Here is a 114,073-nt window from a genome sequence, read left to right as displayed (position 1 = left end):
CAGTCGACGAAGGTGCTGGCCTCGCGGACCGGCCGGCCGCCGACCACGGTGTTGGCGTCGAAGAACTCCTCGCGCAGTACGCCGTAGTTGGCGGTGTTGCTGATGAAGCCGTGCACGTCGTCCACGGTGGCCCCGGCGGCGGTCGCCGCCTCGTGGAAGAGCTGGGCGGCCGCGCCGAAGTTGTCGTCCCAGCCCAGCCAGCCGTGGTGGCCGATGTCGATGTAGTTGTAGGTGTTCTCCAGCGACCCGAGCTGGGCCAGCGCGTAGCCGACGCCCTCGACGTAGTTGCCGTTTGCCAGCATCTCGTCGCACTCCGGCGTCGCCGTCTCCCGCGAACCCACGTTGGTGATCAGGTTCGGCAGCGAGTCGATTTCGATGATGTTGACGATCCGCAGGTCGGCGTAGGCGGGATCGCCCATGATCTCGACGATCGGGTCGATGTACTCCGACTTGTAGATCTCGATGTCGTCCGGCCCCAGTTCGCCGTTGGAGGCGAGCGCGGCGCAGTCCCGGCCGGGCAGGTTGTAGATGACGATCTGGATCAGGTCGGCGCCCTGCTCCAGTGCCGTGTCCAGGTGCTCCCGCAGGCCACGGGCGCCTTCGGTGCCGGTGATCGCGGCGCGGCGGTCCATCCAGACCCCGGTGGGCTGGTCGGCGATCGCGGCACCGCCGCTGGCGGTGGCCTTCGCGGCCCAGTCCGGGTTCACGTAGACCGTGGCCCCCTCGTAGGGGTTGTCGATCCGGGGAGCGGCGCTGGCCTGGCTGGCCTGACCGACCAGCAGACCGGAGACGAGGGTGAAGGCCGCGGCGGCGGCCAGCCCGCGACGGGCCGGCGACCACTTACCCCGGGATAAGGGGTTCGTGTGCATCTTGACTACTCCTCGCGACGATGGCATCCACCGTTCGCCCTGGTGGGGCGTGACGGCGGCACGTTCGGATCGGGTGGTGCGGCACGATGCCCGCTCCGCGGTAGCGGGGTTCCGGCGCGCGGTCGCCCATTTCCTGAAATCGGCTGCCCTGGGCGACGTAATGTTCTTGCCCGGCTCGCGACTCAAGTACCAATTGATGGACATCATTACATGGGAACGCTCCCACCGCAACCGGAAGGAAACAGGGCAGAAGCGCCAACGTGATCGAATGCCGCATCTGCCCCGGACGGTCGCCCGGTGGGCGCTCCCGGTCAGGCCGGGGCGGCTACCACGGTGGGCGAGTCGACCAGCCGGGACAGCACGATCATGCTCCGGGTCGAGGTGACGAAGGGCTCGGCGCGGAGCCGTTCGAGGGCCTGTTCCAGGTGGGCGATGTCGGCCGCCCGCAGGTGGACCAGCGCGTCGGCCTCGCCGGAGACGGTGTAGGCGGCGACCACCTCGGGATGCCGCCGGGTCGCCACGGTGATCTGGGTCGGGGTGGTCCGCCCGGTGCAGAAGAGCTCCACGAACGCCTCGGTGCTCCAGCCGACCGCCGCCGGGTCGATGACGGTGGTGAATCCCCGGATCACTCCGGCCGCCCGCAACCGGTCGACCCGGCGCTTCACCGCGGGTGCGGAGAGCGAGACCCGGGAGCCGATCTCCGCGTACGAGGCACGGGCGTCGGCGACGAGTGACGCAATGATTCGCTGGTCCACGCCGTCGATCTGCAACGTTCCGCCTCTCTCAGGCAACGGTTCTGGCTGTTAGTAAACCTGTACCGTACCTACCCTTGGATCCGTGAACCAGCCGAGGATCCCCAGAAAGCGGACATATCTTCTGTGTCCGCCGGAGTACTTCACCGTGGAGTACGCGATCAACCCGTGGATGGACACCGCCACCCCGGTCGACCGGGAGCTGGCGGTCAAGCAGTGGCACGGGTTGCGGGAGACCCTGCTCGACCTCGGTCACACGGTGCACGAACTCGCTCCGGAACCCGGCCTGCCGGACATGGTCTACGCGGCCAACGGCGCCTTCGTGGTCGACGGCACCGTCTACGGCGCCCGGTTCCGGCACCCGCAGCGGACTCCCGAGGCGGCGGCGCACCGCTCCTTCCACGAGGCGCGGGGCGCGCGGTTCGTCGCGCCCGCCGAGATCAACGAGGGTGAGGGCGACTTCACCTACCTGCCGGAGGCGCACGGCGGCCTGATCCTGGCCGGGTACGGCTTCCGGACCGAGCCGGCCGCGCACGCCGAGGCGCAGGAGGTGCTCGGCCGACCGGTCGTCTCGCTGCGCCTGGTGGACCCGCGCTTCTACCACCTGGACACCGCGCTGGCCCCGCTCGACGACGGCAACATCGCGTACTTCCCGGAGGCCTTCTCGGTCGCCGCCCAGCGGGTACTGGCCCAGCTCTTCCCGGACGCGGTTCGGGCCGACGAGGTCGACGCGTTCGCGTTCGGGCTGAACCTGGTCAGCGACGGCCGGCACGTGGTGCTCAACAGCGAGGCCAGTGGGATGGCGGCCAAGGTCGCCGCCGCCGGCTACCTGCCGGTCCCGGTCGAGCTCTCCGAGCTGAAGAAGGGCGGCGGCAGCGTCAAGTGCTGCGTCGCCGAGCTGCGCGACTGAGCCCGCCCCGCCGGGACCCGTCCCGCCGGCTCAGCCGAGCGTCGCCAGTTCGTTGATCAGTACGTTGGACAGCACCTGCCCGTCCAACTGCACCTCGCGCAGATACCACTTCTGCTGCGGCGTACGCGGCTGGTTGAACTGCCACGGGCCGCGCGGGCTGTCGATCTGCCCGATCCGGCCGAGCGCCAGGTTGAGCTGCAACGGGTTGAGGTTCTCCCCGGCGATCCGGATCCCCTTGCCGAGCACCTGCGCGGCATCGTAGGAGGCCATCGCGTAGGTGGTCGGGGTCGAGCCGTGCGCCTTGCGGAAGGCGGAGGCGAACCGGCGGTTGGCCGCGTTGTTGAGGTCGGCGGAGTAGTTGAGCGAGGTGACGATGCCCTCGGCCTCACGCGACCTGAGCTGCCCGAGCACCGGCCCCTCGGTGAGGAAGCCCGGCGCGTAGATCGGCTTGCGGTAGCCGGCCTGGCGCAGCTTCTTGAGGAACTCGACCGCCGAGTCGCCGGAGAAGAAGCAGTAGATCGCGGCGGGATCGCGGTTGACCAGTTGGGTGATGTACGGCGCGAAGGCGTTCCGGGGCGGCTTGCCGGGGAAGTACTCGGTCCAGATCACCGGGTCGGAGATCCGCTCGTCGGATTCCCCGAAGCTCTGCCGGAAGCCCTGCACCGCGTCGAGGCCGGCGTCGTACTCCGGAGAGATGATCGCCACCCGGCCGTTCGCCCCGACCTGCTCCTTGACGTACGGCGCCAGCGCCCGTCCCGGCTCGTCGTTGATGTACGACGTACGCCAGATGTAGACCACGCTCTGCAACGTCGACGGGGACGCGTTGGAGCCGATCAGCGGGATCTTCGCCTGCTCCACGGCGTCCCGCAGGCCGAGCATGACCGCCGAGTTGACCACTCCGGTGAGCGCCAGTACCCCCTGCTTGACGAGCTGGTCCAGGGCGGCCCGACCGGATTCGGGCGTCTCGCCCTCGTCGGCGACGACCAGGTCGACCGGATGTCCGCCGAGCCGCTGGTCGTTCAGGTCGAGATAGAGCTGGAACCCGCGCAGCATCTCGTCGCCGATCGGCTTGTAGACGCCGGACTGGGCGACGATCATGCCGATCCGCACCGGTTCGTCGCTGATTGGCTCCTCGGTTTCGAGGCCGTCCGACCGGCCGCACGCGGCGGCCAGCCCGGTGGCGCCGAGCGCGCCGAGCGAGCCCAGCAGCTTGAGCGCTCGTCTGCGGTCCATCTGCGACACGGATCCCTCCCGGAGCGGCGTTGGGAGCGCAGCTCTCCCGGGGTTCTACCGGGAACGCGGTGCTGCGTCAATGCCGCCTGATCTCCCAGTTAGCCAATGTAACTCGGCCAGTACAACGGTCCACGCGCGGGACAGTGGGTCGATCAGCCCGAAGTGCTCGCACTCGGGCAGTTCGACGAAGCGCAGGTCGGTGCCGTGGGCTCTGGCAGCGTACCGGCGGCTCGGCGCCACCGGTACCTGCTGGTCCAGGGTGCCGTGCACGATCGAGGTCCGGATCGGGGGTGCCGCCGCGCGGGCCGGGTCGGCCGCCGCGTACCGGTCCGGCACCTCCTCGGGGCCGCCGCCGAGCAGTGCGGCCACCGCGCCACCGTCCAGGTCCAGCCGGTACGCCTCGGCGAGGTCCAGCACCGGGGCCAGGGCGAGCACCCCGCGTACCCCGGCCGGGGCACGCAGCGCGGCCCAGAGCGCGAGGTGTCCACCGGCGGAGTGCCCGAGCAGGATCGGCGGGCCCGGCGCCATCCGGCCGGCCGGCAGCACGGCCCCGACCAGCCCGGGCAGCGCGGCGATCCCGGCCGTGACGTCGTCGAAGGTGCCCGGCCAGCCCCCGCCTGGCTGCCCCGTCCGGCGGTACTCCAACTGGGCCACCGGGTAGCCCCGGCCGGCCAGGTCCGCCGCGAGCGGTCCGGTGTGCCGGCGGTCGTACTCGGCCCGCCAGAAGCCGCCGTGCACGACCACCACCAGCGGTCGGGCCGGACCGGCGGGTGCGGCGGGCAGGCGCAGGTCGGCGACCTGCTCGGGGTCGGTGCCGTACCGCAGTCGCAGGTCAGGTGGCGGCGCCGGCCGATCGAGCACCTCCCGCGGATCGGCGGGAGGGGCGGCGGGACGGTCTTCGGCCATGGTGCGACCGTACGGTGCGGGCACCGCCACCAGCCGTTGGGAGGGGGAGCGGCACCGCGCCCGCTCGCCGGCGGTGGGCGGCGCGTGTCGCGGGAGGTCGTTGCGGGAAGATGGGGGCATGACCGACGTGCCACGTTCCCAGGAAGACAACGACGACTCGGCTCCAGCGGGCAAGCGCCCCGGCGGCGGCGCCGTGCTGGTGGTCGGCCCGGACGGGCGCCCGGTCGGCACCGTGCCGACCGACGGCGAGACGCCTGGCGAGGACCCGTCGCGGTTGATCGAGCAGCCGGCGAAGGTGATGCGGATCGGCAGCATGATCAAGCAGTTGCTGGAGGAGGTCAAGGCCGCGCCGCTCGACGACGCCAGCCGGCACCGGCTGCGGGAGATCCACCAGCGGTCGATCGTCGAGCTGGAGGACGGGCTCGCCCCGGAGCTGCGGGAGGAGTTGGAGCGGCTGTCCCTGCCGTTCGGCGAGGACGCCGCGCCGAGCGAGGCGGAGCTGCGGATCGCCCAGGCCCAACTGGTCGGCTGGCTGGAAGGGCTGTTCCACGGCATCCAGGCGGCGCTGGTCGCCCAGCAGATGGCGGCCCGGATGCAGTTGGAGCAGATGCGTTCCGGTGGGCGTCCCGCGCTGCCGATGGGCCCCGCCGGCACACTTCCGGGCATGCCGGGCGGCAATGCCGGGCAACCCGGTGAGGGTCCCGGTCCCGGCCAGTACCTCTAACTCCCCCGACCACCGATCGGCCCGGTCGGGCCCACGAGCCCGGCCGGGCCGGAACCAGAGCGCTGCCGGTCAGGCCGGGTCGGCGATCCGGTCCGCGGCGTGGCTGCCCGGTCCGGCGGCGTCGGCGCCGCCCGCCGGGTCGGAGTCGAGCAGCGCCTCCAGGTACGCCGCCACCCCGTCCTCCTCGTTGCTCGCCGTCACGTCACCGGCGATCTCCAGTACGGCCGGATGCGCGTTCGCCACCGCCACCGCCCGGCCGACCCAGGTCAGCATCGGTACGTCGTTCGGCATGTCCCCGAAGGCGACCACGTCGGCGGCGTCCACCCCGTGCCGGGTGCAGTACCATGCCAGCCCGGCCGCCTTGGTCACCCCGGCCGCCGAGATCTCGATCAGTCCGCTGTACGACGAGTGGGTCGCCTCGGCGAGCCCGGCCAGTGCCCCGGCCACCACCTTCACGAAGACGTCCGGGTCCTGTGTGCCGGCTCGGGCCAGCAGTTTCACCGCCGGTACGGCGTGCAGGTCGGCCGGACTCTCGATCGTCCGGATGTCGGGGTAGCCCCGATCCCAGCTCAGCGGATAGTCCACCTCGTGCCGGATCTCGCGGCCGTCGGTCACCTCCACCGCGAAGGTCACCCCGGGCACCTCGGCGCGGAGCCGCTGGACCACCTCGGCGAGCAGGTCCGGAGCGAGCGGGTCGGCCCGGAGCACCTGGTCGGCGACCGGGTCGTAGACCACCGCCCCGTTGGCGCAGACCGTCGGCAGCGGCAGGCCCAGTTGGTCGTAGACGTGCTGGAGCCAGCGGATCGGGCGGCCGGTCACCAGGACCACGCCGACGCCCTCGGCGGAGATCCGCGAGATCGCTTCGACGGTACGCGGGCTGACCGTCCGGTCCGCCCGCAGCAGCGTGCCGTCGAGATCCGTGGCCACCAGCCGAGGTAGTCGTCCCATCAACGCGAGAGTAGTCGATCGAGGTAGACCGCGACCCCGTCGTCGTCGTTGCGCAGGGTCACCTCGTCGGCGGCCCGCCGCACCGTGGGGTGGGCGTTGGAGACCGCCACCCGGGCCCAGCCGGCCCACTCGAACATCGGCAGGTCGTTGGGCATGTCCCCGAAGACCAGCACCTCGGCGGGGTCGACGCCGAGGGTCTGGGCCACCACGGCCAGCCCGGTCGCCTTGTCCACCCCGGGCGGGCAGATCTCGATGAAGCCGAGCCCGGCCTGGGTGATCGAGGCCCACTCCGCCGGTATCAGCCGGCGGGCCGTCGCGAGCAGGGTGTCGACGTCGTGGTCGGGAGTCCGGGCGAACGCCTTGATCACGTCGCTGCCCAGGCAGTCGACCCGGGCCCGCGCCTCGAACCGGTCCTGGTACGGCCAGGTCGCGTCGAAATCACCCCAGAGTGGGGCACCCGGTGCGTCCAGCGCCTCGACCATCACGGTCATCGGCCCCACCTCGGCCTCCAGCACCCGGAGCAGCTCGGCCAGGGACGCACCGGGCAACCGCTCGTCCCGCAGGATCACCGGCCCGGCCGGGTCGGTCTGGTCGACCACCCGGCCGCCGCCGGCCATCACCAGGAAGTCGGCGGCCCGGATGTCGTTGCGGGTGAGCTCGGCCAACCGGGGCCCGCGACCGGTGGCGCCCACCACCGGAATGCCGGCGGCCCGGACCCGGTCCAGCACCTCGTGGGTGTACGCCGAGACGGTCTCGTCGGTGCGCACCAGCGTCCCGTCGAGGTCGGTGGCGATCAGCTTCGGCAACCCGGGTCGGGGCATGGCTCCTCCTCCAGCCCGCCGCCCGCCAGGCTCGGAGAAGTCGCCGGAACTGCTGCTACCGGGTCAGCTGGCGGTGACGGGGCAGCAACCGTATCTCACCTTCCGGGGTGGCTCCATGACATTTGTGTGAAGTGCTCTTCACCGGGAGGGGTTCACTTCGGTTCGAGTACGTCCCGACCGCCGACGTACGGCTGGAGGGCCTTGGGGACCCGTACCGAGCCGTCCGGTTGCTGGTGGTTCTCCAGGATCGGTACCAGCCAGCGGGTGGTGGCCAGGGTGCCGTTCAGGGTCGCGGCCGTCTGCGGGCGGCCCTGATCGTCCCGGTATCGCACGTTCAGCCGCCGGGCCTGGAAGGTGGTGCAGTTGGAGGTCGAGGTGACCTCCCGGTAACGGCCCTGCGACGGCACCCACGCCTCGCAGTCGTACTTGCGGGCCGCGCTGCTGCCCAGGTCACCCGCTGCCACGTCGATCACCCGGTAGGGCAGCTCGACCTTGGCCAGCATCTCCTCCTCCCAGGCCAGCAGCCGGAGGTGCTCGTCGTGCGCCTCCTCCGGCCGGCAGTAGGAGAACATCTCGACCTTGTCGAACTGGTGTACCCGCATGATGCCCCGGGTGTCCCGGCCGTACGAGCCGGCCTCCCGGCGGTAGCAGGACGACCATCCGGCGTACCGCACCGGCTCGGTCAGGTCCAGGATCTCCCCCGAGTGGTACGCCGCCAGCGGCACCTCGCTGGTGCCGACCAGGAACAGGTCGTCGGCCTCCAGCCGGTAGACCTCGCTGGCGTGCGAGCCGAGGAACCCGGTGCCCTCCATCGCCTCCGGCTTCACCAGCGACGGGGTGATGGTCGGGACGAAGCCGTACTCCACCGCCTGGGCGACGGCGAGTTGCAGCAGGCCGAGCTGGAGCAGCGCGCCCACCCCGGTCAGGTAGTAGAACCGGCTGCCCGAGGTCTTCGCGCCGCGCTCGACGTCGATCGCCCGCAGTGCCTCGCCCAGTTCCAGGTGGTCGCGCGGGTTTTCGATCTCGGGCCGGGTGCCGACCTCGCGGAGCAGCACGAAGTCGTCCTCGCCGCCGGGCGGAGTGCCCTGCTCGACCACGTTCGGGATCGCGTACTGCGCCCGGCGCAGCGCCGCCTCGGCCGCGCCGACCGCGGCCTCGGCCGCCTTCACCTCGGCGGAGAGGTCCTTGGTCCGGGCGAGCAGCCCGGCCTTCTCCGCCGGGTCGGCCTTTGGCATCCGCTTGCCGAGCTGCTTCTGCTCGGCCCGGAGCGCCTCGAAACGCCCGACCGCCGCCCGCCGCTCCTCGTCGGCCCGCAGCAGGTCGTCGACCACGGACTCGGACTCGCCACGGGCACGCTGGCTGGCACGTACGGTATCCGGATCGTCGCGGAGCAGACGCAGGTCAATCACGGGAACCGAGCCTACCGGTGCGCGGCGGGGCAGGTGTATCGAGATACGCCCGGCCGACGCGCGGCCCGGTCGGGGCGGTGGCGGCCCCCGTCCCCGGCATCCGGACCGTGGCCCTGGCCGAATCCGTGCCAGGCCGGCCGGCGGGGACGGCTCAGCGCGCGAACGGCTTGGTCGGGGTCACCGTCAGGTCGATCGGTGGCGGCCGGCCGTCGTCATCGTCGGCCACCTCCGCAGTGCCGGCCGCCCGGGGCCGCCGCCACGGCCAGTCGGACTCCTCCGCCGGCAGGGGTCCGGCCGGTGCGCCCGGCTCGGCGGCCGGCGCCGGTGCGACCGCGCTCCGCCGGACGAAACGCCCGGCGAGCAGCAGGGCCAGCCCGAACCCGCCGGTGCCGACGTACGCCAGCACGAGGCCCTGGCCGTACTCGATGACCATCCCGTCCAGTTGGCCGTACATCTGCCAGCGGTCGGCCAGGGTGTCGAGCGAGCCGGTGGTGGCGACCAGTACCCCGAGCACCGCCCCGGACACGGCCAGCCCGACGACCCGGGCGTTGTGGCGTACCCCGGGCGAGCCGAACAGGACCAGCGCCAGGCAGCCGAGCACGCCGAAGACCCCGACCAGGTACGCCGTGCCGAACGTCGACATGTCCACCACGCCGCTGCCCAGGGCGACCGCGTTCTCGGCACCCTCGACCGTCATGCTGGTGACCGCCCAGTCGCCGATCAGCGAGGCGAAGACGGCTGCCGCCCCGGCGGCACCGACCACCGGCACCAACCGGCTGTCCCGGCCGAGCCGGCGCAGGGCGAGCCCGGCCCGCCCCCCGGTACCCGGGCGGTCGCCCCACGACACGATGCTGGCACCGTCCGGTGTGGGTTCCGCGTCGTCGCCCGGGCGTGCCGGATCCTCCGGGCCGGTGTCCCGACGGCCGTCCGGCCCGTCCTGGCGGGGGATGGAGACGTCGTCGGGCATCGCTGACCCCTTCCACGGCGGACTCCTGCCATCGATGATGGCACAGCGGCCGCGGACCGGCCCCGTACCGCTTGGGCCCGGATGGTCCGCGTCCTGGCCGGGGTCGTCGCGTCGCCGGTCGCTTTGAGCTAGCGTCGGCACCATGCCTATCCGCACCGCATCCGCCCGCTGGCAGGGCAATCTCACCGAAGGTTCCGGCACGATCCGCACCGGCAAGGGCGGGTTGCAGGGGAACTACTCGTTCAAGTCCCGCTTCGAGGAGGGCGAGGGCACCAACCCGGAGGAGCTGATCGGCGCGGCGCACGCCGGCTGCTTCTCGATGGCCTTCTCCAAGGCTCTCGCCGACGCCGGATTCACGCCGACCTCGGTCGAGACCACCGCCCAGGTGCACCTCGACAAGACCGACGCCGGCATGACGGTGACCCGGATCGACCTCGACACCGTCGGCGACGTGCCGGGGATCGACGAGGCCGAGTTCAACAAGCTCGCCGAGGCCGCCAAGGCGGGTTGCCCGATCTCCCGGCTGCTCTCGCCCGGGGCCGAGATCTCGCTCAACGCCCGCCTCGCCGCCTGATCCTGGCGAAACCTCCCCACCCATCCCTCGATCGCGGTGGTCAGGGCACTTCCCGGTACGCCGCCGAGCGCGGCGCCGCCGGCCCTGATCATCGCGATCGTCGACGTTTGTGGCGCGTCCGGTGCGTCCCGGACGGCCGTCGCGCCTCACGACGGGCGCCGGCCCACCCGGTCAGGTGCGGCACAATTGGGCGGTGCCGGTCGAGATGAGCCGCGAGCGTTTCGAGGAACTGGTCGCCGAGGCCCTCGACGAGGTGCCGGAGGGACTGCTCAACCTGATGAGCAACGTCGTCATCCTGGTGGAGGACGACTCGCCGGAGGACGGCCCCGAACTCCTCGGCCTCTACGAGGGCCACGCGCTGACCAGCCGGGGCTGGGACTACGCCGGGGTGCTGCCCGACCGGATCTTCATCTACCGTCGGCCGATCCTGCGGATCTGCGACACCGAGGACGACGTCGTCGACGAGGTCGCGATCACGGTGGTGCACGAGATCGCCCACCACTTCGGCATCGACGACGACCGGCTGCACGACCTGGGCTGGGCCTGAACCAGCGACCTCGGCCGCGCCTGGCCGGTCCCGGACCTGCCTGACCACCGGGAACGGCCGCCCCCGGGAACTGCCTGGTTGCGCCGGTTGCCTACCCTCGGTCCTCCACCCGTCAGGAGGAACGTGATGCGCAGCGCGCTGTTTTCGGCAGAGAACCTGGAGAAGGAGTCACACCAGCCCGGGATGCGGCTGCAGAACTCCAAGATGCTGAAGATCGAACTCAACGGCGAGGCGATGGCCCGGGTCGGCTCCATGGTCGCGTACCAGGGGCAGGTGCAGTTCCAGGCGCTGGGCTCGGGCGGGCTCGGCAAGTTTCTCAAGCAGAAGCTGACCGGCGAGGGTGTCCCGCTGATGAAGATCAGCGGACGGGGTGACGTCTTCCTGGCCGACTACGCGGCGGACGTGCACATCATCGACCTGGAGCCGGGCGACGCGCTGTCGATCAACGGCTCCAGCGTGCTCGCCTTCGACTCCACCCTGCAATACGACATCAAGATGGTCGGCGGGGCCGGCATGATGTCGTCGTCCGGGCTGTTCAACTGCGTCTTCAGCGGCTACGGCCGGATCGCGATCACCACCAAGGGCACCCCGGTGGTGCTCAACGTCGACGCGCCGACGTACGTCGACCCGCAGGCCGCGGTCGCCTGGTCGGCGAGCCTGCAGACCGGCTACCACCGGGCCGAGCAGCTCGGCCTCGGCACGCTGCTCGGCCGGCGTACCGGTGAGGCGTTCACGATGAGCTTCGCCGGGCAGGGCTTCGTGATCGTCCAGCCCTCCGAGGAGCCGCCGATCCAGGGCATGGGCCGCCAGGAGCAGGGCGGTGGCGGCGGACTGCTCAACCAGTTGCTGGACTGACGACTGCCGGAGGCGCCCCGCCCGGGACGCCTCCGGCCCCCTGCCGGCCGGTACAGCTCAGAACCGGCCGTACCGCCCGGCGGTGACGCCGGTCAACACCCGGGTCGCGCCGGTGATGCTGCCACTGGCGTAGTAGCCGCCGATGCCGGTGCCGCTGACGCTGCCGCCGGTGTAGATGTCGTACTGCTGGCCGTTGGCGATCCGGTTGGACGAGAAGACGACCTCCCGGATGGTCTGCGACGACCGGAACGAGGCCACCACCGCGCTGCCGGAGACGACGTGCACGATGGTGTTGGCCGCGAGGTTGGTGGTGAACCGGGGGGCCACCCAGCCCTGGCCGGTGTTCGGCACCGCCCGGAACACGGCCAGCGAGGTCAGGCCGGCGCCCACCACCGTGCCGGCGGTGAAGGTTATCGGCCCGTCGGCGTCGAACGCGCCCTCACCCCCGCCTACGGTGCTGGAGCCGTTGGCCACCACCGTGCCGCCGGCGAAGGTCAGCTCGCCGTTGGAGTCGAAGCCGTCGGTCCCGCCGGTGGCCACCACCGTGCCGCCGGTGACCCGGATGAACGCGATCGTGGAGGGGACCCAGTCCCCGAGACCCTCTTCCACGGCGTTGATCGCGTCGTCGCTCGCCACCGCGTTGACGGTGCCGCCGCTGATCGTCGTCCGCAGCCCCTCGATCGCCTCGTACGACCGGGTCACGTTGATGGTTCCGCCGGAGACGTTCACCGCGTTCTCGCCCTTGATGGCGTCGTCGCCGACGGCGGCGGTGATCGTGCCGTCGGTGATGGTGACGACGCCCTTGCCGTCCTCGGTGTCGTTGGACTTTATTCCGTCGCCGCCGCTCGATGTCACGTTGATGGTGCCGCCGTTGACGGTGAGCGAGTCCTTGCCCCGGATGGCGTCGTCCACCGAGTTCACGGTGATCGTGCCCGACTGGATGACCAGGGCATCCTTGCTGACGATGCCGTCGGCGTAGTTGGCGCGTACGTCCAGCGAGCCGGTGCCGCCGATGGTCAGCCCGGCCGTGCTGAACAGCGCGGCGTCCGGCTCGCCGGTGTTGGTGTAGGTCGACGCGTCGGTGAGTCTGTTGCTGGTCCCGGCGGCCAGCGTGACGGTGACGGCGCTGGCGTTGGTGACGTAGAGCGGAGCGGAACGCGAGTTCGTGATCGAGGCGCCGCTGAGGATGAGTTCCACGTTTCCGGTGGCGGCGGTGTCCACGCTGACGTAGCCGTCGTTCAGCGTGCCGCTGATCTGGTAGGACCCGGGAGCCGTGATGGTGACGGCGCCACCGGAGACGGTGACGTTGCTGCCCGAGACGCTCGCGCTGGACCCGTTGAGGGTGATCGTGGCGGTCGGTGCGGCGACGGCCGGGACGGCGAGCGGGCCGGCCAGCAGGGCGGCAGCGAGCCCTCCGGCGAGGGTGGTCCGGCGTACTGCGGATGTCATGAGCGGTCCTGTCTGTCGGGGACGGAGGCTGGACCGAGGCGTGGCGGGGGTGCCTCTATCACCGGCGGCCCGATCATGAACCGCTGGTGAACCAGGGGTATCCATTGATGAGTCTAAATGAATACGCCGAGTATCAGAGACCTCGCGGGCAGAAAGTTCTGCCGCCGCGAAGGTCCCCCGCTCGTCGAGGAGGGCGTCAGGCGATGCGTTCCGCCTTGCCGCGTGCCGCCGCCGTGACTCAGGAGAGTTCGCCGGCACGCAGCCGGGCGAGCCAGGCCGCCGCGTCGGCGTAGTCGACGTCGGAGAGCCCGGCCGGCGCCGGGACCGGCCGCTCGGCCACCGCCGTGCTCCCGCGATGCCTCGGGTACGACCCCAGGAAGCGCACCTCGGCGCAGATCCGGCGCAGTCCCTGGAGCGCCTCGCCGACCCGGTCGTCGGCGACGTGCCCGGTGCAGTCGAGGAAGAACGCGTAGCGGCCGAGCGCCTCGCCGGTGGGCCGGGACTCGATCCGGGTCAGGTTGACCCCGCGTACCGCCAACTCCATCAGCACGGCGAGCAGCGCGCCGACCCGGTCGTGCGCGATGTAGACGGCGAGCGAGGTCAGGTCGTCACCGGTCCGGGGCGGCGGCGGTCCCGGCCGGCTGAGCAGCACGAACCGGGTCACCGCGTCGTCATGGTCGGCGATCTTGTCGGCGAGCACGGCCAGCCGCTGCCGGGCGGCGCCGATCGGCGCGCAGATCGCGGCGTCCTGCTGGCCTTCGACGGCGGCGAGCGCCGCGGCGGCGTTGGAGAGTACGTCCACCACGACCGTGTCGGGCAGGTGCTCGCGGAGCCAGCGGCGGCACTGGGTGGACGCCTGCGGATGGGCGGCCACGGTGCGCACCTCGCCGAGGGCCCGGCCCGGCGGCGCGGCGAGCACGAACTCGACCGGCAGCACCACCTCGCGGGTGATCACCAGTGGTTCGCCGTCGACCATCTCGTCCAGGGTGACCGCGACCGCGCCGCCGATGGAGTTCTCCAGCGGCACCAGCGCGGCGTCGGCGTCACCGGCCCGGACCGCGTCCAGCGCCTCCGGAACGCTGCGCGCCGGGGTACGGGTGCCGCGCTCCGCGGCCGGGATGGTACGCAGCGCCTGCTCGGCGAAGGTCCCCTCGGGCCCCAGGTAGACGAAGCGGGTCGGCGGTGTTCCGGGCATGCCCTCCAGCCTACAAACCGCCGTACGCGGGCGGGGGTGCGTCACACACCGTCGTCCGGAGCGCGGGCGGCGCCTCGGCCCGGACCGTGATGGTGCAGACGTCGGAGCCGGCGGTGACCAGCCGCAGGTTCCCGGGGCGGCCCCGGGTCACCGCCTGCAACGGCTCCCGGTCGGCCACCATCACGACGCTGTACTGCCAGTCCTGCACGCAGAGCGGCCCGGTCTGGTAGGTGACCCGGCCGGAGCGGGGCAGGTTCGCGGTGCGGCGCAGCAGTGCGGTCACCTGGTCGCGGCTCGGCCCGCCGGCCGGGCAGGCGACCAGCGAGGTGGGGCTCGGCGTCGGCGTCGGCGACAGGTTCGGCGCGGACGTCGGCGTGCCGGTGGGGCCGACCGTCGGAGTGGGGGTCGGCCGGGTGGGAGTGGCCCGGGGCGTCTGGAGCTCGGGCGGAACGCCACAGGCCGCCAGGGCGAGGCAGCCGGCCAGGGCCAGGCAGCCGAGCAGGGCGCCGGCGGCGCGGAGCCGGCCGGTGGTGGGGTCGGGCGACGGGAGACGGAGCACGGCCGGATCCTCGGGCATAGGTGGCTGCCGTGGGTGGTGCGGCGGATGGCCCCGCCAATGGTAGGGCGTCGGCGTGATCGACCACGCTTCAGGTGGTGATCCGGTGCCCGAACTGCCGCAGCGCGGCGAGCGCCTCGACGAGCCGTACCGAGGGGACCAGCAGATAGTCGGTGTCGAACGTCGAGAACGCCACGATGTTGACCCGGGCGTCGGCCAGCGGGACGACCAGGGAGGCGAGGATCCCGGTCAGCGCCAGGTCGAGCGGGCCGGCCACCCGGAGGCAGCGCCACGGTGTCTCGGCGGTGGCGTCGGCCGGGACCTGGTCGGCGCGGCAGATGATCGACAGTTCGGCGCCGCTCCGGGTCACCGACAGCACGCCGGAGTCCGCCGGAGGGCTCAGTAGGCCGGCCGGCACCGGTGAGCCGGCGGGCAGCCGACACACGGCGTACTCCTCCGGCAGCAGAGCGATGTCCAGCATGAGGAGACCTTACGGGGGGTACGGCACCGGCCCAACACCGCCGCCCTGCGGAAGGGCCAGATCGCGACGCGCGTCACCTGCCCAGCAACCCCCGGGTGGCCGGTACGTCTCGCGGAGCTGTCCAACCGGTGACCGGCGTACCCCAGAGAGCCGCCCCTCGCCGGCCGGCGGGCCCCGCCCAGGGGCCGGGCAGGCGGTGCTCACACCCCGGAAAAGGTGCTCAGACCTCGGAGAAGAAGGTGAGCGAGCCGGCGACTTGGCCCTCGGTGAGGACAGGGGTGGCGATCGCGTCCACGGTGGTGGCGTCCGGCCCGTCGGCCTCGGGGCAGCTCACCCGGAGCAGCCCCCGGGCGAGCCGGCCCGAGTGCAGGGCGAGCAGCGGGGGGATCTTCTCGACGTCCTGCTCGGTCAGCTCGCCGCGGGCGGCGGTGAAGTCGAGCAGCCGCAGCCCGCTGCCGAGCAGCGGGAGGCCGAGCGCGTCGAGCGGGGTGCCGAGGCCGAGCAGTTGGCAACAGGACGGCGAGACGGCGGCGATGGTGGTTTCCCGGTCGATCAGCAGGCACGGCTCGGCGGCCGCCGAGACCGTCTCGGACCACCGGCTGAACCCGTCGAGGTGACCTCGCCCGTCGGCGTCGTCGAAGCCGGTGGAGTCGTCGAAGCCGGTGGACCGGTGCCCCAGCGACGGGGTCGCCGGCGTCGGGAACGCCTCCGAGATCGAGAGTTCGACGTGGGCCACCGCGCCTCCTATTTGCCGCACCACGCCCCACGCTAGCCGGTGCCTACCGGGGCCGCGACCCCCGCGGTGCGCCGGCCGGTCGGGCCATCCCGCAGCCCCCGCCGGTACGGCACACACCCCACGGCCCCTGGGGCGGCGACGGGGCGCCGCCCGGCGGGTGGCGTCGGCTCGTGACGCTACCGGCGACCGGCGTGCTTGTCAGCCGCCGTTCGGCCCTCCTCGTACCACCGGTAGTCCGCGGCCGACCGGTACGGGGCGTTCAGCCAGGTGGCGGGGGACTGGGCGACCCGGGACAGCTTCTCCGCAGTGGCGGCGCTGATCCGGTTGCCGCCCGCGACGAGCAGCCGGTCGAGTTCCCGGTGGGTCGCCACCAGGCACTCCTTGGGCAGTCCGTACACGCTGATCACCCCGGAGCCGACGAAGGTCAGCACCGGGGTGACCGGAATGGTCAGGCCGACCGCGTTGGAGAGCGCCTTGGCGGCGCGCTTCGCGTCCCGCCGCGCCTCCGACACGTACGCCGGCCGCTTGCCGTTGATCTGCACGACGTCCCCGGCGATCAGGACCCGGGACCGGCCGTGGTCGGCCACGGTGACCGCGAAGAGTCCGCTGGGACCGATCGCGAGGAAGCCCGCGCGCTCGTCCCGGGACCGGTAGTCCAGGTCGAGCATGCTCGCCTCGGTCATCTCGGTACGCGGCCAGTCGACCACGTGCCACGATGGACCGAGGTGGTCGAGCCGGCTCAGCGCCCGGGCACCGGCGGCCTCGATCCGGCGGGCGTCCCGTTCCGCGCGGCGCCGACGGGCCCAGTCCATCGGTGTCGGCCGGACGGCCTCCAGAGGGGGAAGTTGGTTGACCGGCGCGGGAGGGAGGGCCCGCGCAGCGGGAACCGCTGATCGTGCAGAAAAGACAGTCATCGTGACCTCCGGCAAAAGGTCCCTCGAAGTTATCTCCTCACTACGGTACGTGGCCAGACCTAGGGAGCGGCAAGTCGAAGCACCGGAGTGAGTGTGGATGAATGCCCTATTCACCCGAAGCCCTTTTTCCCGGATGGTGCCAACTGCTGGCCTACGCTGCGAGGATGACCCATTTCGTGGACAGCGAGGTCGGGCGTCTCGGCACCGTACTTCTGCATCGTCCCGGGCCTGAACTCGCCCGACTCACGCCCCGGAACAACGACTCGCTGCTCTTCGACGCGATCCCCTGGGTCGGGCGGGCGCAGGAGGAGCACGACGCGTTCGCCGCCGCGCTGACCGGGCGCGGCGTCGAGGTGCTCTACATCGGAACCCTACTCGCCGAGACGCTGGCCGTGCCGGACGCGCGGTCCGAGATGACCGAGCGGGTACTCGCCGACACCCGATTGGGTGACACGCTGCGGCGCCGGGTGGCGGAGCACCTGTCGTACCTCGATCCGGCCGCGCTGGCCGACGTGTTGATCGCCGGCCTCGCCCACGAGGAGCTGCGGCTCGGCGGCCGGGGCGGCGGCCTGGTCTACCGGCTGATGGACCGGCTGGACTTCGTGATCGACCCGCTGCCGAACCTGCTCTTCACCCGGGACTCCTCCACCTGGATCGGCGACCATGCCGCGGTGACCAGCCTGGCCATGCCGGCCCGGGGCCGGGAGACCAGCCTGACCGACGCGATCTACCGGCACCACCCCCGGTTCGCCGGCACCTCCTTCGTGTACGGCCCCGGCCTGGAGCACCTGGAGGGCGGCGACGTACTGCTGCTCGCCCCCGGGGTGCTGGCGGTCGGGGTCGGCGAGCGCACCACCCCGGCCGGAGCGGAGCGGCTGGCCCGCCGGGTCTTCGATGCACGCCTGGCGCACACCATCCTGGTGGTGCCGATCGCGCAGGAGCGCGCCACCATGCACCTGGACACCGTCTGCACGATGGTCGACGTCGACGCGGTACTGATGTATCCGAACATCGCCGACACGCTCTCGGCGTACACGGTGGTGGCCGGCACCGACGGTGATCTCCAGCTCGACGGGCCGGCACCGTTCCTGCGCGCGGCGGCGGACGCGATGGACCTGGACACGCTCCGGGTGATCGACACCGGCCTGGACCCGGTGATGGCGGAACGCGAGCAGTGGGACGACGGCAACAACACACTGGCGCTCGCGCCCCGGCTCTGCGTCGCGTACGAGCGGAACGTGGAGACGAACGCCCAACTGGAACGGGCCGGTATCGAGGTGATCCGGATCGCCGGTTCCGAACTCGGCTCGGGCCGGGGCGGGCCGCGCTGCATGTCCTGCCCCCTCGTCCGGGAGCCACTACGCGCGGGAGCACCCTCTAGGTGATGAGGCCGACCCGCCCGGTCGCCGGATGCTTTCGCCGCAGTTGAAGCGGACCCGTTCGGTGTCAGCCGGTGATGAGTGCGGTGACCGTGCCACCTGAGGTGACCGTGCGCCCGGTCGTACGCTGGTAACGCCGGACCAGGTCGTGGCCGCGTGTTTGCCGGCCGATCCGGCGTTCGGCGCGCAGCAGTGGGTTGCGTGACGGCGGCGGGAAGGCGTCGGCCAGGTCGGCGAGCAGGGTCGGGGTGTCCACCCTGGCGGCGCGCAGCGCCCAGGCTGCCCCGGGATCGAGCGCGACGAGGGAGAGGGCGAGGTGTTCCGGCCGGTGCTCGCGGTCCCGGCGGGCGAGTGCGAGCCGGAGTGATGCTTCGTAGGCCGCCTGGGCGTCGAGCCCGAGGGGCGGGCTGGTTCGAGCGCACCGCCGTCGTGCCTTGGCGGCCCCGAACGGCAGCAGCGGCTCGCGTGCGGTCGCCCGGTCCAGTACGGCCGGACTCAGGCGTGACATGAGCCCGTCCACGTCGATGCCGAGCGGTGCCAGGGTGTCGCGGTCGGCGGCGGCTCCGGCGCCCAGCGGCGCGGCTTGGCGTACCGCTTCGCGGATGGCCGCCTCGGTGGCGCCGTGCCGGTCCAGGGCCGCGCTGACGGGGTGATCCGTCGCGGTGAGGGCGAGCAGGAGATGCTCGCTGCCGGCCCGGGGATGGCCGAGATCGCGGGCCATTGCCAGGGCCCGACCCACCGTACGGCGGAGCTCGGGGTGATCGCCTCGGAACATCAGACCTCCTGGTTGCGGCGGTATTTCCGGTGCACGGTCTGCTTGGTGACGCCCAGCCGGACGGCGATGTCCTGCCAGGACCAGCCTGCTCGGCGGGCCGCCGCGACCTGGTCGGCCTCCAGTTGTTCCACCAGGCGGCGAAGTCGGGCGACCGCCGGCAGCGTGACGTCGGGGTCACTGCCGTGTACGGCCCGGTCAAGGTCGGCGATCGCGGACATGTCGTCAGCATATGCTGACGATGGCAAATCGTCAACACATGCTGACGAGGGTGGTTGGCCAGTCACTGCGGCGGCTTGCCGAGGCTGCCGCTCGGGGTCCCGATCGGTCGCTCCGTTCCGCTAGACGCAGCCGCCGCAAGCCCGCCTTTGCGATCATCTCCAAGATCCGCCACCCGGATCACCGTCCCGGGCTGCGTCATGTGGCACCGGCATCGCTGGGCGGACGGCCTGGCTGACCAGGATGAGCGGCCCCGACGGCCGACCGGGGAGTAGTCGGTGCGCGGACTGTCGAGCTGGGTGCACAGACGGGGCACGGAGAGCGGGTCGTCGAGACGGCGTGTGGTGATGCGGTTCGGGGCGAGCGGCCGGCGGGACCGGGCTCGGACGGCCCGGGGGTGGGTGGGCGCACAAGCGGGGCAGCTCGACAGTCTCCCCGGCAGGTACCCCAACCCCACACCAACCGGAAGCAACGGGTGACATACACGATCAACCGTCAAAGACGGGGCACTGGATACCGCTCTACAGCAACTGCGGACAGCGCCGCAGGCGATCGCTCGCCTGCGGCGCTGACCGTCGGTTTGACGGGTCGAGGTGAGAGCTAGCGGAGGGTGAGCTGGCGGCCGAGCAGCCCCTGCTTCGCCCGGCGACCGGCAGCGTCCAGCGGGGCCGGGTCGGCCAGGGCGGCGGCGTACCGCTTCGCGAAGTCCGCCAGCGGGGCCTCCCAGGACTCCGGTGCGGCGTCCCGGGGGATGTCCCAGACCGGTACGAGCCGGCCGTGCGCCCGGAACATCCCGGCGAACCGGGTCTGCGGGCCGAGCGGCAGCTCACCGGCGGCGGAGAGCCGGGAGAGGGCGTCCAGCGCGGCGTCCTCGTCATCCGGCAACACCCAGCGGACGTGGCTCTTGTCGGTGACCTGGCACCAGTACGCGGCCGGCGCGGCAGCCAGCCGGACCGTCGGGTAGATCGAGGCGTTGGCCCGCTCCAGCGACGCCTTGACGTTGGGATCGTCGCCCGCCCCCGGGTCGAGCCAGAACTCGAACCCCTCGTGCATGGTGATGTCCAGCGGCCCGTCGACCAGCACGTCCGGCAGCCGGGGACCCTCGCCGGGCAGCGCCGGCACCGAGACCGTGCCGCCGGGCTCGGTACGCAGGGCGCAGAGCAGCGCCTCGGCCAGGTCCCGGGAGACGTCGCCGGACTGCACGTGCCGCTGGAGACCGATCATGATCCGGCCGTCCGGCTTGGTGATCGCGGGCGTGGCCATCGGCAGCACGGTGGCCAGGGTGACCGGGCGGTCCCCGAACTCCTCGACCAGGTGGGGCGCGAGAGTCAGCGGGGCGGAGGCCGCCGGCACCAGCTCACGGAGTGCGATCCACTCCGCCTCGTCGGTCAGCCCCTCGAAGGGGCGGGGCACGAAGATGTCCCGTACCTTCTGCCGCTTCTCGGCCCGGTTCTCCCCGCTCGCGGAGCTGCTGGCGTCCGCCGCGGCGGACCGGGAACTCTTTCGACGCTTGCCCACGGCGAGACAGCCTAGGCGCAACCGGGCGGGCACGGACACCCGGCGGCACTACCGGCGGGTCACCTGCGGCTGACCGTCGGCGGCTCTTCTGCAGCCGCCAACCGGCGCGTCACGGGACGGCGACAGTGTGCCGGACCGGATGCACCAGCCGGGCCCAGACGCTCTGCCCCAGCCCGTCGCGCTCGACCCCCCAGTCGGTGGCGAGCGCGGCCACCAGGAGGAGCCCCCGACCGTCCGTCGCCTCCGGCCCGACCTGGCGCACCCGGGGCGGGCCGGCGGCGCCGCCGTCGGTCACCCGGATCTCCACGGTGTGGGCGGTCGGGCTGGTACGCAGCAGCCAGGTCAGCCGGATCATCCCGCCGGGCAGCGGCGGCGCGTGCCGTACGGCGTTGCCGAGCAGCTCGGCCGCCACCATCTCGGCGTCGGCGAGCAGCGCCGTCGGGACCGCACCGTCGAGTTCGGCGCCGAGCCGGTGCCGGGCGGTCCGCGCACCCTGGGCGTGCTGTGGCACCAGCAGGCACCACGATCGTTCGGTCGAGACGCTCGACACTCCAAGTGCCTCCTCGACGGACCACCGGGGCACGGCGGCTCCGGGCGACCTCGGTTCAGCCTCGGGGCAGCCGTACCTCTGCGACCGTACCGCCCCCGTCGCGCGGGCGAAGGGAAACCCACCCATTCTGTCGCTCGACGATTCGGCGTACGAGGTAGAGCCCCAGGCCAGCGCCGGGATAGCGGCGTCGGTCGCCGGACTCCCCCTGCCAGAACCGTTCAAATGCGCGCTCGACATGCTCCGGACGTACCCCGATCCCCCGGTCGCTCACCCGGAACGCCACCGTCCGCCGGTCGGCCTCGGCGGTCAGCAGCACGGGCGAGCCGTCCGGCGAGTACTTGCCGGCGTTGGTGGTGAGTTCGGTCAGTACCGTCGCCAGGCTGGCCCGGTCGCCGAGCGCCTTCGGCAGGTTCTCCGGAAGTCGGATGACCAGCCGGTGGCGCAGCTCGGCCGGGAGGTCGGCGGCGGCCGCCCGGAGCGTGTCGAGCAGGTCGAAGGGGATCGGCGGGGAGCCGCCGACCGGGCCGGCCTCGTTGGTGGTGGCGAGCAGCCGGTCCACCAGTCGGGCCAGCTCGCCGGCTCGCTGGCCGATCACCCCGGCCGCCTGCCGGCGGTCCGAGTCCGAGAGCGACTCCCAGTGCGTGCCGAGCGTGTCGGCGTACCCCTTGATGACCGTGACCGGAGTACGGAGTTCGTGGCTGGTCACCGCGACGAAGAGGTCCCGGTCGTGGTCGCGGATGTGCTGGTCGCTGCTGTCCCGGAAGGTCACCACCCGGGATGCCGCCGTGCCCGGCAGCTCGCCAGAGGTGATCTTGAGCCAGCGTCCGTCCGGCAGCCGGTGGTCGAGCACCTGCCCGGGCGGCGGCACCGGAAAGGGCAGCGGCCGGTCGAGCAGTTCGGCGGCGCGCAGCCCGGTGACCTTCTCGGCGGCCGGGTTCCAGAGCTGCACGGTGGCGTCCCGGGTGACGATCGCCAGCCCGTCGGCCAGCGCCGCGACCACCGTGCCGTCGCCGTGCACCGGCAGGCCGGCCTGGTCGCCGTACATGTGCGCGGCGGTGGCGGCCAGGAAGCCGAGCGTCGAGCGGTGTTCGGGGTCGTCGGGGGGCTCGGCGTCCCGATAGAGCGCGTAGAGGTTGCCGATGGTCAGTCCGCCGATCTCGACCTGGGCGGCGAGCATGTGCCGCAGTCCGCGCCCGTCCAGCTCCTCGGCGAGGTCGGGCGGGAGGACGTCGACGCTCATCGCGCGTACTCCCGGGGCGCAGAGCAGCTCGTCGGTCGGCTGCTCGACGATCGGGATCGGTCGGCCGACCGCCCAGTCCAACTCCCCGTTGCCGGAGACCACCCGGCCGCCGTTCGGGCCGAACTCGACGAACGCGACGCCGGGTGCGTGGAGCGCCCGGGCGGCGACCCATAACAGCCGGTTGAGCACTGGAAGACCCACTTCGCCCGTGTTCAGCATCTCCATCACCTCGGCGTGGCCGGCGATGAGGCAGGGGTAATCGGGGCGTTCCGGCATGCTCCGAGTCTGCCCGTTCGGCGGGTCTTTCGGCAGTACCGTCATCCGGCTGGCGTGCTCCGGCCGAGGCCCGGCCGGGCGACCGCCCGGTCCGGCGGTCGCCCGGTCCGGCCCAACGGTCGGACCCCGGCTCGGTTCAGCGATCGGACCCGGCTCGGCCCAGCCGGTCGAGGACCATGGCGGGCCGGTCGGTGATGATCCCGTCCACCCCGTAGGCCAGCGCCAGGTCCAGCTCGGGGGTGTCGTTGACGGTCCAGACGTAGACCCGGTTGCCCGCCCGGTGCAGGGCCGGGACGAGCTGCGGGCGGGTGCGGAGCAGCTTGAGGCTCGGGCCGGCGATCCGGGCACCGAACGGCAGCCTCCCCCGGCGCAGCCCGGGAGGCGCGAGCTCCAGCAGCAGTACCGTCGACAGTCGGGGCGCCAGCCGGTGGATCTGGCGTACGGCCAGCGGGGAGAAGGACATCACGGTCGCCCGTACCGGATCGTCCGGCCGGGGGTCGGCCAGCCCGTGCCGCTCCAGCAGCGCGATCAGGCGGCGCTCGACGCCGGAGCCGCACCGGGCCGGGTGTTTCGTCTCGATCAGCAGCTCGACCTCGCGGTCGGCGGCCCGGACCGCCCGGAGCAGCGCGTCGAGGGTGAGCAGCCGGGTCCGCTCCGGATCCGGCGGCAGATCGCCGTCGGGCGCGGCCCCGCTGTGCCACGAGCCGTAGTCGAGCCGTTCCAGCTCGGCCAGGGTGTACGCCCCGACCGGTCCCCGGCCGTTGCTGGTCCGCTCCAACCGCCGGTCGTGTACGCAGACCAGGTGCCCGTCCCGGCTCAGCCGTACGTCGCACTCCAGCCCGTCCGCGCCCTCGGCCAACGCCCGGAGGTACGCCGCCAGGGTGTGCTCCGGCATCGCCGCCGAGGAGCCGCGGTGCGCGAAGACCAGCGGACGCGTCCGGGGTTCCGGTACTCCGCCCGACTCCCGTGGCCGCGGGACCCCCAACCCCGGCTCCCGCTGCGGGGCGCGCGACCCCGGCTCACTCCTCGCGCTCACGGTGCCCACCGGTCGGGTTAGATGACCCGGGCCGGCTGTCCGTCCTCGCTGGCCAGCGGGCGGCCGGCGGCGGCCCACTGCCGCATCCCGCCGTCGAGGTTGCGGACGTTGTCCCAGCCGTTCTGCATCAGGTAGCCGACCACCTGCCCGGAGCGGCCGCCGGAGCGGCAGACCACCACCACGTCGGCGTCGGTCGGGATCTCGGACATCCGTGCGGGCACCTCCATCATCGGCAGGTGGTGGGCGTCGGGCGCGTGCCCGGCCGTCCACTCGTCCGGCTCCCGTACGTCGAGCAGGTAGGCGTCGGCGGGTACCTCGGCGGCGGTCACGGCGGGAATGTTGGCTGCGAACACGGTTACCAAGGGTAGAGCCTGCCCGGGAGATCGCCGGAGGGCTAGAGCCGGTTGACCCACTTCGGGTGCTGCTGTGCCCAGTTGTCCAGGTCCTCGGCGTGCATCGAGTCGAACAGGGTGTTCGCCGGCTCGTCCAGCAGGACGTACGAGACCTGGTCGATCATCTCGGAGTGGGACGGGAGCTGGATGCCGCGCAGCGCGTCGGAGCGGATCCGGCGCAGGCCGAAGACCAGGTCCTCCAGCGGTACGCCGTTGGTGTCGACCGTGAACGAGGAGCCGATGGCCCGGATCACCTGGTCCAGCCGGAGCGGGTTGCGGAGCATGTCCGTGGTGGTGGCCTTGTCCATCATCGCCCGTAGCAGTTGTTGCTGGTGCCGCTGCCGGTCGAAGTCGCCGTTCGGCAGGTCGTACCGCTGGCGGGCGTAGTCCAGTGCCTGTGCCCCGCTCATCTGGTGGCAGCCGGCCTCGAAGACGTGTCGGGTGTGTATCGACCGGACGGGGGTGTCGACGCACATCCGTACCCCGCCCAGCAGGTCGATGGCGCGCTGGAAGCCGGCGAAGTTCACCAGGGCGGCACCGTCGAAGCGGATTCCGGTGAGCCGGCTCAGAGTCGCGGAGAGCAGTCGGGTGCCGCCCTGGCCACCGCCGCCGTACTGGAACGCCGAGTTGATTTTGTCGGAGCCGCCGGGCCAGCCGACGGCCGGTGCGGGCGGGATCTCGACGAGCAGGTCCCGGGGTACCGAGATCAGGTAGGCCCGGTCCAGCCCGGCGGGCAGGTGGGCGATCATGATCGTGTCCGACCGCTGGTCGTCGCCGGGGCTGGCGGCGGGGCGCTCGTCGGAGCCGACCAGCAGGTAGTTGAGCGGGCCGGCGACGTCGCCCCGTTCCCCCCGGGCGGCCGGGTCGAGGAGCAGTTGCTTGACCACGCTGTTGTCGTAGCGGTTGGCCAGCATGTGCAGGCCGGCGCCGCCAGCTGCGGAGACCAGCAGCAGGACCAGGCCGAGCCCCAGCGCCACCTTCGCCCAGGCGGGCGCCTTGCGTGGGTGCCGTCGCGCACGTTCCGGTCCACCGGTACGCCCGGTGCCGAAGACGCGTCCTGGCTGCCCGGGTTGACCCGGAACTGCCCGCTTGGGTGTGAACGTGACCCCTCCCCGGACCCGGCTGAGTGAAGCTTCCTCACTTCAGGCTAGGGGCCCGGTTTGAGCGTCTAGTGGCTTTTGAGATTTTCGCTGGCGATGTCCGCCGTGGCCTACTTGCTCGGCGCTAGCACGTTCGGATTGTTGATGATGAACTCGTCCAACCTGTCGTTCTTGACCGCCGTGAACATCTGCTGGCTGATCGGCTTGAGAGTCTCCCGACCGTTGCCGTTGCCGGCGAAGTTGCCGTCGTTGGTACGCAGCAGCACCAGGTCGTTGGCGGCCACGCCGCGCATCGTGAAGATGAAGTCGGCGATCGGGGTGCCGCTGGTGTCCAGGATCAGCGCCTCGCCGGCCGCCTTCATCAACTGGTTGAGCTTGCCGATGTCGGTCATCACGCCGTCGCTCATGGCCTTCTTGGCCATCGCCTTGATCAGCTGTTGCTGGTTCTGCTGGCGGTCGTAGTCGCCGTGGGTGAGCCCGTAGCGCTGGCGCGAGTAGTCCAGCGCCTCCCAACCCTCCATCTGCCGGCAGCCCTTCTTGTGCACCACCGGCTTCTTGACGCCGCTGGCCTTGTCGGCCTCGTGGTTCCACATCGGCTTGCCGTCGACCAGTTTCATGTGGTGCGACTTGACCTCCTGGCGCACACACATCGGGATGGTGCCGAGGGCGTCGATGATCTTCTTGAATCCGCTGAAGTTGATGATCGCCGCGCCGTCGAAGCTGATCCCGGTCAGCTTGTTGATGGTCAGCGCCATCAACTGCGCGCCGCCGGAGAGCCCGCCGCCGTTCTGCGCGCCGTGGTAGAACGCCTCGGTCGCCTTGGCGGTGCCGCCGCCGTACCTGCTCTTCTTGAACGCCGGCACCTGCACCTCGGTGTCGCGTGGGATGGAGAGCAGGTACGCCTGGTCGTGGCTGGCCGGGATGTGCAGCACGATGATGGTGTCGGCCCGGACGTTGTCGGCGTCCAGCCGGGCCCGCGCGTCGATGCCGAGCAGCAGCAGGTCGATCGGGCCCTCAAGGTCCTTGCCGCCGTCCGCGTCGGACTTGCTCGCGGCGCCGAGCAGGTTTTCCTGCTGGATGGTGCTGGTCGCCTGGTCGATCACGACCTGCATGCCGACGATGGCCACCCCGCTGGAGAGCATCAGCACGGCGCCGAAGACCAGCGTGAGGCGGGCCCAGAGCGGGGTCTTGCGGCGCCGGGCGCTCTTGCCACCCTTGCCCTTGCTCCCGTTGGCCTTTCCGCCGGTGCCGTTCGGCGCCTCCGCCCAGTGGTCGCGAGCCGCACCGGACCCGACCGACGCGGCCGCGCGGGAGGGCGGGACGGTCGCGGCGGGCCGTGGGGGACGTCGGCGGGATTGCACCGGCATGCCTGCTCCAGGGTCAGGGGGTGAGAAGCCGGGACGCCGTGACATGGTGCGGACACCCGCCAGTCGCCCCGAGTTCAACTACGTTACCTGCTCCTGTTCATCTACGGGTGAGCGCGCGGATCGGTTCAACCGCCGTTGGCCGGCGTGGGCGTCGGGGCGACGTTCGCCGCGACCCAGTCGTCCATTGTGTCCGCCGCCATCGCGCGGTACATGGCCAGCGCCTTCTCCCGGTTCGACACCACCACCGACTCGCCGTTGATGGTCTCGCTGCCGTTGTGCGGGCTGGTGATGAACTGGAGGTTCTCGCCGCGCAGGTTGCGGAACTGGATCGCCATGTCGATCAGGGAGAAGCCCTCGTCGACGGTGACCGCGCCGGTGACCGACTTGAGAAAGGCGTTCAGCTTGCCCGGGTTGGTCAGCGTGCCGGTGCTGGCCGCCTTGTCCATCAGCGCCCGCAGGAACTCCTGCTGGTGGCGCATCCGGGCGAAGTCGCCGTCCGGGAACTGCTTGCGCTGGCGGATCCAGTCCAGCGCCTCGGCGCCGTCCATGTGGTTGACGCCCTTCTTGAACTTCCGGTACGGCTTGTGGATCGAGGTGGTGTCGCGTTCCACCTTCAGGTCGACCCCGCCCAGCGCGTCGGTGACCTCCTTGAAGCCGGCGAAGTCGATCGCCATCACATGGTCGATCCGGACGTCGGTGAAGCATTCCACGGTGCGTACCGCCAGGGGCAGGCCGCCGAACGCGAAGGCCGCGTTGATCTTGGCGCGTTCGCCGCTGCCGCACTCCGCCTTGGCGTTCTCCGGAATCGGCACGTAGAGGTCCCGGGGCACCGAGACCAGGTAGGCCTTGTCGTGGCTGGCCGGGATGTGCATCACGATGATGGTGTCGGCCCGCCACTTGCTGGCCTGGTCGATCGGGGCGTCCGGATCGCGGGAGTCACTGCCGACCAGCAGGATGTTCAACGCGCCGCTGACCGACTTGGGCCGGCCGTCGGCCAGCTCGGCGAACGGGTCGGTCCGGGCCAGGTCGTTGTCGAGCCCTCTGACGTAGAGCCAGAGGCCACCGCTGGTGAGTAGGCCCAGCACCAGCACGGCGACGCCGACGACCAGGGCGATCCGACCCCACCGGGGCCGTGGGCCGCTTCGGCCGGGGCCGCCGGGCAGGCCGGGACCGCCGGGACCGCCGCCGCCGGGACCGGGCGGCGAGTCGTAGGGACGAGCCTGGCCCGGTACGCCGGAGACGTGCGCCCGGCCGGAGATCCGGCTCGAACCGGCCGCCTGGCCCGGGCCGGGCACCGAGGCCCGACCGGCGGATCCGCCGGCCGTCATCCGGTACGAACTGCTGGCCGCGTTCGGTGCGGGACTCTCGAACATGCCCTCAGGGTACGTAGCGGAACCAAGAAGCCGCTGTGTGCCACGGCCGGACTGGCACGAAGCCGGTATCCTCCGCTACCCCGCCAACCGCTGGCTGAAGTGCTCGATCGTCCGGCGCAGCCCCTCGGCCGGAGTCACCTCGGGTTCGTAACCGAGCCGCTCGCGGGCCAGGGTGAGATCCGGCCGGCGCATCTCCGGGTCGTCGGCGGTCCGGGTGATATAGGTCACCTGGGACCGGCTCCCGGTCAGCTCGGCGATCGTCTCGGCCAGCTCGCGCATCGACACCTCGTGCTCGGTGCCGCAGTTGATCGGGCCGGTCTCGGTGGAGTCGAGCAGCAGCAGGATGCCGCGGACCAGGTCGCTGACATAGCAGATGGACCGGGTCTGCGCGCCGGTGCCGTGCACGGTCAGCGGCTCGCCGCGCAGCGCCTGGGTGATGAAGGTGGGGATCGCCCGCCCGTCGTCCGGCCGCATCCGGGGACCGTACGTGTTGAAGATCCGTACGATGCCGACGTCGAGCCCGTGGTAGCGGTGGTACGCCATCGTGCTCGCCTCGGCGAACCGCTTGGCCTCGTCGTAGACGCTGCGTACGCCGACCGGGTTGACGTTGCCCCAGTACGTCTCGACCTGCGGGTGCACCTGTGGGTCGCCGTACGCCTCGGAGGTGGAGGCCAGGATGAACCGGGCCCGGTCGGCGACCGCCCGGTCGAGCAGGTGCAGGGTGGCCAGCGAGCCGACCCGGAGGATCTCGATCGGCAGCGTGGCGAAGTCGGTGGGGCTGGCCGGCGAGGCCAGGTGCATGATCGCGTCGAACCGCTCGGCCATCGCCGGGTGGTGCCCGGGGAGTCCCTCCGAGACGTCGGCCTCGACCAGGGTGAACCGGGGATGGTCGGCCAGCTGGGCGACGTTCTCCTTGGACCCGGTGACGAAGTTGTCCACCGCGACCACCGTGCAGCCCCGCGCGATGAGCGCGTCGACCAGGTGGGATGGGACGAATCCGGCACCGCCGGTGACGAGGACGCGGTGTTCCGATCCGAAACGCTGGGCTACCACCATATGGTCAGCGTACCCAGAAAGCTGATCACCGGCTGGCCGAGGGACCTATCCGGGACGGTCGGATCGGGACAACGGGACGGGTGGTGCCGGGTCACCTCCGTGCCCGACACCACCCGTTGTGCCGATCTGACTATCGGTGATCGTCGAAATGCGCTGACGGTACGCCGGTCAGTGCGCTCCGGCGCCGGTGAGGGCCCGCACCTCCAGCTCGGCGTACTTCTCCGCGTCCGTCTCCTTGGAGATGATCGTGCCGATCCAGCCGCAGAGGAAGCCGACCGGGATAGAGATGATGCCCGGGTTCGACAGCGGGAACCACTGCCAGTCCTGATCCGGGAACATCGCGCTGGGCGCCCCGGAGACCACCGGGGAGAAGAACACCAGCCCGACCGCGCTGATCAGGCCGCCGTAGATCGCCCAGACCGCGCCGGAGGTGTTGAACCTCTTCCAGAACAGGCTGTAGAGGATCGCCGGCAGGTTGCCGGAGGCCGCCACCGCGAAGGCCAGGGCCACCAGGAACGCCACGTTCAGGTTCTGCGCGAAGATCGACAGCACGATCGAGATCGCGCCGATGATCAGTGCCGAGACCCGGGCGACGTTGACCTCCTGCCGCTCCGACGCCTGGCCGCCCTTGACCACGTTGGCGTAGAAGTCGTGCGCCAGGCTGGACGAGGAGGCCAGGGTGAGCCCGGCGACCACCGCGAGGATGGTGGCGAAGGCCACCGCCGCGATGATGGCGAGCATCGCCGCCCCGCCGACGTCGCCGCCGAGGAAGTCGACTCCGAGCGCCTCGGCGAGCTGCGGTGCCGCCGTGTTGCCGGCCGCGTCCTGCGCGGTGATCGCCTCCCGCCCCACCAGGGCCGCCGCGCCGAAGCCGAGGGCCAGGGTGAACAGGTAGAACGTGCCGATGATGCCGATCGCCCAGAGCACGCTCTTCCGGGCCGCCTTGGCGGTCGGCACGGTGTAGAAGCGGATCAGGATGTGCGGCAGACCGGCGGTACCGAGCACCAGGGCGATGCCGAGGGAGAGCAGGTCGACCTTGTTGTAGAAGGTCTTCGTCGCGTCTCCGGCGACCTCGACGCCGTAGCGCAGTCCTGGTTCGAGGAACGCCTGCCCCTTGCCGGACGCGTTCGCCGCGTCGCCGAGCAGGGTGGAGAGGTTGAACTTGTAGTGCGCCAGCACCAGGATCGTCATCACCAGGGCGCCGCTCATCAACAGGAACGCCTTGACGATCTGCACGTAGGTGGTGCCCTTCATACCGCCTACCGTGACGTAGATGATCATCAGGGCGCCCACCATGATGATGGTGGCGATCTTCGCCGCGTCCGCGTCCATGCCGAGGAACGTGGTACCCGGCCGGATGCCCAGCAGCAGCGCGACCAGCGCGCCCGCGCCGACCATCTGGGCCAGCAGGTAGAAGATCGAGACGGTGATCGTGGAGACCGCCGCCGCGGTCCGGACCGGCTTCTGCCGCATCCGGAACGCCAGCACGTCGGCCATCGTGTAGCGGCCCGAGTTCCGCAGCAGCTCCGCCACCAGCAGCAGGGCGACCAGCCAGGCGACCAGGAAGCCGATCGAGTAGAGGAAGCCGTCGTAGCCGTACAGTGCGATGATGCCGGCGATGCCGAGGAACGACGCGGCGGACATGTAGTCGCCGCCGATCGCCATGCCGTTCTGGAAGCCGGAGAACGAGCGACCACCGGCGTAGTAGTCGGTGGCCGTCTTGGTCTGCCGGCTGGCCCAGATCGTGATGCCCAGGGTCACCGCGACGAAGACCAGGAAGAGCGTGATGGTCAGGGTACGGGCGGTGTTGCTGCTCCCCGCCTCCGCGGCCAGGGTGAACCCGGCGAGGACGTCGCGACTCATGACGTCGCCTCCTCCTTCTGCTCGTCCGTCGCGCCGTTGAGCTCCGCACGGATCTTGTCGGCGATCGGGTCCAGCTTCCGCTCCGCGTGCCGGGAGTAGAGCCAGGCGATCAGGAAGGTGGAGACGAACTGCAACAGGCCGAAGACGAGGGCCACGTTGATGTTGCCGACGAGCTTGGTGCCCATGAAACCGCGCGCGTACGCGGAGAGGATCACGTAGAGCGCGTACCAGAGGAAGAACGCCACGGTCATCGGGAAGACGAAGCCGCGTAGCGCCTTGCGCAACCCGGCGAACTCGTCCGATTGCTGTACGGCGACGTACCGGTCCGGCGGTGCGCTGGCCGGTGCGGGAGTGTCCGTAGACATGCTGGTCTCACCACCTTCGCAGGGGCAGGGGAGTTTCCGCGCACCGTATGGAGCGGTCCGGATATCGGAAAGCAGTGATCCGGAGCCTGGTCGCCGGCTGCGCCGAACGGGCCGGTGGCTGCGCCCAGTGACCCCGGTCACGCCGCTTGGCGACAGGCCGGGGCTGCGGGCGCGACGCTAGTCGGCCAGCTCGCGGTAGCGGCCACGGTGGTGCAGCAGCGGTGCCGCCGTACCTGCCAGCTCGACCGTCTCGACCGTGGCCTCGACCAGCAGCGCCCAGCCGTACTCCCGGGCGCCGTCCAGCCGGCAACCGGCCCAACCGCCGATCTCGGCCCCGCCCGGCACCGGCCCGTACGGCGTGCGCGTCCACTCCCCGGTGGCGAAGAGCCCGCCCGGGGCCGGAAACAACCCGGCGAACCGGTCGGCGAGCTGCCGGTGCGCCGGACCGAGCAGCGTGACCGCGAACCGCCCGCCGGTGGACGCCGCCGCCCACAGCTCCGACTCCTCGTCGACCAGTCCGAGCAGTCGCCCCGGCTCACCGTCCGCGACCAGGGTGGACGAGACGGTCAGCCCGGCCGGACCGGTCGGCTCGCCGGTCGCGGTCGTCCCCGCGTACGCGGTCCAGAGCGTCACCGGCGCCGGCAGCCGGCCGCGCAGCCGGCGCACCGGGGAGCGGTCCCGCTCCGGGGTGGCGAACGGGTCGGTGTGGTGGATCTGTCCGCCCGGCTGCTCGGCTCGGTTCACCGCACCATTGTGCCGGCCCGCCCGGATCGGGCTGGCGGTCGACACCGGGACCTTCCGGCAACCGGGCACACCGGGTCAGAGCCGGAGCGTCTCCGGGGCGTGCAGCCGCAGCATCGTCGCGGCGACGTCGGTTGGGGCCCGGCGCCGGGTGGCCCAGGAGACGGTGACCATCACGGTGAAGGCCAGCGGCACGGTCCAGGCGGCCGGCTGGGCGATCAGGACGGCCGGCCAGCCGGCCAACTCCGGCCCGACCACGGTGAAGAGCACCGCGCCGACCGCCGCGCCCCCGCCGGCCAGGATTCCGGCCGCCGCCCCGGCGTCGGTCAGCCCGCGCCACCAGATGCCGAGCACCAGCAGCGGGCAGAAGCTCGACGCGGCGACCGCGAAGGCCAGCCCGACGACCTGGGAGACGTCCAGCCCGGAGACGTTCAGCGCCAGCACCATCGGCACCAGCCCGCCGACGACCGTGGCCAGCCGGAAGTCGCGTACCGAGCCGCGGCCGAGCACGTCGGTGGAGAGCACCCCGGCCACGCTGGTGAGCAGGCCGGAGGAGGTGGAGAGGAAGGCGGCGAACGCTCCGGCGGCGACCAGCGCGGCCAGCAACTGCCCGGTCAGGCCGTCGCCGAGCGCCGCACCCGGCAGCAGTACCACCGCCGCGTCGGTCCGCCCGGTCAGCAGCAGTTGCGGGGTGTAGATCCGGCCGAGCACGCCGTACAGGGTGGGGAACAGGTAGAAGGCGCCGACCAGGGCCAGCACCACCAGGGTGGTACGCCGGGCCGCCGCGCCGTCCGGATTCGTGTAGAACCGCACGAGTACGTGTGGCAGCCCCATCGTGCCGAGGAAGGTCGCCAGGATCAGCGAGTAGGTGGCGAAGAGTCCCCGGTCGTCGTTGCCGGCCATGCTCGGCAGCAGCCAGTCCGCCCCCCTGGCGGCGTTCACGCTGGAGACGTCCGGCACCGGGTCACCGGCCGCGAACGACAGCTCCTCGCCGGGGCGTACCTCCCGGGAGGAGCCGTCCGGCAGGGTGAGCTTCGCCGGCTCCTCGACCACGACGGTGGTCGCGGCCGCGAAGACCGGACCACCGACCGGGGTGACCGGCGGTCGGGCGTCCGCCTGCCACTGCAACACCAGGAAGATCGCGGGTACGGCCAGCGCGGTCAGCTTGAGCCAGTACTGGAACGCCTGCACGAAGGTGACCGCCCGCATCCCGCCCAGCGCGACGTTGGCGGTGACCACCGCGCCGACCAGCAGCGCACCCAGCTCGTAGGGCCCACCGGCGACCGTGGTCAGGGTCAGCCCGGCCCCCTGCAACTGCGGCACCAGATAGAGCCACCCGATGAAGACGACGAATGCGGTGGCCAGTTTGCGCAACCGGCGCGAGCCGAGCCGCAACTCGCAGAAGTCGGGCAGGGTGAACGCGCCGGAGCGGCGCAGCGGCGCGGCCACGAAGAGCAGCAGCGCCAGATAGCCGGCGGCGAAACCGACCGGATACCAGAGCACGTCCACGCCGTACTTGAGGATCAGGCCGGCGATGCCGAGGAAGGAGGCGGCGGAGAGGTACTCCCCACCGATCGCCGCCGCGTTCCAGGTCGGGCTGACCATCCGGGACGCCACCAGGAAGTCCGAGGTGGTCCGGGCCAGGGTCAGCCCGTAGAAGCCGATCGCGACCGTGACCAGGGTGACCACGATGATCGCCGGCACCGTGTAGGCGTTGTCCACCTCAGCGCTCCGGCCGCTGGACCACGTCGGTGAAGTCCTGCTCGTTGCGCTCGGCCAGGTGCACGTACGCCCAGCCGACCGCGACCAGGAACGGGAAGGCGGCCACCCCGAGCAGCAGCCAGGGCAGGTTGACCCCGAACAGCTTCGCCGCGCCGACCTCCGGGGCGATCGCGAAGAGCAGCGGCAGACCGCCGAGCCCGATCCCGACCACGAGCGACAGCCGCAGCGCGAGGGCGAGCTGGGCGCGGATCAGTCCCCGGAGCAGGGCCTCGCCGACCTGGGTCTGCTGGGTCAGCTCGGCCCTGGTCCGCTCGGCACCGGTGCCGCTGCGGGCCACCTCGGCCAGTACCACCCGGGTCCGGCGGGGCGGTCCGGGCGGCCCCGGCTCCGGTTGCCGATCGATGGGGATGGCCACCCCGGCAGTCTCACCGGCTGGCCAGGAATGTCAAGTCATCATCGGGGCCGCGTCGGGCAGACCGTCTGGTTGGCCGGCGGTCGGTCGGCCTGGATCCGCCGGTACACCTTCAGCTCGTCGAAGCAAGGGCCCGGCACGACGCCGAAAGCCCTGTGGGGTGCTGCGGTCAGTGCTGCCTGGCGAGGCTGACGAACGCCTGCCAAGCGGCTGGCTCGAAGGTCAGCGTGCCGCCGTCCCGGTCCTTGGTGTCCCGGACCAGCACCCGGCCGGGAAGATTGTCGGCCACTTCGACGCAAGCACCCTGGTTGGACCCACTGCGGGTGCTCTTGCGCCACCGGGGCGTGAGGTCAGTCATGGTCATTGATCGCTTTCGCTATAAGGTCTCTCGACGGCTGCACCGGCAGGGCAAGGCCGGCGACGATCTCCCACGATACTTCCAACTGGTCCAAGTCTCCCCCATCCGTCACCACCCGCCCCCGAAGCTGGTCGTCCACGTAGCCGGCGCGGCCCCTTGCCGGGAGCGAGGCCAGCACGAACGCACCTTGCAAGCCACCATGTAGACCGGCGGACCGGGGCACGACCAGCACCTGCACTCTCGGTCGGTGGCTGATTTCGAGCAAGTGCTTTAGCTGCTCACGGCCTATTTCGGGCGGTGCACACATCAGGGCAAACTCGCCGATGATGGCCGTCAGGGCCGGAGGTACGGGCCTGTTAACGGTTGCGGCCTGCCTGTCGTGGCGAACCTGAATGGTCCGGTCAACCGCGTCGTCTACCACCCAGCCACCGCGTAGGACGGCCCGCGCGTACTCTTCGATCTGGAGCAAGCCCGGCATTAGCAGCGGCTCCCACCACCTGAGCAGGGTCGCACGCTGCTCGTGATCCGTCCAGGGGCGCAGCCACGGCGGCCGGGAGTCTTCTCGGGCCTCGTTGACGGCCCGCCGGACTTTCTCGCCGGTCTTGAACAGCTCGTCCAGGAGCCTCGCCGTGTCCGGCTGGGGAATCATCCGGCCCTGCTCGAATGACGCGATTGAGGCGCCGCTGAGACCGACGGCCGCGCCGACCTGGTCACGGGTCAGACCAGCCTGTGCCCGCTGTTCTCTGAGGATTTTCCGTAGATCGCTCATGTAGTCCACCCGACTCCAGATCGGCTAGCAAAGCTCCATTAGGACTCTCGTTCATTCATCTTCCGCTCCACCCGGGTCCTAGTCCACGGTGGATTTCAAGCACCCCGTCCGGGCGTCCCACAGGATTCACACTTGACCGGGTGGGGTGCCAAACGGGGGCGTTGCCTGTGTGTCGGAGCCTGGCAGCGCCCCCATCCCATTCCGCCGACGGGAGGCACCATCGTGAAACTGTTTCGCAGACCGCGTCCGGCACATCGCCGGGACTGGCGTCGTCTCTGGCGCTATTGCCGGTGCGGCTGGCGCTGGACATGCCCCGACGCGGTCGAGCTGGTGCCGATGCCCTACCAGCCGGCGCCCGTACCGTCGCTGTCCCGCGCCGAGTTCCGCCGGACCGTCCGCGCCGCAGTCACCGACACGGTGATTGCCCAGCCCAACTCTGCCCGCAACCACACACCCGCCCGGCCGACCAACCGGCGTCCGATGTGGAACGCGCCCACTCGTGTGTACCTCTCCAACGGCCGCGCGGGAGGCCTGACGCCCGCACAGGAACACCGCGCCCGGCACAGCGAGCGGGTCTGACCAGTGATCGGGCCGTGGGCGCGTTGGGATCGGCACATCGCCCGGCGGCGCCGGCTTGAGCGCCAGATCGGCCAGCATCTTCCCGGAGCCACGTATGCCTGTGTGGAGTGCGAGCGCGACTGGCCCTGCCCACACGCCCGCCTGTCACTGCTGATCGGCTTCGACGGTAACCGGGTGGGGCTGATGATGTACCTCGCCGCGCACCTTCCCCGCGCCCTGGAGGCGTTACCCGACCGGCATCCCGCGCTGATCGTCGGCCAGATCCTCTACTGGGTACCGCGCCAGCGATGACGAACGTGCCTCATCACCCAACACCTGCCCCGGGCCGCCAGTTCTACCCCCCATAACGGTGGCGGCCCGGGGTGGGCATCCTGCGCGGGAAAGTCAAGTCGTTGTCAGGGCTGGGTCGGGTCACCATCCGGATCGGGTTGGGCAGAACCTTCGGCTGGTCGCCGGGCGTTCGGCCAGAATCCGCCGGGCCTCGATCCGGGCGAGATTGGTCTCCCGCCAGTCGTCTGGTCGGGAACCGGCCGCCAGGCTCCACAGTGCGCAGTCGCGCAGCGAATCCGGCAGCCGGTCGAGCGCCGGTACCGCGTCGGCGGAGAGCCCGGACAGGTAGGCGACGTCGATCTGGCCGTTCTGCCAGTACCGGTCGACGTTGTGCTCGGCGATCAGCCGGTCCGGGTTCGCCACCGCCAGGGCGAGCAGCGCGAGTACCGCCGTACCGAGCGCCACCCCGGGGAGCCAGCGGGCGGCCAGCCGTACCCCGGCCACCGCGACCAGCACGAAGACCAGCCCCAACCACGCCTCGCAGACCGCGACCAGCAGCCGGAGCCGGGTCGCGCCGTACGCGTCGGCGTAGACGTCCATCCGGAACAGCGCCGAGGCCACCACCACCAGGCTGAGCAGGGTGAGCCCGCCGAGCAGGATCCGGATCAGGGCCCGGTCGGCCCGGCTCTCCCGGGGCGCCCAGCGGGCGGCGGCACCGATCACCAGCAGGGTGAGCAGGGAGACGGCGAGTAGCTGCCAGAAGCCGCGCCGGGCGTACTCGGCATAGCTGAGGCCGGCGGTCCGCAGTACGTGGTCCGAACCGCCGAAGAGGGTGGTGACCTGCACTGCCACGAACCCGGCGAAGAGCGCGTCGAGCAGTGCGACCGGCAGTATCCAGTCGGCCCGGCGCAGTCGTCGCCGGCTCGGGCCGGACGCCAAACCGGTCAGGTCCGGCGGGGCCGCCAGCACGTACGCCCCACCGAGCAGCGCCGCGCCGACCACTCCGAACACGAACACCCAGCGGAACACGGTGGCACCCGACAGCTCCGGAAGGAGCGCGTCCACCAGCCCGGCGAAGGCCGCGTCGGCGGAGGAGAAGAGCAGGCCGAAGACCACCAACAGGCCGACCGAGACCAGGACGCTGACCAGGGTACGGCCGACCGCCGGTCCCCGGCCCGACCGGGCGTTCCCGGCCCGCCTCTTGGCCAGCCACGTCAGCGACCGGATCACGGCCGCCGGTGGGACCAGGGCGGAGAGCAGCATCGCGCGTACCGACCGGCCGTCCGCGAGGGTCAGTGTCGCGGTGACCGCTGCGGTGAGCAGGCAGAGTACGAACAGCCAGCCCGCCGCCCGGATCGTGCCGACGCCGAGCAGCGCGACGGTCGTGGCGGCCCAGAACGGCCGCAGCCAGCCGATCCGTCGCCATCCACCGAGCGGCCGACTCACCCTCCCGACCGGTGCGGCCGGCCCCTTGACCGCTACGGCCGTCGCCTGGGGCGGTGCGGTTGCCGCCCGGGGTGGCGTCGCCGGGCTCTGGGGTGGTGTGGCTGCTGCTTGCGGCGGTGTGGCCGGGGCTTGGGAGGGTGCGGTTGTTGCCTGGGGCGGTGCGGATGGCGGGGTAGCGGGGTCGGGCACGCTCTTCGGCCGGGTGGAGCCGGGGTCGCTGGCCGGGTGGACGGCGTCGGCGGTGGTCGCGGGACGTGCGGTGGGCCAGGCGGCGGTGACCAGGGCCGCCGTTCCGGCGACTCCGGCGACCAGCCAGCCGACACCGGGCCGGGTCAGCGGGAGGCTCACCGCGGCGACGGCTGCCGCTGCGGCCACTCCGACCAGCACCGGCTGGGTCGGGCCGCCGGCCGGTCCGGGCCAGCGGGTCGCGATCCAGGACGGCGGAGGCGGCGGGAGCGGCCGGGATGTCGGGGACGGCGCGGGCGGGCCTCCGAGCGCCGCCCAGGTACCGGGCACGGGCGGCCCCTGCCTCGGAGGCGGTGCGGCCGTCGCGGCTGCTGGGGTCGGTGCCGGGCGCGGGGTGGGCGGCGTGCCGGTGCGGGGTGCCGGATCCGGCTGCCCCTGCGGGGTCGGCCCGTTCGCGGGTCCGGTCGGCTGGTCGTTCATCGTCGTTTCCACCTCGTTCATCGCTGCTCTACGAGTACGGCGGAGTGGTCTCCGGCGGGCGGTGCCACGATCGGCAGGCTGACCCGGATCTGGCAGCCGACCGGCCGGTCCGCGCGGTTGGTCGTGTCGGGCTCGACCAGGGGACGGTCGGCGACGGCGATGCTGCCGCCGTGCAGCTCCACCACCCAGTGCGCGATCGCCAGGCCCAGCCCGGTGCCGCCGTCGCTGGTCCGCTCGCCCCGGGTGAAGCGTTCGAACACCTCCGGCCGGAGCCGGGCCGGAATTCCCTCGCCCTCGTCGGTCACCTCGAACCGCAGTTCGTCGCCGACCCGCTGCGCGGCGACCAGTACGGTGCCGCCGGGCGGACTGTGCCGGGCGGCGTTGTCCAGCAGGTTGGCGAAGACCTGGTGCAGCCGCCGGGGATCCGCCTGCACGGTCAGCTTCGCGGAGTGCTGGCGTACCTCGAACCGGACGTTGCGCCCAGCGCCGGCCGCGGTGACCGTGGCCTGTTGGATCACCTCGTCCAGGAACTCCGCCACGTCGACGTCCTTCCGGCGCAGCGGCAGCACCCCGGCGTCCAGCCGGGACAGGTCGAGCAGGTCGGCGACCAGGTGACCGAGCCGCTCGGTCTGGGCCAGCGCGACCCGCAGCGTCGGCAGGTCCGGCTCCGCCACCCCATCGACGATGTTCTCCAGTACGCCCTGGAGGGCGGTGATCGGGGTACGCAGCTCGTGCGACACGTTCGCGATCAGCTCGCGGCGGCGCCGGTCGGCCTCGGCCAGGTCTCCGGCCATCTGGTTGAACGCGGCGGCCAGCGTGCCGACCTCGTCCCGGGAACTGGCCCGGACCTGCCGGGTGTAGTCGCCCCTGGCCATCGCCCGGGCCGCCGCCGTCATCTCGCGCAGCGGCGAGGTCATGCCGTGGGCCAGCACCTGGGAGGTGAGCAGCGCCAGCCCGATGGCCGTCCCGGTGGTCCACGGCGGCAGCCAGCCGATGCCGATGATGAAGACGGTCATCCCGGCGGCACCCGAACCGACGATCAGGATGCCCAGCTTCAGCTTGATCGACCAGATCGGGTCCAGCGGTCGGGGCAGTACGTCCATCGTCCGGTTGACGGTGGTCCAGAAGCTCGTCACGGCCGTACCTCCAACGCGTAGCCGACACCGTGCACGGTGCGGATCAGATCGGCGCCGAGTTTGCGGCGCAGGGCCTTGACGTGGCTGTCGACGGTGCGGGTACCCGAACTGTCGGCCCAGCCCCAGACGTCGGCGAGCAGCCGCTCCCGGGGCAGTACCATCCGGGGCCGGTTGGCGAAGTGTGTCAGCAGGTCGAACTCGGTCGGGGTCAGGTGCGCCTCGACCCCGTCGCGACGGACCCGCCGCTCGGCCTGGTTGATTTCCAGGTTCCCGATCCGGAGGATCTCCACGCCGTTGCTCGCCGCGGCCGCGGCCCGGTCGACCCGGCGCAGCAGCGCGTGCACCCGGGCGGCGAGTTCGCGCAGCGAGAACGGCTTGGTGAGGTAGTCGTCGGCACCGACGGCGAGCCCGACCAGCAGGTCCGTCTCGTCGTCCCGGGCCGTCAGCATCAGCACCGGGACGGGCCGGTCGGCCTGGATCCGCCGGCACACCTCCAGGCCGTCGAAGCCGGGCAGCATCACGTCGAGGACGACCAACTCCGGCCGGCCGCTGCGGAACGCCTCGACGGCGCCCGGCCCGTCCCGCGCGATCTCCACCACGAAGCCCTCGGCACGCAGTCGGGCGGCCACCGACTCGGCGATGGTGCGCTCGTCCTCCACGACCAGGATCCGGCGTTCCGTCATGCCCTGACTGTAGAAAGCCTGCGTGCGGGAACGTGGATCACGTTGTGAACAACCTGTGGAGAACAGCGCCGCATTGTGGATAACCGTCCGACCAGGGGAGAACGGTGGCCGGAAGGTTCGTCCCCGGGATGGCGCGGCTGCGATAGGTTGGGCGGCCTTGGGAGGCCGGGACGAGAGGTGGGCATGCCGGACCGGGAACTGAAGCTCAACTCGGTGTCGAGGTACGCCAAGGAGTCCCCGCTGTTCATCCTGGAGGAGCACGGGCACTGCGAGGTGCCGGCCGGCTGCGGTGGCGTGGTGCTCCGCTGGCGTGACCCGCTCGCCGGGGTGCCGCTGCGGATCCGGCTCTACGCCGCCGGGGAATACCAGCTACTGCTCGACGGCGCGGAACCGCCCTCGGCCCGCCCCGTCGTCCCGTACGGCGAGCACGTCCTGGCCTGCACCGTCGCCGAGGTCGACCCCGCGTACATCGCGCTGATGTTCGCCGCCGCGTACCGCCCGGCCAGCGACTCCGACGTCGAATCCGTTCCCGAGCAGACCGGCGAGACCTCCATTCTGTCCAGTGCGGACGGCACCTGGCGGTGGTCGCCGACCGAGCCGGTGGACGACGGCTGGACCCGGCCGGGCTTCGACGACACCGGCTGGGCGCCGATGGAACTCCGCGCCGAGCATCGCCCGCCGGACGACACCGGCTGGGACCGGGCCGGCTATCAGGTCCGGCAGCTCGGCGAGCTGGGCGCGGTGGGGCTGGGCGTACCCGACGGCACCGGACCGATCTGGGTACGCAAGACCTTCCGGCTCTCCCCGGACGGCATGACTGACACCTCCGTCGACGATGCGGCGGACGGTTCCGTCGACGGCGGGGTGGCACGGTGACGGACGGAGGAGGTCGGGTGCCCCCGCTGGTGCTGATTCCCGAGTACTTCGGCAGCCTGGTCTTCGACCGCCGCACCTCGCGGTACCTGCCGTTCGACGCCGAGGCGACCGCCCTGCTGCGCCGGCTGGTCGACCGGCCGATCGGGGAGGTGCTGTCGGAGGTCACCGACGACGGGCGGCGGATGCGGATGCTCCGCTTTTACGAGCACTTCTACGAGTTGGGTTTCTTCACCGTGCGGCACCGGTTCGCCGGGGTCGTACTCGACGGTCCGGAGCCGCCGGCCGACCATCTGGCCGGGCCGCTCGCCGTACATCTGGAGGTCGTATCGGCCTGCAACCTGAGCTGTACGCACTGCTTCGCCGGTGACCTGCCGCGCCGGGAGCAGCGGTTGAGCCTGGCCGAGATCGACCGGCTCTTCGCCGAGATGGCCAGCCTCGGCAGCTTCCGGCTCGGGCTGACCGGTGGCGAGCCGCTGCTCCGCAAGGACCTCTTCCAGATCATCGACCTCGCCACCGCGCACGGGCTCGCGCCCTGCGTGACCACCAACGGACTGCTGGTCACCGAGGAGATCGCCCGGGAGTTCGGCCGGCGGGAACTGGTCTGGCTCAACGTCAGCCTGGAGGGCGCCACGGCCGAGACCAACGACCGGGTACGCGGTGCCGGCACCTTCGCGAAGGTGCTCGACCGGCTGGCGGTGCTCCGCCGGTACACCCGGTTCACGCTGGCCTTCACCATCATGCGGTCGAACGTCGAGGAGGTCGAGGCGTGCGCCCGGCTCGCCCGCGAGGTGGGCGCGGACACGGCGGTGTTCCGGCCGCTCTACCCGGTCGGGGTGGCGCAGCGGCACCTGGAGCTGATGCCGAGCTTCGCGGAGTACAACACCGCGCTGAACACCCTGGCCCGGATGGACGACGGCCGGATGGAGCTGCGCCAGATCGACCCGTTCGGCCCGCAGACCCGGCGGGAGGCGCAGTCGGTGATCCAGCAGAACTACGGCTGCGGGGCCGGCAACCTGGTCTGCTCGGTCTCCGTATCCGGGGACGTCAACCCGTGCAGCTTCCTCGGCCCACGGTTCGTCGCGGCGAACGTTCGGGACCGGTCGTTGGCCGACATCTGGCGGCACAGCACCGGTTTCCGGGCGATCCGGGCGCTGCCGCACACCGAGCCGGCCAGCACGCGGGGCGGGACCGCCACCTTCGGCGGCGGCTGCCGGGCCCGGGCACTGGTGCTGAACGGCTCGGTGAACGCGCCGGATCCGTGGATCGAGGGCCAGGTGGCGTTGGAGCAGCGGTCGCCGGATCCGGTACGCAACCCGCTGGCCGTACTGGACGTGTCGGCGGGGACCGGTCGGATCCGACCGGGCTGCGGGAGCTGACCGGGGTGGGTGCGACCGAGGAGTGGCTGCGCGCCGAGCGGGCGGCGACCGGCGGTCCGGTCCGGCTGTGCCGGCTGGCCCGCAAGCTGGTCCGAGTCGGCGAGTTGCGGGCGGCGGCGGCGGTCTACGACCGGGCGTACGCGCTCGACCCGGGTGACGCCGACCTGGCCGGGGCGCGCCGCGAGCTGCTGGACCGGTTGGCCGTCGAGGAGTACGGCCTGACCTTCCGGTACGTCCCGGCCGGCACCTTCCTGATGGGCTCGGACACGGCCGACCCGGACGAGTGGCCGGTGCACCGGGTGCGGCTGGACGGCTACTGGCTCTCCGAGACTCCGGTGAGCTGGTCGGCGTACTGCCGGTTGATGGGTTGGCTGCCGCCGCCGGACGGACGCCCGCCGGAGGACGGTGCCGAGGCTGCCACGATCGACCGGGGCGGGTGGTTCGTGCTGGACGGGGCGAACCGGATCCGCCTGCAATATTGCGAGGACGAGACCACCCGGGCGGTCGACTGGCACGCCCACCATCCCCGGATGGCGCTGACCCGGGGCGGCGAGCCGGTCGACCCGGCGTCCGTGTTCGGCGTACCGCCCCGGGCGGACCCGAGCCGGCCGTGGGGGTACGACCACAAGCCGATGGTCTGCGTCGCCGCGCAGGAGGCCGAGGAGTTCGGCGAGCGGATCTCCACGGCGACGGTCCGTTACCGGCTGCCCACCGAGGCCGAGTGGGAGCGGGCGGCCCGGGGTGGCCTGGTCGGCCGCCGCTATCCGTGGGGGGACGAGCCGCCGACTTCGCAGCGGTGCGACTTCGACCGGTTCGACGAGTTGTCGATCCTGCCGATGCGCAGGCTCCCGCCCAACGGCTACGGCCTGTATGGGATGGCCGGCTCGGTCTGGGAGTGGACCGCCGACTGGTACGACGCCGAGTACTACCTGGAGAGCCCGGTGGACAATCCGACCGGACCGGTCGACGGGGAGCAGCGGGTGCTGCGCGGCGGTTCCTGGGCGGACTGTGCCGGTGCGGTCAGCGTCTCGTTCCGGATGTCTCGCGCCTCGACGAGCTGGCGGGACGGCGACTGGGGCGACCACCTCGCCCCGAACATCGGCTTCCGGCTCTGCCGCACCGAACGCCCGGCCCCGGCCCCTGACGCCTGACGCGCCTGACGCCTTTGCCGGTGGACGGGTGCGCCGAAAGGGCTGAGGCGGGGCGGTCAGGAGTCCAGGTCGGCCGGGGTCAGCAGGCTGTCGAGCCGGAGTTCCGCCACCACCTCCGGTGCGGCCTCGGCGACCAGGCACGTCGTGCCGAGGACGGTGGCTCCGCGCCGGGCGGCGATCTCGTGCAGGGCGCGTACCTGGGCGCCGCTGGCCACCCAGTCGTCCACCACCAGTACCCGGTCACCGGGCCCCAGGTGCCGGTCCCGTACCCCGAGAGCCAGCCGGCGGCCCCGGTAGTCGGACCCGGTCCACACCCAGGTGGTCGGCTCCGCGATCCGCCGCTCGCCGGTGTTCTTGTACGCCGGGACGAAGCCGGCGCCCAGCGCGGTCGCCACCAGCGGCCCGAGCAGCAGACCGGTGACCTCGGGCGCGACCACGACGGTGGGCGGGTCCGCCCGGAACGGCTCGGCCAGCGCCGGACCCAGCCCGGCGAGGATCGCCGGGTCCCGCCACCAGCCGGACACGTCGCTGACCAGGTGCGTGCTCTCCGGCCCCGGGTCGGTCCACCGGAACGCCCCGACCAGCCGCCTGCTCAGCTCAGCCCGCACGGAGACCATCTTGCGGCATCGCCGGCCCGCCCCGGGTACGGGCACGTCCGACCCACCCAGGGTCGGATGATCGGCTACACGTTTCGCCCCATATCCGGGCGAAAGCAGATGATCACGTTGACTTCCGAAGTACCACCCTCGTTACGGTCCGACCCGATCTCTGTTGTTCCTGGGAGAGGACGGTGCGGTGGCTGGGAAGCATGCCCGAGTTCGGATCCTGCGCTGGCCAACCGGCATGGTGGCGGCCGGAGCGGTCGCCGTCGCGCTGGTCGGCGCGGGCGCCGCCGGTGTGGTGACGCTCGGCACGGAGCCGGCCGCCAACTCCGCCTCGGTGCCGGCCCTGGTCGACGTGGCCACCCCGGCCACCCCGAGCGGGCCGGTGACGGCATCGCCCACCCCGGATGCGGCCACACCCACGCCGAACCGGTCGCCCGAGCGCGCCTCGCGGGCCAGTTCCCGCCCCTCGCCGAGCCAGACCCGGACCACCACCGCGAAGAAGCCCGCCACCAAGCGCCCGGCGACCAGCCCACCGGCCCGGGTGGTGCAGAGCGGCTCCTGCGGCGCCTCCTACTACGACCAGGGGCAGGTGACCGCGAACGGCGAGGCCTTCGACCCGAACGCGCTGACCGCCGCGCACAAGACCTTGCCCTTCAACACCCGGGTCCGGGTGACGAACCCGGACAACGGCCGGTCGGTGGTGGTCCGGATCAACGACCGGGGGCCGTTCATCGAGGGTCGCTGCATCGACCTGTCCCGGGCCTCCTTCGAGGCGATCGCCTCGCTGGGCCTCGGCGCCATCGACGTCCGGTACGAAGTCCTCGGCTGAGGTGACCGGGCGAGTGCGCGACGTGAGGTAAGTGATCCAGGAATGTTCATTCGACCTGCAACGGTTGGCTGACTCGTCGACAAGATCCGGCGGGTCCGGACCGGTGGGATGCGCCAGGTGGCCAGAACCCGATCGGACGAGGAGTCAACTTCGTACAATCGCGGTCGTCGATCAGGCATGCTGTTCCGCGTACCCATGCGACTGATGCCACCGGGCCGTCGCCCGCTGAGCCAAGGTTCCCGCGCCGGTCTCGGCGCGGCCCTCGTGCTGCTCGCGCTCGTCTCGGTGGTGGAGTTCGCGGACGAATCCAAGGTCAACTATGTCGGCCTGGTCGCGGCGGCCCCGTTCCTGGCTGCCGCGTTCGCCTCCTGGCGGGTGGTACTCGCGGTCGGCGTGATCGCCACCGTGCTGGCCGGCTCGCTGGCCTGGGGCGGCCGCGTGGTGCCGCTGGCCACCACGGTCAACCTGATCGGCGTGGTGCTGGCCACGGCGATCGCGGCGCTCTTCGCGGTGATCCGGCAGCGGCAGGCGGAGCGGATCGTCGAGCTGTCCAAGCTCGCCTCCGTGGCCCAGCAGGCGGTGCTGCGGCCGGTCGGACCGCAGGTCGGCAGCCTGGCGGTGGCCGGGCACTACATCTCGTCGACCGCCGCCGCCGACATCGGCGGCGATCTGTACGAGGCGATCGACACCCCGTACGGAGTGCGGATCATCATCGGCGACGTCCGGGGCAAGGGGCTGGACGCGGTCCGGCTGGCCAGCATCGTGCTCGGCTCGTACCGGCACGTGGCGTACGAGCGGGCCGACCTGCGGGCCATCGTGGCCGACCTGGACCGGGCGGTGGCCCGCAACGTCGGCGACGAGGACTTCGTCACCGCAGCCCTGGTCGAGGAGCGCGGCGGCACGCTCACGATCGTCAACTGCGGTCATCCGGCACCCCTGCTGCTCCGTCGCGGCCAGGTGATTCCGATGGAACCGCCGGCTCCCGCGCCGCCACTCGGGTTCATGCCGGTGGTCCGGCCCCGGGTCGAGCGGCTCGAACCGGGCGACCGGCTGCTGCTCTTCACCGACGGGCTCGGCGAGGCGCGCCGGGACGGGGAGTTCTTCCCGACCGTGGACCGGGCCTGGCGGCTGCTCGGGCACGGTACGGTCGCCGACGGCCTGGCCTCGCTGGAGACGGCCCTGGTCGAGTGGGTGCGCGGCCGGCTCGACGACGACATCGCACTGGTCCTGATGGAGTACCCGGGACCGCACTCGGCAACCGCGTCGTCGGTGCCGAGCTGGGAGGTCGGCGCCGCCGATAGCTGACCGGCCCGGCCCGGTGAGCGCGATCGGCCGCACGTCCGGTCCGGCACCGGTCGTCAGGTTGCCGTCACTGTGGTGCGGGTCACTGAAGCCGGTGCTTCGCGGTGACTTACCCGCGAGTAATATAACCCCTGTTACTGCCGGGTAACCTGTGTTCGCGAGTCCGGGGGGCAGAGGCGTATGAGCCACTACAGGAGCAATCGGCGAGACCTCGAGTTCAACCTCTTCGAGGTCTTCGGCGCGGACCAGGCGTTCGGCGTCGGCCCGTACGCCGAACTGGACGCCGACACCGCGCGGAGCGTGCTCGCCGAGGTCGAGCGGCTGGCCCGGGAGGACCTGGCGGCCAGCTACACCACCAGCGACCGCAACCCGCCGGTCTTCGACCCGGCCACGCACAGCGCGCCGCTGCCCGAGCCGTTCAAGAAGTCCTACCACGCGCTGATGGGCTCCGAGTTCTGGCGGATGGACCTGCCGGCCGAGCTGGACGGCACGATGGCGCCCCGGGCGCTCTGGTGGTCGGCCGCCGAGCTGATCCTCGGCGCCAACGCGCCACTGTGGATGTACGCCGGCGGCCCCTCCTTCGCGCACACCCTCTACCGGGAGGGCACCGAGCGGCAGAAGAAGTGGGCCAAGCTCTTCGTCGAGAAGCAGTGGGCCGCGACCATGGTGCTCACCGAGCCGGACGCCGGTTCGGACGTGGGCGCCGGTCGTGCCCGGGCGATCCCGCAGCCGGACGGTTCCTGGCACATCGAGGGCGTCAAGCGGTTCATCACCAGTGGTGAGCACGACCTGACGGACAACATCATCCACTATGTCCTGGCCCGGCCGGTCGGGGTGGAGGGTGCCGGCGGCCCGGGCACCAAGGGGCTGTCGCTGTTCGTGGTCCCCAAGTTCCACTTCGACGAGCAGACCGGCGAGCTGGGCGAGCGCAACGGCGTCTACGCGACCAACCTCGAGCACAAGATGGGGCTGAAGGTCTCGAACACCTGCGAGATGACCTTCGGCGAGCACGGCGTACCGGCCAAGGGCTGGCTGCTGGGCGACGTGCACGACGGCATCCGGCAGATGTTCCTGATCATCGAGTACGCCCGGATGATGGTCGGTACCAAGGCGATCGCCACCCTCTCCACCGGCTACCTCAACGCACTGGAATACGCGAAGAGCCGGGTGCAGGGCGCCGACCTGCTCCGCTCGACGGACAAGAACGCGCCCCGAGTGACGATCACGCACCACCCGGACGTGCGCCGTTCGCTGATGCTCCAGAAGGCGTACGCCGAGGGCCTGCGGGCGCTGGTCTGCTACACCGCGACCTGGCAGGACCGGATCAACATCGCCGAGGCGAACGGCGACGAGTCGGCCGCCAAGCTGGCGAAGGGCGTCAACGACCTGTTGCTGCCGCTGGTCAAGGGTGTCGGCTCGGAACGCGCCTACGAGCTGCTCGGCCACGAGTCGTTGCAGACGTTCGGCGGCTCCGGTTTCCTCCAGGACTACCCGCTGGAGCAGTACGTCCGGGACGCGAAGATCGACACCCTCTACGAGGGTACGACCGCGATCCAGAGCCTCGACCTGTTCTTCCGGAAGATCGTCCGGGATCGCGGCACCAGCCTGATGGCGGTGGCCGGCGAGATCGCGGCGTTCGTGGAGTCCGGCGGCGGGGAGCCGGCCGGCGCGGACTCGACCGAGCCGGGCGACGGGCAGCTCAAGGAGGAGCGGGCCGCGCTGGGTCGGGCGCTCGGCGAGGTGCAGGCGATGCTCGGCACCATGACCGGGTGGGTCGGCGACGCGCAGGGCGGTGAGGCCGGGGCGCTCTACAAGGTCGGGCTGAGCAGCCGGCGCTTCCTGCTCGCCGTCGGCGACCTGGTGGTCGGCTGGCTGCTGCAACGGCAGGCAGAGGTGGCGCTGCGGGCGCTCGGCGGCGAGGTGAGCGCGGCCGACAAGGCGTTCTACACCGGGAAGCTGGCCGCCGCCCGGTTCTTTGCCCGGGAGGTACTGCCCCGGATCGGTGCCGACCGGCGGATCGTGCAGGGCGCCGACCTGGAGTTGATGGACCTGCCCGAGGACGCCTTCTAGTCGGGCGCGTCGAGCGCTGATCTCCGGCGGCCGGTGGAGCTGTTGCTCCCCGGCCGCCGCGCTATTGTTGAGGCGGTGCTAGGAGCAGTTTGACCTGATTTGTCATGAAAGCCCACGACCCATCGCACGGGGGAGTGCAGCGGACATGGGCATCGGTACGGGAATTTTCCTCATCACCCTGGGAGCCATCCTGACGTTCGCGGTCAGAGCGAACGTCTGGTGGCTCGATCTTCGGGCGGTCGGCTGGGTCTTCATCCTGGCCGGGGTCGCGGTGCTGGCCACCACGATGTGGTACTGGCAGGACCGCAAGAAGCGGGCGCGGACCCTGATCGTCGAGGAGAACCGGCTGTCGCATCCGACGGCGATGATGCCACCGCCGCCGGATCCGCCGCCGCCGAGCGCACCACCCACCTGACGTACCCGGTGCCCGGCCTGGTGGCGATGTCACCGGCCGGGCACCGACCCGTCCCGGTACGCGATTCGATGGTCGATCAGCCCCGGGCGGTGTGCCACTTCACGATCGGTCCCGCCTGGGCGCGTACGTCCGTCCACTCGCCGGCGATCCGGTGGATCACGATTCCGCTGGTACGCAGCCCTTCCGGGTCGGCATGCACCGGATCGAGCAGAGTGGACAGTTCTGAGATGGTCGGGTTGTGCCCGATCAGCAGCAGGGTGCTCGCCTCCGGATCCGTGGCACGGACGAGTTCGAGCAGGTCCGCCGCGTGCCCGTGGTAGATCCGCTGGTCGTACCGGACCGACGGCACATCACTGTCGCCGGACGGGCCGGCGGGGGCGGTCTGTCCGGCCGGGACGCCGAGCGGGCGGATCGGCGGTGCGGCCATGCCCAGCGCCACGTCGTGCCAGGTCTGCCGGGTGCGCTTGGCGGGCGAGCAGACGACCACCGTCGGCAGGTAGCCGCCGTGACCGAGCCAGGCACCCGCGGCGGCGGCATCCGCGTGCCCACGGGCGGTGAGCGGGCGGTCGGCGTCCGGCGCGGTCGTGGGCCGCTCGGCCTTGGCGTGCCGGAGCAGCACCAGGCTCCGCCCGGGTACGTCCGGCCGCGCCGCGCCGCCCGGGTCGCTGTGTCCGCCGGTCCGGCCGGCCGCGCTGGTATCCGTCACGTTGGTCTCCCTGGGTCGCGTGGCGTGTGCGTCCCGTCGGTCCGGCCCCGGCTGGCGCGGCCCGTCCGGTCCGGCCGTCCGGTCCGGCCGCCGTCCTGCCGGTTCGGCACCGACAGCGACGCTCTTCCCAGCTTGCCGGATTCGGATTTGAAACGCCTGGGTATGTCGATGGATGCCGCGACCGTAGCCGGGACCGGCACGACCACCAGTCGACAGCCTAGGAGGGCGGCACAGTGGGCATCGGTGGAAGCATCTTTCTCATCGCTCTCGGCGCGATCCTCGCCTTCGCGGTGAACGTCGAGACGGGCTGGCTCGACCTGAACGTCGTCGGCTGGGTACTGATGCTCGCCGGCCTGGTCGGGCTGATCATGACCAGCTACCTCTGGCGCAACCGCCGCCGTACCGTCGTCACCCCGGTGGTCGACCCGCGCGTGCCAGGGCGGGAGGAGCAGATCGTCGAGGAATACCACGACGTGCGGCGCCCCGGCCCCCCGCTCTGACCCGGCCGGACCGGACCGCCGAGCGCCCGGCGCGTCGGCGCCGCCCCGATCGCACTGCGCCGGCTGGCGGCCGGTCCGGGCCGTTCCGCCGACGGGTCGGCCGGACCCGGGGACGGTCAGGCGAACAGGGCGAAGTAGATCGCGACGTGGTGGCAGATCGCCGCGACCAGCGTGCAGGCGTGGAACAGTTCGTGGTGCCCGAAGACGGTCGGCCACGGGTTGGGGCGGCGTAGCGCGTAGCAGACGGCGCCGACGCTGTAGGCCGCGCCTCCGGCGACCAGCAGCGCGAGCACGGTGACCCCGCCCCGGTCCAGGATGTCCGGCAGGACCGCGACGGCCACCCAGCCCAGTGCGAGATACAGCGGCGCGGAGACCCAGCGGGGCGCGTGCGGCCAGACCAACTTCATCGCCACCCCGGCCACCGCGCCGGACCAGACGATCAGCAGCAGTACGGCCGCGCTCGTCGCCGAGAGCACCAGCAGGCAGAACGGGGTGTACGTGCCGGCGATGAACACGAAGATCATCGAGTGGTCGAGTCGGCGCATCACCCGGTAACCGCGTTCGGACCAGACCCGCCGGTGGTAGAGCGCGCTGGTGCCGAAGAGGCCGCAGACCGTCACGCTGTAGACGACGCAACTGACCAGGGGCGTCCAGCCCGGCCGGGTGGCGGCGATCGCGCAGAGTACGACGCCGGCCACCACCGCGACGAAGAAGGCGTACGCGTGCAGCCAGCCTCGCATCCGCGGTTTGCCCAGGTCGACGGGGCGCAGCCGGATCGGGGCGGAGGTACTCACCCGACCAGGTTACGGCACCGTAGGTTACTCGGGGGTAGTGATTCGGGCAGTGGTTCCGGTCACGTACCCGGTCGAGGGTCAGCTGTCCAGGCCGCGCAGGATGAGCGGCAGCCGGCGTACCCCGTCCGGGGTGACGCGGACCGGCACGCCCCAGTCCTGGCGGCTCAGGTGGCAGGCGGCGTGCTCGGCCTCGGCGTCGCAGGTGGCGGCCTGCGCGACCACCTGGAGCACCCCGGAGCCGACCTGGTCGTTCAGCACCAGCCGGCGGGACAGCTCGGTGCCCACCCCGGCACCGTCGAGCAGCAGTTCCGGCGGGGAGGCGGAGACCTCCAGCCGGGTGGAGGGGCCGAACGAGGAGTCCAGCTTCTGCCCGGGCGGCGGCTCGAAGATGACGTCCAGGCTCAGTTCACCCGCGGCGAGATCGGTCGGCGGGCGCTCCGTACGGTGTCGACTCCCGGCGATCGTGCTGGCCCCGGCCGCGGAGAGCGCGCCCGGCGCCAGCCGGCTCAGCCGGTGCCCGGCGGACTCGACCACCAGCACCTCGCCGTCCGGGGTCAGCACCACGTCACTCGGCTCGGCCAACCCGGAGGCGACCGTCGAGACGGCCCCGGTCTCCGGGTCGAACCGCCGGACCGCGCCGTTGTAGGTGTCGGCCACCAGCACCGAACCGTCCGGCAGCGCGCCGACCCCGAGCGGATGCTGGAACAGCGCCTGCTCGGCCGGGCCGTCGACGTGGCCGAAGTCGAAGAGCCCCTGCCCGACGGCGGTGCTCAGCACCCCGTCCGAGACGAACCGCAGCGCGCTGGTCTCACTGTCGGCGACCCACAGCCGGCGACCGTCGGCGGAGGTCGAGAGTCCGGACGGCTGGGCCATCCAGACGTCCGGCAGCGGCCCGTCCCGGAGCGCCTCCACGGTGGTGCCGGCGTAGACGCCGACGGTCCGCTTGATCGGGTCGAACCACCAGAGCTGGTGGATGCCGGCCATCGCCACGATGACCCGGTCGTCGTACCAGGCCAGGTCCCACGGGGAGGAGAGGTCGGCGGCGAGCGCGTCGTGCGCGTGGTCGTCCACCGTGGAGCGCCACTGCCGGCCGGTACCGGCCACGGTGATCACCTCGCCGGTCGCCAGCCGTACGCCCCGGAGCAGGTGGTTGACGGTGTCCGCGACCACGATGTCGTAGCCGGCGACCTCGGCGGCATGTTCGGGCAACCGGCACAGGCCCTGCGGCTCGGCGAACCGGGCCGCCTCGGCCGGGCCGTCCGACCGGCCCCGCTCGCCGGAGCCGATCCGGCGCAGCACCGTCTCGCCGTCCGGGGCCAGCTCGACCACGGAGTGCCGGGCCGAGTCCGAGACCAGCAGGTTTCCGCCGTCCAGCACGATCGCCTTGCCGGGGAATCGCAGCGCGGTCTCCGGCTCGGCCGGCGGCACGTACGGGCCGTCGCCCCGGTGCAGCGTGCCCTTCGCCTCGTGCGTGGCGATCAACTCGTCGAGCAGCCGGGAGAGCCCCTCGGCGTGCCCCTCGCCGGCCATCGAGGCGACCACGTAGCCCTCCGGGTCGATCACGTTCAGCGTCGGCCACGCCTTCGCGGCGTACTGCTGCCAGACGGCCATCTCCGCGTCGTCGAGTACGGGGTGGGCGACGCCGTACCGCTCGACGGCGGCGGCCAGGGCGTCCGGGTCGCGTTCGTGCTCGAACTTCGGCGAGTGCACCCCGATCACCACCAGGGCGTCGCCGTACTTCTCCTCCAGCGGGCGCAGCTCGTCCAGCACGTGCAGGCAGTTGATGCAACAGAAGGTCCAGAAGTCCAGAATGACTATCTTGCCGCGAAGGTCCGATAGTGTCAGATCTGCTCCGCCGGCGTTGAGCCACCGGCGGCCCCTCAGTTCGGGTGCACGGACGCGGGGCGAAGTAGCCATACGGCCACCCTGCCATGTCGTTGCCGAGAACGGTCCCGGGCCCCGCGCATTGTGGTGCGCCGAACCGGCCGCGCCCCGCCCCCACCCAGCGGGGCAGGGCCGCAGCGCCCGACCAGCGGGACCGGGCCGGCGGCTACGGCAACGAGTTGACCCGTGGCCGTGCCCCGGTGGCCGGGGCGGCGGTGCCGGTACGGCGGAGCATGTCGGTCAGCGCCTCCGCCAGGGCACCGCCCTGCTCGACGGTGATGTGGAAGACCTGCCGGTCCTCGAAGTCGGTCCGGGCGAACCGGATGAAGGGTCGGGGCTGGGGGTCGTCGATGTACTGCACGAGCTGAGCCCTGACCTCGACCGCCTGCCGGTCATCCTGCGGATTGCAGTCGTACCACCGGCTGGCGTGGGTCGGGGGTGAGGCATCGGGGTGGACGCCGCGAAAGCTCGCGGTGCATTCGCCCGGGTCGCACCAGCCCGGATGCGGATCGGTGGCCATCGGCGGCTCCTTGCGAAACTGTCAGGGTGGGACGCGGAAGTGCGTGGCTGTCGTGGTGAGGTCCCCAGCGCGACGGACACCACGACGTCACGTCGTGCCGGTCCGCTGCCGTAGCGGGCGTTACGCTGCGTGACTCGATGGCGTCGGTCGGCAGCGCCGGATAGACCCTATCCAATGTGTGCTGCCACCACTCGGTCAGGTGTCGGGCAGGTTGCCGGTATTCGATGCGATTGTCTGCTCGCCGATCCGGCCTACGATTCCGGTCACCCGAGCCGTGTTCAACGCGGGCGCCGCCCGATGGTGGAGAGCGCGAGATTGCTCTTGACCCTCAGTTCGGGGACGAGGAGCAGTTGCCGGAAGGCGTCGAGGTCCGTCGGCGACATACCGGCGTCGATCAGCTTCTGGCGGATGGCACCAGCGGTCCCCCACGGGAGCAGGCATCCGTGGCTGCCACCGGCCCAGGTCCCGGTGTGCCCGACGGTGTCGCACTCCGTCAGGCCGAGGTCGAGCATCGCGCCGTGTACCCGGCGGCTCCACTTCGAGCGGTTTCCGGCGTCCTGCAACGCGGTCTGGAACGCGTCGTGATAGGCGCCGAACAGCCGGTCGGCCTCGTCGGGGTCCGGCGCGGCCAGCACACTCGTACGCCAGGTCGGCTCGAATTCCTCGACGGCCAGGATGCCGTGCGGGTTGAGGGCGTCGACGAGTTTCCTGAGGACGTCGAGCCGCTGCGGCAGGTGTCCGAGTAGGAGCCGGACGTGGATGAGGTCGAACATCCCGGGCAGGGGCTCGGTCACGACATTGTGCTCGCGCACATCGACCCGGGGATCCCGCTGACAGGGGCGCAGGTCGACATCGGTGGCGATCACCTCGCCGCGCGGTGCCAGCCCGGCGATCGTAGTGGCGATGCTGCTCGCGCCCACCGCGACCACCAGACAGCGGGCGTCCTCGGCAATTCCCGCATCGCGAAGCCGGCGTTCGCTGAACGGGTCGTACATGCCCGCCAGCGCCCGGAGCATCACGTCGTTGTCAGTCTCGGCGTCCTGGAAGATGTATGTGCTTGTCACGGTGTCTCCTCGTGGCTGTCAGGCGGTGGTGTGCCGGATCCAGGGGGCGAGCGCCCGCAGGGTGGCGGTGAGGGCGTAGAAGAGGTTGATGCTCATCGCGGCGAGCACGACGATCGCCGCCCAGGCCAGGGCCGCGTTGGTGCCGGCGTTCTGGATGACGACGCCGAGCCCCTCGGTCGCGCCGAACAACTCGGCGACGGTCGCGCCGATGAGCGCGAGCGGTAGGGCGATCCGGAGACCACCGAAGATGTGCGGCAGCGCGGCGGGCACCCGGAATTTCAGAAAGGTGGTCCACCGCGAGGCGTTGAGGGACTTGGCCAGCTCCACGAACTCTGCGGAGGTGGCGGTGAGCCCGGTACTCGTGGCCAGGGCGATGGGGAAGAAACACATCAGCCAGACCAGCACCACCTTCGGTCCCGCTCCGAACCCGCCGATGGTGATGAGCAGCGGAGCGAAGACCGGTTTCGGTGTGCTGCTGAGGGTCAACAGCATCGGGTACAGGGCCCGTTCGAGCCGGCGTGATGCCGCGAGGACGGTTCCGAGCAGCACGGCGGAGGCGATCGCGAGAGCGAATCCCGCCATCGCCTCGCCGAGGGTGACGGCTGCGTTCCGCAGCAGATAGCCCGGCTCGTCCCAGATCGCCGCGGCCACCGCCGGTGGCCCCGGCACGATGTACGGCGCGACGTCCAGGGCGACAACCGCCGCCCACCAGGCGGCGACGAACCCGGCAACGCCCACCAGCGGTGTTCCGACGGCGGACAGCACGGTCCGCCAGCGGGGGAGGCGCGCGGAGCCTGCGCGGCTTGGCATGCCGATCCGGCCTACCCGACCAGGTCGGACGCGATGATGTCGCTCGGGGTGAGGCCCACCGGAATCGTGCCGGCAGCCTGGAGGATCGCGATGTTCTTGGCCATCCGTGTCTCGCTGAACTGGCCGAGCGGGCCGTCCGAGATGCCCTCGACGTACGCCCGCAGGGCCTTGACCTCGGCGACCGCCGCCGCGGGCGGCTGTCCCTGAGTCTCCTTCTCCGACGCGTAGATCTGGCCCGCCTCTTCGGGATGGTTGATCGCGTACTCCAGTCCCCGAAGCAGCGCCCGGTTGAAGCGGCGGACCAGATCCGGCTTCTTCTGTGCGGTATCCGTGGTGACGCCGATGGCGGAACCGTGCAGGTCGCCGATGTAGTCCGTGAAGGGCAGGGTCACGAGATCCTGCTTCGTCACTGTCCGGACCGACTCCACCGCCGGGACGAACTGGCTGATCGCGTCGACCTTCTTCTGGGCCAGCATCGCCGCGTGCTGGGTCGCGATCGGGTTGCTCACCCACTTGACCTTGGAAGGGTCGAAGCCGGCCAGTCGGGCATAGGTGCTGAAGAGGAGGTAGTTGATCCCGCCGGGAAGGTAGGAGAGCGTTCTACCGGCGAGGTCGCGCGGCGTGGCGATACCGCTCGACTTGAGCGCGACGAAGCAGGCCAGGTTCCGCTGATGCAGTACGGAGGTCAGCCTGAAGTTCTTGATGCCGCCGCTACGCGTGAATTCGATCATCGCGCCGTTCACGTCCACCGTCGCGAAGGTGGCCTGGCCGCCGGCCAGGGTCTGTAGGTTGCTCGTGGTGCCCTTGCCCGGAAGCACCTGCACCTCCAGCCCGACCTCGGTGAACCAGCCCTTGGCCCGGGACACGAAGATCGGTGCCTCGCGGCCCTGGAAGCCCGCCCCGCTCAGGATCGAAACCTTCTCCACCGGCAGTTCACTACCGCCGCTGCCGTCGCCGTCGCCGTCGTTGCAGGCCGCTATCGCCGCGGTGGCGGTAACCGCCGCACCGGCCAGCAGGCGGCGGCGGGTCAGTACGAGCGTCATCTGATCTCCTCACACTTGTAAAGCTTGGTAAGCCAAGTCGGTGGTCGGGATCCTCCGGCCAAGGGGACGCCCCGCCGTGGCTGGGCGCGGATGGCATGCGATGCGGGTCATGGTCGGGCCGTTGTGGTGGCACGACGGAGGAGCGGGTGCGGACGGACTCGGAGGAGCCGCCTGCCGTGGAGATCACCCGGACCTGCCCAGCCAACTTAGATTGCCAGGTAAGCCAAGTCAACGTCGATGTCTAGGCTTGCTTGTGTCGCCAGGTCAGTCGTGGTCCGATCTTGGTTGACTACACAAGGGGACCTCATATGCCTGCACCTGCCTCGCCGGCCGAGCCGGTGTACCGCCGCGTCATGCGAGACGTAGAGGCCAAGATCGCGAGTGGCGAGCTTCGGCCGGGCGACCAACTACCCTCGATCAGCCAGCTCCGGGAGCAGTACAAGTGCTCGGCGCCGACCATCAAGCAGGCGTTGGCACGGCTACAGGAGCGGGGTGTGCTCCAGGGGCATCAAGGCAGGGGCGTGTACGTGACCCCCGCTCCCGACTGACCCTGGCGACCGGGGGCGCCGGAACGGCACAGCGACGACCAGCGCCCCGCCTGGAAGCCAGGCGGGGCGCTGAACCGGGTCAGCCGTTCGGGCTGCTATCCGCCGGCGGGAGCCGCCGCCGGTTGCAGGCAGAGCACTTCCTTGCGGTCCGGTACGACGATCGTCTGCGGGGTGTCCGCCGGGCACTCGTTCTTGTCGGTCACCTTCGAGGCGACCTTGAAGACGCCCTGCTCGGCACAGTCCGCGATCACCGGCGTGCCGCCGGAATCCTTGACACAGGCGCCGACCGCCGGGTTGAACGGGGGTGCCGCGTCCTCGCCGCCGATCTTGCCGAGCAACCAGAGCGTGCCCAGCGGGATCGCCAGCAGCAGTATCGCCGCGACCAGCACCAGGAACAGCACCTTGCCGTTGCGTACCTGCGGCGTCGGCGGCTCGGTCTTGGTCTCCGACTCCGCCGCCTCCGGCTTGAACGAGTCGAATCGGCCCTGCTCGCCGTCGTTCGAGCCGCCCCAGCCCGGGCCGGCGGACGCGGGTGACCCGTACGGAGGCGCGCCGCCAGGCGGTGCCCCGTACGTCCCCGGTCCCGCCCCGGGCGCTCCGTACGGCGTCGGTGCCGTACCCGCGGCACCGGGCCGGCCGAACCCGGGACCGTCCCCGTCCGGCGGTGGCCCGAAGCCCGGCTGTCCGGGGGGTGGCCCGAAGCCCGGTTGCCCGGGGGGTGGCCCGAAGCCCGGTTGCCCGGGGGGTGGCCCGAAGTCGGGCTGCCCGGGCGGCCCGCCGAACCGGTCGGTGCCGGGCGGGGCGGACGCGCCGAACTGGCCGGGGCCGGCCGGGCCAGGTCCACCGAAGCGGTCCCCGTCGAAGGGGGCAGGGCCACCACCGGCGGGACCGGGGCCGAACTGGCCGCCACCGGCCGGTCCGGGGCCGCCGAACCGGTCCGGCTCGCCCTGTCCGGGCCCGCCGCCGAACCGATCCCCGTCGAACGGGGCGGGTCCGCCGAACCGGTCCTGCCCGGCCTGGCCGGGTCCGCCGAACCGGTCCTGTCCAGCCTGGTCAGGGCCACCGAATCGGTCTGGCTCGCCCTGGCCAGGGCCACCGAATCGGTCCGGCTCGCCCTGGCCGGGACCGCCGAAGCGGTCTCCGTCGAACGGGGCCGGCGCATTCGGACCAGGTCCGTCCACCCCGACCCCGCCCTGGCCGGGCATGCCGCCGGGGCCGATCAGATCGGCGAAGGGCGACCCGCTCGACGGGTGGTTCGGGGCGTCGGGTTGTGGTGTCCGGGCGCCAGGAACCGCTACCCGAGTCGCTGGTGGGTCGTCGGAGAAGCCGTCGCCGCGCTCGCCCGGCCCTGGTTGGGCCGGTGGCGCACCGTAGACCGTCGGGCCGGCCCGACGCGCGTCGGCGCCACCCGGCCGGTCGCCGTCCCAGCCACCACCGGGTACCCCACCCGGCCGGTCGCCGTCCCAGCCGGCAGGACCGGCCGGCGACCCTGGCTGGCCGGCGTCCCAGCCGCCCGGTCCGCCGGTCGGCGCCGGCTGCTGGTCAGGCTCGTCCGCGGCGGCCGGGCGGCCGTACACCCGAGGCTTGGGTGCCGGTACCGAGGCCGCAGCGGCGAGGTCGGCGGGGGGCAGTACCCGGCTCGCCGCCGGTACGGACGCACTCCCGGCCACGGCGCGGCCGGTGGGCCGGTCGGGTGAACCCGCCGACTCCGGCTGCCCCGGTACGCCGGGTACGGAGACCCGGCCGGCCACCGCCGAATCGGTCGGAACCCGCGGCTGCGGTACGACCGGTGCGGCGCCGGGCGTGGGCGCGGGCGACTGCGGTGCCGCCTCGGGCACCCCGGGCGCCCAGCCACCCTGTTCCCGGGCCGGCGAGCCGTACTCGCCCGGCGTCTGGCGACCGGCGGACGGGGGAAAGTCGGCCGGCGGTGACGCCGCCAGGCTGGCCCCGGGGATCCGGGTCTCCTGCGGCGGCAGCGGTACGGCGTTCCCGGGCGAGATCCCCGGCGCCGGACGTGGCTGGTACGCCGGCCCGTCCGGCTCGCGCCGGTCGACGTCGGGCTCGCGCCGGTCGAACGCCGGCTCACGCCGCTCGAAGTCGGGCTCACGCCGCTCGAACTCGGGTTCCTGGCGGTCGAACTCGGGTCGGAACGGCTCGAACGGGCCGGGCCTGTCGTCGCCAGGTCCCGTCGACCAGGTCGGCGCCTGGGGTGCCCAGGCGGAGGATTGCGCCGCACCGCCGTGCGCCGCGTCGGGCTCGGCGGGGTGGGGACGGTCGGCGGGGTGCTGTGGATAGTCGCTCGGCGCTGCGCCGGAGTCCGGGCGGGACCCGGAATCCGCCCGGGACGATGCGGCGCCCCATACCTCGGATGCCGGCCACGGCTCACCCTCGGGAATGGCGGGGCGGTTGACCGGCGGATAGCTCGGCGGCTCGGCCGGCTGGGCGGGGCTGCCCGGTGCCGCCGACGGGTACGCCGGGGCACCGTACTGCTGGCCGGGGTAGCTCGGGGCACCGCCGGCCGACGGGTCCGGATAGCCGGGCGCTCCGGCGGGCGAGCCGGGCTGGTCGGGATAACCCTGCGGACCGGGCGCGGGCGGATATCCGGGCGGGCCACCCGACGGCTCGGCGGGTTGGCCGGCGCCGGTCCAGCGCGGTGGACCGGACTGGTTCGGCGGGCTTCCCCACTCCGGCGGGAAGCCCGAGCCCTCCGAGGGCGTCGGCGGTGTGCCGGCGGACTCCGGGGGCGGGCCCCACGGGCCGTCCGGGCGGGGGCCGGGCGTACCCGGGTCGTCGCCCGGCGTCGCCCAGCCGGCCGGGCCGGGGTGGCCGGGGGCTCCGCCCGGTGATTCGTTCCAGGCCACCGGCGTACTGGCCCGCCCGGCGGGCGGCGGCGGAGCCCAGCCGAAATCGGCCGGTGGCGTACCAACGGAACCCTGGGGCGGGAACCGGTCGTCGTGGTGTGGTGCGGGGTTGCCGTACGGGGCTGGGCCTGCGGCGCCCGGCGCAGCCTCGTCCGGCCACCGGCCGGGTTGCTGCGGATCCTCGGACGTCATGCGCGCGCCTCCTCCATCACATGTAGGCCGCGCCGGTCTCACGCGCCGATCGCCAGCCAGGTTGCCGGCGACTCCGGCGTGACACCGGGCTGGGCAAGCTCCCCGCACGGTAGCCGGTCCAGGCCGGCACCGCCCGGGCAGCGCGGGTCGCCGGGCCCGGTCGTCCAGGGCGAGCCGAACTGACATCTGCTCGGCGCACGTCCTACCGGCCGGTCGGGGCGGCGACCGAGCCCCACCGTACCGGGCGGTGTCGTGGGGGCGGTACTCCGGTGGCGTGCGGGTGGGAAACACCGACGGCCCGTCCGGAGCGCTCCGGACGGGCCGTCGGTGTGGTGCGGAGGAGGTGAGGAGTCTGTCGAGGTCAGCCGTAGTAACGCTGCGCGGCGATCAGGATCTCGTCCCGGACGGCCGGCGAGCTCGTCGCCCGCAGCGCCCGCTCGATCGCCCGCGCGCGACGCGCGCTGTCCCGGCGGTTACGAAGTCGATTGAGCATGCTCATGGTGTTGCGCCCCCTGGCTATTCGGTTGTGACCGCGTCTGATGTGTCCATTGAACCTCGCCAGAGCGGCGTCTGCCACCGATTAGTAGGTGAGCTGAGACACCAGCCGAAGAATCAAAGGTTTGATGGCCACCAGGGCGACGGTTCTTCGTAACCTTACGGGAACGGCCGGTGTGCCCGGGAGTAACCCGGGGCACACCGGCCGTTGCCGTGATCAGGTGTCGCCGTGTGGTGGAGGTCAGGTCCAGCCGAGCAGCGCCGCCTCCGGATCGGCCAGGAAGTCACCCACGTCGCGCAGGAACTTCGACCCCAACTCTCCGTCGATGATCCGGTGGTCGAAGGAGAGCCCGAGCGTGGTCACCTGGCGGACCTTGACCTTGCCCTTGTGCACCCAGGGCATCTCCCGGATCGCGCCGAACGCCAGGATCGCCGACTCGCCCGGGGGCAGGATCGGGGTACCGGTGTCGACACCGAAGACGCCGACGTTGGTGATGGTGAGCGTGCCGCCGGACATGTCCGCCGGAGCCGTCTTCCCCGCCTTGGCGGTCTGCACCAGTGCCGTCATCGCGTCGGCCAGCTCGCGCAGACTGAGCCGGCCGGCGTCCTTGATGTTCGGCACGATCAGGCCGCGCTCGGTCGCCGCCGCGATGCCCAGGTTGACGTACTCCTTGACGACGATCTCCTCGCCGGCCCAGGTCGAGTTGACCATCGGGTGCCGGCCGACCGCCAGCAGCACGGCCTTGGCGACCAGCAGCAGCGGGGAGACCCGGACGTCCTGCCACTCCCGGCGCTTGCGCAGCCGGTCGAGCGCCTTCATCGAGCGGGTCACGTCGACCGTCAGGAACTCGGTGACGTGCGGCGCGGTGAACGCCGACGCGGCCATGTTCTGCGCGGTGAGCTTGCGTACGCCCTTGACCGGGATCCGCTGCTCCCGGTCCGGCCCGAAGGCCGGCGCCGTCGCGGTCCCGGTCGCCGGCGCCGGCTCGGCCGCCGTCGCCGCGCCCGCCGCCGCCAGGTGTACGTCGTCCCGGGTGATCGAGCCGAGCGGCCCCGATCCGGTCAGGGTACGCAGGTCGACCCCGAGATCCTTGGCGAGTTTGCGCACCGGCGGCTTCGCCAGCACCAGTCCACCCGGTGTGGCGGCACTCCCGCCGGTCCGGGGTGCCGGGGCGGCAGCCGCCGGACGCACCGGCTCGGCTGCGGCCGGGCGTACCGGCTCGGGCGCCGGAGCCGGCGCCGGAGCTGCCACCGGCACACCGTTCGAGGCGGGTACCCCGGCGCCCTTGCGAGGGCGGCGCTTCGCGGCACCGGTGCGCGGGCCGTACCCGACCAGCACCGCCGTCCGGCCACCCGGAGCGGGCCCGCCGATCAGGCCGGGTTCGACGGCGCCCTCGGCGGGCGCGATCTCGACGGCGGCCAGCGACGCCGCCGACGGCTCCGGCAGGTCACCGGCGCCCGGGTCGGTGTCCACGGCGAAGATCGGTGTGCCGACGTCGACCACCGTGCCCTCGTCGTGGAAGATCGCGGTGATCTTGCCGGCCCACTTGGCTGGGATCTCGACGGCCGCCTTCGCCGTCTCGACCTCGACGACCGGCTGGTTCAGCTCGACGGTGTCGCCGACCGCGACCAGCCACTTGAGGATCTCGCCCTCGGTCAGCCCCTCGCCGAGGTCCGGCAGGGGGAACTCCCTGACGCGCGACATCCCGCTCACCACCCGAAGGTGCGGTCGACGCCGTCGAGCACCCGGTCGAGGTTGGGCAGGTAGTCCTCCTCCAGCCGGGCGGCCGGATAGGGCGTGTCGAAGCCGGTCACCCGGAGTACCGGGGCCTCCAGGGAGTAGAAGCACTCCTCGGTGATCCGGGCCGCGATCTCGGCGCCCAGGCCGAGGTTGCCGGGGGCCTCGTGCACCACCACGCACCGCCCGGTGCGCTTCACCGACTCGTAGACCGGGCCGAGGTCCAGCGGGGAGAGGGTACGCAGGTCGATCACCTCAAGGTCCCGACCGTCCTCCTCGGCGGCGGTGGCCGCCTCCAGCGCGGTACGCACCATCGGCCCGTACGCCAGCAGCGTGGCGTCCCGGCCCGGCCGGACCACCCGGGCGGCGTGCAGCGGGTACGCGTCGCCGAGCGGGGCGTCCAGGTCCACCTGCCCCTTCTCGTGGTAGCGCCGCTTCGGCTCGAAGAAGACGATCGGGTCGTCGGAGGCGACCGCCTGCTGGATCATCGTGTACGCGTCCTGCGGCGACGAGCAGGCGACCACCTTCAGCCCGGCGGTGTGCGCGAAGTACGCCTCCGGGGACTCCGAGTGGTGCTCGACCGCGCCGATGCCGCCCCCGAACGGGATGCGGATGACCATCGGCACCCTGACCTTGCCCTGCGAGCGGTAGTGCATCTTCGCCACCTGCGACACGATCTGGTCGTACGCCGGGTAGACGAAACCGTCGAACTGGATCTCGCAGATCGGCCGGTACCCCCGGATGGAGAGCCCGACCGCGGTGCCGATGATGCCGGACTCGGCGAGCGGGGTGTCGATCACCCGGTTCTCGCCGAAGTCCTTCTGGAGCCCGTCGGTGATCCGGAAGACGCCGCCGAGCTTGCCGACGTCCTCGCCCATGATCACGACCTTGGGGTCGTGCTCCAGTGCGCGGCGCAGGCCGCGGTTGATCGCCTTGCCCAGGGTGAGGGTCTCGGTGGCCATCAGTGCACGCTCCCCTCGAACGAGTCCAGGTAACGGGCGGTGAACTCGCGCTGCGCGTCCACCTCGGGCGAGCCGTTCGGGAACACGTGCTCGAAGAGGGTCAGTGGCTCGGGGTCAGGCATCTCCAGCACCCGTTCCCGCAGCCGCAGCGCCTCCTGCTTGGCCTGCTCCTCCACCTCGGCCAGGAAGGCGTCGTCCGCGATGCCCTGCTTGCTGAGGAATGCCCGTACCCGTGCGATCGGGTCCTTGGCCTGCCACGCCTCGACCTCGCTGGCGATCCGGTAGCGCGTCGGGTCGTCCGTGGTGGTGTGCGCGCCCATCCGGTAGGTGTACGCCTCGATCAGGGTGGGGCCCTGACCGTGACGCGCGTTGTCCAGCGCCGCCCGGGTCACCGCGTACGTGGCCAGCACGTCGTTGCCGTCCACCCGTACGCCGGGGAAGCCGAAGCCGGCGGCCCGCTGGTAGAGCGGGATCCGGGTCTGCCGTTCGAGGGGCTCGGAGATGGCGTACTGGTTGTTCTGGCAGAAGAAGACGATCGGGGCGTTGAAGACGGCCGACCAGATGAAGGCCTCGTTCACGTCGCCCTGCGCGGAGGCGCCGTCGCCGAAGTAGGCGATCACCGCCTCGCCGTCGTCGGTGCCGGTCTTGCCGTCCATGTTCACGCCCATGGCGTAGCCGGTGGCGTGCAGGGTCTGCGCCCCGATGACGATCGTGTACATGTTGAACTTGAACTCGTTCGGGTCCCAGCCGCCCAGGTCGACGCCGCGGAACAGGCCCAGCGGCATGATCGGGTCGATGCCCCGGCAGTAGAGCACGCCGTGTTCCCGGTAGGTCGGGAAGGCCATGTCCTGCGGCCGCAGCGCCCGGCCCGAGCCGACCTGCGCCGCCTCCTGGCCGAGCAGGCTGGCCCAGATGCCCAGCTCGCCCTGCCGCTGCAACGCGGTCGCCTCGGCGTCCAGCCGGCGGACCAGCACCAGGTCCCGGTAGAGGCCGCGGTACTCCTCGTCGGTGAAGTCGACGCGGTACTCCGTGCCGTCGGACCAGGTGACCTTGTCGATCCGGTCGCCCTCAGGCGTGAGTAGTTGCACCAGGTCACCGGTGCCGGGGGATTTCCCGCCAGACCGTGCGGACCGGGGTGTGGCTCGCCTGCCGCGGGCCGTACCCGCGGGATCGCCCTTCGCCATCCCTATCTCCCTGTCGTTCGTGCGTCGGCACCGGGGGTGTCCCGACCGCGCAGCTGGTGCGCCCGTCCGGCTGCTGCCGGACCGGGGGTGGCTGCCGCGCCTGTCCCCGGTAGGGGTAGCCACGCGGCATGGACCAGATTCTGCCGAGCCTGGTCCATCGAGCGCCGGCACCACGTCCTGCCTGCCGCGGGGGTGCGCGAAGGTCGCGGCCGCGTTGCCGTCGGCTCCATATTCGCAGAGCAGGTCGGTACCGCTACAGCTCGGCCTCGGTCGGATCCGGGCCGCCGCCGGCTTCGCACCACATCAACCGATTTGATCGGGTACGAACACTGAGCCGACCGAAACTCGATCGCTGACACGCTGTGTAACGCTGGCCAACGCAGGGTTACTCGGCCACTGTAGGTAGCAGCGGCGTCACCCTCGCCGTGATCCGTGTACCACCCGGCCGCCGCCTGGCCCGCGCCGGTGACGACGAGGAGTTTTCCGTGCCCAACCACGGTTACGAGCCCCCGGCTCCCGTGCTGCTGGCCCGGCACCGCCGGTCCGGCGGCGCGCACGTCGGATATCGGAGGGTGACCGGGGTGCACCGGGCGGAAGGGCTCGGAGGCCCGGCCCGCCGGTACCTGTTCACGGTCGCACTGCTGGCCGGTACCTCCTCGTTGCCGATCCTGGCCGCCATCGGCAGCGGCTCGGCGACCGTCTCCGACGGGATGCGCCCGGCCGACGCCACCCCGTTCGTCCCGCCCTCGCCGGGGGTACTGCCGAGCTACCCGACCGTCCCGCCGCTGGTGGAACCGGGACCGGCCGGTACGGGGGCCAGATCCGAGCAGACCGGCTGGCTGCCGTTCCCCGTCCCGACCGGCGCCGTGCCCGACCCGCCTTCCCTGTCCGCCAGCGAACCCGGCCGGGTGCCGCCGGAGATCGACCTGCCCGGTGCGAACGGGCCGGGTACACCGCTGCCGCCGACCGTCCGACCGCCGGCCCAGTCGCCCGCTCCGACCCCGCCACCGGTGACGTCGCCGTCTCCGGTGCCGTCGCCGTCGTCCGGCTCCCCGACCGGGGCGCCGTCCGCCGCGCCGACCAGGTCACCCGCGCCGACGGGCGTGCCGTCCGTCCCCGCCGCACCGGTGCCGTCCCCCTCGCCGCCGACCAGCCCGGTGCCGACGCCGGGCGCTACGGCCTCGGCGGGACCGACCGCCACCCCGGGACCGACCGGCCATCCGGCCACCCCCGCACCGACTCCCGCGCCGGTACCCAGCACCCCGCCCGGTGGCACCGCGTCCTGAGCCGCCCCCGGGAGGACGCCGTCTCACCGCCCCTCGCGGTAGCCGTCTGGCGGCCCGGACCCAGCCGGGCGCGAGCGCTGTCGAGCTGCCCCGTCCGTGCGCCCACCTGGGCGGTCCGGTGACGGATGCGGTGAGGGCGGGCCGGAGTTCAGCTCCGGGTGACCGACGGGCGGAGCATCGGTGGGTGCAACAGCTCGGCCGGACCGCGTCGGAAGAGCTGGGCGGGCCGTCCCCGGTCGCCCTCGGTGACCCGGCCGGCCGGCTCCACGAATCCGGGGGTACTGGTGACCTTGCGATGGAAGTTGCGCGGGTCCAAGCGGCTGCCCCAGACGGTCTCGTAGACCGTGCGCAGCCGGGCGATGGTGAACTCCGGCGGACAGAATGCGGTGGCCAGCGGGGTGTACTCCAGCTTCGCCCGGGCCCGTTCGAGTCCGTCGGCCAGGATGACGTCGTGGTCGAAGGCGAGTTGGGCGTCGGCGACCCGGGACACCGGCAGCCAGTCCGCCGCCGCCGCGTCCGTACCGGCCACCGGCGGGGGTAGGTCCGGCAGCAGTGCCAGGTACGCCACGGTGACCACCCGACCCCGCGGGTCCCGCTTCGGCGACCCGTACGTGCCCAACTGTTCGAGATGGCCGATCGGCTCGGGAACTCCGGTCTCCTCGGTCAGTTCCCGGGCGGCGGCGTCCGGCAGGTCCTCGTCGAAACCGACGAACCCGCCAGGCAGCGCCCAGCGATCGTGGTACGGCGGCACGCCCCGGCGTACCAGCAGGATGCAGAGCTCGTCCGCCCGCACGGTGAGGACCACCAGGTCGACGGTCACGGCAAACGGCGGAAATTCGGCCATCTGAATTATCACCACCTTGACGAGAAGCTATCACAGTGGTTATCGTCAGTAGGACGAGAAAGGATTCGGTCCCGCACTCACCGGCCGGACCGAACTACCGGGACAAGGTCGTCGACCGGCAACGACGGCCTTCGGCGGCGCTGGCCCTCGGGCCAGCGCCGCCGCCTCGATCGGCTGGCGGGGGGCCAGGCCGCTCACCGGTGGTGTCGGCGGGCCCGACCTGCTCCCCCAGGTCGTGGCCCGCCGGCCGTCGATGGCCGATCGTCGGCGGAAGTCCCGCACTACCGGGCGGTAAGCACACTCGTGTGGACTATTCACCGGCCAGTGACGCATAGCTATGCTGACCTCCCTCGATAAGACCGGTAACCCCGGTGACCCGACAGGGAGGCAGCGTGGGTCGCACCCGCAATCGGTGGAGCCGTGGCCTACTGGCCACCACCCTCGTGACAGCGCTCGCGGTGGTGGCGGCGCCCGCGCCGGCACAGGCCAGCTCCGGCATCGGGAGCCTCGGCTCCTGGGTGCTGCGCAAGGCCGTCACGGCCAAGGGCGTACACAAGCATCTCAAAGAGCTGCAGAAAATCGCGGACCGCAACAACGGCAACCGCGCCTCGGGCGCGCCCGGATATGACAAGTCGGTCGACTACGCGGAAAAGGTGTTCCGGAACGCCGGATACCGGGTTACCCGGCAGGCGTTCGACTTCCAGACCTTCCTGATCAACACTCCGTCCGAACTGGAACGGGTCTCGGCGCCCGCCGGCGACCTGCCACATCGGATCATGAGCTACTCGGGCAGCGCCGACGTGACCGCCCCGGCCAGCGTGCCGGCCGGCGACTCGCAGGGTTGCAACCCGGGCGACTTCGGCCCGGCGAACGTCGGCACGATCGTCGTGATCAGCCGGGGCACCTGCCCGTTCGGGCAGAAGGCCAGCACGGCGGCGGCGGCCGGCGCGGCGGCGGTGGTCATCTACAACAACATCCCGGGTGACCTCTCCGGGACCCTCGGCAACGCGTACACCCTGGACTTCGCCGCCCTCGGCGTCTCGCAGGCGCTCGGCCAGGAGTTGGTCGGCCAGGTCGCCAGCGGTCTGACCCTGCGGGTCTTCACCGACACCTTCCGGGGCCAGGCCACCACCGAGAACATCTTCGCCGAGTCGCGCTGGGGCGACCCGGGCAACGTGGTGATGGCGGGTGCGCACCTCGATTCCGTGCCGGAGGGTCCGGGCATCAACGACAACGGCAGCGGCAGCGGGGCCCTGCTGGAGATCGCCGAGCAGATGCGCTGGTTCCCCACCAGGAACAAGGTCCGGTTCGCGCTCTGGGGCGCCGAGGAGGCCAACCTGGTCGGCTCGACGTACTACATCGCCAACCTGCCGCAGGCGGAGCGGGACAAGATCGCCCTCTACCTGAACTTCGACATGGTCGGCTCGCCGAACTACGTCCGGTTCGTCTACGACGGCGACAACTCGGCCTTCCCGCCCGGCACCGGGTCCGCGGCCGGCCCGCCCGGCTCGGGAGCGATCGAGAAGCTCTTCCACGACTACTTCCGGTCGCAGCGGCTGGCCTCGGCCGAGACGCCGTTCTCCGGGCGTAGTGACTACGGGCCGTTCATCGCGGCCGGGGTGGACATCCCGTCCGGCGGCCTCTTCACCGGGGCCGAGCTGGTCAAGACGGCCGAGGAGGCCCGGGTCTACGGCGGCACCGCCGGCCAGCCCTACGACCCCTGCTACCACCAGCGGTGCGACGACATCGACAACATCAGCCTGAAGGCGATCGACGAGATGTCCGACGCGGTCGCGCACGCGCTCATCACGTACGCCTACGACACCCGCAGCCTCAACACCCCGCTGACCGGCCCGACCCGGGGCACCACCGCGCCGGCCGGTGGCGGTGGCGGCCTGCACGACGACCACGAGGTCGCGATCTGATCCATCGGGTACAAGACGACGGGGCGGCGCACTCGCGCCGCCCCGTCGCCGTTACGTGAAACTGTCGGTGCTCTGAGTTAGCGTGGCGCCCGTGAACGTCCCACCCGTAGCCTTGACCTCGTGGCTTCCCCGACCGATCCCGGAGGTTCTCCGATGAGTGCCGCCCCGATCGCCCTCGACCGGCCCGGCCCGCACGGCTACACCACGGCAGACCTGCACGCCCTGCCCGATGACGGCCGGCGCTACGAGCTGATTGACGGGAGCATCATCGTGTCCCCCTCGGCCACGATCGACCACAACACCATCGCCCGGTGGATCGCCAACATCCTGGAGGATTCGTGTCCGTCTGATGAGTTCGCGGTCGGCACCGACCAGTCGACCACGGTTGACGCGCACAACGAGCCCCGGCCGGACGTGGTGGTGACCCGGGCGGAGCACCTGCGGCGTACCCCGTTCCCGATCGTCGACGCGCTGTTGGTGGTCGAGGTGGTGTCGCCGACCTCGGCGCTGCGGGACACCGAGACCAAGCGGGCGCTCTACGCCCGGGCCGGGGTCCCGGCGTACTGGATCGTGGTGCCGGAGGAGGAGAAGCCGACGATCTCCCTCGCCGAGCTGGTGCTCGACCAGGGCAGCCGGAGATACCGGTACGTCACCCACTACACCACCGAGCCGTTCGCTACCGCGCAGCCGTGGCCGGTCCGGGTGGACCTGCCCTCGCTGACCGCCCGCCGGGCCAAGCTGCTGGGCCAGCCGGTCGAGCAGGGCTGACGGCCGCTACGCCGGCTCGTCGTCCATGCGCTGCCGGTTCGCCTCGATCCAGGCGTCCAGCGCCGCCGGGTCGTTCGGGTCGACGCCGTCGGCGATGAGCTGGGCCACCGCCGCCGTCGCCGGGCTGCGCCGCTCCCCGGTGGTGTAGAGCCGGACGAACTCCGGCACCATCTCCTCGATCGAGGTGTCGGTCTGGGACGCCGCCTCGGCCGGCAGCCCCCGCAGCCGGGCGGCGTACGCGGCCCAGCTCCGGACCACCCGGGGCAGCATCGCCGCGTCGTCCATGTCGAGTACCGCCCGCCGGTGCACCCAGTCCAGCAGGAACAGGCCGGCCACCGCCGGGCTCCAGCGCAACGGGTCCGGGTCGGAGAAGGTCGCCGAGTGGTCCAACACCAGGCTGAGGCAGAAGTGCAGCGAGGCGAGGTCGGCTTCGGGCACCTCGGGCAGCCCGAACCGGGCGGCCTCGGGCGAGGCGAGGAAGGACCGGACCAGCCGGTCCCGCTCGGCCGTGGAGAGCGGCTCCGGCTCGTCGGCGACGGTGGTGGCCGGCGCGGGCGGGGGCAGCAGTGCCAGCCGGGCGCCGACCAGGGTCCGGTCGGTGGCCAGCGAGCCCTCGTCGGGCAGGTCCCCCAGCTCGTCGGTGATGACCAGATGCCGGGCCACCTCGCCGCGCAGCCGGGCCGGATCCTCCTCGCGGAACCAGGTCAGCGCGTCGCCGGCACACATCTCCCGGACCTGACCGAGGATCCGCTCGGCGGGACCGCCGACGAAGACGTCCTTGGTGATGCCGATGTTGTGGTCCACCAGGGCCACCACGGCGTGCTCCGGGCCACCCGACGCGCTGTCGTCGTAGGCGAAGGTGGCGAGGTAGGAGGTCTGGTCGCCGTACACGTCGCCGTAGGCGTAGCTGCCGGTCAGGCGTACCTTGCCGAGCTGGCCCGACCAGGACGGCGCCTGCGCGCCCGGTTTGACCGAGGCGGCGCCGTCGGCGTCCGGCACCAGGGCCGCGAAGACAGTCCGGATCGTGGTCGCGGCGGCGGTACGCCGACGGGACGTCGCGGAGAGGAAGTCGCCCACGAAGTCCCGGACGGCGCTGTTGCGATCTTCCTCCGCGATCGCGTAGACGCTGCCCAGCAGTGCGGTGCCGAGCATCTCGGCGTCGAGCGCGCAGTCGAGCTTGGTCACGTCGCGGGCGGCATGCAGCACGGCTTCAAAGGGGGTCCGAGGCGAGGCCATGGAACGACCCTACGCCCGAGGGCGCCGATCCAGCACGAGCAGCGCGCCGGGGCCGAGCACGCCGAGCAGCAGCGTTCCCCGGCTGGCGAGCAGATCGGCACTGCTCAGCGTGCCGATGTGCGCCAGGTGGAAGATCAGGTGCACGGTACTGAAGATCAGCAGCCCGCTCAGCACCACGGCGGTGACCCGCCGGTCGTCGAACCAGGCGGCGGCCAGCAGCATCGCGCCCAGGGTCAGGAACGCCGCCCCGACGTCGGTCATCAGGTGCGAGTTGTACGGCGGGTAGCCGGCCGTCCAGGAGAGCCCGAAGCCGGGGAAGTTGTCGAAGAACCAGCGCGGTGCCAGCACGGCGGGCACCCCCCAGGAGACGTGCAGTACGCCGAGCAGCACCAGCCCGCCCCGCACCAGTACCGGCCGCCACCTGCCCGTGGCCGTCCCGGTGTGCCGCTCGCCGAGGGCGCGGCGGCTCATCGGCGCCCGGCGGCGACGCCCAGCGCGGAACGTGCCTCGGCGTACGCCCGCAGCACCTCGCGGACCGGGGCCACCACGTACCCCCGGGCGGCCTCGGCCACCGCGTCGTGCATCCGGCCCTCGGCCCGCCACCGGGCCCGCCGGGCGGCCCACCTGATCACGGGCTTGACCAGCAGCGAGAGCAGTGCACCGCAGAGCAGGCCGCCGAGCAGCCCGACGGTGGGCAGTGGCGCCACCCCGACCATCGGATAGTCCAGTTCCGGCAGCCCGAGGGCGCGTACCGCGTAGCCGAGGAGCAGCCAGCCCAGGCCGATGACCGCGGTGACGGTGACCAGCCACTGCACCGCGTTGACCAGCCGCCACCAGACCGGCTGGCGGTCCACCCCGAGGTCGGTGGTGGCGACGGCCCGGTCGAGCGCGTCGGGCAGGTCGGCCAGCCGGGACCGGGCCGCCGCGGTCACCGCCGCCGGCCAGGGACTCGGCAGCGTCGCCCCGGCCCGGTCGGCGACCGCCCGGACGGCCAGCCCGACGGCGGAGCGCTGTGCCGCGCTCGGCTCGGGTACCGAGGTCGCCGCGACCGGCGGGCGCTCGATGCCCAGCAGCCCACCGGGCTCCGGCGGACGTTCCGGCTCAGCGGGTGCCCCGGTCAGGTGCAGCCGGCGGAGCGGGTCGGGGCGGAGCCGTCGTAGGCCCCGGGCCAGCGGCCAGCCGGTCGCGGCCACCGCCCGGTGCCGGTACGCCTGCTCGGTCGCCTCGGCCACCGCCGGTACGCCGGCCGCGGCGGCCAGCGCGTCGATCAGCCGGCGGATCGTCGGCCGGTCCACGTCGTCGTCGGCCCGTCCGGGGTCGACGAGCCCGGCCAGCCCCTCGACGACCGTGTCCACGTCTCCGGAGAGCCGCCGCAGCGCCGCCTGCCGCTGCGCGACCGCCTGCTCCAGGGCGGCTCGCAGCGGTGCCGTACCGGCGTCGCCGAGCGCCGAGGTGGCGAGCACCGGTACCCCGGTGAGCTGGTCGGCGTCGACCAGCCGGCGCAGGTCGGCGAGCACCCGGGGCAGCTCGTCCGGGGACAGCCGGTCGGCCTGGTTCAGCACCACCACGGTGACGTCCCGGTGCCGGTGGAGCTCGCGCAGGTAGCTGCGGTGCAGCACCTTGTCGGCGTACTTCTGCGGGTCGACCACCCAGACGACCAGGTCGACCAGGCCGAGCAGCCGGTCCACCTCGGAGCGGTGCGACCACTCCACCGAGTCGAAGTCGGGCAGGTCGAGCAGGACCAGGCCGTGCAGCGCCGCCTCGTCCGTACCGTCCAGCGCGCTCTCCCGGACGAACCGGTGCCGGGGCAGTACGCCGACCCAGTCGAGCAGCCGGATCGCGCCGTCCAGCGGCCCCCAGACGCAGGCATGGGTGACCCCGGTGGTCGGCCGGCGTACCCCGACCGGTGACATCTCGAACCGGGCCAGCGAGTTGAAGAGGCTGGACTTGCCGCTGCCGGTGGCACCGGCCAGTGCCACCACGGTGTGGTTCAGCGAGAGTGCCAGCCGGGTGCCGGCCCGCTCGATCAGGGTGTGCGCCGGGACCAGCCGCTCGTCGGGCAGGTGGCCGTCGACGGCGCCGAGGAACCGGTTGACCGCGTGCAGGCGCTCGACCAGCCGGTCCGGGTCGGCCCGCTGGTCGGGACGGAACGCGTCCCGGACCCTGCCCAGGATGTCGGTCATCGGGCCTCCGCTCCAGCGGTCTCGGCGGCGCCGGCCCGCGCGGCGTCGACCAGCCGGGCCGCCTCGCGGAGTTGGTCGCCGTGGCCGGCATCGACACCGGCCGTCGCGGTGCGGGCCAGGTAGCGGGCCGCCTCCTCGTCGAACAGCCGGTCGACCATACCGAGCAGCTCGGCCCGGGCCCGGGTGGCCAGGTTGCGGGTCGCCTGGTCGCCGAAGATCGCTTCCAGTACCTTCTGCGCGGCGACCGTGGTGCCGCCGGCCGCCGCCACCTCCAGCCCGGTCGGGATGAACGCGGTGGAGGCGAAGACCGCGATCATCACCGCCAGTCCGGTGGCGTTCACCGCGTACGCCGCGCTGCGGGCCACGAAACGCTTGTCGCCGCCCTGGGCGCGGACCAGCTCCAACACGCCGCGCTGCCAGTCCCGGACCAGCCGCTCGGCCCGCTCCGGCAGGTCCTCTCCGGGTCGGGACAGCTCGCTGGTGAGCAGCGCGGCGCCGGCCGGATGGGTCTGCCAGGCCGCGGCGGTCTGCTCGGCGGCCGTGGCGGCGGACTCCCGCAGCAGCGTGACGAGCTGCGACTCGATCGCGCTCCGGAGCTGGGCGTTGGGGGCGGGGCGACCGGTCACCGCGGCGACGAGCCGGTCACGGAGCTGGCCGACCCGGGCCTCCAGGGTGCGGAAGAGTTCACCGGTGCCGACGAACTCCTGCCAGCGGGCCAGCACCTCGCCGCGGAGCAGCCGGCCGTCCCGGAGGGCCTCCTCGACCGAGCGGCGGGCGCCCCGGTAGCCGCTCCGGACCCGTTCGTCCAGCGCCTGTGCGGCGTTCGCCTGCTGGTCGGCGGCGGTGGCCAGGCTGTCGACGGCCGGGCCGAGCGCGGCGACGGCACCGTCCAGGGTCTGCCGGATCACCGCCGCCCGGGCCTCCGAGTCGGCGGCGAGCCGACCGAACCAGGAGCGCAGCGGCTCGGTCAGCCGCCCCGGCAGCAGCCCCTGGCCGTCGACCACCGTCTCCGGGAGTACGAACAGCGGCGCGGCGCCGAGCTGGTGTTCGGCCAGCATCTCGACCAGGTGCGCGGTCACCTCGTCGGTGGCGGCCGGCGGCACCCGGTCGAGGACCAGCGCGATCGCCGTACCGCGGAGTCGGGCGGTGTGCAGCAGTTCCCAGGGCACCGCGTCGGCGTACCGGGCGGCGGTGGTGACGAAGAGCCACAGGTCGGCGGCGGCGAGCAGTTGGGCGGCGAGCGCCCGGTTGGCGTCCACCACCGAGTCGATGTCCGGGGCGTCCAGGAAGGCCAGCCCGGCGGGCAGGGCGGGTGCGGTGACCAGGTGCAGGGTGTCCGGCTGGTCGCCGGGGGCGGTGGTCCGGGTCAGCCCGGGCAGCAGCTCGCCCTGCCGGAACCAGGCCGCGTCGAGCGGGCTGCAGACCAGCACCGGCGAGCGGGTGGTCGGCCGGAGCACGCCGACACTGCTGACCCGGGCCTGGACCAGGCTGTTGACCAGGGTGGACTTGCCGGCGCCGGTCGAACCGCCGACGACCACCAGCAGCGGCGCGTCGAGCCGGGCGAGTCGGGGTAGCAGGTAGTCGGCGAGCTGGGCCCGCAGCGCCGAGCCGAGCTGGCGGGCCTCGTCCGCTCCCGGCAGGGCCAGTGGATAGGCGGTGACGTCGATCGCGGCCCGCAGCCGGGTGAGCGCCCAGCGCAGGTCAGCGGCGGCGTCGCCGGCCGGGGGCCGACCCTCCGCGGCGGGGACGGTCTCGGGCGGCGTGGGGACGGTCGGGGGCACCCGGTCCGCCGGGCCGGCCGGGTCGCCGGCCGGTGGGTCCAGGAGGGTGGTATCGGCCTGCTCGCGATCCGCGTCGGCGATGGGGTTTTCCGGGCCGACCAGGGGCGTGCCGAGGCCGGTGGCCGGTTCGCCGTGGGTCGTCACGGGGTAAAGACTGCCCGATCCCTGCAACACAGACAACAGGCACCGTTGCTCGCGGATCAGCGCACAGCCCGCCGCCGGTTTCCTGGCCGGCTGTCCGGATCCCCACGACCACTGAACCTTTTTCAACCTGGACCGCGCGGCGCTCACGCACGGCGTCCGACCTTGCGGTCCGTCGGACCGCAAGGGGAGGTTGAAAAAGGTTCACTGTCGATGCCCTGCCGTGTCGAGGCATTCGCGGTGGTGGAAGCCCTGACACGGGTTGCGTCGATGTGACTCAAGTCCGACTTTGCGCGTACGGCAGATCGTGGCACTATTGAGTCCGGTCCACTCAACTTGCGGTGGGTGCGCTGCGGGCGGTGCCCGTCACCTGCCTTGTAACGAAGCGAGGAAGCGAAGATGGCACGTGCGGTCGGAATCGACCTCGGCACGACGAATTCCTGCGTCAGCGTTCTCGAAGGCGGTGAGCCCACCGTCATCGCGAACGCCGAGGGCTCGCGGACGACTCCTTCGATCGTCGCGTTCGCCCGCAACGGCGAGGTGCTCGTCGGTGAGGTCGCCAAGCGTCAGGCGGTGACCAACCCGGACCGGACCATCCGGTCGGTCAAGCGGGAGATGGGCACCAACTGGTCCGTCGACATCGACGGTAAGAAGTACACCTCACAGGAGATCTCCGCCCGGACGCTGATGAAGCTCAAGCGGGACGCCGAGGCGTACCTGGGCGAGCGGATCACCGACGCCGTGATCACCGTTCCGGCGTACTTCAGCGACGCTCAGCGGACCGCCACCAAGGAGGCCGGGGAGATCGCCGGCTTCAACGTGCTGCGGATCGTGAACGAGCCGACCGCGGCGGCGCTGGCGTACGGGCTGGACAAGGGCTCCAAGGAGCAGACCGTCCTGGTCTTCGACCTCGGCGGCGGCACCTTCGACGTGTCGCTGCTGGAGCTGGCCGAAGGGGTCATCGAGGTCAAGTCGACCAGCGGTGACAACCACCTCGGTGGCGACGACTGGGACGAGCGGATCATCGACCACCTGGTGAAGACCTTCCGGGGCCAGCACGGGGTCGACCTGTCCCAGGACAAGATGGCGATGCAGCGGCTGCGCGAGGCGGCCGAGAAGGCCAAGATCGAGCTTTCCGCCGCCACCACCACCAGCATCAACCTGCCGTACATCACCGCCGGTCCGTCGGGTGGCGACGGTGCCCCGTCGGCGCCGCTGCACCTCGACGTGACGCTGACCCGGGCGGAGTTCCAGCGGATGACGCAGGACCTGCTCGACCGCTGCAAGGGCCCGTTCGACCAGGCCATCAAGGACGCCGGGGTCAAGGTCTCCGACGTCGACCACGTGATCCTGGTCGGCGGCTCGACCCGGATGCCGGCCGTCTCCGAGCTCGTCAAGCAGCTCACCGGCCGGGAGCCCAACAAGGGCGTCAACCCGGACGAGGTCGTCGCGGTCGGTGCCGCGCTCCAGGCCGGCGTGCTCAAGGGCGAGGTGAAGGACGTCCTGCTGCTCGACGTGACCCCGCTGTCGCTGGGCATCGAGACCAAGGGCGGCATCTTCACCAAGCTGATCGAGCGCAACACGACCATCCCGACCAAGCGCTCCGAGGTCTTCACCACGGCCGACGACAACCAGCCGTCGGTGCTGATCCAGGTCTTCCAGGGCGAGCGGGACATCGCGGCGTACAACAAGAAGCTCGGCACCTTCGAGCTGACCGGCCTGCCGCCGGCGCCGCGCGGTGTGCCGCAGATCGAGGTCACCTTCGACATCGACGCGAACGGCATCGTGCACGTCAACGCGAAGGACCTCGGCACCGGCAAGGAGCAGTCGATGACGATCACCGGCGGCTCGGCGCTGCCGAAGGACGACATCGAGCGGATGATGCGGGACGCCCAGGACCACGCCGACGAGGACAAGCGGCGCCGGGACGAGGCGGAGACCCGCAACCAGGCCGAGCAGCTCCAGTGGCAGACCGAGAAGTTCCTCGCCGAGAGCGGGGACAAGCTGCCGGCCGAGCCGCGTGACAAGATCAACGAGGCCCTCGGCGACCTGCGCTCCGCGCTCGGCGGGACCGACCTGGAGAACGTCAAGTCGGCCCACGAGAAGCTGCTCAAGATCTCCCAGGAGGCCGGCTCGCTGCTCTACGCGCAGCAGCAGGCCGAGCCGGGGCAGCCGGGTGCCGCCGGCGCGGGCCCGGAGGCCGGGCCGACCGGTGCCAAGGGCGGCGCCGACGACGTGGTGGACGCGGAGATCGTCGACGAGGACGACAAGAAGTGAACCTTCTTGAAAAAGGTTCAGTGACGACGCGCTCCCCGCGTACCCGGGCTGGCCGTAAGCACAACGGATCGAGGTAGCTGAATGACGGACAAGCCACGAGCCGCCGAGCCGGAGTCCACCGGATCGGCGCCGGGTGGCTCCGCGCCCGCCGGCCCCGCCTCGGGCACGGACGGCGAGGGCGTCGTCATCCGGAACAACCGGAAGATCAACCTGACCGGCGACCAGCCGGGCTCGGGCGGTACGACCGACGGGACCACCCTGGCGGCGAAGGATCCGAACCCGGATCCGGAGCCGCCGGGTGACGCCGAGCCGGTGGTGGCCGCCGGAGAGGTGGACGACACCGCGTCGACCGGTGCCGCGGCCTCGGTCGACGACGCGAAGTCGGCCGAGGGCGGGCCGGAGGTGGCGGACGACGCGACCACCGACCCGGGGGACGTGACCGTCGACGACTCCGGTGTGGCGACCACCGACCCGGCCACCCCGGTGGTCGACGACACCGAACTCGCCGAGGTGCTGGCGGCGGAGCGGCCATCCGGCACGGACGGGCCGGTGGTGGACGCCCCGGCCACGCCGGTCACCGAGGCCACCGCCGACGTCGACGGGCCGGGCCCGCTCGGCGCCGAACTCGCCGCGCTGCGGGCCGAGTTGGACGAGCGGACCAGGGACCTCCAGCGGGTGACCGCGGAGTTCGCCAACTACCGCAAGCGGATGGACCGGGAGCGGGCCAGGGACGCGGACCGGGCTACCCGGGTCGTACTGGCCGCGCTGCTGCCCGTACTCGACGACCTGGACCGGGCCCGCGAGCACGGCGACCTGGTCGGGCCGTTCGGCACGGTGGCGGAGCAGTTGAACACCGCCCTGGCCAAGTTCGGGCTGACCCCGTTCGGCGAGAAGGGCGACCCGTTCGACCCGAACCAGCACGAGGCGGTCGCGCACCAGACCTCGACCGAGGTCACCGAGCCGACCTGTGTCGAGGTGCTGCGCCGCGGCTACCAGGTCAACGACTCGCTGCTGCGGCCCGCGCTGGTCGCGGTGGCCGATCCGGAGCCGGAGTGAGCGTTCCTGCGCCGGAGAAAACCGGGTCGGAGCGAGGTTGAGCCGGTGCGTCGCGGTCGAGGTGCCACCCGTACGCCGTCCGTCGGATGGGGTGCGGGCGGCACCTCGACCGCGCCACAGGGGAAGGAGGTGGACGACCGATGAGTTCCAAAGACTGGCTGGAGAAGGACTTCTACGCCGTACTGGGGGTGGCAAGGTCCGCCTCTCCTGACGAGATCAAGAAGGCCTACCGCAAGCTGGCCAGGGAATCGCACCCGGACCACAACCCGGGTGACGCCCAGGCCGAGGAGCGGTTCAAAGCCGTCTCCGAGGCGTACGACGTGCTCGCCGACGCGCGCAAGCGCAAGGAGTACGACGAGATGCGCTCGCTCTTCGGCTCGGGCGCGTTCCGCCGCAACGCCCGGTCGGGCGGGCCCGGCGGATATCCGTTCGACGTCTCGGACCTCTTCGGCGGGGTCGGCCAGCCGGGCGGTGCGGCCGGCGGGGATCGCCGGTTCGGCGGGGCGGGGTTCTCCGACCTGTTCAGCTCGATCTTCTCCGGCGGCGGTCCCACCCGGACCCGTGGCCCGGCCCGTGGTCGCGACGTGGAGGCCGAGGTCATGCTCGACTTCGGCGATGCCGTACGCGGGGTGACGGTGCCGTTGACGCTGCGCGCTCCCGGCGTCTGCGACACCTGCCACGGTGACGGCGCCAAGCCGGGGACGCTGCCCCGGACCTGCCCGCAGTGCCGGGGCGCCGGAGTCGTCACCCGCAACCAGGGCTCGTTCAGCTTCTCCGAGCCGTGCCGGGAGTGCCAGGGCGTCGGCACGATCGTGGACGAGAAGTGCCCGGAGTGCCGGGGCACCGGCGGGGTGACCAAGTCCCGCACGCTCAACGTGCGGTTTCCGGCCGGGGTCGCGGACGGCCAGCGGATCCGGCTCGCCGGCCGGGGTGAGCCCGGTGACCGGGGTGGCCCGCCCGGCGACCTGTATGTCCTGGTCAACGTCCGCGAGGACGATCTCTTCGGGCGCAGCGGCGACGACCTGACCCTGACCGTGCCGATCACCATCGCGGAGGCGGTGCTCGGGACGGACCTGCGGGTGCCCACGCTGGACTCGTCGGTGACCCTGCGGGTGCCGCCGGGCACCCCGAGCGGCCGTACGCTGCGGGCCCGGGGCAGGGGTGTGGTGAGGCGGGACGGCCAGGCCGGTGACCTGCTGGTGACCGTGGAGATCGCCGTTCCCGAGCAGCTCTCCCCGGAGGCCAGGAAGGCGCTGGAGGAGTTCGCCGCGCAGACTCCGGCGGCGGCACGGGAACATCTCGACGCCCGGGTGCGTCGTTTCAACTGAGCTGTTGGCAATGCGGAGGTGATCAAGGTGGCCGAGGAGTACGTCGTCGTCTCGATCGAGCAGGCGTCCGACGCCAAGGTTTTGATGATCTCGGTCGCGGCCCGGATGGCCGGCATGCACCCGCAGACCCTGCGCCAGTACGACCGGATGGGGCTGGTGCAGCCCGGTCGGGCCCCGGGCGGCGGCCGCCGGTACAGCGCCCGGGACGTCGCGCTCCTGCGCGAGGTGCAGCGGCTCAGCCAGGACGACGGTGTCAACCTGGCCGGCATCAAGCGGATCATCGTGCTGGAGCAGATGGTCGACGAACTTCAGCAGCGGGTCGCCGGCCTACAGGCCGAGTTGGAGGCCGCCTACCGCCGGGTGGCCGAGTTGGAGGCGCTCGGCGGGCTGCCCCGCCGGGACCTGGTGCCGACCAGCCGGCCCTCGACCGCGCTGGTGGTCTGGCGCCCCCGCCGCACCACCGACCCGTCGGCCTGACCTCTCCGGGTGATCCGAAACCACTACCCCGGGTGTTTCGGGAACATTACGCCCGATTCTCGGAATCCGTTTGCCAGAAGGCTCGGAAACCATTACCCCGGGGAGCTCGGGAGGCTTCACCGTACATAGCGGTGGCGTCGGAGCCCGTTGTACCGCCGGTCTCCGGCATCTTTCTCCGTGCGCCTCCGGTGAAGGTCATGAAGCGTCTTGTCCATCCGACCTGGTCTGGGTAAGGGGTGGCGGGCCGCCGAGTCGTGTCTTGGTGCCGCGCTATGACGCGGCTCTGCGGATGCTTGTGATCCGAGAAGGAAATTGATCAACAGTTTCCGGAATGTGCACGGTTACAAGATTGTTTAATTGACGGCTATCAATGTTCTGACTATGGTGGGCTGCGGGCGCGACCGCATCGCGACGACCGGAAGGGAACTACCATGTCCAACGTGATGGCTGTCGGCGGCGTACTCGCGGCATTGTTTGCCTCGACGGTAGCTACCGAGCCTTTGGTGACTCCTGCCGAGAGGGTCACCATCAGCGTGGAGACCGTCAATGGATCGGGCTGCCCGGCGGGGACGGCCGAGGTGAGCACCGCAGCCGACAACACGGCCTTCACGGTGAGCTACAGCGACTACTTCGTGCTGGCCGGTGCCGGGGCGAAGCCGACCGAGTTCAGGAAGAACTGTCAGCTCAATCTGCGGGTCAACATCCCACAGGGGCTCACCTTCGCGGTGGCCCAGGTGGACCTGCAGGGCTTCGCGTACCTCCAGCGGGGAGCCAGCGGCTCGCAGCACTCGCACTACTACTGGATGGGCAGTTCGTCGACCGCGCAGACCAGCCACGAGTTCACCGGGCCGTACAGCGGCGGCTGGCGCACCTCCGACCGGGCGGCTGCCCTGGTCTACGCACCCTGCGGTGAGACGCGCAACCTCAACGTCAACACCGAACTGCGGGTCGACGGCGGCGACGCCGACAACGGCACGAGCTTCATGACGATGGACTCAAGCCGGGGCAGTGTGCGCAGTGTCTACCACCTCAGCTGGAAAGAGTGCTGATCGCGCCGCCGTAAACGCATCCCCTGACGGCGGTCTGTGGGATTAGCGCGAATTGGGGCCCCTGGGTCTGTCGATGGAATGTGAATGTCCATCGCGCCTGACCCGGGGGCCCCTGCGTTTTCGGTAGCGGATCGTTGTAGCACTTTTCGCGCCCCCGCGCATTCAACTTTAAGACATTGACGAACATCAATAAATAGAGTTAAGGTGTGCCTGCGCGCGCGACATTATCGCCACGATCGGGAGGGAACCCATGATCAGTGTGCTGGCCATTGGCAGTCTCGTTGCCTCGATGCTCGGCGGGATTGTCATCCCGACGGATCCGCCCGTGGAGCCTCCGGACGAGCAGATTGTCATCGAGGTCATTACCATCAATGGTTCGGGTTGCCCGGCCGGGACCGCGGCCGTCGCGGTCGCCCCCGACAACACCGCCTTCACGGTGACCTATAGCGACTATCTCGCCCAGGTCGGCGTGGGGGCGCGGCCGACCGACGCCCGGAAGAACTGCCAGTTGGCCCTGCAGGTGCACGTCCCGGAGGGCTTCACCTACGCCATTCTCCAGGCCGACTACCGCGGCTACGCCTACCTGGCGAACGGTGCGACCGCGGTGTCGCGGGCGAACTACTACTTCCAGGGCTCCTCGCCGACGACGTACAAGAACCACAACTTCAGCGGCCCGCTGGACGACAGTTGGCAGACGACCGACACCTCCGAGCTCACTTCGGTGAGCTACGCGCCCTGCGGCGAGATGCGCTTCCTCAACATCAACACCGAACTGCGGGTGAACGTCGGGACGTCCAACCCGGCGACCACCACCAGCTTCATGGCGATGGACTCGACTGATGGTGGCATCAACACCATCTACCACTTCGCATGGAAGAAGTGCGAAGAGTCCTGACGTGAGACCTCCGGGTTGGGATGCGGGAATCTGCTCCGGCATCCCGGCCCTGGAGGCGGGGGCCCGCCCGGTCGGCGTTGTCCGGGCCGTGCGGGCACCGGCGAAGAGGGCCATCCGATCGATGGATGACGTTTGATACATCGCGCGGGCAACGGCTCGCGCGACGGTGACCGAAGGGAGCCCCGGAAATGTTGCACACATTAGTCATCGGCAGCCTGGCGGCGTCGTTAATGGGTCTGCCGGTACTCGCCGATCCCGTACCGACCACGAATCCGCCGGCCGAGCGCATCACGATCGAGATCGTGACGGTCAACGGGTCGGGTTGCCGGCTCGGCACGGCGGCGGTCGCCACGGCGCCGGACAACACGGCCTTCACCGTGACCTACAGCGACTACCTCGCCCAGGCCGGCGCGGGTACCGCGCCGACCGACTTCCGGAAGAACTGCCAACTGGTCCTCAAGGTGAACGTTCCGGGTGGCTTCACGTACGCGATCGGGCAGGCCGACTACCGTGGCTTCGCCCACCTCGAACGCGGTGCCACCGGCATGCAGCGGGCGAGCTACTACATCCAGGGCACGTCGCCGACGGCGGCCGAGTCGCACTCCTTCGCCGGCCCGGTCAGTGACAGTTGGCAGACGACCGACGTCACGGACGTGGCCTCGCTGGTCTACGCCCCCTGTGGCGAGGTGCGGCTGTTCAACATCAACACGGAGCTGCGGGTGAATCGGGGTACCTCGGACCCGAAGACGACCAGCTTCATGATGATGGATTCCACCGACGGCGGCGTCAGCACGACGTACCACTTCAACTGGATGCGGTGCGAGTAGACCCCGCCGGGACCGGGTCCCGGCGTGCCCGAGCCAGGGCGACATCCACGCACACCGGTACGGCATCCGCCGTCCGGCGTCGCGACGGTTCAAGCGAAGAACTCGGCTGGCGCTCGTCGAGAGGTGCTTCGAGCGCCAGCTCTTCCTGCCGGACCCCGGGGCAGTGCCCCCGAAGGGTCCCGCTCCCGACCCGCTGCCCGGTTTCCGGCACGCGGGACCGGTGAGATCAGTAACCTGACTGGTGGTGCGGCTCCCGCAGATCGCGGTCCTCCGGTACGCAGGTCAGGTCCCGTGCTCCGGTGGTCCGGGGTCCACGGGGGGTCCCGGCCCACCGCTCGTCCGGCCGCCGGCCGACCCGGGTCAGCCCAGCCGGCGGGACTGCCGGACCAGGCCGCCCTCGCACCAGTCGCGGTAGTCGAACAGCTCCGGCCTCGCCTGGAGCATCCGGGTGTTGTGCGCCCAGATGACCATCGGCTCGTCGCCGAGCCGCTCGGCCTGCTCGACCAGCTTCCGCAACCGCCGCTTCGGATGGGCCTGGAACTTGGTCCGGATGCCGTCTGCGGCATAGATGTAGAGGCAGTGCAGCGCGAACCGGCGGGCCGGACACGACGGGTCCATCGCCAGCTCGAACAGCGTGCCGATCAGCCGGTCGCCGGAGACCAGCAGGTCCCAGTCCTTCGGCATCGTATGCAGCGGAACCGAGTCCGGCTCGTAGGCCCAGGCTCGAAGCTCGGCGGGGGATGGATCCACCGGGTTGGCAAAGCCCCGGAACGCAGAGTCCTGCACGCTCAACGGGCCGCCTTTCCGCTCGCGCGGCTGCCGGGCTCCCCCGGCCCCCGCAAGACCTGTGGCTACTGCGGCGACACGGTAACGCGCTGTTGCCAACCTGCGAAAGGGCCGCCAAGTGCTATTTCATCAACCCGTTACGCGTTGGTGGAACCGGCCGAACGGTGATCCCGGTATGTGGAGCGCGGCACCCGCCGCGCCCCGGCTCACTCCGTCGCGGGAGCCGGTGTCGGGCCACCGGCGGCGGACCGGCGCAGCCACCGCTTGAACCAGCCGGAGTCGGGCAGCCGGGCCAACATCGGGCCGGTCACCACGGTGATCAGCACGTACGCGGTGGCCAGCGGGCCGAGTTGCGGGTTGACCACGCTGGTGGTGACGGCCAGCCCGGCGATGACGATGGAGAACTCCCCGCGCGGCGACAGGGCGAGCCCGGCCCGCCACCGACCCGGCAGCCCGATCCCGACCCGTTTCGCCGCCAGGTAACCGGTCAGCACCTTGGTGGCCATGGTGACCACGGCCAGCGCCAGCGCCGGCAGCAGCACCGGCGGGATCGCCCGGGGGTCGGTGTTCAGGCCGAAGAAGACGAAGAAGACGGCGGCGAAGAGGTCCCGCAGCGGCGAGAGCAGCTCCGTCGCGTTGTGTGCCACCGGTCCCGAGAGGGCGATGCCGACCAGGAACGCACCGACCGCCGCCGACACCTGGAGCCCGGCAGCGAGGCCGGCGACCAGCAGGGTCAGCCCGAATACGCCGAGCAGCAGTGCCTCCGGATCCCGGGCGGAGAGCATCCGGGAGATGAAGTTGCCGTACCGGATCGCCACCACCAGCACCAGGACCACGGTGAAGACCGCGATGGCCAGCGCGATGCCGCCGCCGAGCAGGCTCTGACCGCTGAGGATCGCGGTGACCAGCGGCAGGTAGAGCGCCATCGCGAGGTCCTCGATGACCAGCACCGACAGGATTACCGGGGTCTCCCGGTTACCGAGCCGGCCGAGGTCGGCCAGCACCTTGGCGATGACGCCGGACGAGGAGACCCAGGTGACCCCGGCGAGTACGATCGCGCCGACCCAGCCCCAGCCGAGCAGCAGCCCGAAGGCCGCCCCCGGCAGCGCGTTGAGCAGGCCGTCGAGCAGCCCGGCCGGGGCCGCGGCGCGCAGGTTGCCGACCAGTTCGCTGGCGGAGTATTCCAGGCCCAGCATGACCAGCAGCAGGATCACACCGATCTCGGCACCGACCTCGAAGAACTCCTCGCTGGCCGAGAGCGGCACCAGCCCGCCGTGCCCGAAGGCGAGCCCGGCGAGCAGATAGAGCGTGATCGGCGAGAGCCCGATCCGCCGGCTGAGCCGGCTGAGCAGTCCGAGGACGAAGAGCAGCGCACCGACCTCGATGAGCAGGACAGTGGTGTGATGCATCTCCCGTCAGCCGTCCGGGTCGGTCTCGGCGAGGATCGCGGTGACACCGTCGAGTCCCTGGCGGGTGCCGACCACGACCACGACATCGCCGGCCTCGAACCGGAAGGTCGGATCGGGTGAGGCGATCACCTCGCGTTCCCGGAGGACCGCGACGATGGATGCGCCGGTACGGGTACGGGTCTGCGTGTCGCCCAGCCGCCGGCCGACGTACCGCGAGCCGGCCGGGATGGCGATCTGCTCGGTGAGCAGCCCGGCGGCCTGCTGGCGAAGCCCGGAGAGCTGGCCCAGCATCAGCGAGGCGCCGAGGATGTCGGCCAGCGCCTCCGCCTCGTCGTCGGTGAGCGGGACGTCGGCGGTGCAGGAGTCCGGATCGTCGGGGTCGTACAGCACCAGATCCCGTCGGCCGTTGCGGTGCGTGACCACACCGAGCCGGCGTCCGGAGGCGGTGACCACGTCGTGGCGTACGCCGATCCCGGGCAACGCCGTCTGCTCCACACGTACTCGCACGTAACCAACCGTACCCGTTTGTCGATCGAGGGCTGAAAGGGCCAGACCCGCCCCGGTGGCCGATCGGTCCGGAACCGTACCGTCGGTCGGGGGATCGGTGCTTCGTGGAGGTGACCGATGCGCGTTTCCGAAGGGCGTACCGGATCGGTGTCGGCGGTGGCCCTCGCCGTCGCACTCGTCGCCGGCTGCACCGCCGGCCCGATCGGGGAGATCCGGCGCACCGCTCCGGCGCCGAGCCGGCCGGTGGACCCGGGCCCGCCGGTGGAGCCGCGCCACCTGCGGCTCGCCGTCCCGCCCGGCGCGGTGCTGCACCAGCTCGAGTTCGTGGACGCCGCGCGCGGCTACGCGCTCTTCGTCGACGACGGCACCGGCACGGGCACGCCGACTCCCGGACCGCCCGGGCCGAACTCGACCAACCTGCTCTTCGGCACCGCCGACGGCGGGCGTTCCTGGCAGCGGCTCCGGCATCCGCACCCGGCCGGCCTCCACCAGCTCTACACCGGCAATGGCCGGCTGGTGCTCTGGGTCGAGCCGGTGGACTGGTACGTCTCCGTCGACGCCGGCCGGACGTTCCGGCACTACCGGGGTGAGCAGCCGCCGGCCGCGTACCAGCCGACGCAGGGGAGCTACCAGGTCTGCTGCGACGGTGACGATCCGCCGAGGGTGGTGCGGTGGATCGGGGAGGAGCGCCGGGACGTGCCGACCCAGCCGCGTCTGCCCGGGATCTCCGGAGTGGCGGACAGCGGTGACCGGCTGCTCGCCAGCGGGCTGGCGGACGGTCGCCCGTACGCGTCGGTCTCGCCGGACGGCGGGCGGAGCTGGCGGACGACGGCGTTGCCCGAGGTCGACGGCGACCTCGGGGCCGTGCTGCCGGTGTTGGCGGCCGACGGTGACGCCTGGCTGGTCGGCTACCACGCCGAGGACCGGACCCGGTTCCCCCGACTGTGGCGGCGGGTCGGTGCCGAGGTCCCGTCCCGCTGGGTACCGGTGGATCCGTCGGGCAGGCCCGACCGGTTCACCTCGGTGGTGCCGCTCGGCGACGGCCGGCTGGTGGTCTCGTCGCCCCAGGGCACCGGGCTGGTCGCGGACGGCCGCTACGTGGACCTGGCCTGGCCGGTCGGGGAGCACTACCTGCGGATGCTGGACGACGGCACGCTGTTCGCCGCGCATCCGCCCGGCGGCGGGGCGTGGCTGGGGCTCGGCTCCGGTACCGAGCGGCGGTGGGTCGAGGTGCGGTTGGCCGGAATGTGACCGACGTCACGACGTTGGAGTTGAGTGGAATAGACTCAACTCTGGTTGTGTCGTTCGTACTGGAGGTGGTGTCGCCGGGCGGCGGCGTCACCGCCCGCCACGCTGCCGATGCCGGCCCGTGCCCACGGCCGGCGGACCGTATTGGGAGCCCATGAACGCCGAACGTCTCACCACGAAGAGCCGCGAAGTCATCACCGGCGCCGTCGCGACGGCGAACCAGCGCGGCCACGCCACCGTCGAACCGTGGCACCTGCTGCTGTCCCTGCTGGACACCGGCGGGTCCACCGCCGCCGGGCTGCTGCGGGCGGTCGGGGCGAATCCGGCCGACATCCGGCGGGCCGCCGCCCGGGCCGTGGAGAACCAGCCGGCCGCCCGGGGATCCAGTGTCGCCGAGCCGAGCCTGTCCCGCGAGTTCGTCAACGCGATCGGCGCGGCCGAGCAGATCGCCCGGCCGCTGGGCGACGAGTACACCTCGACCGAGCACCTGCTGGCCGGGCTGGCCCGGGTCGGCGGCGCGGTCGCGAACACCCTCAAGCAGGCCGGCGCCACCGAGGAGAACCTGGTCGCCGCCTTCCCGGCGGTACGCGGCGGCGACCGCCGGGTCACCACCGCCGACCCCGAGCAGACCTACCAGGCGCTGGAGAAGTACGGCGTCGACCTGACCGCGAGCGCCCGGGACGGCAAGATCGACCCGGTGATCGGCCGGGACGCCGAGATCCGCCGGGTGGTCCAGGTGCTCTCCCGGCGTACCAAGAACAACCCGGTGCTGATCGGCGAGCCCGGCGTCGGCAAGACCGCGATCGTCGAGGGGCTGGCCCAGCGGATCGTCGCCGGTGACGTCCCCGAGTCGCTCCGGGACAAGAAGCTGGTCTCGCTCGACCTCGGCGCGATGGTCGCCGGTGCACAGTACCGGGGGCAGTTCGAGGAGCGGCTCAAGTCGGTGCTGGAGGAGATCAAGAACTCCGACGGCCAGGTCATCACGTTCCTCGACGAGCTGCACACCGTGGTCGGCGCCGGCCGGGGCGAGGGCTCGATGGACGCCGGCAACATGCTCAAGCCGATGCTGGCCCGGGGCGAGCTGCGGATGGTCGGCGCGACCACCCTCGACGAGTACCGCGAGCACATCGAGAAGGATCCGGCGCTGGAGCGGCGCTTCCAGCCGGTGCTGGTCGGCGAGCCGACCATCGAGGACACCATCGGCATCCTGCGCGGGCTCAAGGAGCGCTACGAGGTACACCACGGCGTACGCATCACCGACGCCGCGCTGGTCGCCGCCGCCAGCCTCTCCGACCGGTACATCACCGAACGGTTCCTGCCGGACAAGGCGATCGACCTGGTCGACGAGTCCGCCTCCCGGCTCCGGATGGAGATCGACTCCCGGCCCACCGAGGTGGACGAGATCGAGCGGGCGGTACGCCGGCTGGAGATCGAGGAGATGGCGCTGGCCAAGGAGCCCGACCCGGCCTCGGCCGAGCGGCTGATGCGGCTCCGCAAGGAGCTGGCCGACAAGCGCGAGCAGCTCACCGCGCTCAGCGAGCGGTGGCGGCTGGAGAAGGAGCACATCACCCGGATCTCCACCGCCAAGGAGGAGCTGGAGCGGCTCGGCGGCGAGGCCGAGCGGGCCGAGCGGGACGGCGAGCTGGAACGCGCCGCCGAGCTGCGCTACGGCCGGATCCCGGAGCTGAAGGCCGCGCTGACCCGGGCCGAGGGCGAACTCGCCGGGTTGCAGGCCGACGGGGCGATGCTCAAGGAGGAGGTCGGCGCCGACGACATCGCCGCGGTGGTCGCCTCCTGGACCGGCATCCCGGCCGGCCGGCTGATGGAGGGCGAGACCGCCAAGCTGCTCCGGATGGAGTCGTCGCTCGGCGCCCGGGTGGTCGGCCAGGCCGAGGCGGTCGCCGCGGTCTCCGACGCGGTACGCCGGGCCCGCGCCGGGGTCGCCGACCCGGACCGGCCCACCGGCAGCTTCCTCTTCCTCGGCCCCACCGGTGTCGGCAAGACCGAGCTGGGCAAGGCGCTCGCCGAGTTCCTCTTCGACGACGAGCGGGCCATGGTCCGGATCGACATGAGCGAGTACGCCGAGAAGCACTCGGTGGCCCGGCTCGTCGGCGCCCCGCCCGGCTACGTCGGGTACGAGGAGGGCGGGCAGCTCACCGAGGCGGTGCGCCGCCGGCCGTACTCGGTGATCCTGCTCGACGAGGTGGAGAAGGCGCATCCGGACGTCTTCGACGTACTGCTCCAGGTGCTCGACGACGGCCGGCTCACCGACGGCCAGGGGCGTACGGTCGACTTCCGCAACGCCATCCTGATCCTCACCTCCAACCTCGGCACGGCGGTCGTCTCCGACCTGACCCTCGGCGAGGAGGAACGCCGGGAGGCGGTGCTGGCGGTGGTCCGCTCGCACTTCAAGCCGGAGTTCCTCAACCGGCTCGACGACATCGTGGTCTTCGCCTCGCTCACCGGGCAGGAGCTGCGCGGGATCGTGGACATCCAGCTCGACCGGCTGCGGCGGCGGCTCGCCGACCGGCGGCTGGGCCTGGACGTCACCGACGCGGCCCGGAGTTGGCTGGCCGAGCACGGGTACGACCCGATCTACGGTGCCCGGCCGCTGCGCCGGCTGGTGCAGTCGGCGATCGGGGACCGGCTGGCCAGGGCGCTGCTGGCCGGCGAGGTGCGGGACGGCGACACCGTCCGGGTCGACCTGGCGGACACCAAGGAGTCGCTGACCGTCGTCCGGGTCTGAGGACATCTCCGGCGGGGCCGGCCCGATCCCATGGCGGATCGGACCGGCCCCGCCGTCCGTCGGCGAGCCCGAGCGTCCCGGCGCCCTGCCGGCGAGCGCTCCGAGCCGGGCCGGGTCACCATTGGTGGCATGACCGAGTTTCCGGGACAGGTCGACGACCTGACGACGGCGGTACGCGAACTGGCCGGCGCCGACGTCGTCGCGTTCGGCGGGGTGGGCCTCGCCGGTCAGGTGCTGGTGCCGACCGAGGCGTACCGGACCGTCGAGGCGGCACTGCCCGGCCGGGCCGAGGAGATCCGTCCCCGGCTGACGTGGTTGCTGGCGAACGGCTCGGCCGCCGGCAAGGCGTACGCGGCGACGCTGCTCGACCGGCTGGACCCGGCGGCCGCCCGGACAGCCTGGCGGGGACTGCTCGGTGACCCGGCCGAGCTGACCACCTTCAGCGGCTGCCTGATGGACCAGACCACCCTGGGCGAGTACGCCGCCGCCCGGCTCGACCAGGACTGACGGCGGTCCGGCCGGCTCCACACCGCACCGGCGGCGGTTCACGCCCGGCCGACGGGACCGATACCGATACGGTGGTCCGGAATCTGGGATTTTCGATCCGGGAACACTCGACCCGCACACACCGATCCCGGGACCCCGAGCCGGGGACCCGAGCCAGGAAAGGAGAGCCGTGTCGGAACCAGCCAATCCCGCGCCGACCGCGAGGCCGCGCCCGGGCACCGTCACCAACGCCAGCTATCTGCTCTATCTGGCGGCCGCCCTGATCGCCGTCTCGGCGGCGGTCAGCCTCGCCACGCTCGGCACCGTCTCGACCGTCTTCCGTGAGGAGTACGCCGGCACCTCCGCCGAGGGCACCGAGGGCTTCGCCGTCGGCGCCACCGTGTTCAGCGCCGTGCTGCAACTGCTGATCGCCGTCGGCCTGGTGGTGCTGGCTCTGCTGAACAACCAGGGCCGCAATGGCGCCCGGATCGCCACCTGGGTGGTCGCCGGGATCGGAGTCTGCTGCACCGGGTTCGGTGCCGCTGGCACGGCGCTCTCCGGGATGGGCACCGGCGGCGGCTCCACAGGGGACCTTCCGGACGCGGCCGAGATCCAGCGCCGGCTCGAGGCGGAGTTGCCCTCGTGGAGCGGGCCGCTCACGCTGGTCTGCTCGATCGTCGCACTGCTGGCGCTGATCGCCGCGATCATCCTGCTCGCGCTGCCCGCGTCGAACGAGTTCTTCCGCAAGCAGCCGGCCGGCTGGGAGCCGCCGGTGCCGGGCGCGGCGTACCCGGGCCAACCGCCCTACCCGGGCCAGGGGCCGACCTCCGGCACCGATCCCGGGTACCCGCAGTATCCGCCGGCCGGCCCGCCGTCGAATCCGCCGGGCAACCCGCCGACGAACCCGCCTCCCAACCCGCCGGCGAGCTGAACTCCCGCACCACGGATCCCCCGGTCGGCACCGGCCGCCGGGGGATCCGGCACGTCCGGCGGCCGGCGGTGACCGGGTGTGCGGCGGGTGCGGCAAGCGGCGTCCGGGCGCGCCGCCGGAGCCTGTCCCCGCCCCGTGACGGTCTTTTCCGATTCGGGCCGCTCCGCTACGTTGTGGGAGCGGTACCGCTGCTGCGGTAGGCCCCGCAGGTGCGGCCACACGGTGCGCCCCGCGTCGCGGTCCGCCTCGACCAGTGCCCGGTTCCGCCGTACGCCAGCGAAGTCGTCGAGGTGAGGAAGCCAGTGGCAGAAGCCGTTCCCCCGTCGGGCGCCGGCTCCGACGCCGGTCAGCGCCCCGGGGTGGGCCGGAGCGGAAGCCGCCGCGCCCTGATCACCGGCGCCACGGCCGGGATCGGCGCGGCGTTCGCCCGACGGCTCGCCGCTGACGGGTACGACCTGCTGCTGGTGGCCCGGGACGGCGAACGGCTCGCGGAGTCCGCCGCCGAGCTGACCGGCCGGCACGGCAACACGGTCGACGTCCTCTCCGCCGACCTGGCCACCGACCAGGGGTGCGGCTCGGTCGAGGAGCGGCTCTCCGACGCGTCGGCGCCGGTCGACATGCTCGTCAACAGCGCCGGGATCAGTCTCAATCGGTCCTTCCTGCACTCGACCGTCTCCGACGAGTCCCGGCTGCTCCGGCTGAACGTGCACGCCGTACTCCGGCTGACCCTCGCCGCCCTGCCCGGGATGGCCGAGCGGCGCCACGGGGCAGTGATAAATGTCTCTTCCGTCGCGGGCTTCGGGCCGGTCATGCCCGGGTCGACGTACCCGGCCAGCAAGGCGTGGGTGACCAACTTCAGCGAGTCGGTGGCCCAGTCGGTCCGGCCGATGGGCGTACGGGTGATGGCGCTCTGCCCCGGCTACACCCGTACCGAGTTCCACGACCGGGCCGGCATCAACATGTCGAAGACCCCGGACTGGATGTGGCTGCGCGCCGACGACGTGGTGCGGGACGCCCTTCGTGACCTGGATCGGGACCGCATGGTGAGCGTCCCGGACTGGCGGTACAAGGTGGCGGTCTTCGGCCTGCGGCACGCGCCGGGCCGGATCTGGCGGGCGGTGGCCAAGGATGCCCGGGGCCGGACCGGTCGCGGAGAGTTGTGATCCGGCTGCACGACGCGGTACCGGCGCTCCTACGCCCGCGATGACGGCGGCGTACGTAGGCAAGATTCAGTGCGGAGAGTAGCCGATTTTCCGGCCCATCGGCCACCGTCAGACCGACGCGAACGGCCGTCCTGCCGGGTCGGCCATTCGGCTCTCACCTTGGCGCAGTACCCTTACCGGCCATGGGGGACCACGACGACCTGCGTAAATTCATCACTGACCTTGCCGTCGTGCACGGTCGGGTGGTGCTGTCCTCTGGTCGTGAGGCGGACTGGTACGTCGATCTGCGGCGCGTGACCCTGCATCACGCGGCGGCACCGTTGGTCGGCCGGATCATGCTCAGCCTCACGGCGGACTGGGATTACGACGCGGTTGGCGGCCTGACGTTGGGTGCGGACCCGATCGCCGTCTCGATGCTGCACGCCGCCTCGGCGACGTCGCGTCGACTCGACGCTTTCGTGGTGCGCAAGGCCGGCAAGACGCACGGGTTGCAGCGCCGGATCGAGGGTCCGGAGGTGAGTGGTCGCCGGGTGTTGGCGGTGGAGGACACCTCCACCACGGGAAGCAGCGTGCTGACCGCAGTGGAGGCGTTACGGGAGGCCGGAGCCGAGGTCGTGGGCGTGGCGGTTATTGTTGATCGTGGTGCGGGCGACGCCGTACGAGCCGCCGGATTGCCATACCGGGCAGCCTATACGTTGGCTGACCTCGGCCTAGTGGCCTAAAAGTTTGCCGATTCGGATCTGCTGATATGCAGGCGGGTCGATGCTGCTGGTGGAAGGATGGAATACGTGGGAACTGCGTTGGCCGAAATGACTATGCCTCAGATCTCGCCGCTTGCCGGCGAGCCGATCGAGCGCGCCGACGCTGAGCGGCTGGCGGGGGTCCTCAAGGCCCTTGCCGACCCCGCTCGGCTTCGACTGCTCAGCCTGATCCAGTCGGCACCGGAGGGCGAAGCGTGCGTGTGTGACCTCACCGCGCCGCTTGGTCTCTCCCAGCCGACGGTCAGCCACCACCTCCGTATCCTCACCGAAGCCGGCTTGCTGGAGCGGGAGAAGCGGGGCGTGTGGGCTTACTACCGCCTGGTGCCGACGGCGATCGCCACGATCGCCGATCTGCTGACCCCGCCGCGTAAGCGGGCCACGAAGAAGGCCCGCTGAATCAGTGGCCGGCCCGTCTGGCGTCCGCCCTGTGCAGGACGGCGCCAGACGGTCCAACCGCTGCTGACGCGGTGGGGTGGGGCGGGCTTCCGGCGTGAACTATCTCCAGGGAGACCTGCGGGATCAGCTCGCGTACGTCGGGCAGGACGTCGTCCGGACCGGTCTCGTGGTCGGTTCCGGCGGCAACCTGTCCGCCCGGTTGCCCGACGGCGATTCCTGCTGGGTGACCGCTGGTGGCACCTGGCTGGACCGGCTTGACCGTCCATCCTTCGTCCGAGTGCGCATCTCGGATGGTTCCGTCCTTACGGACTATCCGGCTCACTCAGACGTTTCGCTCCGCTCTGGAGATCTGGCCGCCGACGGTGGCCCGGCACAGCCGAGCCGGCCCGCCGGACAGGTATTCCAGGACGGTGCCGCCCTCCCGGACGGTACGACGCTGCCCGTGCCCCGGAGCCCGGACACCACAGCCTCGGTCGCCGGTGCTGCCTCCGCGTCCTCCGGTGTGCCCGCTTCCGGCGCCGGTGCTATCCGGACGCGGCATTCCGCGCTCCCGCACGCCCAGGGCGCGGGCGGCCCGTCGAGCGCGGAGACCGCGGACGGCCCGACGAGACCGGCGGCCGCGCCGACCAGCGAGGTCGAGCTGCACCTCGCCACCTATCGGGCCCGGCCGGACGTCAACGCGATCGTGCACCTGCACCCGCAGACCGTGCTGCTGCTCGACGCCCTCGGCGAAGAGGTCCGGCTGGTCACCACCGACCACGGCTTCTATCTGCGCCGGGTCACCCGGGTGCCGTTCCGGCTGCCCGGCACCACCGAACTGGCCGAGTTGGCCGCCGACGCGACCCGGGACGGCACCAACTGTCTGGTGTTGAGCCGGCACGGCTGCTCGGTGCTGGCCGACAGCGTGGAGCTGGCGCACAAGCGGGCCGCCAACCTTGAGGAGGCGGCCCGGCTGACGTACCGGGCGCTCGCCGCCGGGCGGCTGGCCGAGCTGCCGGAGCTGCCCGCCGAGTTCCTGGCCCGGATCGAGGGCGGCGCCACCACCGTCTGAGCTGAGTCCGGGCTCTGGATCGGGGTGACGCGCGCGGTGTGTCGCCAGCCGCGCCGCTGCCGGCAGTCGTCGGCGGACTGCTGCCGGCTCCGCCGCTCCCGCTGACTAGTAGCCCTGGCGGTGCCGCTGCGCCTCCTGGGCCGCGTGCTCCAGCTCGGCCCGCTCGGCCGCAGTGGTGCCGCGCCGGGCAGCCATCCGGGCCCGGAGCAGCTCGATGATGATCGGGATCACCGAGACGAAGACGATGGCGATCAGGATCAGCTCGATGTTCGTCTTGACGAACGGGATCTGGCCGAGAAAGAAGCCGAGCACCGTGACCCCGGTGCCCCAGAGGATGCCGCCGATCACGTTGTAGACCACGAACGTGCGGTAGCGCATCCCGCTGACCCCGGCGACGATCGGGGTGAAGGTACGGACGATCGGCACGAACCGGGCAAGTACCACCGATCGGGCGCCGTACTTCTCGAAGAACTCATGCGCCTTGATCAGGTTCTCCTGCTTGAACAGCCGCGAGTTGGGGCGGCGGAACAGCGCGGGACCGACCTTCTTGCCGAACGCGTACCCGACCTGGTCGCCGGCGATCGCCGCGATCGTGATCAGCAGGCAGACCAGCCACAGCGGGTAGGTGATGTATTCACCGTCGGCGGTCAGCAGGCCGGCGGTGAACAGCAGCGAGTCGCCGGGCAGGAAGAAGCCGATCAGCAGTCCGGACTCGGCGAAGACGATGGTCAGGATGCCGAGCAGCCCGAAGGTGGAGATCAACCACTCCGGATCCAGCCAATCCGGACCCAGGGCCAGCGTGGTGGTGGGCGTCGGCACGAGGAGACCTCCGGAACTCTCGGCATGGCGCGGTGAGGGGCCGCCAGCATGGTGGCGGGTACCACAGCAGTCTAGGCGGACCTTCCCGGCAGCCGCCGCGCGATGCCGCCCGCCGGCCGTACCCGGACCGGACGTCGACGGCGGTTTCTGGACGAGCGCCCTGGTCGGCGCCGGAATGACCCGGGCCGCCGACCAGGGCGGGGACCGCCCTAGAGTCGGGGATCGACCGGTTCCGACTCGCAGGCGAGGATCGCGAAGACCAATTCGTGCCGCCGCCACAGCGGGGCGCCGTCGGCCAGCCGGTCCAGCGCGGCCAGGCCCAACCCGTGCTCGCGCAGGGCCAGCCCGCGCTTGCGGCCCAGCGACCGCTGCCGGAGCACGGCCAACTGGTCCGGTTCGGCGTACTCCGGGCCGTAGATGATCCGCAGGTACTCCCGGCCGCGGCACTTCAGGCCCGGCTGGAGCAGCCGGCCCTCGGTGTCCCGGGCACCGAGCCCGGCGTACGGCTTCACTACCATCCCCTCGCCGCCGGTCCCGGTCAGCTCCAGCCACCAGTCCGTCGCCGCCTTCTCCGCAGCGGAGTCCCCGAGGTCCACCACCCGGCGCCGGGTCGGGGTGAACAGCTCCGGATCGGCGCTGTGCAGCCGGTCGGCCAGGGCCAGGTGCCAGCCGTGGTCCTGGCCGGCGTGCGAGACGCCCTCGCTGGCGAGTACCGCGAACGGCGCCAGGGTCACCCCGGCGAGGCCGTCGGTCGGCCGCACGTAGCTCCGGTACGCCTCGGTGTAGCGGTCGAGGTCGGTCGCGCGGCGGGCCATCCGGTCCCGCAGGCCGGCGACCGGCAGGTCCCGGCCGGCCGCCCGGTCCAGCGCGTCCAGCACGGCCGGCAGCGCGGCCCGGCCCGCCGCGCCGACCGGGGCGTACTGCTCCCGGATCAGCGCGCCGGCCTTGGCCGACCAGGGCAGCAGTTCACAGTCGAGCAACAGCCAGTCGGTGTCGAGTTCGGCCCACAGCCCGGCACCGCCGACGGCGGCGCGTACCCGGGCCAGCAGCGCCCGGTCGAGCGTGCCGCCGAAGAACGGCCGCCCGGTGCGGGTGTAGACCACCCCGTCGCCCGAGCCGAACCGGGCCGGGCCGGACCGGCCTGTGCCCGCTGGTGCCGCCGGGTCGACCTCGTCCCGGCAGACCAGCACCACCGCCCGGGACCCCATGTGCTTCTCCTCGCAGACCACCCGGTCGACCCCGGCCCGCCGGTAGTCCTCGAACGCCTGCGCGGGATGCTCCAGGAAGCCCTGCACGGTCGAGGTGGAGCAGGGCGCCATGGTCGGCGGCAGCCAGGGCAGCCAGCGCGGGTCGACGGCGAACCGGCTCATCACCTCCAGCGCCGCGGCGGCGTTCTCGGCCGGTACGGTCACCGTGCCGTAGCCGTAGTCGAGGTGCCGGCGCCCGGTGACGTCCCGCAGGTCCAGCCCGAGGTCGTCCCGCTCGCCGGCGCCGGTGCTGCCGGACGAGGCGGCCGCGGCCCCCGACGGCAGCGCAGCCGGTGTCGGGGTCAGCGGCCGGACCGGCGGGTAGTACTCCTTCGCCGCCGGTACCGAGACGAGTTCCCGGCTCGGGTAGCGCAGCGCGGTCAACGTGCCGCCGAAGACGCAGCCGGTGTCGATGCAGATGGTGTTGTTGACCCACTCGGGAGCCGGGGTGGGGGTGTGGCCGTAGACGACCATGGCCGAGCCGCGGTAGTCCCGGGCCCACGGGTAGCGCACCGGCAGGCCGTACTCGTCGGTCTCGCCGGTGGTCTCGCCGAAGAGCGCGAACGCCCGGACCCGGCCGGACGCCCGACCGTGGTATTCGGCCTTGAGTCCGGCGTGCGCGACCACCAGCCGGCCGCCGTCCAGCACGTAGTGGCTGACCAGGCCGTCGACGAACGCGGCGATCTCGGCGACGAACCCGGGTTCCTCGCCGTCGAGCTGGGCCAGCGTCTCGGCCAGGCCGTGCGACACCGTGACGTTGCGGCCACGCAGCTTGCGCAGCAGCTTCTGCTCGTGGTTGCCGGGCACGCAGAGCGCGGTGCCGGCACCGACCATCCCCATCACCAGCCGGAGTACGCCGGGCGAGTCCGGCCCGCGGTCGACGAGGTCACCCACGAAGATCGCGGTACGACCCTCCGGGTGCGTCGCGTTCACCGGCCGCCCGGTCCCGTCGCGGTGCAGCGTCCAGCCGAGCCGGAGCAGCAGCGCCTCCAGCTCGGCCCGGCAGCCGTGCACGTCGCCGATGATGTCGAACGGTCCGGTCAGCTCCCGGCGGTCGTTGAACAGCTTCTCGTAGCGGATCTCGGCGGCCTCGATCTCCTCGACGCCGCGCAGCACGTGCACCTTGCGGAAGCCCTCCCGCTCCAGCCGCCCGACACTGCGCCTTAGGTCCCGCTGCATCCGGCCGAGCACCTGCCGGCCGAACGTCCGGTCCGGGCGGGCCTGCGTACGCTCCCAGCAGAGCGGCTCGGGCACGTCCAGCACGATCGCCACCGGCAGTACGTCGTGTTCCCGGGCGACGGTGACCAGCCCGGCCCGGGCGTGCTGCTGGAGGTTGGTGGCGTCCACCACGGTCAGCCGGCCGGCGCGCAGCCGCTTTCCGGCGACGTGGTGCAGGACCTCGAACGCGTCGCCGGAGGCGGACTGGTCGTTCTCGTCGTCGGCCACCATCGCCCGGAAGGTGTCCGAGGAGAGCACCTGGGTCGGCGCGAAGTGCCGGCGGGCGAAGGTCGACTTGCCCGAACCGGAGACGCCGACCAGAGCCACCAGGGCCAGTTCGGGAATGTCCAGCGTGCTCATCGGTCTTCTCCTCCGTCACCGCCGGTGCTGTCACCGGTCGTACTCCTGGTGGTCGTGCGGCCGGTGCCGGCCGGTGGCGGTGCCGTGCCGGGCGGGCAGGTCGGTGTCCCTCCCGACGGCGCGGTGCGGGCGAAGACCGCGAGCTGGGTCGGGCTGCCCACCTCGGGGTCGTCGGCGCCGACGCCGCTGATCGTGACCGCGTAGCCGTATCCGGCGCCGACCGCACCGGCCCAGTCCGCGAACTCGGCCCGGGTCCACTCGAACCGGTGGTCGGTGTGCCGGAACCCACCGGCGGCCAGCCCCGGATACCGCACGTTGTACTCGACGTTCGGGGTCGTCACGACCACCGTCTCCGGCCGGGCGTGCCCGAAGACGGCCGCCTCCAGCGCCGGCAGGCGCGGCGGGTCGAGGTGCTCGACCACCTCCATCAGCACGGCGGCGTCGTACCCGCGCAGCCGGTCGTCCCGGTAGGTCAGCGCGGACTGCCACAGCTTGATCCGGTCGCGCTGCCGGGGCGGCAGCCGGTCCAGCCGCAGCCGCCGCTCCGCCATCGCCAGCGTCCGGGACGAGACGTCGGTGCCGACGATCTCGGTGTACCGGCGATTCTTGACCAGCTCGGTCAGGAGCGCGCCGCCACCGCAGCCGAGGTCGAGCACCCGGGTGGCGCCGGAGCGGTCCAGCGCGTCGAGTACGGCGGCCCGGCGCAGCGCCGCGAGCGGCTGCCGGTCGACGGTGGCCGGCAGCCCGGCCTCCTCGTCCGCACCGCCGTCGGGCGCCTCCACGATGGTGTCCGGGTCGCCCGGCTCGTCCGCGAGCCGCTGCTCCGCCAGCCGGGCCAGCGCGGCGCCGGCCAGGGCCCGCCGGTGGGCCAGGTAGCGGCGGGTGATCAGCCCTCGGTCCGGATGCTCCGCCAGCCAGCCGGCGCCGGCCCGGAGCAGCTTGTCGATCTCGTCCGGCGCGACCCAGTAGTGCTTGGCGTCGTCCAGCACCGGCAGCAGCACGTACAGGTGGTTGAGCGCGTCGGCGAGCCGGAGCGTGCCGGTCAGGGTGAGGTCGACGTACCGGCTGTCACCCCAGTCGGGGTGGGTCGGGTCCAGCGGGATCGGGACGGCGTTCACCGTCCAGCCCAGCGGGGCGAAGAGGCTGCCGGCCAGCTCGGCCCCGCCCCGGCAGCGCAGCGCCGGCACCCGCAGCTCCAGCGGGATCGGGGTGGCGGCCAGCTCGGGCCGGTCCTTCGAGGTCCCGCGCAGCGCCGACCGGAACACGGTGGACAGTGCCGAGGAGAGCAGGCTGGAGGCGGCGTACCCGCGGTCGTTGACGTACTGGCCGAGGGTGAAGCCGTCCGGCGTCGGGTTGCCACCCCGGCCGGCCTTGCCCCGCCGCGCCCGGCCGCCGTGCAGCGCCAGCGGGTCGATGTCGAGCAGCAGGGCGGCGGTGCAGCGTGCGGTGCCGGCCTCCGGGTACACCACGTACGCCGTACCTGTGGGCATCTCGAAGGTGTGCACCCGGTCGGGGTGCTTCACGAGCAGGTAGCCCAGGTCGGTGGCTGGCTGGTGGGTGGTGGTCACGGTGATCAACACGTCGACCATGCTGACAGTTCACCGACCGCCCGTCGCGTCGATTACCACGGCGGCACGGCCACCGGATCTCGCCCTACGCGCCGCCGGGTGTCCCGAGTGGTGGATCCGGCCGAACGGCTGAGTTCCAAGTCAGGCAATCTTCCCGTCTCACGCTTCCGTCTATAGAGGAGGAGAGGCCCGGAGGTGTCCGTGACGTACGAGGAGTTCGCCGACTCCAGACTCACCGCGCTGCTGCGCTACGCGGTGATGCTGACCGGCGATCCCCATCTCGCCCAGGATCTCGTGCAGGAGACGATGGTGCGGGTCCAGCTCAATTGGCGTCGGGTGGCCCGGGCCGACGCGCCCGAACGGTACGTACGCCGGATGCTGACCAACCAGTACCTCGACTGGCAGCGCGGCTCCTGGGTACGGCGGGTGCTGCTGCGCGCGGAGCCCGACGAGGCGGTGGCCGTACGCCCCGACCACGCCGAGAGCACGGTGGACCGGGACCAGGTGTGGAGCTGGCTGTCCCGGCTGCCGCGCCGGCAGCGGGCCGCACTGGTGCTCCGCTACTACGAGGACCTGCCGGACGCCGAGATCGCCGAGGTGCTCGGCTGCGCGGTCGGGACCGTCCGGTCGGCCATCTCGCGCGCCCTCGCCACCCTACGTGCCGAATTCGTGGAGGCCTGAGAATGAGCGACGACGACATCCGGGTGTTCGACGGCTCGCCGGGGTCGGACGAGTCGGGTGCCGGCCCGGACCCACGGCGGGTCGAGCAGGAGTTGCGGGCGGCGTTCGCCCGGTACGAGTCGCTGACCCCGGAGCCCGGGCCGCTGCGGGCGGCGATCGACCGTCGGGTGGTACGCCGACGCCGCCGGCGGCGCGCCGCCCAGATGGCCGGGGTCGCCCTCGCCATGCTCGGCGTGCTCGCGGTGCCGCCGTTCGGCCGTACCGTGGGGGTGTCGCCGGTGCCGGAGGTCGCCCCGCCGCCGCTCGCGGCCCGGCCGACCGGCCCGGCCGAGCCGCTGAACTTCCTCGTCCTCGGCGTCGACGGCGGTGACGGCCGGAGCAACGGCCACCGCGCGGACACCGTGCTGCTGGTGCACGTGCCGGCGGACCGGAACCGGCTCTATCTCGTCTCGATGCCCCGGGACCTCGGCGTCGAGGTGCCCGGGCACGGATTCGGAAAGCTCAGTGCCGCGTTCTACCTCGGCAGTCACCGGCCGGGGAGCCGGCCCGACCTGGCGGCCGGCGCCGCGCTGACCGAGCGGACGGTCAGCGCGCTGACCGGGATCCGGTTCGACGCGACCGCGACGCTGACCTACGCCGGGCTGCGCCAGCTCACCGACGCGGTCGGCGGGGTCCGGGTGTGCCTGCCGCAGCAGGTGCGGTCCCACCACACCGCCCGGGTCTTCCCGGCCGGCTGCCAGCAGCTCGACGGCGCCGCCGCGCAGGACCTGCTCCGCCAGCGGTACCGGCTGGACCAGGGGGCGCACGACCGGGACCGGAACGGGCAGCGGTTCGCCGAGGCGCTGCTGCACGAGGTCACCGATCCGGCTGACGGGCTCAACCCGGTCCGGGTCGCGGAGATCGTCCGGGCGCTCGGCCGGGACCTCACCCTCGACCTCGACGGGATGACCCCGCAGGAACTGTTCGGCACGCTGCGGACGGTGGCCGCGGCGGACGCGGTGGGGATCGGCTGGACGTACCACCCGGACCGCGGGCCGGTGGGCGAGGTCGAGAGCCTGGACCCGGCCCAGAGCCGCAGCCTGTTCGACGCGTTCCGTCGGGACGCCCTGGCCGAATGGATCGGCAAGCACCCGGAACGGGTCACCCCCTGAACCTTGCACCGATCCGATCCGACCTGACCCGACCTGTCCGGTTCCTGTCGCGCGCTGTTCACCTCCGCGTCATGTCGTTCCCGCCCTGGTCGTCGGGGTTGGCCCGTACACTCGCCGGGTCCGTGGGGCGGTGCGTGGGACGGAGCCGAGATGACGCCTGACGATGCCGGGGCAGGCCGCCACTCGCCGGGCCGGATCGTCATGCTGGTCGACAACGGCGTCAACGGGGACTCCCGGGTGCAGAAGCAGGCCCGGTCGGCGGCGGACGCCGGCTGGGAGGTGATCCTGCTCGGCCGTTCGCCGACCGGGGTGCCGCAGCGCTGGCAGCTCGGCCGGGCGCAGGTCCGGCTGCTGCCGATGCCGGAGCCGCTGTTCCGCAAGCGTCACCAGTACCGGCGCGCCTGGCTGCGCTGGCCGCTCGGCTACCCGCCGAACGGGATCGCCGAATACCGGGCCCAGCAGGTGGCCGCCTGGCGGGCGGACCTGCGGTTCCGGGACGCCCAGCTCGAACTGGCCGCCCGGGCGGGGCGGCGGGACCGCGCGGCGGAACTCTGGCTCCGGCTCCGGCTGGTGCTGGCCGCCCTGGCCGGCCGCTGGGTCTGGGTCCGGACGAAGATGCACAACCGGGGCCTCTACGGCCGTCGCTACCGCAACCCGTGGGATCGTGCGTACACGCTGTTCTGGCAGTTGACCATGGGCGACGGGGCCTGGCGCCGGCTCGAACCGGGGCTCTGGGACTACGAGCTGGCGTACGGGCCGGTGGTCGACGAGCTGGCGCCGGACCTGATCCACGCCAACGACTTCCGGATGCTCGGGGTGGGTGCCCGGGCCAAGACCAGGGCGCAGGCCGCCGGCCGGCCGGTCAAGCTGGTCTGGGACGCCCACGAGTTCCTGCCGGGCATCCGGCCGTGGCAGCCGCACATCCGCTGGCTACCCGCCATGCGGGCGCACGAGCGCGAGTACGCCCCGTACGCCGACGCCGTGGTCACCGTCTCCGACGCGCTCGCCGACCTGCTCCGCGCCGAGCACCACCTCGACGAGCAGCCGGCGGTGGTGCTGAACGCGCCCGCCGCCGAACACGCCCCGGACGGGGCGGACGGTGCCGTTCCGGACCTGCGGCAGCGCTGCGGGATCGGGCCCGACGTTCCGCTGGTGGTCTACAGCGGCAGCGCCGCCGAGCAGCGTGGCCTGCGCACCATGGTCGACGCCCTTCCCGAGCTGCCCGGGGTGCACACCGCGCTGGTGGTGAACCCCGACCTCCAGTACGTGCGCAAGCTCGTCGCGCGCGCCCACCGGATCGGTGTCGCCGACCGGGTGCACGTGCTGCCGTACGTCGAGCACTGGCAGGTGGTGCCGTTCCTGTCCGGCGCGGACGTCGGGGCGATCCCGATTCACCACTGGCCCAACCACGAGATCGCGCTGATCACCAAGTTCTTCGAGTACGCGCACGCCCGGCTGCCGCTGGTGGTCAGCGACGTGAAGACGATGGCGGAGACGGTCCGGTCGACCGGGCAGGGCGAGGTCTTCCGGGCCCGGGACGTCGCCGACTACGCCCGGGCGGTCCGGGCGGTACTGGCGGACCGGGAGCGGTACCTGGCCGGGTACGACCGGCCGGGGCTGCTGGAAGGCTGGACCTGGGCGGCCCAGGCCGAGATCCTGACCGGGATCTACCGGCGGCTGCTCGCCGGGGCGGGCGGGGGGACGGAAATCCCCAGCCCACCCTCGGGGGTCCCGGACAGTCCGGCAGAGTTACCGGTGCCGGCGGCTCAGCGGTAGTCGTCGTCCGGGGTGCCGACGACCCGGGCCTGCTCCAGGGCGTCCCACTCGTCGACCTCCAGCCCGCGCTGGACGTCCGGCTGGTCCTCGGTGTTCGGGTCCGCGACGGTCGCCTGCTCCACGGCGTCCGCGGCCGGCGCCTCCGGGTCGCGCTCATCCGGGGTCAGGTGGTCGCCGGGAGCGAAGTCCTCGTCGGGCTGGCCCATGTCTACTCCTGCCGATTGGTGCCGCTGGTTCCACCGTACGGGCTGATCGGGTGGTCCGTACCCGGAGCACCGTGCCCGGTCCCGGAGCGGACTAAACCGCCCGTCCGGCTCCGGAACGCGTGCCACGATGAGGCGGTGGGCTTCCTGATCAGGCTGGTGATCGGTGCGTTGGCGCTGTGGATCACCAGCCTGGTGGTGCCCGGTATCGAGCTGACCGGGCGGTCTGCCGGAGAGAACGCGCTGACCGTACTCGTCGTGGCGTTCATCTTCGGGGTGGTCAACGCGGTGCTCAAGCCGATCATCCACGTCGTCGGCTGCGTTTTCTACGTGCTGACCCTGGGACTCTTCGCGCTTGTCGTCAACGCGCTGCTCTTTCTGCTCACGGACTGGATCGCGCACGTGTTCGACCTGCCGTTCGACATCGACGGCTTCTGGCCGGCCTTCTACGGGGCGATCGTGATGGCGGTGGTGAGCTGGCTGATCGGTGTCGCGTGGCCGGGCCGGTCCGAACGCTGAGCCGGGGCCGGGTGGGTTGAATTGGCGCGAGCGGACTACGGGATACTTCGGGGCGGAGGACAGCGCGGTCCGGGCGCACCCATCGAGTCTTTTCCCACCTGAACCGCGCGGCGCCCGCGCATCGACCCTCACCCGCGACCACCGGCCGCGAGGGGAGGTGGGAAGAGGTCATCCAGACAGCGGCCGAGCAGGCCGAGAGCGGTTAGTAAGGAGCGTTTCACATGCCCATCGCTTCCCCCGAGGTCTACGCCGAGATGCTGGACCGCGCCAAGGCGGGCCGGTATGCGTACCCGGCGATCAACGTGACGTCCTCGCAGACCCTGAACGCGGCGCTGCGCGGCTTCGCCGACGCGGAGAGCGACGGCATCATCCAGGTCTCCACCGGCGGCGCGGAATACCTCTCCGGCCCGACGGTGAAGAACATGGTGACCGGCGCGGTGGCCTTCGCCGCGTACGCCCGCGAGGTGGCCAAGAACTACCCGGTCAACATCGCACTGCACACCGACCACTGCCCGAAGGACAAGCTCGACAAGTTCGTCCGCCCGCTGATGGCGATCTCCAAGGAGCGGGTGGCCCGGGGCGAGGAGCCGCTGTTCCAGTCGCACATGTGGGACGGCTCCGCCGTACCGGTCGGGGAGAACCTGGAGATCGCGGCGCAGTTGCTCGACGAGGCGGCGGCCGGGCACATCGTGCTGGAGATCGAGGTCGGCGTGGTCGGCGGCGAGGAGGACGGCGTCGAGAACGCGATCAACGAGAAGCTCTACACCACCGTCGAGGACGGCATCGCCATGGTCGACGCGCTCGGCCTCGGCGAGAAGGGCCGCTACATGGCGGCGCTGACCTTCGGCAACGTGCACGGCGTCTACAAGCCCGGCAACGTCAAGCTCCGCCCGGAGATTCTCAACGAGATCCAGCAGGCGGTCGGCGCCAAGTACAACAAGGGCGACAAGCCGCTCAGCCTGGTCTTCCACGGCGGCTCCGGCTCGCTGCTGGAGGAGATCCGCGAGGCGCTCGACTACGGCGTGGTGAAGATGAACATCGACACCGACACGCAGTACACCTTCACCCGGCCGGTGGCGGACCACATGTTCCGCAACTACGACGGCGTACTCAAGGTCGACGGCGAGGTCGGCAACAAGAAGATGTACGACCCGCGGGTCTGGGGCAAGGCGGCCGAGGCGGGCATGGCGCAGCGGGTCGTCGAGGCGTGCGAGCACCTGCGCTCGACCGGTACGACGCTGGCCAAGTAGTTCCGGCAGTCCACCCCGGCGGCGGGTGGGCCCACGGTCGCCGATCCCGGCACCGGGCAGGCCCACCCGCCCCGGGCGGGTCGCCCCCGTTACGGTGTGGCGGTGAGCAGCCGGACCGCCTCGTGCACGTCGTCGGTGATGTGCACCGAGCGGGCCAGGTCACCGGCGGGCGCGAGGGCCAGCAGCGGGCGCAGCAGCGCCTCGATCGGCAGGGTCCGGGTCCAGAACGCGCTGTCCAGGAAGACGTACGGCCCGCTGTCGCCGTCGGTGCCGTAGAACGTCTTGGTGGCCGCCTGGAACACCTCCTGCACGGTGCCGGCCCGACCGGCGGCGAAGACGATCCCGCCCCGGGCCAGCCGGAGGATGGTGTCCTCCCGGATCGCGTTGGAGAAATACTTGGCGATCCGGCCGGCGAAGAGGTTCGCCGGCTCGTGCCCGTACAGCCAGGTGGGGATGGCGAGCCCACCGCGCCGGGCCCAGCCGTCCGGATCGGCGCCCCGGTTGCCGTTGCCGTTGCGGGGTTGCGGTACCGCCGGCGCGAACCGGGCCCGCACCTGGAGTGCGGCGGCCGTGTAGGGGTCGTGGTCGGTGAAGTCCGGCGCGGTGGCCAGCAGGTCGATCGCCGAGCTGAGGTCGGCCGCCGGGCGTTCGGAGAGGTAGGCGCCCAGGTTCGCCGCCTCCATCACCCCCGGGCCGCCGCCGGTCACCACCAGCCGGCCGGCCCGGGCGAGTTCCCAGCCGAGCGTCGCGGCCAGCCGGTACGCCGAGGTGCCGCGCGGCACCGCGTGCCCGCCCATCACCCCGACCACGGAACCCGGGCCGTGCCGGGCCAGCCAGGCGCGGGTGGCGTCGGCCAGCGCGTTGTCGACGGCGTGGTCGTGCAGCCGCTGGGCCAGTGCCTCCCGCAGCTCCGGCAGCGCACCGCCATGGCCGCGGAAGTGCTCGTAGACCACGGTGTCGTACATCCCGGCGAAGCCGCCGGTGTCGAACCCGGCGGCCAGCTCGTCCGGGGTGTAGAGCCGGGACGGGTGCGTCGGGTACGGCAGCGCCGCGAAGTCGGGTACCACGGTCGCGCCGCGCCGGACCAGCTCCGCCTCCACCTCCCGGGAGACGAACCGGCACCCCGCGAAGAGGGTGCCGGTCAGGTCGACCGCGGTCAGATCCGGCACCGGATCGAGATCCAGCCGGAGACCCTGCACGGTCAGCCCGGCGAGGCTGCCGGTCCGGAGGTGGAGATCCAGTTCCGCGCGTGACTCGATCTCGTCGGCGGTGTCGTCGTGCGGTTCGAGCACGTCGGCGGGGGGTGGGGTGGGCACCCTGCCATCTTGCCCCGACCCGGCAACCGGCCCACGCCGGACCCAAGGTGGGCTTATGGCGGGCTCATGGCGGCCGAAACGGTAAGCCGGGCACAGGGCGGCCGGAAACCGGCGAGAGCCCGGCGACACCAGGTCGCCGGGCTCTCTGTTACCGGGTCCTGGGGAGGCTCCGGATCTCTATTTGTAGTCCAGTGCCGCCCGAACCGCACCGGCCGCACGCGTGACGGATCCCTCAGCCGTTCAGTCATCCCACGTGACACACCCCGCTCGCCGAAGCCGGTGACGGCCGGGTTGAATGGTCCGATGCAGAACCTCTTGCCCGAACCGCCGGCCACCCTGCTTCCCGCAGACGACGCCGCCGAGGCGGCACTCGACGCCGCGCGGGCGGCGGACACCGACGAGGCGTACGCCTCGGCCGCCGCGCAGCACCCGACGTTCAGCGCCGCCTGGGCGGCCCTGGCCGCGCGGGCGCTCGGCACCGGCCAGGTCGTCGCCGCCTACGCGTACGCGCGCACCGGCTACCACCGGGGCCTGGACCAGCTCCGCCGCAACGGCTGGAAGGGTCACGGTCCGGTGCCGTGGAGCCACGTGCCGAACCAGGGCTTCCTGCGCTGCCTGCACGTGCTGTCCCGGGCGGCCGGCGAGATCGGCGAGTCCGACGAGGCGGCCCGCTGCGCGCAGTTCCTCCGCGACTGCGACCCGGCGGCCGGCGACGCCCTCTCCGGCACCTGACGCCGAGCCTGGTTCGGCGACCCGCCAACCGGATCATTGCCCCGCCCGGCGCTGGTCACATGCGCCCTTGCCGTCCCACCGCTGAGGGGCTTCCGACCGGCTAGCCCGGACGGTGGGCGCTCCGGAGCGGCTACGACCAGCCGTCGAGCCGGAAGGCGTCACCGGCCCGATGGGCGGCCACCGCCGTGCGGCTGTGGCTGTAGGTGTTGCTCGGCAGCAGCTCTGCCGGCGTCCATTGGATCTTGGCGCACTTGTGCGGTTCGGCGTTGACCGGCTCGTCGTGCCGTTCGGGGTCGTACGCGGCGGCGAAGACAAGACCGATCCGGCCCTGTCCGCCGGGGCTGCGGTGATGCACGGTCACCGCCAGGCGTACCTCCGCCGGATCGAGGTGCACCCCGATCTCCTCCCGCGCCTCCCGGATGATGGCACTGCGGGCGTCCTCGCCGGCCTCCAACTTGCCGCTGGGCAGGTTCCACTGCCCGTCCGCGTACCCGGTCCCGTCGCGGAGCGCGAGCAGCACATGATCGCCGTGGGTGAGGATGAGCAGTACGTCGACCGGATGAGTCGGTGTCGCCATCCGTCGACGGTAGGCGTGCGGGCCCGGCCGAACCGAGCGGCTCGCCGTGTCATAACTCTGGTGGCTGCGGAGGCGGCTGGCAGATGGTACGACTCGACTGGCGGCGCTGCGCGACGTCCGCACACTTGCGGAGTCTGCGAAAATCCAGTGACGTGCCGATCACGATCCGGATTGGCGGTGCCACCGATGACCACGCCGGAACAGGTGGCCGAGGCGCAGCGGGACCTCGGCCGGCAACTCGCCGCCTGGCGTAAGGCCGCCGGGCTGACCCAGGCCGGCTTCGGCCCGCGGATCGGCTACTCGCGGAGCGCCGTCGCGAACATAGAGACGGGCCGGGAACAGGCACCACAGAGCTTCTGGGAAGCTGCCGACCGGGGCCTGTCGGCCGGCGGGGCGCTGCTGGCGGGCTATCGGCAGGTGGCGGAGTTGGAGCGGCGATACAAGACGGGTCTCGCCCGGGCCCGCGAACGGCAACGTACGGCCAGGATGGCCGGTTTGTTGCCGCCGACCGACGAGCAGCCAGGCAACGCTGCGAGCATTCCGGCATCGGGATCGGGAAGGATGTCGCTACCGATGCCCGACGCCTTCGTCTGTGAGCCGTCCGAGGCAGGCATGATCGACGGTGAAACCGTTACTCTGACGGTCGTGTCGGACGGACCTGCACGGGCATTCAGGGTCAGCCGTCGCGCCCTGTTGGAGCTGACAGCCGGTGCCGTCACGACCTCGGCGTCGGCCGTCCTCGGCGTCGCCGTGCCACGAACGGTCGACCCGGCCGTGGTCAGCCACTTCGCGGCGCTGCGCGCACTTCTCGTACGGGCTGACAACCGACTCGGCGGACTGAGCATCTTGTCGACGGTGCAGCAACAGATCGCAATCATTGCGGAGTTGCGCAGGAAAGCCCGGGGAGGACTGCGTGATCAACTGCTGAGTACGGAGGCGAGCTGGTACGAGTTCGGTGGCTGGCTCAACGACGACCTCGGGAATCGGGAGGCGGGAGCCCGCCTGCTGGATCGTGCGGTGAGCATGGCGCAGGAGGCTGACGACCGGGAACTCTGCGCGTACGTGCTGGCCCGGAAGGCGCAACGCGCGATCGGCACCGACGACGAGGACCGTGTGATCGGGCTGGGTCGGGCTGCGGCGCGTACCAGTGGCGCACCGGCGCAGGTGCGAGCGTTCGCCGCCGTCGTGTACGCCCGGGGCAACGCCATCGACGGTGACCGTCACGGCTTCCAGGCCGCTCTCCATCAGGCCCGTTGCCTTGTCGAGCAAGGCAGCACCGACGGCGATGCGTTCGGCTCCTTCTGCACCTCCGCGTACCTCTCGGCGAACGAGGGCGAAGGCTGGTTGCGGTTGAACGATCCGCGCCGCGCCATCGCCAGCCTCACCGCGGCGATCCGTGAGTGGCCCGCCGGTTACCAACGGGAGCGTGGCCGCTACCTGGCCCGGACAGCGCACGCTTATTTGGCGGCTGCGGAACCCGACCAGGCTGCCACGGTCGGAGCTGCTGCCCTGGCACTGGCCGACAGGACCGGATCGGCCCGTATCCGCCAGGAGATCTCCGCGCTCGGAAGCCACCTGGGAGCGTTCCGCGCACGACCGGCGGTCAAGGACCTGCTCGACCAGTTGGCCGCCCGGCCGTGACCGGCCGCCGGCCTGACGACTCGCGGTCGGCGGCTGTGGACGTGCTCGTCGTGGGGCGTGCCAACGTCGACCTCACGGTACGGATACCCCACCGCCCGACGCCCGGTCGTACGGCATTCGGCTCGCCGGTGCTGACCACCGCTGGCGGCAAGGGGCTCAACCAGGCGGTTGCCGCCGCTCGCGCGGGCGCCCGGGTCGCCCTGCTCGCGAACGCCGGCGCGGACGACTGGGGCCGTCTCCTGATCAGAACGCTCCGGCAAGCCCCCGTGGAGCTGTCCTGCTTTCAACTCCTTCCCTCAGCCCGGACCGGCGTGGCGATCGTCGAGGTCACGCCCGACGGCGAGAGCTACGTGGTGCTGGCCCTCTCTCCGGAGACCGAACTGACCGGGCAGCACGTGCGGACCGGCTTCCAGCGGGTGAGCCCGTCCGTCGTGGTGACACAACTCGACCTGCGGCCGGAGGCCGTCGACGCAGTTCTGCGGGAGCAGCGTGCCCGACTGCTCATCGGCAATCTCGTACCGCACCCCGACATCGGGCCGGCGGTCTTCGCCGGGCTCGACGTCTTCGTCGCCAACGAACATGAGGCGGCGGCGATTCTCGGTCGGCGCGACGACGATCCGGTCGTGCTGGCGCGCGAGCTACGCGCCCTGGGCCCCCGTGCGTCGGTGGTGACCGCCGGGGCACGCGGTGCCGCCTACGCCTCCGACGACGGCACGGGGTTGATCGACGCCCGACGGGTGTCCGTGGTCGACACCAGCGGTGCTGGGGACGCCTTCCTGGGTGCCCTGGCGGCGCGGCTCGCGGAAGGACATCCGCTGCCAGCGGCGGTGACCGACGCGGTGACCGCCGGAGCGATGGCGGTCCAGGTCGACGGGCCGGATCTTCGACCAGCCGAGCGGTGACGCCGGATAGTCGTACGCCGGTGTCTGCGACGCGGTCGCGGCCTCGGTCGCCAGATTGTCGGCGGCCGTGGTTGGCAGTTCCCGACAACGCCCCGGTCCGGATTGACTGCCGGTAAGCCCTCCGATCGGCAAGTCGGGCGGCGAACTGCTGGTCGGGATCGGTGCCCGCGCCCTCCGAGGCGCCGGTCCCGACCCTCGGTCCGGATGCGGCGGTCGGCGCCCGAAGAGACCCGGCCGCCGCGTCCCGTGTCCAGGACGGGAGGACGACGGTGTCCAGAAGATGGTGGCCCCGGCGGCGTGGCCCGGACGTGCGGGTGGTCGACGCGGTCGGGCCGGCGACGGCGTACCCGAACCAGCGGGGCGGTTACGCTCCCGGCGCGGCTCCGGCCGAAGCCGTCGACGCGGCTCGTGTCGAGGCACCCGGCCCGGCTCCGCTCGTCCAACCGGATCGGGTGAACCGGGTCGCCTGGAACCTGCCGGCCCGGTTCGACGGCCGACCCGTGCTCGGGTACGGGCACCGCCGCCCGCTGATCTCGCTAGCGTCCAGGCTGGTCAGAGCCCTTCGGCTACCGACGCTGCGATCTTGAGCCAGGCGTCCCGGGTCGCGGACGAGAGCTGGGCGTACCGGATCGGCTCGCCGGTGTCGATCAACCGCTCGTACGGGGCCAGCAGCACCGCCCTGGTGCGGGCGGCGAAGTGCCGCTGGATCGCCGGCAGGTCGATCTCCTTGCGGGACGGTGGCATGGAGACCACCGTCACCGCCTGGCGGACCAGCCGCTGCCGGCCGCTCTGCTCCAGGTGGTCGAGCATCCGGGCGGCCGTCTCGGCGGAGTCGTTCCGGGCCGACATGGTCACCACGAGCTGGTCGGTGGCGTCGATCGCCGCCTGCCAGTTCTGCGCCCGGACGTTGTTGCCGGTGTCCACGAAGATCAGCTTGTAGAACCGGCTGACCACCTCGCGGATCTCCGCGAAGGCGGCGGCGGTGAGCATCTCGCCGCCGGTTGCCGACTCGTCCGAGGCGAGGACGTCGAACATGCCCTCGCTCTGCGACCGAACGTACTGCGACAGGTCGCCGACCCGGCCGTGCGCCCCCTTGAACTGGTAGAGGTCGCGCAGCATGTCCCGCACCGTGCGGGAGTGGAAGTCCTGCTGGGCCCGCATTCCCAGGGTGCCCTGGGTCTCGTTGTTGTCCCAGGCCAGCACGTACCCGCCGCGCTTCTGCCCGAAGGTCATCGCCAGCAGCAGGATCGCCACCGTCTTGCCGGCACCGCCCTTGGGGTTGACGACCGTCACCTGCCGGAGCCCGCCGAAGTTCCGGCGGATCATCTCGATGTCCTGCTTGATTTCCTGCTCGTGCCGCCCCGGAGCGAGCTTCACCAGCCCCAGGGTGGTCTTGTTGACCGCGGCGCGTACCCCCATCTGCGCGACGGGGTCGGCGGGACGTACCGCGCGGCGCCGGGCGAAGTCCTCGGCGGTGGGCGTGCCGGAGTCCGGCGTCCAGAGCGGGTCGGGGTAGGCGTTCGCCGGTTGTGGCGGCACCCGTTGCACCCCGGCCGACTCGGCGTACGGCTGCTGCGGCACCTCGGTCACCCCGGGGTGCGGCGGCACCGGAGGCACCGGCGGGGGTGCCCAGCCGGACTGCGGCCCGGGTACCGGCGGGGGCGGATAGCTCGGATAGCCGGGCTGGCTCGGATAACCCGGCGGACCGGGCTGGTCCGCCGGCTGCGGCGGGTACGCCGGGTGCCCCGGAGGCGGCGGCTGCGGCGGGCCCGGTTGTGGCGGCGGCGGATAGGCCGACACCGGACGCGCCGCCGCCGAATACGGCCCCGGCGTGATGGTGGGCGGATAGGGACCGACCGGCGGGGCCGATCCGGTTGCCGGATCGGCACCGGGACCGGGGCCGGAGACCGGCTGTACCGGGACCGGCTGCGGAGCCACCGGCTGTACCGGGACCGGCTGCGGAGCCACCGGCGGTGGCGGGACCGGCTGCGGAGCCACCGGTGCCGCGCTGCCCTGCGGCGGGCCGAGTGGCCGCTGCGGTGGCTGCGCCCACGGTGACTCGGCGGGCGGCCGGCCCGGGCCGCTGTCCGGCTGGGGCCGGCTGGTGGCCGGCAGTGTTGCCCGGCCCCGGGCCGGCTCGGCGGCCCGGGCGGATTCCCGCTGCTCGGCCGGCTCGGCCTCCGGCTGCGCCACGCCGGCCTCGGCCGCGCCGTCTCCGGGGCCCTGGCTGGTCGCCGGCTGGCTCTGCTCCGGACCGGACGAGGATTGGGCCGCCCCGGTAGCCTGCCCGGAACCTCCGCCCGCCGCCCCACTGACCGGAGCCGCGCCGCTGGTCGGGGTCGTGCCGCTGGTCGGGGTCGTGCCGCTGGTCGGCGCGGACCCGTTCGTCAAAACGGCGCCGCTGGTCGAACTCGCCCCGCTGGCCGGGGCGACGCCGCTGGGCGGAACGGCCGGGTTCGCCCCGGTCGCCGGCCCGACCGTCGCCTTGCCCGCGGCCGGGCTCACCGTCGCCTTGCCGGCGGCCGGAGCGACGGACGCCTTGCCAGCGGTCGTGCTCACCGGGCTGACCGTCGCCTTGCCGGCGGTGGGGCTGACGCTCGCCTTGCCGGCGGCCCGAGGCTCGGCCGTACCGGTGCCGCCGGTGCGCTCCTCGGCAGTCGCCGACCGATCCGGGGACCCCGGCCGGGCCAGGCCGGCCGCCTCCGGGTCACCGGTGTTCTCCGGCCGGCCGGCGGTGTCGGGGCGGCGGATGTCACCGGTACCCACCGAGGCCCGGCCCTGGTTGCCCGGGGAGACCGTGGGCCAGACCCGGGTCGGTGAGTGCACCGGATTCTCCGCCGGGCCGGTGCTCGGGACCGGACCGGGCGGTGGCGCCGGCACGGGCGGTGCCGGCGGATGCACCGGTACGGCGGTCACCGGCGGGACCGGCGGCGGCTGCGGAACGGGTGGCCCAGGTGGGATAGGCACCGGGGAGAAGGTGGGCGGCACGGCCGGGACCGGCGGTATCGGGATCGCCGGTGGCGGAGCGGGAACCGCAGGTGGCGGAGTGCCCTGGTAGGGCTGGTGCGCGACAGGCTGCGGCACCCCGGCCATCGGGCCCGGCGGGGTCGCGTCCGGAGGCGGTGGCGTCGGCGCCCAACTGATCGGATTGGACTCGTCGCGGGGCTCGGCGACGATCTCGTCCGGCGGCCACAGCGGCTCGGCCTCCTGCGGCGCCACCGGCACTTGGCCCGGCACGTACACCCGGTCTCCATGATTGTTCACCACGGCCTAGCTACCTCCCTCCCACACCCGAGGATATGCCCGCCGATCGGCCTCGGGCCGGGCACGGAGGTCCCCACGTACAGCCTTCCACAACAGATCAGTGGTCGTACACCGCCCATGCCCCCGGCTCGATCCACCACGATCGCTTGCGGGTCAGGGTGCCCGTTACCCCGTCGTCCAGGAACGGAACCTCCGGATCCCGGGGCGTGACCGCGACCGCACGGCCCCGGGCCCGGCGCACCTCGAGGCGTACCGTCCGGCGGCCCCAGCGGGTCCGGGCGGCCACCGGTACGGCCACCGCGACCTCGACCGCGCCGTCGGCCGGGTCCGCCGTGGACAGCAGGCGTACCCCGCCGAGTTCGGCGTAGCCGCCCGCGTTGCCGATCGCACAGGCGAACAGCGGATCGTCGCCGGCCGACAGTACGGTGTCGTCGACCTCCACCCGGCCGCGCCAGGCCAACGGGGTGCCGGCGTCGTTGGCGGCACCGAGCAGCGCGCCGTCCAGGGTGACCGAGCCGCCGTCGTTGCGGAGCAGGTCGAGGCGGCGTACCCGACCGTCGAGTACGGCCGCAGCGACCGCTGCCGGTTCGCGGGGCAGGCCGAGTTGCCCGGCGAGGTCCCGGGGCGGGCCGGACGCCGTCGACCGGCTCGGGTCCAGCGGCAGTACGCCGATCGCCGGCAGGTCCGGCACGGTCCGGTTGTCGGCGAGGTCGGCCGGACGGCGGCTGGGCGGCGGGGCGTACCGGCGGACCAGCCGGCGCATGACGGCGCGTAACTGTGCGTCACTCGCTGTAGCGACCACGAGTCGGGTCTTGCCGTCCGGATCGGGCCAGTCGAGTCCGTCCGGCCGGGGCGGACCGTCCAGCCGGGCCAGCACCGAGTCGATCTCCCGATCCGAGTGGGCGGTCACCGTCTCGACCCGGGCGCCGCGCTCGGTGATCGCATCCGCGCAGGCCAGTACGGGTACTCGTGGAGTGTCCGCGCAGTCCGCCCGGTCGGGTGCCGCACCGGACGAACAGCAGTCGCCGCCCGCGCCGCAGCCCGCCGGGTCGTCCTCACCCGGGGCGAGGGTGAGCAGTACCACGTCGTACACCGGGAGTCGCCTCCTGCCGCCAGCCGGCCTCTGCCGGCCGGGTCGTCACTTTTTGTTAGCCTGACACCTCGGGCTCGCCACGCGGTCGCCACCTGGCACCCGAGCCCCCTGGAGGCGGGTTTAGAGATGCCGGCGATCGT

The 114,073-nt window shown here is 72.0% G+C and carries 107 protein-coding genes and 1 pseudogene (2 of these 108 cut by a window edge); 44 read left to right on the top strand and 64 right to left on the bottom strand.

The genetic code is table 11. From position 1 onward, the window contains the following. Nucleotides 1–869 carry the 5' portion of a glycoside hydrolase family 6 protein gene (locus AAH979_RS11945; protein ID WP_346258133.1) on the bottom strand. Its footprint begins 496 nt before the window's first position, so 869 of the gene's 1,365 nt are visible here — the first part of the coding sequence; it begins with the start codon at nt 867–869; the stop codon falls past the left edge of the window. A 311-nt stretch (nt 870–1,180) separates the two neighbouring features. Next, on the bottom strand, nt 1,181–1,639 hold the full coding sequence (locus AAH979_RS11940) for an Lrp/AsnC family transcriptional regulator (protein ID WP_346258196.1): 459 nt from the start codon (nt 1,637–1,639) through the stop codon (nt 1,181–1,183). 67 nt (nt 1,640–1,706) lie between these two features. On the opposite strand from AAH979_RS11940, the gene ddaH reads away from it, so the two are divergent. Next, complete coding sequence (gene ddaH, locus AAH979_RS11935) at nt 1,707–2,531, top strand: dimethylargininase (RefSeq protein WP_346258132.1); 825 nt, start codon at nt 1,707–1,709, stop codon at nt 2,529–2,531. Nucleotides 2,532–2,561: 30 nt separating this feature from the next. Here ddaH and AAH979_RS11930 read toward each other — a convergent pair whose 3' ends face one another. Together AAH979_RS11930 and AAH979_RS11925 are read right to left on the bottom strand one after the other, a co-directional pair. Further along, nucleotides 2,562–3,773, bottom strand: a complete 1,212-nt coding sequence (locus AAH979_RS11930) for an ABC transporter substrate-binding protein (protein WP_346258131.1) — start codon at nt 3,771–3,773, stop codon at nt 2,562–2,564. A gap of 45 nt (nt 3,774–3,818) precedes the next feature. Beyond that, on the bottom strand, nt 3,819–4,670 hold the full coding sequence (locus AAH979_RS11925) for an alpha/beta hydrolase (protein WP_346258130.1): 852 nt from the start codon (nt 4,668–4,670) through the stop codon (nt 3,819–3,821). A 118-nt stretch (nt 4,671–4,788) separates the two neighbouring features. On the opposite strand from AAH979_RS11925, the gene AAH979_RS11920 reads away from it, so the two are divergent. Then, the gene (locus tag AAH979_RS11920; RefSeq protein WP_346258129.1) at nt 4,789–5,394 is read left to right on the top strand and encodes a bacterial proteasome activator family protein; all 606 of its coding nucleotides are present in this window, start codon (nt 4,789–4,791) and stop codon (nt 5,392–5,394) included. A gap of 69 nt (nt 5,395–5,463) precedes the next feature. Here the strand turns inward: AAH979_RS11920 and AAH979_RS11915 are convergent, their stop codons facing one another. From AAH979_RS11915 to AAH979_RS11900, 4 genes are all read right to left on the bottom strand, one after another. Beyond that, nucleotides 5,464–6,342 (bottom strand): HAD family hydrolase, encoded by an 879-nt coding sequence (locus AAH979_RS11915; protein ID WP_346258128.1) that lies wholly within the window; start codon nt 6,340–6,342, stop codon nt 5,464–5,466. After that, nucleotides 6,342–7,163, bottom strand: coding sequence for an HAD family hydrolase (locus AAH979_RS11910; RefSeq protein ID WP_346258127.1), 822 nt, complete (start codon nt 7,161–7,163; stop codon nt 6,342–6,344). The genes AAH979_RS11915 and AAH979_RS11910 overlap by 1 nt, the downstream gene beginning before the upstream one ends. A gap of 152 nt (nt 7,164–7,315) precedes the next feature. Next, entirely contained in the window at nt 7,316–8,572 is a 1,257-nt protein-coding gene (gene serS / locus AAH979_RS11905; protein ID WP_346258126.1) for a serine--tRNA ligase, read from the bottom strand. 151 nt (nt 8,573–8,723) lie between these two features. Next, nucleotides 8,724–9,539 carry a hypothetical protein gene (locus AAH979_RS11900; RefSeq protein ID WP_346258125.1) on the bottom strand — a complete coding sequence of 272 codons (816 nt, stop codon included), beginning with the start codon at nt 9,537–9,539 and terminating at the stop codon, nt 8,724–8,726. 142 nt (nt 9,540–9,681) lie between these two features. Between AAH979_RS11900 and AAH979_RS11895 the strand changes: the two genes are divergently transcribed. The 3 genes from AAH979_RS11895 to AAH979_RS11885 all read left to right on the top strand — a co-directional run bounded on the left by AAH979_RS11895 (nt 9,682) and on the right by AAH979_RS11885 (nt 11,515). Beyond that, entirely contained in the window at nt 9,682–10,113 is a 432-nt protein-coding gene (locus tag AAH979_RS11895) for an OsmC family protein (RefSeq protein ID WP_346258124.1), read from the top strand. Nucleotides 10,114–10,318: 205 nt separating this feature from the next. Next, nucleotides 10,319–10,660, top strand: a complete 342-nt coding sequence (locus AAH979_RS11890) for a metallopeptidase family protein (RefSeq protein ID WP_346258123.1) — start codon at nt 10,319–10,321, stop codon at nt 10,658–10,660. Between the two features lie 126 nt (nt 10,661–10,786). Then, nucleotides 10,787–11,515, top strand: a complete 729-nt coding sequence (locus AAH979_RS11885; RefSeq protein WP_346258122.1) for an AIM24 family protein — start codon at nt 10,787–10,789, stop codon at nt 11,513–11,515. 57 nt (nt 11,516–11,572) lie between these two features. Here AAH979_RS11885 and AAH979_RS11880 read toward each other — a convergent pair whose 3' ends face one another. From AAH979_RS11880 to AAH979_RS11855, 6 genes are all read right to left on the bottom strand, one after another. After that, nucleotides 11,573–12,964: a carbohydrate-binding domain-containing protein gene (locus AAH979_RS11880; protein ID WP_346258121.1), complete on the bottom strand. Its 1,392-nt coding sequence runs from the start codon at nt 12,962–12,964 to the stop codon at nt 11,573–11,575. Between the two features lie 238 nt (nt 12,965–13,202). After that, nucleotides 13,203–14,159, bottom strand: a complete 957-nt coding sequence (gene pheA, locus AAH979_RS11875) for a prephenate dehydratase (RefSeq protein ID WP_346258120.1) — start codon at nt 14,157–14,159, stop codon at nt 13,203–13,205. Nucleotides 14,160–14,169: 10 nt separating this feature from the next. Next, nucleotides 14,170–14,718, bottom strand: a complete 549-nt coding sequence (locus tag AAH979_RS11870; protein WP_346258119.1) for a hypothetical protein — start codon at nt 14,716–14,718, stop codon at nt 14,170–14,172. Nucleotides 14,719–14,806: 88 nt separating this feature from the next. After that, entirely contained in the window at nt 14,807–15,196 is a 390-nt protein-coding gene (locus AAH979_RS11865; protein WP_318399993.1) for an ACT domain-containing protein, read from the bottom strand. 220 nt (nt 15,197–15,416) lie between these two features. Further along, the gene (locus tag AAH979_RS11860; RefSeq protein ID WP_346258195.1) at nt 15,417–15,932 is read right to left on the bottom strand and encodes a hypothetical protein; all 516 of its coding nucleotides are present in this window, start codon (nt 15,930–15,932) and stop codon (nt 15,417–15,419) included. A 176-nt stretch (nt 15,933–16,108) separates the two neighbouring features. Continuing rightward, nucleotides 16,109–16,846 carry a hypothetical protein gene (locus AAH979_RS11855; RefSeq protein ID WP_318399997.1) on the bottom strand — a complete coding sequence of 246 codons (738 nt, stop codon included), beginning with the start codon at nt 16,844–16,846 and terminating at the stop codon, nt 16,109–16,111. 164 nt (nt 16,847–17,010) lie between these two features. On the opposite strand from AAH979_RS11855, the gene AAH979_RS11850 reads away from it, so the two are divergent. Beyond that, nucleotides 17,011–18,231, top strand: a complete 1,221-nt coding sequence (locus tag AAH979_RS11850; protein WP_346258118.1) for an arginine deiminase — start codon at nt 17,011–17,013, stop codon at nt 18,229–18,231. A gap of 61 nt (nt 18,232–18,292) precedes the next feature. Here AAH979_RS11850 and AAH979_RS11845 read toward each other — a convergent pair whose 3' ends face one another. From AAH979_RS11845 to AAH979_RS11760, 18 genes and pseudogenes are all read right to left on the bottom strand, one after another. Beyond that, nucleotides 18,293–19,000 carry a Clp protease N-terminal domain-containing protein gene (locus AAH979_RS11845; protein WP_346258117.1) on the bottom strand — a complete coding sequence of 236 codons (708 nt, stop codon included), beginning with the start codon at nt 18,998–19,000 and terminating at the stop codon, nt 18,293–18,295. Then, nucleotides 19,000–19,218, bottom strand: coding sequence for a helix-turn-helix domain-containing protein (locus tag AAH979_RS11840; RefSeq protein WP_346258116.1), 219 nt, complete (start codon nt 19,216–19,218; stop codon nt 19,000–19,002). The genes AAH979_RS11845 and AAH979_RS11840 overlap by 1 nt, the downstream gene beginning before the upstream one ends. A 598-nt stretch (nt 19,219–19,816) precedes the next feature. After that, nucleotides 19,817–20,734, bottom strand: coding sequence for a DUF5926 family protein (locus AAH979_RS11835; protein ID WP_346258115.1), 918 nt, complete (start codon nt 20,732–20,734; stop codon nt 19,817–19,819). Nucleotides 20,735–20,843: 109 nt separating this feature from the next. After that, nucleotides 20,844–21,284 carry an ATP-binding protein gene (locus AAH979_RS11830; RefSeq protein WP_346258114.1) on the bottom strand — a complete coding sequence of 147 codons (441 nt, stop codon included), beginning with the start codon at nt 21,282–21,284 and terminating at the stop codon, nt 20,844–20,846. A gap of 55 nt (nt 21,285–21,339) precedes the next feature. After that, nucleotides 21,340–22,800 carry a PAS domain-containing sensor histidine kinase gene (locus AAH979_RS11825; protein ID WP_346258113.1) on the bottom strand — a complete coding sequence of 487 codons (1,461 nt, stop codon included), beginning with the start codon at nt 22,798–22,800 and terminating at the stop codon, nt 21,340–21,342. A 136-nt stretch (nt 22,801–22,936) separates the two neighbouring features. Then, nucleotides 22,937–23,785 carry a glycerophosphodiester phosphodiesterase family protein gene (locus AAH979_RS11820; RefSeq protein WP_346258194.1) on the bottom strand — a complete coding sequence of 283 codons (849 nt, stop codon included), beginning with the start codon at nt 23,783–23,785 and terminating at the stop codon, nt 22,937–22,939. Between the two features lie 68 nt (nt 23,786–23,853). Continuing rightward, nucleotides 23,854–24,189, bottom strand: coding sequence for a rhodanese-like domain-containing protein (locus AAH979_RS11815; RefSeq protein WP_346258112.1), 336 nt, complete (start codon nt 24,187–24,189; stop codon nt 23,854–23,856). A 41-nt stretch (nt 24,190–24,230) separates the two neighbouring features. After that, complete coding sequence (locus AAH979_RS11810) at nt 24,231–25,142, bottom strand: LCP family protein (protein ID WP_346258193.1); 912 nt, start codon at nt 25,140–25,142, stop codon at nt 24,231–24,233. Nucleotides 25,143–25,438: 296 nt separating this feature from the next. After that, on the bottom strand, nt 25,439–26,695 hold the full coding sequence (locus tag AAH979_RS11805; RefSeq protein ID WP_346258111.1) for an LCP family protein: 1,257 nt from the start codon (nt 26,693–26,695) through the stop codon (nt 25,439–25,441). A gap of 125 nt (nt 26,696–26,820) precedes the next feature. Continuing rightward, nucleotides 26,821–28,068, bottom strand: a complete 1,248-nt coding sequence (locus tag AAH979_RS11800; RefSeq protein ID WP_346258110.1) for an LCP family protein — start codon at nt 28,066–28,068, stop codon at nt 26,821–26,823. Between the two features lie 75 nt (nt 28,069–28,143). After that, the gene (locus AAH979_RS11795) at nt 28,144–29,124 is read right to left on the bottom strand and encodes a GDP-mannose 4,6-dehydratase (protein WP_346258109.1); all 981 of its coding nucleotides are present in this window, start codon (nt 29,122–29,124) and stop codon (nt 28,144–28,146) included. 168 nt (nt 29,125–29,292) lie between these two features. Then, the gene (locus tag AAH979_RS11790) at nt 29,293–30,987 is read right to left on the bottom strand and encodes a cation acetate symporter (protein WP_346258108.1); all 1,695 of its coding nucleotides are present in this window, start codon (nt 30,985–30,987) and stop codon (nt 29,293–29,295) included. Further along, nucleotides 30,984–31,352: a DUF485 domain-containing protein gene (locus AAH979_RS11785; RefSeq protein WP_346258107.1), complete on the bottom strand. Its 369-nt coding sequence runs from the start codon at nt 31,350–31,352 to the stop codon at nt 30,984–30,986. Before AAH979_RS11785 ends, AAH979_RS11790 begins: the two co-directional genes overlap by 4 nt. 177 nt (nt 31,353–31,529) lie before the next feature. Next, a pseudogene (locus AAH979_RS11780) lies at nt 31,530–32,081 on the bottom strand (flavin reductase family protein); the annotation flags it as partial. 90 nt (nt 32,082–32,171) lie between these two features. After that, nucleotides 32,172–33,815 (bottom strand): cation acetate symporter, encoded by a 1,644-nt coding sequence (locus AAH979_RS11775; RefSeq protein ID WP_346258106.1) that lies wholly within the window; start codon nt 33,813–33,815, stop codon nt 32,172–32,174. Nucleotide 33,816: 1 nt separating this feature from the next. Then, nucleotides 33,817–34,224 (bottom strand): hypothetical protein, encoded by a 408-nt coding sequence (locus tag AAH979_RS11770; RefSeq protein ID WP_346258192.1) that lies wholly within the window; start codon nt 34,222–34,224, stop codon nt 33,817–33,819. Nucleotides 34,225–34,396: 172 nt separating this feature from the next. Then, the gene (locus tag AAH979_RS11765) at nt 34,397–34,591 is read right to left on the bottom strand and encodes a DUF397 domain-containing protein (protein ID WP_318398921.1); all 195 of its coding nucleotides are present in this window, start codon (nt 34,589–34,591) and stop codon (nt 34,397–34,399) included. Then, nucleotides 34,578–35,354, bottom strand: a complete 777-nt coding sequence (locus AAH979_RS11760; RefSeq protein ID WP_346258191.1) for a helix-turn-helix transcriptional regulator — start codon at nt 35,352–35,354, stop codon at nt 34,578–34,580. The genes AAH979_RS11765 and AAH979_RS11760 overlap by 14 nt, the downstream gene beginning before the upstream one ends. 582 nt (nt 35,355–35,936) lie before the next feature. Between AAH979_RS11760 and AAH979_RS11755 the strand changes: the two genes are divergently transcribed. Further along, nucleotides 35,937–36,224, top strand: a complete 288-nt coding sequence (locus AAH979_RS11755; RefSeq protein WP_346258105.1) for a hypothetical protein — start codon at nt 35,937–35,939, stop codon at nt 36,222–36,224. A 120-nt stretch (nt 36,225–36,344) separates the two neighbouring features. Here AAH979_RS11755 and AAH979_RS11750 read toward each other — a convergent pair whose 3' ends face one another. Genes AAH979_RS11750 through AAH979_RS11740 form a run of 3 tightly spaced genes read right to left on the bottom strand, consistent with a single transcriptional unit; the run spans nt 36,345 to nt 40,134 of the window. After that, nucleotides 36,345–38,336, bottom strand: coding sequence for a DUF4153 domain-containing protein (locus tag AAH979_RS11750; protein WP_346258104.1), 1,992 nt, complete (start codon nt 38,334–38,336; stop codon nt 36,345–36,347). Continuing rightward, on the bottom strand, nt 38,333–39,418 hold the full coding sequence (locus AAH979_RS11745) for a HAMP domain-containing sensor histidine kinase (protein ID WP_346258190.1): 1,086 nt from the start codon (nt 39,416–39,418) through the stop codon (nt 38,333–38,335). Before AAH979_RS11745 ends, AAH979_RS11750 begins: the two co-directional genes overlap by 4 nt. Before the next feature lie 29 nt (nt 39,419–39,447). Beyond that, a complete protein-coding gene (locus tag AAH979_RS11740) occupies nt 39,448–40,134 on the bottom strand; it encodes a response regulator transcription factor (protein ID WP_346258103.1) in 687 nt (228 codons plus the stop codon). Between the two features lie 177 nt (nt 40,135–40,311). Here AAH979_RS11740 and AAH979_RS11735 point away from each other — a divergent pair, with 177 nt between their 5' ends. The 3 genes from AAH979_RS11735 to AAH979_RS11725 are packed head-to-tail and all read left to right on the top strand — an operon-like array spanning nt 40,312 to nt 43,537. Further along, nucleotides 40,312–41,010 carry a hypothetical protein gene (locus AAH979_RS11735; RefSeq protein WP_346258102.1) on the top strand — a complete coding sequence of 233 codons (699 nt, stop codon included), beginning with the start codon at nt 40,312–40,314 and terminating at the stop codon, nt 41,008–41,010. A gap of 17 nt (nt 41,011–41,027) precedes the next feature. Beyond that, the gene (locus AAH979_RS11730) at nt 41,028–42,386 is read left to right on the top strand and encodes a radical SAM protein (protein WP_346258101.1); all 1,359 of its coding nucleotides are present in this window, start codon (nt 41,028–41,030) and stop codon (nt 42,384–42,386) included. A gap of 5 nt (nt 42,387–42,391) precedes the next feature. Continuing rightward, a complete protein-coding gene (locus AAH979_RS11725; protein WP_346258100.1) occupies nt 42,392–43,537 on the top strand; it encodes an SUMF1/EgtB/PvdO family nonheme iron enzyme in 1,146 nt (381 codons plus the stop codon). Between the two features lie 56 nt (nt 43,538–43,593). Here the strand turns inward: AAH979_RS11725 and AAH979_RS11720 are convergent, their stop codons facing one another. Further along, on the bottom strand, nt 43,594–44,145 hold the full coding sequence (locus AAH979_RS11720) for a phosphoribosyltransferase family protein (RefSeq protein ID WP_346258099.1): 552 nt from the start codon (nt 44,143–44,145) through the stop codon (nt 43,594–43,596). A 187-nt stretch (nt 44,146–44,332) separates the two neighbouring features. Between AAH979_RS11720 and AAH979_RS11715 the strand changes: the two genes are divergently transcribed. From AAH979_RS11715 to AAH979_RS11700, 4 genes are all read left to right on the top strand, one after another. Then, nucleotides 44,333–44,971: a septal ring lytic transglycosylase RlpA family protein gene (locus AAH979_RS11715; RefSeq protein WP_346258098.1), complete on the top strand. Its 639-nt coding sequence runs from the start codon at nt 44,333–44,335 to the stop codon at nt 44,969–44,971. 177 nt (nt 44,972–45,148) lie between these two features. Beyond that, nucleotides 45,149–46,276 carry a PP2C family protein-serine/threonine phosphatase gene (locus AAH979_RS11710; RefSeq protein ID WP_346258097.1) on the top strand — a complete coding sequence of 376 codons (1,128 nt, stop codon included), beginning with the start codon at nt 45,149–45,151 and terminating at the stop codon, nt 46,274–46,276. Between the two features lie 177 nt (nt 46,277–46,453). Beyond that, nucleotides 46,454–48,343, top strand: a complete 1,890-nt coding sequence (locus tag AAH979_RS11705) for an acyl-CoA dehydrogenase (protein ID WP_346258096.1) — start codon at nt 46,454–46,456, stop codon at nt 48,341–48,343. A gap of 145 nt (nt 48,344–48,488) precedes the next feature. Continuing rightward, nucleotides 48,489–48,758, top strand: a complete 270-nt coding sequence (locus AAH979_RS11700; protein WP_203859392.1) for a DUF6458 family protein — start codon at nt 48,489–48,491, stop codon at nt 48,756–48,758. Nucleotides 48,759–48,834: 76 nt separating this feature from the next. Here AAH979_RS11700 and AAH979_RS11695 read toward each other — a convergent pair whose 3' ends face one another. After that, nucleotides 48,835–49,380 (bottom strand): histidine phosphatase family protein, encoded by a 546-nt coding sequence (locus AAH979_RS11695; RefSeq protein ID WP_346258189.1) that lies wholly within the window; start codon nt 49,378–49,380, stop codon nt 48,835–48,837. 317 nt (nt 49,381–49,697) lie between these two features. On the opposite strand from AAH979_RS11695, the gene AAH979_RS11690 reads away from it, so the two are divergent. Then, a complete protein-coding gene (locus AAH979_RS11690; protein ID WP_346258095.1) occupies nt 49,698–49,964 on the top strand; it encodes a DUF6458 family protein in 267 nt (88 codons plus the stop codon). Between the two features lie 116 nt (nt 49,965–50,080). Here the strand turns inward: AAH979_RS11690 and AAH979_RS11685 are convergent, their stop codons facing one another. From AAH979_RS11685 to AAH979_RS11660, 6 genes are all read right to left on the bottom strand, one after another. After that, on the bottom strand, nt 50,081–50,758 hold the full coding sequence (locus AAH979_RS11685; protein ID WP_346258094.1) for a hemolysin III family protein: 678 nt from the start codon (nt 50,756–50,758) through the stop codon (nt 50,081–50,083). A 78-nt stretch (nt 50,759–50,836) separates the two neighbouring features. Continuing rightward, the gene (locus AAH979_RS11680) at nt 50,837–52,675 is read right to left on the bottom strand and encodes an NHL domain-containing thioredoxin family protein (RefSeq protein WP_346258093.1); all 1,839 of its coding nucleotides are present in this window, start codon (nt 52,673–52,675) and stop codon (nt 50,837–50,839) included. Between the two features lie 133 nt (nt 52,676–52,808). Continuing rightward, nucleotides 52,809–53,162, bottom strand: coding sequence for a hypothetical protein (locus tag AAH979_RS11675; RefSeq protein ID WP_346258092.1), 354 nt, complete (start codon nt 53,160–53,162; stop codon nt 52,809–52,811). A gap of 278 nt (nt 53,163–53,440) precedes the next feature. Beyond that, nucleotides 53,441–54,226 carry a class I SAM-dependent methyltransferase gene (locus AAH979_RS11670; RefSeq protein ID WP_346258091.1) on the bottom strand — a complete coding sequence of 262 codons (786 nt, stop codon included), beginning with the start codon at nt 54,224–54,226 and terminating at the stop codon, nt 53,441–53,443. A gap of 18 nt (nt 54,227–54,244) precedes the next feature. After that, nucleotides 54,245–55,036, bottom strand: coding sequence for an ABC transporter permease (locus AAH979_RS11665; protein ID WP_346258090.1), 792 nt, complete (start codon nt 55,034–55,036; stop codon nt 54,245–54,247). Between the two features lie 11 nt (nt 55,037–55,047). Then, the gene (locus AAH979_RS11660) at nt 55,048–56,079 is read right to left on the bottom strand and encodes an ABC transporter substrate-binding protein (RefSeq protein WP_346258089.1); all 1,032 of its coding nucleotides are present in this window, start codon (nt 56,077–56,079) and stop codon (nt 55,048–55,050) included. A gap of 353 nt (nt 56,080–56,432) precedes the next feature. Between AAH979_RS11660 and AAH979_RS11655 the strand changes: the two genes are divergently transcribed. Next, the gene (locus tag AAH979_RS11655) at nt 56,433–56,627 is read left to right on the top strand and encodes a winged helix-turn-helix domain-containing protein (RefSeq protein ID WP_239312855.1); all 195 of its coding nucleotides are present in this window, start codon (nt 56,433–56,435) and stop codon (nt 56,625–56,627) included. 95 nt (nt 56,628–56,722) lie between these two features. Here the strand turns inward: AAH979_RS11655 and AAH979_RS11650 are convergent, their stop codons facing one another. The 5 genes from AAH979_RS11650 to pdhA all read right to left on the bottom strand — a co-directional run bounded on the left by AAH979_RS11650 (nt 56,723) and on the right by pdhA (nt 64,059). After that, complete coding sequence (locus AAH979_RS11650) at nt 56,723–59,680, bottom strand: hypothetical protein (protein ID WP_346258088.1); 2,958 nt, start codon at nt 59,678–59,680, stop codon at nt 56,723–56,725. A gap of 361 nt (nt 59,681–60,041) precedes the next feature. Beyond that, a complete protein-coding gene (locus AAH979_RS11645; protein WP_346258202.1) occupies nt 60,042–60,173 on the bottom strand; it encodes a hypothetical protein in 132 nt (43 codons plus the stop codon). 243 nt (nt 60,174–60,416) lie between these two features. Then, the gene (locus tag AAH979_RS11640; RefSeq protein ID WP_346258087.1) at nt 60,417–61,880 is read right to left on the bottom strand and encodes a dihydrolipoamide acetyltransferase family protein; all 1,464 of its coding nucleotides are present in this window, start codon (nt 61,878–61,880) and stop codon (nt 60,417–60,419) included. 5 nt (nt 61,881–61,885) lie between these two features. Beyond that, nucleotides 61,886–62,875 carry an alpha-ketoacid dehydrogenase subunit beta gene (locus AAH979_RS11635; RefSeq protein WP_346258086.1) on the bottom strand — a complete coding sequence of 330 codons (990 nt, stop codon included), beginning with the start codon at nt 62,873–62,875 and terminating at the stop codon, nt 61,886–61,888. Continuing rightward, the gene (gene pdhA, locus AAH979_RS11630) at nt 62,875–64,059 is read right to left on the bottom strand and encodes a pyruvate dehydrogenase (acetyl-transferring) E1 component subunit alpha (RefSeq protein WP_346258085.1); all 1,185 of its coding nucleotides are present in this window, start codon (nt 64,057–64,059) and stop codon (nt 62,875–62,877) included. The genes AAH979_RS11635 and pdhA overlap by 1 nt, the downstream gene beginning before the upstream one ends. A gap of 425 nt (nt 64,060–64,484) precedes the next feature. On the opposite strand from pdhA, the gene AAH979_RS11625 reads away from it, so the two are divergent. Further along, complete coding sequence (locus AAH979_RS11625) at nt 64,485–65,345, top strand: hypothetical protein (protein WP_346258084.1); 861 nt, start codon at nt 64,485–64,487, stop codon at nt 65,343–65,345. A gap of 148 nt (nt 65,346–65,493) precedes the next feature. Here the strand turns inward: AAH979_RS11625 and AAH979_RS11620 are convergent, their stop codons facing one another. After that, nucleotides 65,494–66,189: an NUDIX domain-containing protein gene (locus tag AAH979_RS11620; RefSeq protein WP_346258083.1), complete on the bottom strand. Its 696-nt coding sequence runs from the start codon at nt 66,187–66,189 to the stop codon at nt 65,494–65,496. A 392-nt stretch (nt 66,190–66,581) separates the two neighbouring features. On the opposite strand from AAH979_RS11620, the gene AAH979_RS11615 reads away from it, so the two are divergent. Together AAH979_RS11615 and AAH979_RS11610 are read left to right on the top strand one after the other, a co-directional pair. Beyond that, nucleotides 66,582–68,114, top strand: a complete 1,533-nt coding sequence (locus AAH979_RS11615) for a M28 family metallopeptidase (RefSeq protein WP_346258082.1) — start codon at nt 66,582–66,584, stop codon at nt 68,112–68,114. Nucleotides 68,115–68,267: 153 nt separating this feature from the next. After that, a complete protein-coding gene (locus AAH979_RS11610) occupies nt 68,268–68,882 on the top strand; it encodes a Uma2 family endonuclease (RefSeq protein WP_346258081.1) in 615 nt (204 codons plus the stop codon). A gap of 6 nt (nt 68,883–68,888) precedes the next feature. Here the strand turns inward: AAH979_RS11610 and AAH979_RS11605 are convergent, their stop codons facing one another. From AAH979_RS11605 to AAH979_RS11590, 4 genes are read right to left on the bottom strand one after another with little or no spacing between them, the layout of a single operon-like run. Further along, nucleotides 68,889–70,118 carry a hypothetical protein gene (locus AAH979_RS11605; RefSeq protein WP_346258080.1) on the bottom strand — a complete coding sequence of 410 codons (1,230 nt, stop codon included), beginning with the start codon at nt 70,116–70,118 and terminating at the stop codon, nt 68,889–68,891. 9 nt (nt 70,119–70,127) lie between these two features. Next, a complete protein-coding gene (locus tag AAH979_RS11600) occupies nt 70,128–70,589 on the bottom strand; it encodes a hypothetical protein (RefSeq protein ID WP_346258079.1) in 462 nt (153 codons plus the stop codon). Then, nucleotides 70,586–72,301 (bottom strand): GTPase, encoded by a 1,716-nt coding sequence (locus AAH979_RS11595; protein ID WP_346258078.1) that lies wholly within the window; start codon nt 72,299–72,301, stop codon nt 70,586–70,588. Before AAH979_RS11595 ends, AAH979_RS11600 begins: the two co-directional genes overlap by 4 nt. Continuing rightward, complete coding sequence (locus tag AAH979_RS11590) at nt 72,298–74,001, bottom strand: ABC transporter (RefSeq protein WP_346258188.1); 1,704 nt, start codon at nt 73,999–74,001, stop codon at nt 72,298–72,300. The genes AAH979_RS11595 and AAH979_RS11590 overlap by 4 nt, the downstream gene beginning before the upstream one ends. Nucleotides 74,002–74,622: 621 nt before the next feature. On the opposite strand from AAH979_RS11590, the gene dnaK reads away from it, so the two are divergent. From dnaK to AAH979_RS11555, 7 genes are all read left to right on the top strand, one after another. Beyond that, entirely contained in the window at nt 74,623–76,500 is a 1,878-nt protein-coding gene (gene dnaK / locus AAH979_RS11585; RefSeq protein WP_346258077.1) for a molecular chaperone DnaK, read from the top strand. A gap of 81 nt (nt 76,501–76,581) precedes the next feature. Continuing rightward, nucleotides 76,582–77,556: a nucleotide exchange factor GrpE gene (gene grpE / locus AAH979_RS11580; protein ID WP_346258076.1), complete on the top strand. Its 975-nt coding sequence runs from the start codon at nt 76,582–76,584 to the stop codon at nt 77,554–77,556. 140 nt (nt 77,557–77,696) lie between these two features. Further along, the gene (gene dnaJ, locus AAH979_RS11575) at nt 77,697–78,884 is read left to right on the top strand and encodes a molecular chaperone DnaJ (RefSeq protein WP_346258075.1); all 1,188 of its coding nucleotides are present in this window, start codon (nt 77,697–77,699) and stop codon (nt 78,882–78,884) included. 84 nt (nt 78,885–78,968) lie between these two features. Beyond that, complete coding sequence (locus tag AAH979_RS11570) at nt 78,969–79,361, top strand: helix-turn-helix transcriptional regulator (RefSeq protein WP_346258187.1); 393 nt, start codon at nt 78,969–78,971, stop codon at nt 79,359–79,361. A gap of 503 nt (nt 79,362–79,864) precedes the next feature. Next, entirely contained in the window at nt 79,865–80,410 is a 546-nt protein-coding gene (locus AAH979_RS11565) for a DUF4360 domain-containing protein (protein WP_346258074.1), read from the top strand. A gap of 250 nt (nt 80,411–80,660) precedes the next feature. After that, complete coding sequence (locus tag AAH979_RS11560) at nt 80,661–81,305, top strand: DUF4360 domain-containing protein (protein ID WP_346258073.1); 645 nt, start codon at nt 80,661–80,663, stop codon at nt 81,303–81,305. A gap of 188 nt (nt 81,306–81,493) precedes the next feature. Then, the gene (locus tag AAH979_RS11555; protein ID WP_346258072.1) at nt 81,494–82,132 is read left to right on the top strand and encodes a DUF4360 domain-containing protein; all 639 of its coding nucleotides are present in this window, start codon (nt 81,494–81,496) and stop codon (nt 82,130–82,132) included. Between the two features lie 360 nt (nt 82,133–82,492). Here the strand turns inward: AAH979_RS11555 and AAH979_RS11550 are convergent, their stop codons facing one another. The 3 genes from AAH979_RS11550 to AAH979_RS11540 all read right to left on the bottom strand — a co-directional run bounded on the left by AAH979_RS11550 (nt 82,493) and on the right by AAH979_RS11540 (nt 84,834). Beyond that, nucleotides 82,493–82,924, bottom strand: coding sequence for a hypothetical protein (locus tag AAH979_RS11550; protein WP_346258071.1), 432 nt, complete (start codon nt 82,922–82,924; stop codon nt 82,493–82,495). 200 nt (nt 82,925–83,124) lie between these two features. Beyond that, the gene (locus AAH979_RS11545; protein ID WP_346258070.1) at nt 83,125–84,327 is read right to left on the bottom strand and encodes a cation:proton antiporter; all 1,203 of its coding nucleotides are present in this window, start codon (nt 84,325–84,327) and stop codon (nt 83,125–83,127) included. Between the two features lie 6 nt (nt 84,328–84,333). Further along, nucleotides 84,334–84,834 (bottom strand): cation:proton antiporter regulatory subunit, encoded by a 501-nt coding sequence (locus AAH979_RS11540; protein WP_107262611.1) that lies wholly within the window; start codon nt 84,832–84,834, stop codon nt 84,334–84,336. A gap of 117 nt (nt 84,835–84,951) precedes the next feature. Between AAH979_RS11540 and AAH979_RS11535 the strand changes: the two genes are divergently transcribed. The 8 genes from AAH979_RS11535 to AAH979_RS11500 all read left to right on the top strand — a co-directional run bounded on the left by AAH979_RS11535 (nt 84,952) and on the right by AAH979_RS11500 (nt 93,616). Then, the gene (locus AAH979_RS11535; RefSeq protein WP_346258069.1) at nt 84,952–86,085 is read left to right on the top strand and encodes a hypothetical protein; all 1,134 of its coding nucleotides are present in this window, start codon (nt 84,952–84,954) and stop codon (nt 86,083–86,085) included. 151 nt (nt 86,086–86,236) lie between these two features. After that, nucleotides 86,237–88,828 carry an ATP-dependent chaperone ClpB gene (gene clpB / locus AAH979_RS11530; RefSeq protein WP_346258068.1) on the top strand — a complete coding sequence of 864 codons (2,592 nt, stop codon included), beginning with the start codon at nt 86,237–86,239 and terminating at the stop codon, nt 88,826–88,828. A gap of 129 nt (nt 88,829–88,957) precedes the next feature. Continuing rightward, a complete protein-coding gene (locus AAH979_RS11525) occupies nt 88,958–89,335 on the top strand; it encodes a hypothetical protein (RefSeq protein WP_346258067.1) in 378 nt (125 codons plus the stop codon). 169 nt (nt 89,336–89,504) lie between these two features. Continuing rightward, nucleotides 89,505–90,245 carry a hypothetical protein gene (locus tag AAH979_RS11520; protein WP_346258066.1) on the top strand — a complete coding sequence of 247 codons (741 nt, stop codon included), beginning with the start codon at nt 89,505–89,507 and terminating at the stop codon, nt 90,243–90,245. Nucleotides 90,246–90,604: 359 nt separating this feature from the next. Further along, nucleotides 90,605–91,408, top strand: coding sequence for an SDR family oxidoreductase (locus tag AAH979_RS11515; RefSeq protein ID WP_346258186.1), 804 nt, complete (start codon nt 90,605–90,607; stop codon nt 91,406–91,408). Nucleotides 91,409–91,590: 182 nt separating this feature from the next. Continuing rightward, a complete protein-coding gene (gene pyrE, locus AAH979_RS11510) occupies nt 91,591–92,130 on the top strand; it encodes an orotate phosphoribosyltransferase (RefSeq protein ID WP_318398966.1) in 540 nt (179 codons plus the stop codon). 57 nt (nt 92,131–92,187) lie between these two features. Then, complete coding sequence (locus AAH979_RS11505) at nt 92,188–92,565, top strand: metalloregulator ArsR/SmtB family transcription factor (RefSeq protein ID WP_007073957.1); 378 nt, start codon at nt 92,188–92,190, stop codon at nt 92,563–92,565. Nucleotides 92,566–92,659: 94 nt separating this feature from the next. Further along, nucleotides 92,660–93,616 carry a class II aldolase/adducin family protein gene (locus AAH979_RS11500; protein ID WP_346258065.1) on the top strand — a complete coding sequence of 319 codons (957 nt, stop codon included), beginning with the start codon at nt 92,660–92,662 and terminating at the stop codon, nt 93,614–93,616. Between the two features lie 105 nt (nt 93,617–93,721). Here AAH979_RS11500 and AAH979_RS11495 read toward each other — a convergent pair whose 3' ends face one another. From AAH979_RS11495 to AAH979_RS11485, 3 genes are all read right to left on the bottom strand, one after another. Continuing rightward, entirely contained in the window at nt 93,722–94,435 is a 714-nt protein-coding gene (locus AAH979_RS11495; RefSeq protein WP_346258064.1) for a VTT domain-containing protein, read from the bottom strand. Nucleotides 94,436–94,644: 209 nt separating this feature from the next. After that, a complete protein-coding gene (locus tag AAH979_RS11490; RefSeq protein WP_346258063.1) occupies nt 94,645–97,260 on the bottom strand; it encodes a polynucleotide kinase-phosphatase in 2,616 nt (871 codons plus the stop codon). Next, nucleotides 97,257–98,840, bottom strand: a complete 1,584-nt coding sequence (locus tag AAH979_RS11485) for a 3' terminal RNA ribose 2'-O-methyltransferase Hen1 (protein WP_346258185.1) — start codon at nt 98,838–98,840, stop codon at nt 97,257–97,259. Before AAH979_RS11485 ends, AAH979_RS11490 begins: the two co-directional genes overlap by 4 nt. Before the next feature lie 189 nt (nt 98,841–99,029). Between AAH979_RS11485 and AAH979_RS11480 the strand changes: the two genes are divergently transcribed. The 3 genes from AAH979_RS11480 to AAH979_RS11470 all read left to right on the top strand — a co-directional run bounded on the left by AAH979_RS11480 (nt 99,030) and on the right by AAH979_RS11470 (nt 102,436). Further along, the gene (locus AAH979_RS11480; RefSeq protein ID WP_346258184.1) at nt 99,030–99,509 is read left to right on the top strand and encodes a SigE family RNA polymerase sigma factor; all 480 of its coding nucleotides are present in this window, start codon (nt 99,030–99,032) and stop codon (nt 99,507–99,509) included. 2 nt (nt 99,510–99,511) lie between these two features. Beyond that, nucleotides 99,512–100,660, top strand: a complete 1,149-nt coding sequence (locus AAH979_RS11475; RefSeq protein ID WP_346258062.1) for an LCP family protein — start codon at nt 99,512–99,514, stop codon at nt 100,658–100,660. 201 nt (nt 100,661–100,861) lie between these two features. Further along, complete coding sequence (locus AAH979_RS11470; RefSeq protein ID WP_346258183.1) at nt 100,862–102,436, top strand: glycosyltransferase family 4 protein; 1,575 nt, start codon at nt 100,862–100,864, stop codon at nt 102,434–102,436. Here the strand turns inward: AAH979_RS11470 and AAH979_RS11465 are convergent. Further along, on the bottom strand, nt 102,427–102,642 hold the full coding sequence (locus tag AAH979_RS11465; protein ID WP_346258061.1) for a hypothetical protein: 216 nt from the start codon (nt 102,640–102,642) through the stop codon (nt 102,427–102,429). The two genes, AAH979_RS11470 and AAH979_RS11465, sit on opposite strands and share 10 nt — an antisense overlap. Nucleotides 102,643–102,777: 135 nt before the next feature. Between AAH979_RS11465 and AAH979_RS11460 the strand changes: the two genes are divergently transcribed. Together AAH979_RS11460 and fbaA are read left to right on the top strand one after the other, a co-directional pair. Then, nucleotides 102,778–103,158 (top strand): phage holin family protein, encoded by a 381-nt coding sequence (locus AAH979_RS11460; RefSeq protein WP_346258060.1) that lies wholly within the window; start codon nt 102,778–102,780, stop codon nt 103,156–103,158. A 221-nt stretch (nt 103,159–103,379) separates the two neighbouring features. Next, nucleotides 103,380–104,408, top strand: a complete 1,029-nt coding sequence (fbaA, locus tag AAH979_RS11455; protein WP_346258059.1) for a class II fructose-bisphosphate aldolase — start codon at nt 103,380–103,382, stop codon at nt 104,406–104,408. A gap of 89 nt (nt 104,409–104,497) precedes the next feature. On the opposite strand, the gene AAH979_RS11450 is transcribed toward fbaA, so the two are convergent. Next, on the bottom strand, nt 104,498–105,724 hold the full coding sequence (locus AAH979_RS11450; protein WP_346258058.1) for a hypothetical protein: 1,227 nt from the start codon (nt 105,722–105,724) through the stop codon (nt 104,498–104,500). 303 nt (nt 105,725–106,027) lie between these two features. Between AAH979_RS11450 and AAH979_RS11445 the strand changes: the two genes are divergently transcribed. After that, nucleotides 106,028–106,456 (top strand): DUF3151 domain-containing protein, encoded by a 429-nt coding sequence (locus tag AAH979_RS11445; RefSeq protein WP_346258057.1) that lies wholly within the window; start codon nt 106,028–106,030, stop codon nt 106,454–106,456. A gap of 130 nt (nt 106,457–106,586) precedes the next feature. On the opposite strand, the gene AAH979_RS11440 is transcribed toward AAH979_RS11445, so the two are convergent. Further along, nucleotides 106,587–107,033, bottom strand: a complete 447-nt coding sequence (locus tag AAH979_RS11440; RefSeq protein ID WP_346258056.1) for an NUDIX domain-containing protein — start codon at nt 107,031–107,033, stop codon at nt 106,587–106,589. Nucleotides 107,034–107,219: 186 nt separating this feature from the next. On the opposite strand from AAH979_RS11440, the gene AAH979_RS11435 reads away from it, so the two are divergent. The 3 genes from AAH979_RS11435 to AAH979_RS11425 all read left to right on the top strand — a co-directional run bounded on the left by AAH979_RS11435 (nt 107,220) and on the right by AAH979_RS11425 (nt 110,163). After that, nucleotides 107,220–108,674, top strand: a complete 1,455-nt coding sequence (locus AAH979_RS11435; RefSeq protein WP_346258055.1) for a helix-turn-helix transcriptional regulator — start codon at nt 107,220–107,222, stop codon at nt 108,672–108,674. A 35-nt stretch (nt 108,675–108,709) separates the two neighbouring features. Further along, nucleotides 108,710–109,576 (top strand): PfkB family carbohydrate kinase, encoded by an 867-nt coding sequence (locus tag AAH979_RS11430; RefSeq protein WP_346258054.1) that lies wholly within the window; start codon nt 108,710–108,712, stop codon nt 109,574–109,576. A 269-nt stretch (nt 109,577–109,845) separates the two neighbouring features. Continuing rightward, on the top strand, nt 109,846–110,163 hold the full coding sequence (locus AAH979_RS11425; protein WP_346258053.1) for a hypothetical protein: 318 nt from the start codon (nt 109,846–109,848) through the stop codon (nt 110,161–110,163). Here the strand turns inward: AAH979_RS11425 and AAH979_RS11420 are convergent. Continuing rightward, nucleotides 110,129–112,081 (bottom strand): chromosome partitioning protein, encoded by a 1,953-nt coding sequence (locus AAH979_RS11420; protein ID WP_346258182.1) that lies wholly within the window; start codon nt 112,079–112,081, stop codon nt 110,129–110,131. The two genes, AAH979_RS11425 and AAH979_RS11420, sit on opposite strands and share 35 nt — an antisense overlap. Before the next feature lie 856 nt (nt 112,082–112,937). Beyond that, complete coding sequence (locus AAH979_RS11415; protein ID WP_346258052.1) at nt 112,938–113,933, bottom strand: hypothetical protein; 996 nt, start codon at nt 113,931–113,933, stop codon at nt 112,938–112,940. A 126-nt stretch (nt 113,934–114,059) separates the two neighbouring features. Here AAH979_RS11415 and AAH979_RS11410 point away from each other — a divergent pair, with 126 nt between their 5' ends. Continuing rightward, nucleotides 114,060–114,073 carry the 5' portion of an adenylosuccinate synthase gene (locus tag AAH979_RS11410; RefSeq protein ID WP_346258051.1) on the top strand. The gene runs 1,285 nt beyond the window's last position, so only the first 14 of its 1,299 coding nucleotides appear in the window; it begins with the start codon at nt 114,060–114,062; the stop codon falls past the right edge of the window.

It is taken from the genome of Plantactinospora sp. ZYX-F-223 (assembly GCF_039649625.1).
Taxonomy (GTDB): Bacteria; Actinomycetota; Actinomycetes; order Mycobacteriales; family Micromonosporaceae; genus Plantactinospora.
This window is presented reverse-complemented; position numbering and strand designations above follow the sequence as displayed.

Coding starts and splice junctions, on each gene's coding strand:
- AAH979_RS11635 (WP_346258086.1), bottom strand. CDS start 62,875: ATGGCCACCGAGACCCTCACCCTGGGCAAGGCGATCAACCGCGGCCTG.
- AAH979_RS11660 (WP_346258089.1), bottom strand. CDS start 56,079: ATGACGCTCGTACTGACCCGCCGCCGCCTGCTGGCCGGTGCGGCGGTT.
- AAH979_RS11640 (WP_346258087.1), bottom strand. CDS start 61,880: ATGTCGCGCGTCAGGGAGTTCCCCCTGCCGGACCTCGGCGAGGGGCTG.
- AAH979_RS11850 (WP_346258118.1), top strand. CDS start 17,011: ATGACCCATTTCGTGGACAGCGAGGTCGGGCGTCTCGGCACCGTACTT.
- AAH979_RS11740 (WP_346258103.1), bottom strand. CDS start 40,134: ATGACGGAACGCCGGATCCTGGTCGTGGAGGACGAGCGCACCATCGCC.
- AAH979_RS11855 (WP_318399997.1), bottom strand. CDS start 16,846: ATGACTGTCTTTTCTGCACGATCAGCGGTTCCCGCTGCGCGGGCCCTC.
- AAH979_RS11925 (WP_346258130.1), bottom strand. CDS start 4,670: ATGGCCGAAGACCGTCCCGCCGCCCCTCCCGCCGATCCGCGGGAGGTG.
- AAH979_RS11915 (WP_346258128.1), bottom strand. CDS start 6,342: ATGGGACGACTACCTCGGCTGGTGGCCACGGATCTCGACGGCACGCTG.
- AAH979_RS11790 (WP_346258108.1), bottom strand. CDS start 30,987: ATGAGTCGCGACGTCCTCGCCGGGTTCACCCTGGCCGCGGAGGCGGGG.
- AAH979_RS11650 (WP_346258088.1), bottom strand. CDS start 59,680: ATGACGTCCGAGGATCCGCAGCAACCCGGCCGGTGGCCGGACGAGGCT.
- AAH979_RS11745 (WP_346258190.1), bottom strand. CDS start 39,418: ATGGACGTACTGCCCCGACCGCTGGACCCGATCTGGTCGATCAAGCTG.
- AAH979_RS11800 (WP_346258110.1), bottom strand. CDS start 28,068: ATGTTCGAGAGTCCCGCACCGAACGCGGCCAGCAGTTCGTACCGGATG.
- AAH979_RS11655 (WP_239312855.1), top strand. CDS start 56,433: ATGCGAGACGTAGAGGCCAAGATCGCGAGTGGCGAGCTTCGGCCGGGC.
- fbaA (WP_346258059.1), top strand. CDS start 103,380: ATGCCCATCGCTTCCCCCGAGGTCTACGCCGAGATGCTGGACCGCGCC.
- clpB (WP_346258068.1), top strand. CDS start 86,237: ATGAACGCCGAACGTCTCACCACGAAGAGCCGCGAAGTCATCACCGGC.
- AAH979_RS11570 (WP_346258187.1), top strand. CDS start 78,969: ATGATCTCGGTCGCGGCCCGGATGGCCGGCATGCACCCGCAGACCCTG.
- AAH979_RS11810 (WP_346258193.1), bottom strand. CDS start 25,142: ATGCTGGCCAACCGCTACGACAACAGCGTGGTCAAGCAACTGCTCCTC.
- AAH979_RS11900 (WP_346258125.1), bottom strand. CDS start 9,539: ATGCCCGACGACGTCTCCATCCCCCGCCAGGACGGGCCGGACGGCCGT.
- AAH979_RS11825 (WP_346258113.1), bottom strand. CDS start 22,800: ATGCCGGAACGCCCCGATTACCCCTGCCTCATCGCCGGCCACGCCGAG.
- AAH979_RS11705 (WP_346258096.1), top strand. CDS start 46,454: ATGAGCCACTACAGGAGCAATCGGCGAGACCTCGAGTTCAACCTCTTC.
- AAH979_RS11840 (WP_346258116.1), bottom strand. CDS start 19,218: ATGTCCGCGATCGCCGACCTTGACCGGGCCGTACACGGCAGTGACCCC.
- AAH979_RS11560 (WP_346258073.1), top strand. CDS start 80,661: ATGATCAGTGTGCTGGCCATTGGCAGTCTCGTTGCCTCGATGCTCGGC.
- AAH979_RS11680 (WP_346258093.1), bottom strand. CDS start 52,675: ATGGCTACTTCGCCCCGCGTCCGTGCACCCGAACTGAGGGGCCGCCGG.
- AAH979_RS11555 (WP_346258072.1), top strand. CDS start 81,494: ATGTTGCACACATTAGTCATCGGCAGCCTGGCGGCGTCGTTAATGGGT.
- AAH979_RS11885 (WP_346258122.1), top strand. CDS start 10,787: ATGCGCAGCGCGCTGTTTTCGGCAGAGAACCTGGAGAAGGAGTCACAC.
- dnaK (WP_346258077.1), top strand. CDS start 74,623: ATGGCACGTGCGGTCGGAATCGACCTCGGCACGACGAATTCCTGCGTC.
- AAH979_RS11595 (WP_346258078.1), bottom strand. CDS start 72,301: ATGACCGACATCCTGGGCAGGGTCCGGGACGCGTTCCGTCCCGACCAG.
- AAH979_RS11435 (WP_346258055.1), top strand. CDS start 107,220: ATGACCACGCCGGAACAGGTGGCCGAGGCGCAGCGGGACCTCGGCCGG.
- AAH979_RS11805 (WP_346258111.1), bottom strand. CDS start 26,695: ATGCCGGTGCAATCCCGCCGACGTCCCCCACGGCCCGCCGCGACCGTC.
- AAH979_RS11700 (WP_203859392.1), top strand. CDS start 48,489: ATGGGCATCGGTACGGGAATTTTCCTCATCACCCTGGGAGCCATCCTG.
- pyrE (WP_318398966.1), top strand. CDS start 91,591: ATGGGGGACCACGACGACCTGCGTAAATTCATCACTGACCTTGCCGTC.
- AAH979_RS11440 (WP_346258056.1), bottom strand. CDS start 107,033: ATGGCGACACCGACTCATCCGGTCGACGTACTGCTCATCCTCACCCAC.
- AAH979_RS11620 (WP_346258083.1), bottom strand. CDS start 66,189: ATGGCCGAATTTCCGCCGTTTGCCGTGACCGTCGACCTGGTGGTCCTC.
- AAH979_RS11470 (WP_346258183.1), top strand. CDS start 100,862: ATGCTGGTCGACAACGGCGTCAACGGGGACTCCCGGGTGCAGAAGCAG.
- AAH979_RS11445 (WP_346258057.1), top strand. CDS start 106,028: ATGCAGAACCTCTTGCCCGAACCGCCGGCCACCCTGCTTCCCGCAGAC.
- AAH979_RS11505 (WP_007073957.1), top strand. CDS start 92,188: ATGGAATACGTGGGAACTGCGTTGGCCGAAATGACTATGCCTCAGATC.
- AAH979_RS11920 (WP_346258129.1), top strand. CDS start 4,789: ATGACCGACGTGCCACGTTCCCAGGAAGACAACGACGACTCGGCTCCA.
- dnaJ (WP_346258075.1), top strand. CDS start 77,697: ATGAGTTCCAAAGACTGGCTGGAGAAGGACTTCTACGCCGTACTGGGG.
- AAH979_RS11785 (WP_346258107.1), bottom strand. CDS start 31,352: ATGTCTACGGACACTCCCGCACCGGCCAGCGCACCGCCGGACCGGTAC.
- AAH979_RS11910 (WP_346258127.1), bottom strand. CDS start 7,163: ATGCCCCGACCCGGGTTGCCGAAGCTGATCGCCACCGACCTCGACGGG.
- AAH979_RS11795 (WP_346258109.1), bottom strand. CDS start 29,124: ATGGTGGTAGCCCAGCGTTTCGGATCGGAACACCGCGTCCTCGTCACC.
- AAH979_RS11475 (WP_346258062.1), top strand. CDS start 99,512: ATGAGCGACGACGACATCCGGGTGTTCGACGGCTCGCCGGGGTCGGAC.
- AAH979_RS11610 (WP_346258081.1), top strand. CDS start 68,268: ATGAGTGCCGCCCCGATCGCCCTCGACCGGCCCGGCCCGCACGGCTAC.
- grpE (WP_346258076.1), top strand. CDS start 76,582: ATGACGGACAAGCCACGAGCCGCCGAGCCGGAGTCCACCGGATCGGCG.
- AAH979_RS11535 (WP_346258069.1), top strand. CDS start 84,952: ATGCGCGTTTCCGAAGGGCGTACCGGATCGGTGTCGGCGGTGGCCCTC.
- AAH979_RS11890 (WP_346258123.1), top strand. CDS start 10,319: ATGAGCCGCGAGCGTTTCGAGGAACTGGTCGCCGAGGCCCTCGACGAG.
- AAH979_RS11600 (WP_346258079.1), bottom strand. CDS start 70,589: ATGAGCCGCCGCGCCCTCGGCGAGCGGCACACCGGGACGGCCACGGGC.
- AAH979_RS11880 (WP_346258121.1), bottom strand. CDS start 12,964: ATGACATCCGCAGTACGCCGGACCACCCTCGCCGGAGGGCTCGCTGCC.
- AAH979_RS11645 (WP_346258202.1), bottom strand. CDS start 60,173: ATGCTCAATCGACTTCGTAACCGCCGGGACAGCGCGCGTCGCGCGCGG.
- AAH979_RS11465 (WP_346258061.1), bottom strand. CDS start 102,642: ATGGGCCAGCCCGACGAGGACTTCGCTCCCGGCGACCACCTGACCCCG.
- AAH979_RS11545 (WP_346258070.1), bottom strand. CDS start 84,327: ATGCATCACACCACTGTCCTGCTCATCGAGGTCGGTGCGCTGCTCTTC.
- AAH979_RS11605 (WP_346258080.1), bottom strand. CDS start 70,118: ATGGCCTCGCCTCGGACCCCCTTTGAAGCCGTGCTGCATGCCGCCCGC.
- AAH979_RS11865 (WP_318399993.1), bottom strand. CDS start 15,196: ATGCTGGACATCGCTCTGCTGCCGGAGGAGTACGCCGTGTGTCGGCTG.
- pdhA (WP_346258085.1), bottom strand. CDS start 64,059: ATGGCGAAGGGCGATCCCGCGGGTACGGCCCGCGGCAGGCGAGCCACA.
- AAH979_RS11525 (WP_346258067.1), top strand. CDS start 88,958: ATGACCGAGTTTCCGGGACAGGTCGACGACCTGACGACGGCGGTACGC.
- AAH979_RS11490 (WP_346258063.1), bottom strand. CDS start 97,260: ATGAGCACGCTGGACATTCCCGAACTGGCCCTGGTGGCTCTGGTCGGC.
- AAH979_RS11710 (WP_346258097.1), top strand. CDS start 45,149: ATGCTGTTCCGCGTACCCATGCGACTGATGCCACCGGGCCGTCGCCCG.
- AAH979_RS11760 (WP_346258191.1), bottom strand. CDS start 35,354: ATGAGCGATCTACGGAAAATCCTCAGAGAACAGCGGGCACAGGCTGGT.
- AAH979_RS11665 (WP_346258090.1), bottom strand. CDS start 55,036: ATGCCAAGCCGCGCAGGCTCCGCGCGCCTCCCCCGCTGGCGGACCGTG.
- AAH979_RS11895 (WP_346258124.1), top strand. CDS start 9,682: ATGCCTATCCGCACCGCATCCGCCCGCTGGCAGGGCAATCTCACCGAA.
- AAH979_RS11675 (WP_346258092.1), bottom strand. CDS start 53,162: ATGGCCACCGATCCGCATCCGGGCTGGTGCGACCCGGGCGAATGCACC.
- pheA (WP_346258120.1), bottom strand. CDS start 14,159: ATGCCCGGAACACCGCCGACCCGCTTCGTCTACCTGGGGCCCGAGGGG.
- AAH979_RS11750 (WP_346258104.1), bottom strand. CDS start 38,336: ATGAACGAGGTGGAAACGACGATGAACGACCAGCCGACCGGACCCGCG.
- AAH979_RS11845 (WP_346258117.1), bottom strand. CDS start 19,000: ATGTTCCGAGGCGATCACCCCGAGCTCCGCCGTACGGTGGGTCGGGCC.
- AAH979_RS11765 (WP_318398921.1), bottom strand. CDS start 34,591: ATGACCATGACTGACCTCACGCCCCGGTGGCGCAAGAGCACCCGCAGT.